Raw genomic sequence first — 114,224 nt, 5'->3', positions numbered from 1 at the left:
CGGATCGCGGCGAGGGCGACGAGGCGGTAGAGCGAGCCGCTGTCCAGGTAGTGCCAGCCCAGCGCGGCCGCCACCCGCTCCGCCACCGTGCCCTTGCCCGAGGCGGAGGGGCCGTCGATCGCCACCACCGGCACCGGCCGCGCGACCCCGGCATAGGCCGCGAAATAGTCCGGGAAAGTCTTGTTGACGCACTTCGGGTCGTTGATGCGCACGCGGCAGCCGCCGAGGCTGACCAGCGAGAAGCACATCGCCATGCGATGGTCGTCGTAGGTGTCGATCGCTGCGGGCACGAGCCGCGCCGGCGGCGACACGCGCAGATGATCCGGCCCCTCCTCCACCCCGGCGCCGACCTTGCGCAGCTCGGTCGCCATCGCCGCGATGCGGTCGGTCTCCTTCACCCGCCAACTGGCGATGTTGCGCAGCGTGCATGGACCGTCGGCGAAGAGCGCCGCCACCGCCAGCGTCATCGCCGCGTCCGGGATGTGGTTGAGGTCGAGGTCGAAGGCGCGCAGGCGGCCGTCCGCCGGGGCGGCCGCCTCGATCCAGTTGTCGCCCATCGCGATGCGCGCGCCGAGCTGCTGCAGCGCCTCGGCGAAGCGCACGTCGCCCTGGATGCTGTCGCGGCCGACGCCCTCGACGCGCACCGGCCCGCCGCCGATCGCGCCGGCGGCGAGGAAATACGACGCCGACGACGCGTCGCCCTCGACATACACCGTGCCCGGGCTGCGGTAGCGCACGCCGCCTGGCACGACGAAGCGCGCCCAGCCCTCGCGCTCCACGGCGACGCCGAAGCGGGCCATCAGTTCCAGCGTGATCGCGATGTAGGGCTTGGAGATCAGTTCGCCGACCACCTCCACCGTCGTCTCCACGCCGGTGAGCGGCAGCGCCATCAGCAGCGCGGTGAGGAACTGGCTCGACACGTCGCCGCGCACGCTGACGACGCCGCCCGCGCGGATCGTCGCCGGCTTCAGGCGCAGCGGCGGGAATCCCTCGTTGGCGGTGCAGGTGATGTCGGCGCCGAGCTGGCGCAGCGCCTCCACCAGATCGCCGATCGGCCGTTCGTGCATGCGCGGCACGCCGGACAGCGTGTATTCCCCGCCCGACAGCGCGAGCGCGGCGGTGAGCGGCCGGAACGCGGTGCCGGCATTGCCGAGGAAGAGTTCGGCCGACTTCACCGGGAACGGGCCGCCGGCACCGACGACGCGGTAGCTCCCGCCCTCGCCTTCGCGCCGCCAACTCACGCCGAGCGCCGTCAGCGCATCGAGCATGCGGTCCACATCGTCGGACGACAGCAGGTCGCGGATGTCGGTTTCGCCCTCGGCCAGCGCGGCCAGCAGCAGCACGCGGTTCGAGATGCTCTTGGAACCGGGCAGGCGGACGGTGCCCGCGGCGCCCAGCATCGGCGGCAGATCGAGAAATTCCATCATCACCTCGGAAAATAGGGAGCGGCGGCGGACACCCGCGCTCCGGTCATTCGGCCGTCTGGATCGGCAGGCCCGCGGCCCAGGCGTTGCGTGCCCGCCGGGCGTTGTCGAACACCGCCTCCAGGCCCGCGCCGTCGCCGGCGGCGAGCAGTGCCCGCAACTGGGCGAGTTCGGCGACGTACTGGTCGAGTTCGGCGAGCAGCGCCCCGGCGTTGGCCAGACAGATGTCGCGCCACATCTCCGGATGGCTGCCGGCGATGCGGGTGAAGTCGCGAAAACCCCCGGCGGCGTGCGAGAACAGCAGTTCGGCGTTCGGCCGCCGCGCCAGGTCATCCACCAGCCCGAAAGCGAGCAGGTGCGGCAGATGGCTGACGGCGGCGAAAACGCGGTCGTGCTCCTGCGGCGACGTGGCGCTGACCGCCGCGCCGCAGGCGATCCACGCCGCCCGCACCTTGTCCACCGCCTGGGGCGCGTTCTCCGGCAGCGGCGTCAGCACGACGCGGCGCTTGTCGTAGAGCCCGGCGAAGGCTGCCTCCACCCCGCTCTTCTCCGCGCCGGCGATGGGATGCGCCGGCACCACCCAGGGCAGTTGCGCGTCCAGGTTCCGGTAGATCGCATCGACCACGTCGCGCTTGGTGCTGCCCGCATCGGTGACGACGGTGCCGGACCGCAGGTGCGGCGCCATGGCCGCCATGATGGCGTCCATCTGGCCGACCGGCGCGGCGAGCAGCACCAGGTCGGCGCCGTCGAGCGCATCCGCCCAGCCGGCGGCGATCTCGTCGATCACGCCGAGCGCCAGCGCGCGCTCCAGCGGCGCCCGGCTGCGGCCGATGCCGGCCACCCGGCCGACCGCGCCCGCGCGCCTGAGCGCAAGCGCGAACGAACCTCCGATGAGGCCGACACCGCACACCACCAGCTTGCCGATCAGGGGCATGACCGCCGGCCTCCGTGGATCAGGCGAGCGCCTGCTGCAACGCCTCGATGAAGCGCGCGTTCTCTTCCGGCAGGCCGATCGACACCCGCAGCCAATGCGGCATGCCGTAGCCGCCGATCGGACGCACGATGACACCCTGGCGCAGCAGCGCCTGGTTCACCGCCGCCGCGTCGCCCACCTTGACGGTGACGAAGTTGCCGGCCGAGGGTATCCATTCCAGCCCCATCGCGGCGAAGGCCGCGGTGACCTGCGCCATGCCGCGGCGGTTGATGTCGGCGCTGCGGGCGAGGTATTCGTCGTCCGCCAGCGCCGCCTCGGCAGCGGCCAGCGCGATGTTCGACACGTTGAAGGGCTGGCGCACGCGGTTCATCAGGTCGGCGACGTCCGGGTGCGCGATCGCATAGCCGACGCGCAGGCCCGCCAGGCCGTAGGCTTTCGACAGGGTGCGCGACACCAGCAGGTTGGGGAAGCGGTCGAGCCAGGCGATGGCGTCGTAGCGCTGGTCCTCGGCCAGGTATTCGGTGTATGCCTCGTCCAGCACCACCAGAACGTCCCGCGGCACCTTCTGCAGGAAGGCTTCGAGCTGCGTGCCGGGCACGAAGGTGCCGGTCGGATTGTTGGGATTGGCGATGAACACGATGCGGGTGTCGGCGGCGATCGCCGCCGCCATCGCGTCGAGATCGTGGCCGAAGTTCTTCGCCGGCACCTCGATGCCGCGCGCGCCCCTGGCATTGGTCGCCAGCGGATATACCGCGAACGCATGCTGGGCGTACACCGCGGACAGCCCCGGCGCGAGGAAAGCCTGCGCGGCGATCTCGAGCACGTCGTTCGAGCCGTTGCCGACCACCAGTTGCTCCTGGCGCACGCCGAACTTGCGGCACAGCGCGGCCTTGAAGGCGAATGCGCTGCCGTCCGGGTAGCGCGCGCCCTCGGCCAGCGCGCGGCCCGCCGCCTCGCGCGCCGCCGCGCTCATGCCGAGCGGATTCTCGTTGGAGGCGAGCTTGACGATGCTCGCCTCGGGCATGCCCATTTCGCGTGCCAGCTCGGAAATCGGCTTGCCCGGCTGGTAGGGCATGATGGAACGGATGTAGGACGGGGCCTGATCGGCGACGCTCATGAGCTTCTCCCAGGAATCGATTCAGATCGCGGCGACCGGGTAGGACCCGAGCACCTTCAGGAACGCGGCACGCTCGCCGAGTTCCGCGAGCGCCGCCGCCACCGGCGCGTCCCGCTGGTGCCCCCTGATGTCGGCGTAGAAGACGTATTCCCACAGGCCGGACTGCGCCGGACGCGACTGCAGCTTGGTCATGTCGACGCCGTGGCGGGCGAGCGGTTCGAGCAGCGCATGCACCGCGCCGGGGCGGTTCAGCGCGGAGAACACCAGCGAGGTCCGGTCCAGCCCCGACGGGCCGGCGTCGTGGTCGGCAATGACGAGGAAGCGGGTGGTGTTGTTCGGGTCGTCCTCGATGTTGGTGGCGAGGATGTTGAGCCCGTAAAGTTCGGCCGCAGCCTCGCCGGCGATCGCGCAGGATTCGGGGTCCTCGGCGGCCATGCGCGCCGCCTCTGCGTTGCTGGCGACCGGCACGCGCGGCAGGTGCGGCAGGTTGCGGTTGAGCCATTCGTGGCACTGCGCGAGCGACTGGGCATGCGAATACAGGCGCCTGGCGGCGCCGATGCCCTCGGCGCGCGACATCAGTTGCTGGTGGATGCGCAGGTTGATCTCGCCGCACACCTTCACCGGACTGGCGAGCAGCAGGTCGAGGGTGACGCTGACCGCGCCCTCGGTCGAGTTCTCCACCGGCACCACGCCGTAGTTCACGTTGCCCGCTTCCACCGCGCGGAACACGTCCTCGATGGTCGTCATCGCGACGAAGGTCGGCGCCGAGCCGAACTGCTTGCGGCTGGCGCTCTCCGAGAAGGTGCCGGCCGGACCGAGGTAGGCCACTTTCTGCGGATGCTCGAGGCCCAGGCAGGCCGACATGATCTCGCGGAAGATCTTCTTCACCGAATCGGCGGGCAGCGGGCCCGGGTTGAGGTCGGCGAGCCGGCGCAGCACCTGCGCCTCGCGCTCGGGCCGGTAGTAGGCGTTGCCCTGCTTGATCTCGCCCACCCGTTGCGCGCAGCGGGCGCGCTCGGACAGGCGGGCGAGGATTTCCTCGTCGAGGTGGTCGATCCGGTTTCTCAGCTTCAGCAGTTCGTCGCTCATGCCCTGCCCTTCCATGTTCGGCCGTCGCCGGCGCTCAGCCCTTTCGCGCCGCGAAGTCGCGCAGGAAATCCACCAGCGCCTGCACGCCTTCGATCGGCATCGCGTTGTAGATCGACGCGCGCATGCCGCCGACCGACTTGTGCCCTTTCAACTGCAGCAGCCCCGCCGCCTTCGCCTCGGCCAGGAAGGTGTCGTTCAGCGCCTCGTCGCCGAGGAAGAAGGGCACGTTCATGCGCGAGCGGCACGCCGGGTCGACGCGATTCTCGTAGAAGCCGCTGCCGTCGAGGAAGTCGTAGAGCAGCTTCGCCTTGGCGACGTTGCGCGCCTCGATCGCGGCGACGCCGCCCTGGCGCTTGAGCCACCGGAACACGAGGCCCGCGACGTAGATCGCGTAGGTGGGCGGCGTGTTGTACATGGAGTGGTTGTCCGCCACGATCCTGAAGTCGAAGGCGGTCGGGCAGTGCGGCATCGCATGGCCGATCAGGTCGTCGCGCACGACGACCAGCGTGACGCCGGCCGGGCCGATGTTCTTCTGCGCGCCGCCGAAGATCAGGCCGTACCTCGATACGTCGATGACGCGCGACAGGATGTTCGAGGACATGTCGGCCACCACCGGCACGTCGCCGCGGCCGATCTGCGCCAGGTCCGGCTCGAACGGGTACTCGACGCCGCCTATGGTCTCGTTGGTGCAGGTGAAGACGTAGGCCGGGTCGGGTGAAAGCTTCCAGCCGGCCATCGCCGGCACGGTGGTGCAGCCGCCCGCCTGCGAACTGGCGGCGATGTTGACCTCGCCGTACTTGCGCGCTTCCTTCTCCGACTTCGCCGACCACGAGCCGGTCACGACGTAGTCGGCCGCGCGCCGGGTGCCGAGCAGGTTCATCGGGATGATCGCGTTCTCGGCGATCGCCCCGCCCTGCATGAACAGCACGCGGTAGCCGGACGGGATGGCGAGCAGTTCGCGCAGGTCGGCCTCGGCCTCTTCGATGATGGAGATGAATTCCTTGCCGCGATGGCTCATCTCCATCACGCTCATGCCCGAACCGTGCCAGTCGAGCATCTCGTCGGCGGCCTGGCGCAGCACCTCCTCGGGCAGCACCGCCGGACCGGCGCTGAAGTTCCACACGCGGCTCATCATTCGTCCTCCTGGCCGGGCGCGGCCGGCGCATCGCCACCGCCCTGCTGCGCGTCCCCGTCCCTGTCCCCTTCCTCATCCGCCCCGCCGCCGGATTCGGCCGCATCGGCGGAGACGTCGAGCATCGTTTCGTCCGATTCGGACTCGGCCACCTTCTCGATGCTCGCGAGGAAGGTCCCCTCGTCGAGGTTGATCAGCGTCACGCCCTGGGTTGAGCGCCCCATCTCGCGGATGCTCTCGACCTTGGTGCGGATCAGCACGCCGCCGGTGGAGATCAGCATCACCTCGTCGGTCGGTTCGACCAGCACCGCGCCCACCAGCCTGCCGTTGCGGTCCGAGGTCTGGATGGCGATCATGCCCTTGGTGCCGCGGCCGTGGCGGGTGTATTCGGCCACCGGCGTGCGCTTGCCGTAGCCGTTCTCGGTGGCGGTGAGCACGGACTGCGTCTCGTCCTCGGCGACCAGCATCGCGATCACCGCCTGGCCGTCCTCCAGCGTCATGCCGCGCACGCCGCGCGCGTCGCGGCCCATCGGCCGCACGTCGGTCTCGGCGAAGCGCACCGCCTTGCCCGCGTCGGAGAACAGCATCACGTCGCATGCGCCGTCGGTGATGGCGACGCCGATCAGGTGGTCGCCGTCGTCGAGGTTCACCGCGATGATGCCGGCCTTGCGCGGGTTGGAGAACGCCGACAGCGCGGTCTTCTTGACCGTGCCTTCGGAGGTCGCCATGAACACGAAGTGTTCCTCGTCGAACTCCTTGATCGGCAGCACCGCGGTGATCTTCTCGCCCTCGACGAGCGGGAAGAGATTGACGATCGGCTTGCCGCGCGAATTGCGCGTCCCCTCGGGCACCTCGTATACCTTCAGCCAGTAGCAGCGGCCGCGGCTGGAGAAGCACAGCACGGTGTCGTGGGTGTTGGCGACGAACAGGTGGTCGATGAAATCCTCGTCCTTCATCGAGGTCGCCTGCTTGCCGCGCCCGCCGCGCCGCTGCGCACGGTAGTCGGCCAGCGGCTGGCGCTTGAAGTAGCCGGTGTGCGACAGCGTCACCACCATGTCTTCAGGCGTGATCAGATCCTCGATGTTGATCTCGGCGGTGTTCATGACCAGTTCGGAGCGGCGCGGGTCGCCGAACTGGTTGCGGATCGCGGTCAGTTCCTCGACGATGATCGCGGTGATGCGCTCGGGCCGCGCCAGGATGTCGAGCAGGTCGGTGATGACGTCCATCACCTCGCGGTATTCGCCGACGATCTTGTCCTGCTCCAGCCCGGTGAGGCGCTGCAGGCGCAGTTCCAGGATCGCCTGGGCCTGCGCGTCGGACAGGCGGTAGCCCTGGGCGGACAGGCCGAATTCGGGCGGCAGCCCTTCCGGCCGGTAGCTGTCGGCCGTCGCGCGCGCCAGCATTTCCTCGACCAGCGCCGAGCGCCAGGTGCGCGCCATCAGCTCGCGCTTGGCGTCGGCCGGCGTGGGCGCGGCCTTGATCAGCGCGATGATCTCGTCGACGTTGGACAGCGCCACCGCCAGACCTTCCAGGACGTGGCCGCGGTCGCGCGCCTTCCTCAGTTCGAAGATCGTGCGGCGGGTGACGACCTCGCGCCGGTGGGCGAGGAAGCACTCCAGCATCTGCCTGAGGTTCAGCAGGCGCGGCTTGCCGTCGACCAGCGCCACCATGTTCATGCCGAAGCTGTCCTGCAACTGGGTGTGCTTGAACAGCTTGTTCAGCACCACCTCCGCCATCTCGCCGCGCTTCAGCTCGATGACCAGGCGCATGCCGGACTTGTCGGACTCGTCGCGGATCTCGCTGATGCCCTCGATCTTCTTCTCGTTGACCAGCTCGGCCATGCGCTCCTGCAGGGTGCGCTTGTTCACCTGGTAGGGCAGTTCGTCGACGACGATGGCCTGGCGGTCGGTCTTGCCGATCGGCTCGAAATGGGTGCGGGCGCGCATGATCACGCGGCCGCGGCCGGTGCGGTAGCCCTCGTGCACGCCGGCCAGGCCGTAGATCAGGCCGGCGGTGGGGAAATCCGGCGCCTTGACGATGTCGATCAGCGCATCGATCGGAGTGTCCGGGTCTTCCAGCATCACCAGGCAAGCCTGCACGATCTCGCCCAGGTTGTGCGGCGGGATGTTGGTCGCCATGCCGACCGCGATGCCCGACGAGCCGTTGATCAGCAGGTTGGGGATCTTCGCCGGCAGGACCAGCGGCTCCTTCTCGGAACCGTCGTAGTTGGGGCCGAAGTCGACCGTTTCCTTGTCGATGTCGGCCAGCAGCTCATGGCCGATGCGCGCCATGCGGATCTCGGTGTAGCGCATCGCCGCGGCATTGTCGCCGTCGACCGAACCGAAGTTGCCCTGGCCGTCGACCAGCATGTAGCGCAGCGAGAAATTCTGCGCCATGCGGACGATGGTGTCATAGACCGCGGTATCGCCGTGCGGATGGTACTTGCCGATGACGTCGCCGACGATGCGCGCCGACTTCTTGTAGGGCCGGTTCCAGTCGTTGGACAGTTCGTGCATCGCGTACAGCACACGGCGATGCACCGGCTTGAGGCCGTCGCGCGCATCGGGCAGCGCGCGTCCCACGATCACGCTCATCGCGTAATCGAGGTAGGAATGGCGCATCTCCTCCTCGAGACTGATCGGCAGGGTCTCTTTCGCGAACGGGGTCATGCTCGAAGGCGGAAAATCCGCGTGAATCAAAAACGTGCAATGTTACCACGCGACGCCCCTTCCCCGCCTCACTTCGGCCCGCGAGACGCCGGGGCCGGGACGGCGGATGCGATTCCGACGCGCGTCCGGCATGTGCATGGCGCGCGCGCCGGGGGCATGATATGCGCGTCGACGCGCCTGCACGGCGGACGACCGGCCCGCCGGGCCGCGCACGAATGCCCCACCCACCGCCGCCTCGCCGGACAGAAGCCATGCCGCCGACCGACAAGCACACATCCCAGGGATCGAGCAGCCTCCTCGGCCGCGAAGGATTCGCGTGGTTGACGCTGGGCCTGTCCACGCTGCTCACGCTCATCCTGTGGCAGTACTCCGAGCACCATCTGCTGCAGCGCGCGCGGGACCGCTTCGACTACCGCGCCGACAAGGAGCGCAGCATGCTGATCAGCCGCCTGCAGGCTTACGAGCAGGTGCTGCGCGGCGGCGCGGCGCTGTTCGCCGCCAGCGACAGCGTGACCCGCACGGAATGGCGCGCCTACATCGACCAGTTGCAACTGGACACCTCGCTGCCGGGCATACTCGGAACCGGCTTCGCGCTGGTGGTGCCGCGCGACACGCTGGCCGAGCACGAACGCGCGATACGCGCGGCCGGCTTCGCGGACTACACGGTGCAGCCCGCCGGCGAGCGCGACGCCTACACCAGCATCATCTACCTGGAGCCGTTTTCCGGCCGCAACCTGCGCGCCTTCGGCTACGACATGTATTCCGAGCCGATCCGCCGCGAGGCCATGGAGCGCGCGCGCGACACCGGCCGGCTGGCGCTGTCGGGCAAGGTCACGCTGGTGCAGGAGACCGACACCGACGTGCAGCCCGGCTTCCTGATGTACATGCCGGTGTATCGCGCGGACACGGGGCATGGCAACGCGAAAGCACGCCGCGCGGCGCTGGCCGGCTACGTCTATAGCCCGTTCCGCGCCCACGACCTGATGCGCTCCCTCTTCGACAGCAGCAACGAGGACATCGAGATCGAACTCTTCGACCTCGCCCCGGCGCCGGACAACCTGCTCTACGCCTCGCCCGGCGCCGGGCGCGCGGCGCTGCACGGCCGCGACCTGGAACTCGTCTTCGGCGGCCGGCCGTGGATCGCGCGCTTCAAGAGCAGCAGCATGTTCGAGGACAGCACCTCGAGCAACGAGCCCCTGCTGATCCTGCTCGGCGGCTCCGCGTTCAGCCTGCTGCTGTTCGCGGTGATGCTCAAGGGCGCACGGCACCGGCGCAGGATGCAGGCGGCGGCTGTCGAGCTGGCGCAGAGCCGCGATCGCTTCCAGACGCTGGTGGAAAACGTGCCCGGCACCGTGTTCCGCACCGAGGCCGCGCCGCCGTGGCGCGCACTGCACGTCAGCCGCGACATCGAAGGGCTGACCGGCGAGCCGCCCGAGAGCTTCCTGTCCGGCAGCGTCGCCTACCGCACGTTCATCCACCCGGACGACACCCCGGCGGTGCGCGACGCGATCGCCCGCGCGGTGGCCGAACGCGGCACCTACAACCTCGAATACCGCATCCGTGCCCGCGACGGCCAGATCCGCTGGGCCAGCGAGCGCGGCCGCGCCACCTGCGACGGCGACGGCCGCGTACTGTGGATCGACGGCGTGATACTCGACGTCACCGACCGCAAGATCGCCGAACTGGCGATCCGCGACCTCGCCTTCTACGACCCGCTGACCGGCCTGCCGAACCGCCGCCTGCTGCTCGACCGCCTGCGCCACCAGCTTGCCGCCAGCAGCCGCTCCGGCCTGCACGGCGCGCTGCTGTTCGTCGATCTGGACAAGTTCAAGGCGATCAACGACACGCTGGGCCACCACGCGGGCGACCTGCTGCTGAGCGAGGTGGCGCACCGCCTGCGCGCCGGCGTGCGCGAAGGCGACACGGTGGCGCGGCTGGGCGGGGACGAGTTCGTGGTGATGCTGGAAGACCTCGCCGGCACGCCCGCCGAGGCCGAACACAAGGCCGCGGCCATCGCCGCCAAGCTCCTCTCCAGCCTCAACCAGCCGTACCTGCTCGACATGCACACGCTGCAATGCACCCCCAGCATCGGCCTGACGACCTACTGCGGCCATCAGGCGACGGTGGATGAACTGCTGCGCCGCGCCGACCGCGCGATGTACGAGGCCAAGGCCGCGGGCAGCAACCAGGTCCAGGTCTTCCACGGCGCCGACGAGGGAACGCCGATGCCCGGCGGCGGCAGTCCGGAGGACGAAGCGGAGCGCCCGCCGCTGCACGGCAGCCCCGCCTCCGGAACTCCATCCGCGCGGCAGCGCTCTACGCGCTGAATTCCCGCCGCGCCATCCGGCCCGGCCGTCCGGAGAAAGGCAGTTCTCCCATGCGGAGGGTGGAACAGGGTTTTCGCGGAGCGCCGCTTCGCACCTGCGGAACGGGCCGGCCATGCGAGGCCGGCCCTTCGTCGCGCAGCGACAGGAGAGTATCCGAGTGAACATCGAATCTTCCCCCGCCGGGCTGCTTGCCGCCCTGGCCGCGACCCTGGCCCTGCACGCGGCGCAGCCCGCCATCGCCGCCGACGACCCCGCGCCTGCCGCGTCCTCCTGCCTGAAGGCCGGCGCCTGGACGCGGCTGGGCGGCGAGGCGCCGCGCATCGCCACCGCGCAGGACGTGCTGCCCGCACTGGCGGACAGGGACGTGATCCTGCTGGGGGAACAGCACGACAAGGCGGACGACCACCGCTGGCAGTTGCAGACGGTGGCGGCGCTGAACGCCATGCGGCCGGGCATGGTGATCGGCTTCGAGGCTTTCCCGCGCCGCGTGCAGCCGGTGCTGGACCGCTGGGTCGCCGGCGATCTGGGCACCGCGGAATTCCTCGACCGGGTCGAATGGAACAAGGTCTGGGGCATGCCGGCCGAGCTTTACCTGCCGCTGTTCGAGTTCGCGCGCCTGAACCGCATCCCGATGGTGGCCCTCAACGTCGAACGCAAGCTGATCCGCACGATCGCCAGCAAGGGCGGCGATGCCGTCGCGGACGCCGAGCGCGAGGGCGTCTCCCGGCCCGCCACTCCGCTGCCGTCGTACGTCGACCAGTTGCTGCAGTCGCATCGCGAGCACGCCCGCATGCGCGGCACGGACGACGCGCGGGCCGCCGCGGCCGACCCCGCCTTCCGCAATTTCGTCGATGCCCAGACGACCTGGGACCGCGCAATGGCCGAGGCGCTGGCGCGCCGCCTCGCCGCCGGCGGCGGATCGCGTCCGCTCGTCGTCGGCATCATCGGCAGCGGCCATCTGCACCACGGACTCGGTGTCGCACACCAGTTGCGCGACCTCGGCGTGACGCGCATCGCGACCCTGCTGCCGGTGGCCGTCGAGACGCCCTGCGACGACATCCGCCCCGGCCTCGCCGACGCGGTGTTCGCCGTTCCGCCCCAGGCCGTGGTGCCCTCCGCGCCGCCGCGCCTGGGCGTCAGCCTCGGCGAAGGCGAAGGCGGCGTGCATGTGGCGGAAGTGTCCCCGGGCAGCCTGGCCGAACGGAGCGGATTTCGCGCCGGCGATCTCATCGTCGAGCTTGCGGGTTCGCCGGTGAGCCAGGTCGCGTCCGTCGTCGCGGCGATCCGGAACCAGCCGGCCGGCACCTGGCTGCCGCTGCGGATCAGGCGGAACGGCGAATCCCTGGAACTCGTCGTGCGCTTTCCGGCCCGCGGCTGATGCGCACGCCGCCATGCCGGGCCGCCCGCCGCGCCGCCTGGGCCGCGGGCATCTGCCTGTCCCTGCTCGCGGCCGGCCCGCCGGCGCACGCGCAGGCCGCGGAACCGCCGCTGCAACTCGACGTGGAACTCGACCCGCAGACGCGCAGGCTGGACGTCGTCGCCGAAGTCCGGCCGCACGCGGTGGCGGCCCCGGGCAGGCCCGGTACCGGCGCCGCCGGCGGCTTCGAGTTCCTGCTGCATCCCTCGCTCGCCATCTCGTCGGCGTCCGCGGCGGGCCGGCCCGTCCGCTTCGCGGCAGCCGGCCACAGCGGCGGCCTGCAGCGCTGGCGCATCTCCCACGCGGGCGGCGCAACGCTGCGCCTCGCCTATGGAGGCACGCTGCCGCCGCTCGCGGCCGGCTCCGACCACCGCGACGTGCTGCAGGCGCTGCCGCCGATGAGCGCCCCGGCCGGCAGCTTCCTGCCCGCGGGCAGCGGCTGGTATCCCCGGCCCGCCGGGCGCTTCGCCTACCGCGTGCGGGTGTCGGTCCCCGCCGGACAGCGTGCGGTGGTGCCCGGACACCTCGAGAGCGAGACGCAGCCCGGCGACGAGAGCGGACGCTATCGCGCGAGCTTCGGGTTTCCCCATCCGGCCGACCGCATCGACCTGATGGCCGGCCCGTGGCGGGTACGGGAACACATGATGCCGCGCGCCGGCGGCGAGCCGATCCGGCTGCGCACCTACTTCCCGGCCGATCTCGACGCCACCGCCGGTCTGGCCGAAGGCTATCTCGCCGACAGCGCGCGCTACATCGAGCGCTACTCGCGGCTGATCGGCCCGTATCCCTATTCCGGCTTCTCGGTCGTCGCCAGCCCGCTGCCCACCGGCTTCGGCATGCCCACCCTGACCTACCTCGGCGCCGACGTGCTCAGGCTGCCCTTCATCCGCGCCACCTCGCTCGGCCACGAGGTGCTGCACAACTGGTGGGGCAACGGCGTGTTCGTGGACTACGCGCGCGGCAACTGGTCCGAGGGGCTCACCACCTTCATGGCCGACTACGCCTACAAGGAAGACGAGTCCCCGGCCGCCGCGCGCGAAATGCGCCTGGGCTGGCTGCGCGACTTCGCCGCGCTGCCGGCGGACGGGCAGCCGACGCTGGAGGACTTCCGCTCGCGCACCCACGGCGCCGGGGCGGCGATCGGCTACGGCAAGGCCGCGATGCTGTTCGTGATGCTGCGCGACGCCATCGGCCCGGCCGCCTTCGACCGCGGCATCGCCGGGTTCTGGCAGGCGCAGCGCTTTCGCACCGCCGACTGGCATGCCTTGCAGGAAGCCTTCGAGCAGGCTGCGGGGCGCTCGCTGCAGGCTTTCTTCGCGCAATGGCTGCAACGGCCGGGCGGGCCGCAGGTGCGCATCGCCCGTGCCGCCATCGACTCCCATGAGCCGGCGCGCCTGACGCTGGACATCGAACAGGCGATGCCGGCCTATGCCCTGCGCCTGCCGGTGGAGATCGTCCATGCCGACCGCAGCGAGATGCGCTGGGTGGACGCCGCCGGCGCCCGTACCCGCATCGTGCTGGACGCCGCCGCGCGCCCGTCGGGAGTGCGCCTGGACCCCGAACTGCGCGTGTGGCGCATGCTCGACGGGACGCAACTGCCGCCCATCCTGCGGCAGTGGATCGTCGCCCCGGCGCCGCGGCTCCTGCTGCTGTCGGACGCGCCCGACCTGCGCGCCGCCGGCACCGAGCTGGCGCAGCGCCTGCATGAAAACGCCGCCTTGCCCATCGCCATCGACGACGCCGGCAAGGACGGCGGGCCCGTGCTCGTCGTCGGCCGCCCGGCCGAGGTGGATGCCGCCCTCGCCCGCCTCGGCGCCCCGCCGCGCCCCGCCGAGGTCGCCGGCCGCGGCAGCGCCCAGGTGTGGACGGAGGCCGGCGGCGCCGGCCCGCCGCTCGCGGTGGTCTCCGCAGACGGCGCCGACGCCCTGCGCGCGCTGGCCCGCCCGCTGCCCCATTACGGCGCGCAGAGCTGGCTGGTGTTCGACGGCCGCCGCGCGATCGCGCGGGGCGTCTGGCCGGCGCCGGGGCCGCTGGTCCGGGTAGAGGCGGGCGCCACGCCGACGCGCTAACATAGCGCCCGCGCCGGCATCGGCGCCCAACCGCAACAAGGAATTCCGCATGGCCGGAGCCAGCCTGCTCGCCCTCGTCGACGACATCGCCAGCATCCTCGACGACGTCGCCACCCTCACCAAGGTCGCCACCAAGAAGACAGCCGGCGTGCTCGGCGACGATCTCGCGCTGAACGCCCAGCAGGTCACCGGCGTGAGGGCGGAGCGCGAACTGCCGGTGGTGTGGGCCGTCGCCAAGGGCTCGCTGCGCAACAAGGCCATCCTGGTGCCGGCCGCGCTGCTGATCAGCGCCTTCGCCCCCTGGGCGGTGGTCCCGCTGCTGATGCTGGGCGGCGCCTTCCTGTGCTACGAGGGCTTCGAGAAGCTCGCGCACCGCTTCCTGCACGGCAAGGCCGAGGACGACGCACGGCACGCCCGCCTCGTCGAGGCGGTGGCCGACCCGGCCGTCGACCTGGTGGCGGCGGAAAAGGACAAGATCGACGGCGCGGTGCGCACCGACTTCATCCTGTCGGCGGAGATCATCGCCATCACGCTCGGCACCGTCGCGGCCAGCCCCTTCCCGACCCAGGTCGCGGTGCTGACCGGCATCGCGATCGTCATGACCGCCGGCGTGTATGGCCTGGTCGCCGGCATCGTCAAGCTCGACGACGCCGGCCTGCACCTGAGCCGCGCCCGGGGCGGCGCCTGGGCGGCCTTCCAGCGCGGGCTCGGCCGCGGCATCCTGGCCGCGGCGCCATGGCTGATGAAGGCGCTGTCGGTGGCCGGCACGGCGGCGATGTTCCTCGTCGGCGGCGGCATCCTGACCCACGGCGTGGGCGTGGTCCACCACTGGATCGAGGGCGTGGCCCACGATGCCGGCGCGCTGCCCGCCGTGGGCGCGGTCGCCGAGGCGCTCACCCCCGCCCTGCTCAACGGCGGCATCGGCATCGCCGCCGGCGCGGTGATCCTCGCCGCGGTGAGCCTCGTCCGCCGCCTGCTGCCTGCCGGGACCGCCACGCACTGAGCACGTCCCGAGCCCGACCGCCATGCCCATCACCCCGGCACGCCTCTCCTACGCCCCCGACGGCACGCCCTACTCCAGCACCTTCGACGACGTCTATCACTCCAGCGACGGCGGACTCGGCCAGGCCCGCCACGTCTTCCTGCGCGGCAACGGCCTGCCCCTGCGCTGGGCCGGACGCAGGCGCTTCGTGGTGCTGGAGACCGGCTTCGGCCTCGGGCTGAACTTTCTCGCCACCTGGGACGCCTGGCGCCGCGATCCCCGGCGCTGCGACAGGCTGCACTTCGTATCCTTCGAACTGCATCCCCTCACCGTCGACGACCTCGCCCGGCTGCACGCGCGCTGGCCGGAATTCACGGCGCCGGCCGCGGAGCTGCGCGCGGCCTGGCCGGTGCCGGTGCCGGGCATGCATCGCCTGCACCTGGACGACGGGCGGGTGACGCTCACGCTGTACTTCGGCGATGCGCGCGACGGCCTCGCCCAGCTCGACGCGAAAGCCGATGCGCTCTATCTCGACGGCTTTTCGCCGGCGAAGAATCCGGACCTGTGGTCGGCGCGCGTGTTCCATCTGCTGGCCCGCCGCAGTGCCCCGGGCGCGACGCTGGCCACCTGGTCGGTGGCGGGCGAGGTGCGCGAGGGACTGCGCCGCGCCGGCTTCGCGGTGCGCAAGACCCCCGGATTCGGCGGCAAGCGCGAGATGCTGCAGGGCTCACGCGAGGACGCCGCCGGCGAGCCGGCCGCGCCGGCGGAGCAGCCGCGGCATGCGCTCGTGCTCGGCGCCGGCATCGCCGGCAGTTCGGTGGCCGAGCGGCTGGCGGCACGCGGCTGGACGGTGGATGTCGTCGATGCCGCCGACGCACCCGGCCAGGGCGCGTCCGGCAACCACGCCGGCGTGCTGCGCCCGCTGCCCAGCCTGGACGACAACCGCATGGGCCGCCTGACGCGCGCCGGCACGCTGTACGGCTGGCGGCACATCGCCCGGCTCGCGCGCCTCGGCCTGCCGGTGCGCGCCGAAGCCTGCGGCGTGCTGCACCTGGCGCGCGACGAAGTCCAGCAGGCCAAGATGCAGGCGGTGGCCGAACGGCTGGCGCAACCGCCTTCGCACCTGCGCTTCGTCGATGCGGCCGCGGCCTCGGCCCTTGCCGGCTGGCCGCTGCCGCTGGGCGGCTGGTGGTTCGGCGATAGCGGCTGGGTGCAACCGCCCAGCCTGTGCGCGGCCAACGTGGCGGCGCACCCCGGGCGCATCCGCAGCCTTTTCGGCCACCGCGTCGCCCGCCTGCGCCACACCGGCGGCGAGTGGCAGGCCATCGGCGACGATGGCGCGGCGATCGCCGCCGCGCCGGTGGCCATCCTCGCCGCCGGCAGCGCGATCCGCGGCTTCGCCGAGGCCGCCGCCCTGCCGGTGGCGAGCGCGCGCGGCCAGGTCTCGCTGCTGCCGGCCGCGGGCGGCAGCGCGCCGAAGGTGGTGGTGTGCCGCGGCGGCTACGTCAGCCCGGAAGTGGATGGGATGCGCTGCGCCGGCGCGAGTTTCGACGTGGACGACGACGAGCCCGCGCTGCGCGAAGCCGACCATGCCGGCAACCTCGCAAAGCTGGAAGCCATGCTGCCCGGCTATGTCGCCACCCTGCCCGCGTTCGGGATGCACGGGCGCGTCGGCTTCCGTCCAGCCTCGCCCGACCGCCTGCCGATGGTCGGCGGCGTGCCGCTGCCGGCCCGGCCGGCCCACGGCACGCCGCTCGACGCCGTCGCGCGCCACCCGGGGCTGTACGCGGTATCCGGCTACGGCGCGCGCGGCCTGGTGTGGGCGGCGTTGATGGCGGAACTGCTCGCCTCGCATCTCGAGGGCGAGCCCCTGCCGCTGGAGCGGGATCTCGTCGATGCGGTCGATCCCGCGCGCTATCTGCTGCGTCCGGCTGCCGCGGTGCGTGGTGAGGACTGACGCGACGTGCGGGCGTCGCGCGGTGCCGGACCGGATTCAGGGCACTTGTGCGATCGCCCTGCCGCACCGCCTCGCCCGGCCGGGAAACCTCCGCATCTGGTCTAGAATGAAGTGAGCATGGCGTCCGCCGCGCGGGGAAGGATGGACATGCGGCAAGCAGACGGGCGGAAACGTCCCGACCGGGCGGCGGTTGCGGATCACCGCCAGCGCGAGAGTGCGAGCAACGAGACTGACATGAACAACGATGACCCGTCCGCGCAACAGCCCGCCGGCACGGCCGACATGGTCAAGCTGGATGGCTGGAAATTCCTCCATCTGTCCAACATCTGCGACCCCGCCGATCTGGCGACGCTGGACGTCTCCGAATGCATCCGGCTGAAGGAAAAGCTGTGGCTGAAGGCGCGCCTGCTGAGCAAGGCGCACCGGCTGGCGCGCCTGGGCCACTGGGAATACGTGGTCGACGAAGGCTGCATGCTGTGGTCGCAGGAGATCGTCGATATCCTCGGCTTCCCGCCCGGCAAGAACATGCCGTCGCCATTCGAGCGCGCCACCCTCCACACCGAGGACAGTTGGGCAAGGCTCGATGCGGCGATCGAACGCTCCATCACCACCGGCGAGGCATTCCAGGTGGATGCCGAGATGATCCAGCCCAACGGCGAGCGCCGCTGGCTCACGGTGCACGGCGAGGCCGAGCGCGACGAGGACGGCCGCATCGTCAAGATCATCGGCATCGCGCAGGACGTCACCGAATACAAGAGTGCCGAGGCGGCATTGCGCGCCAGCGAGCGGCGGCTGGAGGAAGCGCAGGCGCTTTGCGGCGTCGGCAACTGGGAACTCGACCGCGACACCGCGTGCATGACCTGGTCGCGCGAGGTCTTCCGCCTGTTCGACCGGCCCGAATCGCTGGGCGTGCCCGACCTCAACGAGGCCATGTGCTACTACGCGCCCCACTCGCTCGAACTCACCCGCGACACCTTCTGGCACGCGATCGACACCGGCGAACGATGCACGCTCGAACAGGAAGTGCACCTGCCTTCCGGCGAGGTCCGCCACCATGTGAGCGTGATCGTGCCGATTCCCGATACCTCGGGGCGCATCTGCAAGCTGTTCGGCACCGTGCAGGACATCACCGAACGCAAGCAGCTCGAACTGGAGCGCACCAAGCAGCTCGGCCACGTCGCCGAACTGTCGCGGCGGCTGGTGATGGTGCAGGAGCGCGAACGGCGCGGGCTCGCGAGCGAACTGCACGAGCGCGCGAGCCCCAATCTGGCTGCGCTGCAGCTCACCTTCTCCAACCTCGCCAGCGCATTGCCGCCGGCAGTGCTCGCCGAGGTCGAACCGCTGCTCGACGACATCCGGGGCCTGCTGGCCGACACCACTACCGGCATCCGCGAGATCTCGACCGAGATGCGCCCGGCGACGCTGGACCACGCCGGCCTGCTGCCGGCCCTGCACGACTACGCCGACCTGTTCGGCCAGCGCAGCGGCATCGGGGTGGTGCTCGACATCGACGACTTCGTCGCACCGCTGTCGCCCGACCTGCAGTCGGTGCTGTTCCGCATCGTGCAGGAGGCGCTGACGAACTGCGCCAAGCATGCCTCGGCCGGTTCCATCCGCATCAGCCTCACCCATGACGGCAGCGAACTGAACCTGCTGATCGCCGACGACGGCGTCGGCTTCGAACCGGCGATGCTGACCGAGCCGGGCTCCTCCGCCGGCCTCGGCCTGATCACGATGAGGGAGCGCGCCGAATTCGTCGGCGGACGCTTCTCGCTTTCGTCGCGGCCGGGCCAGGGCACCGAGATCCGCGTTTCCTTCGACCTGCACCAGGACTCGCCGTGACCGCGCTGGTTCGCATCATCCTCGCCGACGACCACCAGATGTTCCGCCACGCCCTGCGCGCGCTGCTGGAAAAGGAAGCCTGCATGTCGGTGGTGGCCGAGGCCAGCAGCGGCGACGAACTGCTCGACATCGCGCGCCGCACGCCGGCCGACGTGGTGTGCATCGACATCGCCATGCCCGGCATGAACGGCATCGAGGCCACGCGCCGGCTGCTGGCGATCCAGCCCGCCGCCAAGGTGATCGGCCTGTCCGCCTTCTCGGACCGCCAGTTCGTGATGGACATGCTCAACGCCGGCGCCACCGGCTACGTGACCAAGGCCGAAGCGGGCGACGAACTGATCCGCGCCATCCAGGCGGTGCGCATGGGACGCAGCTACCTGTGCCCGGACGTGGCGGCGACGGTGACGAGCGCCTTGATGGAAAACATGCAGATGGCGCCGGCCGCGCCGCGCATCTCGGCGCGCGAACGCCAGGTGCTGCAGCTCATCGCCGAAGGCCATACCTCGGCACGCATCGCCGACCGGCTGCACGTGGCCCCCTCGACGGTCGAGGTGCACCGCCGCAACATCATGCGCAAGCTCGACCTGCACAGCGTCGCCGATCTCACCCGCTACGCCATCCGCAACGGCATCACCTCGGTTTCGAGCTGACCCATCCAGCGGCGCCCGCCGGCGGCGCGGAACGCCTGGCACCCCGTCCCGCGCGCGCGGGGCGGACATACCGGGAAACCGGTATGCACAACACACCTTAGGCGGTATATGCGCGTGAACCATAGTTCCTTAGCATTGCGCCAATTCACGGAATCTATGTTTTCCACCTGCACCAAGAGGCAACACCATGACTTCCATGCCCTCCGTCCAGCAAATCGCCGACACCGCCAACACCAGCATCCAGCATTTCGTCGCGCTCGCGGACATCGTGCTGAATGCCTCGGAGCAACTGGTCGGCCTGAACATCGACGCCGCCCGCAGCGCCTGCGAGTTCGCATCCAGCAACGCCGTCCCGCTGACCGCCGAAGACATCAAGGAGCAGATCTCCAGCCGCGTCGCCGCCAGCGGCCAGGGCTTCGAGAAGGCTGCCAACTACCTGCGCAGCGTGAACGAGATCTGCGCCAAGACGCACGCGGACGTCGTCGAACTCAACGCCAGACACGCCGGCGAATATGCCCAGTCGGTGCAGTCGCTGTTCGACAGCGTCGCCAAGCTCGCGCCGGCGGGCACGTTCGACTTCTCGGCCCCGGCCCAGCCCGCCAAGACGACGACGCGCAAGTCCGCCTGAGCCTTTCCGCCCCGGATTCGGAACGGAGGAGACGGCGAGCGGAGATCCCGCGCGATCCACCGCCGCCACTACAACAAGAACAGACAAGGCCCCGCGAGGGGCTTTGTCTTTTTCAGGCCGCAGAAGCTTGCCCGGCAGGAAAGAAACAGGCCCGCTGGCCCGAACTCCTCGAACCCCTGCCTTGCAACACCGCTACCGCGACATCGTAGAAAACCTCCACTCATCGGCATGACCGATATTTGCAATTTATCGCCTATATCGATATATTGACTTTATCGCCATCATCGATACCGCAGCCATGCATCGTCTTTCCACGGCCCAGCAGGCCGGCAAGATACTGGCGGACCGGCGCAAGTCGCTCGGTCTATCCCAGGCGACAGCCGCAGCGGGGCTGGGTATCAGCCAGAATCGGCTCTCGGAACTCGAGGCCGGCCCGGAGCGCCTGACGCTCGACCGGCTCATCTCCCTGGCGAGCCTGCTCGGATTCGACGTGGTCCTGCAGGAGAAGGCCCCATCCGCCGACGCCGGGGAGTGGTAGCCATGGGACGCCGCTCGCACACCCGGGCGCTCAATGCCTGGATCAACGGCAGGCTGGCGGGCCAATGGCGTCTGCCGGCCCGGGGCGCTGCCGAGTTCCAGTACGACGCTGTGTGGACGACTGCACCCGAGGGACGCCCGCTGTCCCTGTCGCTGCCGATGACACCCGACAACCTGCCCCTGCGCGGCGAGGCCGTCCTCAACTACTTCGACAACCTGCTGCCGGACAGCGACCGCATCCGTGCCCGCCTGCAATCGCGCTTTCGCACCCGCAGCCGGGACGCTTTCGACCTGCTCGCAGCGATCGGCCGCGACTGCGTGGGCGCAGTGCAACTGCTGCCCGAAGACACCCCGCCGGACAACGTGTTCCGCATCGAGGTCGAACCCCTCGACGAGGCCGGCGTCGAGCGGATGCTGACCGCGGCGGTCGCGCCTCACGGCACATTCGGGGACGGGGACGATGGCGGCGACTTCCGCATCTCCATCGCCGGCGCCCAGGAAAAGACGGCGCTCACCTGGCATGAAGGGCGCTGGTGCCGTCCGCTCGGCGCCACACCCACCACCCATATCTTCAAACTGCCGCTCGGCCTCGTCGGCAACCGGCAGGCCGACATGCGCACCTCGGTCGAGAACGAATGGCTGTGCGCGCGTCTCCTCGCCGCGTTCGACGTACCGGTGGCCCCCTGCCAAATCCAGCGCTTCGGCGAACAGAAGGTGCTGGTCGTCGAGCGCTTCGACCGCCGGCTGGCGAGTTCGAACGATTACTGGCTACGCCTGCCCCAGGAGGATTTCTGCCAGGCCACCGGCACTCCGCCCCATCTCAAGTACGAGGCCGACGGCGGCCCCGGCCTCCTCGACATCGCCCGTATCCTGCACGGTTCCGAGTCCCGCGAGGCAGACCTCGCCACGCTGCTGAAGGCGCAACTCCTCTTCTGGATGCTCGCGGCCACCGATGGCCACGCAAAGAACTTCTCCATCTTCCTGCTCGCCGGCGGACGCTATCGCCTCACGCCGCTCTACGACGTGCTTTCGGCGTGGCCCGTGGCCGGCAGCGGACCCAACCACCTCGACTATCACAAGCTGGCTCTGCGAGGAAAGAACGCCCACTACCGCCTGCGCGACATCCAGCGCCGCCATTTCAACGAAGCCGCACGCAGATGCGGCCTCGGGCTGAACATGGATGGGCTCGTCGACGAGGTCATCGCCCGCGTGCCGGCCGTCGCCGAGCAGGTCGGCGCGGCACTGCCCGACGACTTTCCCGAGGACGTGTTCCGTGCCGTCGTCGAGGGATTGCGGATATCGGCCGATCGACTCTGACGGCATTGCCCGACGGCTCGTCCGAGCCCGCCGCAGGCATCAATCCCGCGCTACCCGCCGGGATCGGGTCGATGAAGGCCGAGCAGCCGATGCGCCGGCCGTGGTTCAGCCCCGAAGCAGCCTCGGTCGGGCGCCGGTTGCCGACGTACGGCGGACGATCGACTCGGCGGAGAGGTCGCGCCGTCCCGGGCCATGGGGACGGCGGATGGGCTCAGAGATGGCGCGCCAGTCTCGCCAGCACGCGCTCGCGCCCGAGCACCTCGAGCACGGCGTCGATGGCGGGCGTCTGCGGTACGCCGAGCACCGCCACCCGCAGCGGAATCGCGACCTGCGGCATCTTCAGGCCATGCTCGGCCATCGTGTCCTTGATCGCCTGCGTCAGCGCCGCCTTGTCCCAGGCCGCCTGTTCGAATCGCGTGCGCAGGCTGGCCAGTGCGGCCTTGGCGGCATCCGTCAGATGCTGGGCGATCACTTCCGGCGCCGGATGCACGTCGGCACAGAACAGCTCGGCGGCATCGGCCAGTTCGTTGAGGCTGGCCGCCCGGTCCTTGTAGAGGGCGGCCACCGCTTCCAGCTCGGGGCCGGTTTCCGGATTCACGCCGCGATGCGCCAGCCGGTTGGCCATTTCGGCGGCCAGGTAGGCGTCGTCGGCCTTCTTGATGTACTGGGCGTTGAGCCAGTTCAGCTTTTCGGTGTTGAACTGCGCGGCCGACGGCGTGATGTGGTCGAGGTCGAACCACTCGACGAACTGCTCGCGGCTGAAGATCTCGTCGTCGCCGTGGCTCCAGCCCAGGCGCGCGAGGTAGTTGACCACCGCCTCGGGCAGGTAGCCGTCTTCGTGGTACTGCATGACGCTGACCGCGCCGTGGCGCTTCGACAGCTTGGTGCCGTCGTCGCCGAGGATCATCGACAGGTGGGCATACAGCGGCACCTCGGCGCCCAGGGCGCGCAACACGTTGATCTGCCGCGGCGTGTTGTTCACATGGTCGTCGCCGCGGATGACGTGGCTGATGCGCATGTCCCAGTCGTCCACCACCACGCAGAAGTTGTAGGTGGGCGTACCGTCGGCGCGGGCGATGATGAAGTCGTCCAGTTCGGCGTTCGAGATCTCGATGCGGCCTTTCACCAGGTCGTCCCAGGCCACCGCGCCGTCGGGCGGGTTGCGGAAGCGCACCACCGGCTGCACGCCGGCGGGCGGCGCGGGCAGCGTCTTGCCGGACTCGGGGCGCCAGCGTCCGTCGTAGCGCGGCTTCTCGCCGCGGGCGCGCTGCTCCTCGCGGAGGCGGTCGAGTTCCTCGGGCGAGGTGTAGCAGTGATAGGCGGTGCCGGCCGCGAGCATCTGCCGGATCACTTCCTTGTAGCGGTCCATGCGCCGCATCTGGTAGTACGGCCCCTCGTCCTCCTCGAGGCCGAGCCAGTTCATGCCGTCGATGATCGCCTGCACCGCCTCGGGCGTGGAGCGGGCAACGTCGGTGTCTTCGATGCGCAGGATGAAGGTGCCGCCGTGGCGACGGGCGAAGGCCCAGGAAAACAGCGCCGTGCGCGCGCCGCCGATGTGCAGGTAGCCGGTGGGGCTGGGCGCGAAGCGGGTGCGGACGGGGCGGGAGGCGGGGCTGGCGGACATGGGGCTTGTGCGTGTTTCTCGGGAAAGGCGCGATTCTAAGCGATCGGCCGTTCCGAAGCTAAGCGCGGCCGTGCCGGGCCGCCCGCCGCATCCCGGTGGCGCCCGGCCGCTGAGCGCCCCTCGGGGGCAGCGAACGAAGCGAGCGCGGGGGCTGTTTCACCTAGAACTTGTAGCCCAGCTTCCGGTACAGCGTGTTGCGGCTGATGCCCAGTTGCCGCGCCGCGGCCGAGACATTGCCGCCGGCTTCTTCCAGCGCGCGCTGGATCACGTCGGCCTGCACTTCCTTCAGCCGGCGGCCGCGGCGCGGCGGCGGTGCCGCCTCTGCCGAAGCCGGCGGCGCCGGCGCCGGCGCGTGCCGCTTGTCATGCACCGGCGCGTCGCCGCTGAAGATCTCCTCGGGCAGGTGGTTCGGGCGGATCTCGTCCTCGTCGTCGTCGAGCAGGGCCAGCGCCACGCGCAGCACGTTCTGCAACTGGCGGATGTTGCCCGGCCAGGGATAGCCCTCGATGAAGCGCATCACGTCCCCGCCCACGCGGACGCTGCCCGGCGGACGGTCGGTCGCTTCCTCGTCGATCAGCTTTTCGACGATGCGGCGGATGTCGGAACGTTCGCGCAGCGGCGGCAGATGCACGGTGAGGCCGTTGACGCGGTAGTACAGGTCCTCGCGGAACTGGCCGGCCTTCACCGCTTCGCTCAGCACGCGGTGGGTGGCGCAGACCAGCGCGATGTCCACCGGCACCGCCTCGCTGGCGCCGATCGGCAGCACGCGGCGCTCCTGCAGTACGCGCAGCAGCCGCGCCTGCATCGCCAGCGGCATGTCGCCGATCTCGTCGAGGAACAGCGTGCCGCCGTGCGCCTGCTGGATGCGTCCGACCGCGCCCTCGCGCCGGGCGCCGGTGAAGGCGCCACCGGTATAGCCGAACAGTTCGGATTCGATCAGGTTCTCGGGTATCGCGGCGCAGTTGAGCGCCACGAACGGGCCGCTGGCGCGCGGGCCGCTGTTGTGGCAAGCCTGCGCCAGCAGTTCCTTGCCGACGCCGGACTCGCCCTGGATCAGCAGCGGGATGTTCTTGCCCACCACCTTGCCGGCGCGGTCGAGCGCGAACTGCAGCGTGGCATCGCCGGTGGCGAGGCTTTCGAGCGTGATGGCGCCGGGGCTGGACGGCCGGCGCGCGGCCTCGTCGCCGGCGCGGCGCGGTGCGCGCGCTGCGCCGCGCACCGGAGTGGCCGCATACCAGGCCAGGCTCGCCCGCGGCCGCGCGAACACCGTGCCGCCGGCGCGCAGTTCGAGCTCGAGCAGGCCCATCGGGTCGCGCGCGGCGCGGTCCATCGCGGCGCCGAAGGAAGTGCGGAACAGGTTGCCGAAGCCGCCGAAGCCGCTGCGGTGGGCGTCGGCGATGCCCAGCAGCGCACGCGCCTGGCGGTCGGCGCCGACGATCTCGCCGTCGGCCGACACCGCCAGCAGGCCCTCCTGCAGTCCGCCCACGCCCTCGGCGCGGGAATGGAAGGCGAACAGCATGTGGCGCGCGTGCTCGCTCTCGAACAGGCTGCGCTCCAGCAGCCGCACGCCGACCCGCGCCAGGCCCAGGGTGTGCGGCTGGTAGCTGCGATGGTCGCCCGAGATGTCGAGGACGCCGAGCATCTCGCCGCGCGCATCGAAGATGGGCGCGGCGCTGCAGGTCAGGATGCTGTTGCGTTCCATGTAGTGCTCGGCGCCGAAGATCTCGATCGGCCTGCGCTCGACCAGTGCCGAGCCCACCGCGTTGGTGCCGCGCTGGCGCTCGCTCCAGTCGGCGCCGGGCTGCAGCGCGACGCGGCCGGCGCGATCGACGAAGCCCGGGTCGCCCAGCGCATGCAGGATGAGGCCGTCCGCATCGGCGAGCACCACCATGCTGCCGGACGAACGGATCTGCTCGTAGAGGTGTTCCATCACGCCGCTGGCGTGGCTCAGCAGCAGGCCGCTGCGCTCGCGCGCGACGGAGAATTCGCAGCGGTTGACGTTGTCGATGCGGCTCGAAGCGCGCTCGTCCAGCCCGTCGCGGCGGCAGCGGCGCCAGGAACGGATCACCGGTTCGGGCAAGCCTCTTTCCGGTACATCGCCCATCTCGAAAAACTGCCGGCGCAGCGTGGCAAGCTCCGCCGCCTGCTCACTGCGTGCCAGGGTCTGGCCCATGTCTTCGTCTCCGTCTCCGGCGGGCATGCTCTTTTGTACTTCCGGCATGACCGCCATGCCCTCGGGGCATTCCTCGGGGCCGGATTGCTCCATGGGTGGAGCATCCGGCTTCTCGTCGGAATTAAAGCAAAACTCTTGCCATCCGGACAGCGGAAATCGCGCATCCATGGGCATCGGCAGATTCACATAGAAAGCGGCTATCGGCCCAGCGCCCGATCCTCCGCCTCGACCGCCGCCATCTCGTCATCGTCGAACAGCCTGGAACGGGTGTGGAAAGCCTTGCCGGTATTGCCCTCCAGCGAAAAGGTGCCGCCCTGGCCGTCGACGACGTCGATGATCAACTGCGTGTGCCTCCAGTACTCGTACTGGGATGCGCTGATGTAGAACGGCACGCCGCCGATGTCGCCGAGGCGCACGTCGTAGGCGCCGATCGTCAGGTCGGTGGGCAGATAGCAGTTGGCGGCGCTGTTGTCGCAGCAGCCGCCGGACTGGTGGAAGATCAGGTCCGGCCCGTATTGCGCCTTCAGCGAAGCGATCAGCTCCAGCGCGGCCGGCGTGGCGATGACGCGGTCGACCATGTTCCCCTCCGGAAAGGAAAAAACGGGGGCGGTTGCCCGCCCCCGGCGAATTGCCCGGGAACGGGCAAGGGGAGAGAAGACACGTCGCTCAGAAAAAGCCGAGCTTGTTCTCGGCGTAGCTCACGAGCAGGTTCTTGGTCTGCTGGTAGTGGTCCAGCATGACCTTGTGCGTTTCGCGGCCGATGCCGGATTCCTTGTAGCCGCCGAAGGCCGCATGCGCCGGATAGGCGTGGTAGCAGTTGGTCCATACGCGGCCGGCCTGGATGGCGCGGCCCATGCGGTAGGCGACGTTGCCGTTGCGGCTCCACACGCCCGCACCCAGGCCGTAGAGCGTGTCGTTGGCGATGGACAGCGCCTCGGCCTCGTCCTTGAAGGTGGTCACCGCCAGCACCGGCCCGAAGATTTCCTCCTGGAAGATGCGCATCTTGTTGTGGCCCTTGAACAGCGTCGGCTGGATGTAGTAGCCGTCGGCCAGTTCGCCGCCGAGCTGGGCACGGTCGCCGCCGATGAGGCACTGGGCGCCTTCCTGCCGGCCCAGGTCGAGGTAGGACTGGATCTTGCTCATCTGCTCGCGCGAAGCCTGCGCGCCCATCATCGTGCCGGTGTCGAGCGGGTGGCCCTGCTTGATGGCGGCGACGCGCTCGAGCACACGCTCGATGAAGCGGTCGTAGATCGATTCCTGGATCAGTGCGCGCGACGGGCAGGTGCATACCTCGCCCTGGTTGAAGGCGAACAGCACCAGGCCTTCGATGGCCTTGTCGAGGAAGGCGTCGTCCTTGTCCATCACGTCGGCGAAGAAGACGTTGGGCGACTTGCCGCCCAGTTCGAGCGTGGCCGGAATGAGGTTGTTGGCCGCGGCCTGGGCGATCACGCGGCCGGTCGAGGTCGAGCCGGTGAAGGCGATCTTGGCGATGCGCTTGCTGGTGGCGAGCGGCAGGCCGGCTTCGCGGCCGAAGCCGTTGACCACGTTCAGCACGCCCGGCGGCAGCAGGTCGGCGATCAGCTCGGCCAGGACGAGGATGGAGACCGGCGTCGATTCGGCCGGCTTCAGCACCACGCAGTTGCCGGCGCCGATGGCGGGCGCCAGCTTCCAGGCTGCCATCAGGATGGGGAAGTTCCACGGGATGATCTGGCCCACCACGCCGAGCGGCTCGTGGAAGTGGTAGGCGACGGTGTTCTCGTCGATCTCGGAAATGCTGCCTTCCTGCGCACGCAGGCAGCCGGCGAAGTAGCGGAAGTGATCGACCGCCAGCGGGATGTCGGCATTGAGCGTCTCGCGGATCGCCTTGCCGTTGTCCACCGTCTCGGCATAGGCGAGCAGTTCGAGGTTCTGCTCGATGCGGTCGGCGATCTTCAGCAGGAGGTTCGCGCGTTCGGCCGGCGAGGTCTTGCCCCAGGCGGGGAAGGCGGCATGGGCGGCATCGAGGGCGAGTTCGATGTCCTCGGCGGTCGAGCGTGCGACCCGGGTGTAGACCTGCCCGGAGATCGGGGTGACCACGTCGAAGTATTCCCCCTTGACCGGCGCCACCCATTTGCCGCCGATGAAGTTCTCGTAACGGTTCTTGTACTGGACCTTGGCTTCGGCCTGGCCGGGCATTGCGTAGAGCATGGTGTGTCTCCTGGTTTGATGGCGTTCGGGGCGTCCTGCCGCCGCACTCCTCTCGTCAGCAGAAGCCGTGCCAAAGAATAATTTATTCGTCCATTCAAATACTTGGAACGAAGGACGGTGCTCCAAAAATCCCTGTACCCGCGCTGGAGCACTCCACATTGCAACACATGCGGCGCATCGGGCGGAGCAACGGGCAGAACGCCGGCCGATCTGCTCCATGACTGCTCCTTTCGCTGCCCGAGCAGGTACTGCTCCACGAACATACGCCAATTTTGGAGCAGGCGCGATCGCCGCCGGGCAGCACCGCCGACCCTCCGCGATCGGGCGCGAAAGCGCCGCCCGCAGCGGGATTCGCCCACATCGCCGCCGTCGCCGCCGCACGAATGGCACACCGCTTGCACTCGGCCTGCGCACCGGCGCCGCCGCCTGCCCGAAGCATCCAGGCGCGCCGCCGCCCACATCACTCGACGGAAAAAGGTGGAAGACATGATGAACAAGGAGACTCTCGCCCACACCCTGCGCTCGGCCGCCCTCGCCGCGGCGCTGGGTGCAGCCGCCGGCCACGCGCAGGCCCATGGCGACGTCACGCCGCAGGCGGTCGACACCTCGGTGCTCAAGCCGGTCGGCGGCGGCTGGTTGGAAAAGAACCCCTACCGCAAGAACGAAGACGCGATCCGCATCGGCAGTTCGGCCTTCAACCAGAACTGCGCCCGCTGTCACGGCATCGGCGCCGTGTCCGGCGGCATCGCCCCCGACCTGCGCCTGCTGCCCACCGGCGACGACGGCGACGAATACTTCATCCAGCGCATCCGCAACGGCGTGACCCGCAACGGCGCGGTCTACATGCCGCCCTTCGAAGGCACGCTGACCCAGGAAGCGATGTGGGCCATCCGCGCCTGGCTGGAGACCGTCCATGTGGACTGAGCGCCGCCGCCTGCTGCTGGGCGCCGGCGCGCTGCTCGCCCAGGCCGCCCTGCCCGGCGCCGCCCGCGCCATCGCCGCCGGCGGCCCGCCCGAAACGCAGCAGCCCGGCGCGCTGCGCATCGCGGTGTATGCCGACTTCCCGCCCTACTCGTACAAGGGCAAGGGCGTCGACGTCGCGCTGGGCAAGGCGCTCGCCGACAAGCTCGGCCTGCGCGCCGAGTTCGTCGAGTTCCAGCCGGGCGAGGACATGAGCGACGACCTGCGCAACATGGTCTGGCGCGGCCACTACCTCGGCACCCGCCCCGCCGACGTGATGCTGCACGTGCCGGTCGACGCCCGCTTCGCCGCGCAGAACGACAAGGTGGCGATCTTCGGCCCCTATCACCTCGAGACCATGGCGGTGGCGCGCGACCCGGCGCGCCTGCCGCCGGTGGCCGGCTCGGCCGCGGCCGGGCTGGAAGTCTTCACCCGTGAGCTGATCGGCGCCGAAGTCGACAGCCATGCCAGCGACTTCCTGATGCAGGTGCTGAACGGCCGCCTGCGCGGCAACGTACGCCACTTCCGCACGCCCGCGCTCGCCGTCGAGGCCCTCGAGCGCGGCGAGATCGCCGCCGTGCTCGGCACGCATACCGAACTGCAGGCCGCCCTCGCCGGCTCCGGCCGCTACGCGCTGGACCGCCTCGCCCTGCCCGAACTGCGCGTCGCCCAGTGGCCGCTCGGCATGGCGGTGAAGGCAGAAGCCACGCCCCTGGCCGAAGCGCTCGGCCGTGCCCTGGGCGAGCTGCAGCGCTCCGGCGCCGTCGCCCGCCTGTTCGCCGAACAGGGCCTGAGCCTGACCGCGCCCTGAAGCGCGACCCGTTTCAACCGCAGCAGCCACACCCACCACCGCTCGAGGAGACAAAACGATGACAAGACAGATCCGCCATACCCACCTCGCCGCCGCCCTCGCCGCATTGTGCGCATCCGGCGCCGCCAGCGCGCTCGACGTGGACGCCGGCGACTACACCGCCCTGCCCGAGGGCACCAACCTCGCCCTGCTCTACTACCAGCACGCCGAGGTCGACCACCTGTATGCGGACGGGCGCAAGGGCGCCGGCAGCCTGCGCACCGACGCCGCGCTGCTGCGCTACGTGCATTTCACGAAGATCGGCGACTACATCATCGACCCGCAGATCATCGTGCCCTATGTCGACATCGACACCCGCGGCGCCCTGGCGGACGCCGGCGTCAACAGCCCCGGCGGCCTGGGCGACACTCTGCTCGGCGCCACCCTGTGGCTGAAGAACGATCCGCAGAAGGGGGAATACTTCGGCTTCACCTATTTCCTGTCGACGCCGACCGGCAACTACGACCGCGACCGCGCCCTCAACATCGGCGCCGACCGCTACAGCCACATCCTGCAGGCCGGCTACATCAACCGGCTGTCGGACAAATTCACCATCGACCTCGTCGCCGATGCCACGATCCACGGCGACAACAAGAAGGCGAACGCCGCCGGCGACACGCTCAAGCAGGCGGTGAGCTATCAGGCGCAGGCCTGGCTGCGCTACCACGTCACCGACGCGCTCGACCTGCGCGCCAGCCTGTCGCGCCACTGGGGCGGCGAGACCAAGCTCGGCGGCGTGCGGCAGGACGACGAGAGCAACCGCTCGAAATTCACCATCGGCGCGGCCTGGTTCGTCGAGCCCACCGTCCAGTTGATCGCCAACGTCGGCAAGGACATCTCGGTGGACAACGGTCCGAAGGAAGACAGCCGCGTGAATCTGCGCCTGCTCAAAGTGTTCTGAGGACTTCCCGGCGCAGGAACGCGAAAGGGGCTTCGGCCCCTTTCGCGCATTCCGCCCCGCTGCGGGCGCGCCCCGCCAGCCTGCGGGAAACGGCAGCCGGCCGGCAGCGCCCCGTGGGAATGGCGCCTTCCGCATTCTGCCCGGCCCGCAGCAACGAATGTCATGGAAGACGGAGAGGATGCGGCGGCCGGGCGGAGGCGCGGACCGCCCCCGTATCCGGCGCCGGCTTAGGCGTGTATCGTGGCGGGAGTCGCTCCCCGCCCACGACACATCGTCCTTCGCGGCGATCCTCAACACACAGTGACCCGAGGAGAAACACCATGACAGGGAAGTTGCTGACGCCTGACAGGCTGCCGACCGAAGCCGAACTGCTGGCCGCGCCGGAAGATGACTACATGTCGCCGCGGCAGCTCGCCTTTTTCCGGGCGCTCTTGCTGCGCGAGCGCGATGCGCTGCTGGACTCGGCGCACCGGACGACGCTGCATCTGCAGGAATTCGAATCCCCGGCCGACCCGGCGGACCGCGCCTCGCTGGAAGAAGACCACACCCTCGAACTGCGCGTGCGCGACCGCGAACGCAAGCTGCTGCACAAGATCGACGAAGCCATCACGCGCATCGACAACGGCAGCTACGGCTGGTGCGAGGAAAGCGGCGAGCCGATCGGCATCGCCCGCCTGCTGGCGCGGCCGACCGCCACCTACAGCATCGAGGCCCAGGAACTCCACGAGCGCCGCCGCCGCATGATGGGCGGCTGACGCCCGCCGACGCCCGCCCCGCATCGCCGCCGGGGCGCGCCCGCCCGGCTCAGCCGAGCCAGACCCGCGCGTTGCGGAACATGCGCAGCCAGGGCGAGGCATCCGGGCTCTCGTCGACCAGCCACTGCGGCGCCCACGACATCTGCAGGGTGCGGGCGGTGCGCTCCGGGTGCGGCATCATGATCGTGAAGCGGCCGTCGGCGGTGGTGAAGCCGGTGACGCCGTCCGGCGAGCCATTGGGGTTCTTCGGATACGCCTCGGTTGGCCTGCCGTAGTTGTCCACGTGGCGCAGCGCGAGCAGCGCGCCGGCGCGGTCGGCTTCCCGTGCGAACACCGCGCGGCCTTCGCCGTGGCTGACGACGATGGGCATGCGGCTGCCGGCCATGCCGCGGAACAGGATGGACGGGCTGTCGACCACCTCGACCATCGCGAAGCGCGCCTCGAACTGCTCGCTGCGGTTGCGGTGGAAGGTCGGCCATGCCTCGGCGCCGGGGATGATGGGGGCGAGGTGCGCCATCATCTGGCAGCCATTGCAGACACCCAGCGCGAACGTGTCGCCGCGGCGGAAGAATGCCTCGAATTCGGCACGCAGCCCGGGGTTGAACAGGATGGACTTCGCCCAGCCCTGCCCCGCGCCGAGCACGTCGCCGTAGGAAAAGCCGCCGCAGGCCGCCAGGCCGTGGAAACCGGCCAGGCCGATGCGCCCGGACTGCAGGTCGGACATATGGACGTCCACCGGGGCGAAGCCGGCGCGCTCGAAGGCGGCGGCCATCTCGACCTGCGAATTCACGCCCTGCTCGCGCAGCACCGCGACCTGCGGACGCGCACCGGTGGCGATGAAGGGCGCGGCGACGTCCTCGGTGGCGTCGAAGGACAGCGACACCGACAGGCCGGGGTCGGCCGCATCGGCCAGGCCATCGAATTCCTGCTGCACGCTGTCGGCGTCGTCGCGCAGGCGGGCGATGCGGTAGCCGGTTTCGGACCACGCCTGCAGCAGTTCGCTGCGGCCCGCGCCGAACACCAGCCTGGCGTTGCGGCGGAAGCGGATCTCGTCCTTGTCGTTGGGCTCGCCGATGAAGTGATAGGTCAGCTTCGCTTCGCGCAAGACCTCGGTGATCCGCGCGCGGTCGTCGCGGCGGATCTGGATCACCGCGCCCAGTTCCTCGGCGAAGAGGCCGGCGAAGAGCTTGTCGCCGAAGCGGCCTTTCAGCGTGTCGGGCCTCTTCTCCAGGCCGTCGACGTCGTTCATGTAGTGGTCGTAGCACACGGTATCGAGCACCAGCGACAGGCCGCACCTGGCCGCGAAGGCCATCTCGCACACGGTGGCGAAGAGCCCGCCGTCGCTGCGGTCGTGGTAGGCCAGCAGCAGGCCGTCGCCGCGCAGGCGCTGGATCGTGGCGAAGAAGGCGGCGAGCTGGGCCGGATCGACGTCGGGCGCATGTTCGCCCACCGTGCCGTAGGCCTGGGCCAGCACCGAGCCGCCGAGGCGGTTCCTGCCGTTGCCGAGGTCGATCAGCAGCAGGTCGGTGTCCACGCCTTCGGGGAGCTGCAATTGCGGGGTGAGCGTGCGGCGGCTGTCCTGCACCGGCGCGAAGGCGGTGGCGATCAGCGACAGCGGGGCGACCACCTGCTTGTCCTCGCCGTTCTCGCTCCACGCCGTGCGCATCGACAGCGAGTCCTTGCCGACCGGGATGGACAGGCCGGCGGCGATGCAGAATTCGGAGACGGCCTTCACCGTGTCGAACAGCCCGGCATCCTCGCCGCGATGGCCGGCGGCGGCCATCCAGTTCGCCGACAGCTTGACGTCGCCGATGCCGGCGATGTCGGCGGCGGCGATGTTGGTGATCGCCTCGCCGATCGCCATGCGCCCGGAGGCTGGCGCGTCGATGCAGGCCAGCGGGGTGCGCTCGCCCATCGCGAAGGCTTCGCCGCGGTAGCCGTGGAAGCTCATCGCGGTGACGGCGACGTCGGACACCGGAACCTGCCACGGGCCGACGAACTGGTCGCGCGCGGTCAGGCCGCCCACCGAGCGGTCGCCGATGGTGATGAGAAAACCCTTGCCCGCCACCGCCGGCATGCGCAGCACGCGCAAGCCGGCTTCCTTCAGGTCGATGTCGGTCACGTCGAACGGCGGCAGGAAGACGGCGCGGCGCGATACGTCGCGCGTCATCTTCGGCGGCTTGCCGAGCAGCACCTTCATGTCCATGTCGACCGGCTTGTTGCCGAAATGGCGGTCGGTGACGGTGAGGCGGCCGTCGGCGGAAGCCGTGCCCAGCACCGCGAAGGGGCAGCGCTCGCGCTCGCAGAAGGCGCGGAACCGTTCGAGGTCCTGCGGCGCGACGGCGATCACGTAGCGCTCCTGCGACTCGTTCGACCAGATCTCGCGCGGGCTCATGCCCGGCTCTTCGATGTGGACCTCGCGCAGTTCGAAATGCGCGCCGAGGCCGGCATGGTCGGCAAGCTCGGGCATCGCGTTCGACAGGCCGCCGGCGCCGACGTCGTGGATGGCGATGATCGGGTTGCGCTCGCCCATCTGCCAGCAGGCGTCGATCACTTCCTGGCAGCGGCGCTGGATCTCGGGGTTGCCGCGCTGCACCGAGGCGAAGTCGAGGTCGGCGGTATTGGTGCCGGTGGCCATCGACGACGCCGCGCCGCCGCCCAGGCCGATCAGCATGCCGGGGCCGCCGAGCTGGATCAGCAGCGTGCCGGGCGGGAAGACCGGCTTCTCCGACTGCTGCGCCTGGATGTTGCCGACGCCGCCGGCGATCATGATCGGCTTGTGGTAGCCGCGCACCTCGCCCTGCACTTCCTGCTCGAAGCTGCGGAAGTAGCCGGCGAGGTTCGGGCGGCCGAATTCGTTATTGAACGCGGCGGCGCCGATGGGGCCCTCGATCATGATGTCGAGCGCCGAGGCGATGCGCTCCGGCTTGCCGTAGGGCTTCTCCCAGGGCTGCTCGAAGCCGGGGATGTTCAGGTTGGACACCGAGAAGCCGGCCAGCCCCGCCTTCGGCCGCGAGCCGCGGCCGGTGGCGCCTTCGTCGCGGATCTCGCCGCCGGCGCCGGTCGCCGCGCCCGGAAAGGGCGAGATGGCCGTCGGATGGTTGTGCGTCTCGACCTTGGCGAGGATGTGGGTCTGCTCGGAGTGATAGCGCCAGACGCCGTCGGCGTCCGGGTACAGGCGCTCGATGGCGGCGCCCTCGATGACGGAGGCGTTGTCCGAATAGGCCACCACCGTGCCCTGCGGATGAGCCTTGTGCGTGTCCTTGATCATGCCGAACAGGGTCTTGTCCATCGGCCGCGCGTCGATGACCCAGTCGGCGTTGAAGATCTTGTGGCGGCAGTGCTCGGAGTTCGCCTGGGCGAACATCATCAGCTCGACGTCGGTCGGGTTGCGCCCCATGCGGACGAAGTTCTCGACCAGGTAGTCGATCTCGTCCTCCGACAGCGCCAGCCCCAGTTCGCCGTTGGCCGCCTCGAGCGCGGCGCGCCCGCCGCCGAGGATGTCGACCGAGGTCAGCGGCTGCGGCGCATAGTGGTGGAAGAGTTCGTCGGCCTTGTCCAGCGCCGGCAGCACCGATTCGGTCATGCGGTCGTGCAGCAGCGCGAGCAGGGCGGAGTTGCCGTCCGCATCCCTCGCATCGACCGTGTAGGCGGTGCCGCGCTCGATGCGCACGACCTTGTCGAAACCGCACTGGCGCGCGATGTCGGTCGCCTTCGACGACCACGGGGAGATCGTGCCCAGGCGCGGCACCACCAGCAGCAGGGTGCCGGCGGGAGCCTGCGCGGTTTCCGGGCGGGCGCCGAGCAGATCGACCAGGCGCTCCTGTTCGCCGGCCGCCAGCGGTGCCGACAATTCGACGAAGTACCAATGCTCGGCCGCGAGCCCCTTCAACCTGGCCAGGACCTCGCCCGCGGCGCGGGAAAGACGTTCCAGACGGGTACGGGACAGCGCCGCAGCGCCACGCAGTTTCAGGATCGGGGTCATGTCGGTCGAGGCGGGAATGAGAAGGCTTCCCAGGCTTTGCACGCCTGCGGAAGCCCGAAATTATACCCGACCCACCCGCCTTTCCCGCCGCGCGGCAGCGGCCCGGAGCGCCCCGGCCGCTGCCGCCTACTACTTCTGCTGCGGATTCAGCCAGCCGCGCATGAGCTTCGTCAGGCGCGGCATCACCACCCAGGTCATCGTCACCACGATCACCGCGGTGAACACCGCGGTACGCGGCAGGAAGGGCTGCTCGAAGAAGCCGGGCCACAGCGACACCAGCCACAGGTAGAAGGACACCACCGGGAAGATGCCCATCCAGGTCACGACCGCCATGCGAAAACGCGGCGGATGCATCGACGCGGGCACCACCACGCCGGCGAACCACGCCTCGAGCCCGCTCAGGCGGCGGTAGTCGGGCTCGTCCTCGGCCACCTCGCGTATGCGCTTGTGCATCTCGGTGCGCACGGCCGAGTCGTCCCATGCCTGCAGGTCCGCCTCGGAGGCGAAATTGACCACCACCTGGTAGCAGCCCCCCGGCTGCTCGGGCGGAATCAGGTCCGCGCCCATGAAGCCGTGAAAGGCGCGCAGCTTGACGAACATCTCGCGAATCCGGGCCTCGTATTCCGCTTCGTGGCCTTGCCGCGCGTGGCGCCGCGCAATGCGCGTCACCGGTGCCGGGCCCGCGGGTGCGGTGCCTGCAGCTTTCGTCGCTTCACTCATTCATTCACCTTCAACATCATGGCTCGCCGCGCGCGGCGCGGCATCTCGAATCCCGGAAAGCATTCGGCCGGTCGCAAGCGCTTCCGGCCGAATGAAATCGAGAGGTCATATCGCAGCCGATGCCGGACTGCGCATCGCATCGACGGTCCGCTCCCGTATCAGCGCCCCAGATCCTTCGCAGACACCCCGCCGATACCCCAGTTCGTCTTCGGAACCTCGCGGATGACGACGCGCACGGTCTGGATGGGAGCGCCCACCGCCTCCACCAGCGCCTGCGTGACCTTCTCGATCACCGCACGCTTCTGGTCTTCGGTACGCCCTTCGATCATCGTGATTTCGGCCAACGGCATAGCTACCCTCCCTGTTCAGCGCGGCTCGGCCCGCAGCGGGCAGTCACCGCATCCATCCAATCCGTCCGCCGCCGCGCGCACCGGACCCGGTACGCGCGGCGAGGGTGTTCAGGCCGCCTGCTGGCGCGCCTTCGCCATCGTGATCGCGGTGTCCTCGATCATGTCTTCCTGCCCGCCGACCATGCCGCGGCGGCCCAGCTCGACCAGCAGTTCGCGCGCCGGAATGCCGTACTTCTTCTCGGCGCGCTTGGCGAACAGCAGGAAGGAGCCGTACACGCCGGCATAGCCCAGCGTGAGCGCGTCGCGGTCGCAGCGGATCGGGAAGTCCATGATGGGCACCACGAGCTCTTCGGCCACGTCCTGGATCTTGAACACGTCCACGCCGGTCTCGATGCCCATGCGCGCGCACACCGCCACCAGCACCTCCATCGGGGTGTTGCCGGCGCCCGCACCCAGGCCCGCGGCAGCCGCATCGACGCGGTTGGCACCGACTTCGATCGCCGCGATCGAGTTGGCCACGCCCATGGCCAGGTTGTGATGGCCGTGGAAGCCCAGCTCGGTTTCCGGCTTGAGGGCCTCGCGCACCGCGCCCAGCTTGGTCCTCACTTCGTCGGGCAGCATGTAGCCGGCCGAGTCGGTGATGTAGATGCAGTTGGCGCCGTAGCCTTCCATCAGCCTGGCCTGGCCGATCAGCCCTTCCGTGCTGTTCATGTGGCTCATCATCAGGAAGCCGACGGTGTCCATGCCGAGCTTCCTGGCCATGCCGATGTGCTGCTCGGAGACGTCCGCCTCGGTGCAGTGGGTGGCCACTCGGATCGTCGACACGCCCAGATCGAACGCCATCTTGAGGTGATCGACCGTGCCGATGCCCGGCAGCAGCAGCGCCGACACCTTGGCGCGCTTCATCAGCGGGATCACGGTGCCGAGGTATTCCTCGTCGGTGTGCGCCGGAAAGCCGTAGTTGACCGAGCTGCCGCCCAGGCCGTCGCCGTGGGTGACCTCGATCAGCGGCACGCCCGCCTCGTCCAGGCCCACCGCGATGCTCTTCATCTGCTCGAGCGTCATCAGGTGGCGCTTCGGGTGCATCCCGTCGCGCAGGGTCATGTCGTGCAGGGTGATTTTCTTGCCGTGAAGATCCATGCTCATCTCCTTCAGGCTGCCATGACGGCACGGTTGGGTTCGAGGGTGAGACGGCCGGAGAGGATCTCTTCGGCGAACATCTCCGCAGTACGCGCCGCCGCCGCAGTCATGATGTCGAGGTTGCCGGCGTACTTGGGCAGGTAGTCGCCCAGCCCTTCCACCTCGAGGAAGACCGACACGCGGTTGCCGTCGAACACCGGGCCGTTGACCAGCTTGTAGCCGGGGACGTACTTCTGCACTTCGCGGATCATGGCGTGGATCGACTCGGTGATCTTCGCCTGGTCGGGCTCGTCCTCGGTCAGGCAGTGCACCGTGTCGCGCATGATGAGCGGCGGCTCGGCCGGGTTCAGGATGATGATCGCCTTGCCCTGCCTGGCGCCGCCCACGCGTTCGACCGCGCCCGCGGTGGTGCGGGTGAATTCGTCGATGTTCTTGCGCGTGCCCGGGCCGGCCGACTTGCTCGACACGGTGGCGATGATCTCGCCGTACTTCACCGGCTGCACGCGCGACACCGCGGCCACCATCGGGATCGTCGCCTGGCCGCCGCAGGTGACCATGTTCACGTTGATCTCGCCCTTGCCGACGTGCTCGATCAGATTGACCGGCGGCACGCAGTAGGGGCCGATCGCCGCCGGCGTGAGGTCGATCATCAGCACGCCCAGCTCGTTGAGCTTGCGGCTGTTCTCGGCATGCACGTAAGCCGAGGTCGCGTCGAAGGCGATCTGGATGCCGTCTTCGCGGACGTGCGGCAGCAGGCCATCGACGCCCTCGGCGGTGGTCTTCAGGCCCATTTCGCGCGCACGGGCAAGGCCCTCGGACGTGGCGTCGATGCCGACCATCCACACCGGCTCCAGCACCGGGCTGCGCTTCAGTTTGTAGAGCAGGTCGGTGCCGATGTTGCCCGGACCGATCAGCGCGCACTTGATTTTCTTGCTCATCGCCTTCGTTCTCTGTGAGATAGCTTGGTTGAATCAATCAGGCTGCGGATCCCGCGGCCTCCACGCGAGCCGCATCGCGGCCCCTCCTGCTCCCGCGCCCTCCCCGCCTGCCGTCGGGCAACGGCGGAGCCGGTTCCGCAGGCCGGGGCGGCCGCAGCCGCCCACCTGCCTGAGAGACGAACGTCCATCGAGGGTTCCATCGGGTCAGCCAACGACGTCCTTTGGAATGCAGGGCACGCGGCGGGGCATGGGAGAGGGAGAGAGGCTGCCCGCCGCGCACCTGCAATCAGTCGAGCGCCCTGGGCTCGTCCGCCTGCGCCTCGGCGAGGAAGTCGCCGACCAGACGGGCGAAGCGCGCCGAATGCTCGATCTGGGTCCAGTGCCCGCAGCGTCCGAAGACGTGCAGTTGCGAGCGCGAGATCCAGTTGGCCAACGTCAGCGAGGTCGACATCGGGATGACCTGGTCGTCGCGGCCGTGGATCACCAGCGTCTCGTGGGCGATCGCGCGGATGTCCGCCTCCTTGCTCGTCATCGCGTCGACCCAGCGCTGGCGCGGCGCGGGAAACATGGCCGAGAAGGATTCCTGGAAGCCCGGACGGATGCTGGCCTCGTAGCGCAGCTTCGCCAGTTCGTCGTTCACCAGCGAACGGTCCCAGGCGAAGTAGTCCATGATGCGGCGCATGCTCTCGAACGAGGGCTCGTAGCCCCACACCGCGTCCAGGCCCGGCGTGATCTCGAACGGCACGCCCACGCTGCCCATGAGCACGAGCCGGCGCACGCGCTGCGGATGGCGGATCGTCAGCGCGAGCGCCAGCGCACCGCCGAACGAGTTGCCGACGAGGTCCGCACGCTCGATGCCGAGCGCGTCGAGCAGGCCGACGGCCTGTTCGACCCACGCGTCCATGTCGTACTTCTGCCCTTCCGGACGATCGGTGAAGCCGAAGCCCACCATGTCGGGCGCGATCACGCGCGAGCGCCTGGCCAGTTCGGGCATCACCAGCCGCCAGTTCGCCCAGGCCGACACGCCCGGCCCCGAACCGTGGATCATCAGCAGCGGAAAACCTTCGCCAACGTCGTGGTAGTTCGTGCGAATGCCCGCAGCCACGATGCTGCGGCCGATCTCGGGGCTGGAATCGCTCATCCCGCTCGCTCCTGAATTCAAAGTTCCACCGCGTCTGCGCCGATGGCGATCAACGCCGCGCGCGCACACTCCGCATCCTGTTCTTCCGAGGCGCCCGACACGCCGATGCCGCCGATCAGTTCGCCATTCACCCGGATCGGCAGGCCGCCGCCGAAGACGACCAGCCGCGGACGCGCCGAGAAGCCGAACTTCATGCCCTCGTTGTCGCCGAAGACCGACATCCACTGCTTGGTCGGAAAGCCGAAGCCGCCCGCGGTATGGGCCTTGTCGATCGCGATGTCGATCGACTGCACGAACGCCCCGGGCATGCGCAAAAAGGAGATGAGATTACCGCCGACGTCGGTGACCGCGACATTGATGAGAACCCCAAGTGATCCGGCGTGGCGGACCGCGGCCTCCACCGCAGCATGGCCTGCTTCCCACGACACCGTGGACTGGGGCACCGCGACTTTCATATTCGTCTCCTCGTTGTGGAATTGGGCCGTAATGCCGCAAACCGATCGCGGCAAGATAGTACCCCCCAATCTCGAAGTCAATATTTAATCTCGAGATTATGGGAGGCCCTATATTTTTCACGCTCAGCTAAAATTCATACCACGACATTTTTCATCAATCGAGCACTCATGCGCGACAAGCATGTCTCCACGGTGAGCGACGGCGACATCGTCCCGGAGCCGAAGACCCTCGTCGAGGCCGCCTATCTCCGGTTGCGGCGCGACATCATCGAAGGCGTCTATGCGCCGGGAGAAAAGCTGCGCGTCGAACATCTCAAGGACCAGTACGAAGTCGGCGCCGGCACGCTGCGCGAAGCGCTGCTGCTGCTCGTCACCGACGCGCTGGTGGTGGCCCAGGGGCAGCGCGGCTTTCGCGTCGCACCGATCTCCATCGCCGACTGCGAGGACATCAGCCATACGCGCGTACTGCTCGAAACCGAAGCACTGCGCCAGTCCATCGCGCGCGGCAACGACGCCTGGGAGGCGACGCTGGTCGCCGCCTTCCACCGCCTCACCCGCGCCGAACAGAAGCTCAGCGACAACGACGAAGCGACGACGGAAGAATGGGAGCGCTGCAACCGCGCGTTCCACGAGGCGCTGATCGCCGCCAGCCCGTCGCGCTGGATACGGCACTTCCAGCAGATCCTCTACCAGCAGTCGGAACGCTATCGGCGCGTGAGCCTGTTCAAGCAGCCGATCACGCGCGACATCCACTCCGAACACCACGCCCTTTTCGACGCCACGCTGGCGCGCGACGGTGCGCGGGCGAGTTCCATCCTGTCCGAACACATCCTGCGCACCCTCGATGCGGTGAAACGCCTTCCGCTCGAGTTCTTCACCCGCGGGGGCAACAACAACCACGGGTGACACGGCACCATCCCGCAAGCGCAAAAAAAGCGGCCCGAGGGCCGCTTTTTCATTAAACCGGCAATCAATCAGGAGAATCGGTTGCTGGATGGACTCAAAGCCGCTTGATCTAGGACCTGGGCGGATGCGTGCGTTGGCTTGCGGCTTGCCTGATACGGGGAAGATTGACTTCAAGCCAATCCGCAAGCGCGGCGACATGCGCGGCCGCTTCCTCCCCCAGGGGGGTCAGGTCGTACTCGACGTGCGGCGGGACAACCGGATAGGAGGTCCGGCGGACCAATCCGTCCGCCTCCAGGCGCTGCAGCGTCTGCGCCAGCATTTTCTCGCTGACTCCGCCGGCCTTTCGACGCAACTCGCTGAAGCGCAAGGTGCCATCGCGCAATGCGATCAGGCACAGAACGCCCCACAGGCTGGTGATGTGGGAAAAGACTTCGCGCGATTCGCAATTTCCGGAGCCGATGAAGAGATCCCCGCGCCGGACGCGCGAGGTCAATGTCCCTTCATCCAAGGTTTGGGCAGAAGCCTCGGAAAGCGGGTTGGCGCCAGGGTGGCTTTTCATACTAACCCAAGGGTGCGTACTTACTGGATGGAATGAACGGGATTAAGGTGCAGCGCAAGTCACAAGTCAACTTTCCGGATCTTAGAAAGAGAGGTTCCCAGGCATGAAATCCATTCGTTTGCGCAGCCCCTTTGGCCTGGAGCATGTCGAGCAGGTCGAACTGGCCGATCCCGGCGTGCCCGGACCCGGCGAAATCCGCGTGCGCTTGCACGCCAGTTCGCTCAACGCCCATGACCTGGCGGTGGTGCTGGGGCAGCTTCCGGTCGTCGACGGCCGCATTCCGCTGGCAGACGGCGCCGGTGTGGTCGAGGCCATTGGTGCCGGAGTCAGCGAGTTCGCCGTGGGCGACCGGGTGGTTTCGACCTTCTTCCCGCCCTGGCTGGCCGGCGAACCACAATTTGCCGGGTTCGCGCACACGCCCGGTGACGGCATCGACGGCTATGCCAGCGAAGTGACCGTGCGCCCCGCTACCGCCTTCACGCATGCACCCAAGGGCTACAGCCACGTCGAGGCGGCCACGTTGACCACCGCCGGCCTGACCGCCTGGCGGGCGCTGGTGGTCGAAGGCGGCATCAAGCCCGGCGACACCGTGCTGCTGCTGGGCACCGGCGGTGTTTCCATATTCGCCCTGCAACTCGCCAAGGCGGCGGGCGCGACGGTGCTGCTGGCCTCGTCTTCGGACGAAAAACTCGAACGCGCCCGCCAACTGGGCGCAGACCACCTCATCAATTACCGCAAGCAGCCGGAATGGGCTGAACGGGTGCTGGAGATCACCGCCGGACGCGGTGTCGATCTGACCGTCGAGGTCGGTGGCCCCGGCACCCTGGCGCAGTCGATCAAGGCAACCCGCATCGGTGGTCGCATCGCGCTGATCGGCATGCTCACCGGCTTTGCCGGCGTGGTGCCCACCATCGAACTGATGGCGCGCCAGCAGCGCATTGCCGGCATCGGTGTAGGCAGTCGCCAGCACCAGATCGAACTGGTGCGCGCCCTCGACGCCACCGGTATCCGGCCGGTGATCGACCGCAGCTTCGCCCTGCGCGACATCGCCGATGCTTTCCGTCTGCAACAGGCGGGAGAGCACTTCGGCAAGATCGGACTGGACTACGCACTTTGACCTGCTTTTCAACGGTGGCCGCCTGATCCAGCGAGACGGCCCCTGCCTTCAACCAACAGAGGAAACATGATGTCCAACGCGCTCTACACCACCTCCGCGCTTTCCACCGGCGACGCCCGAAATGGCCATGTTCGCAGTGAAGACGGCTTGCTCGATCTCGATCTCGTTCATCCCAAGTCCCTGGGCGGCGCCGGCGACAAGACCAACCCGGAACAGCTTTTCGCTGCCGGCTACGCCGCCTGCTTCCACTCGGCGCTCAAGCACATTGCCCGAAGCCGCAAGATCACCCTGGCGCACTCGGAAGTAGAGAACCAGGTCAGCCTGCACCAGGCGGAAGACAAATCGTTCTTCCTGAGTGCCGCCCTGACAGTACGCCTGGGCGGCGTCGATCAGGCCACGGCCGAAGAACTGGCCCGACAGGCGCACCAGACCTGCCCCTATTCCAATGCGGTGCGCGGCAACATCGACGTGGCGCTGAACGTGACGGTGGAATGAGCCGGCAAACATCAGCAGCAATGACCCAAGGAGCAATGAACATGGCAAAGATCATCGTGATTGGCGGCAACGGCTATGCCGGCTCGCACATCGTGCGCGAGGCCGCTGCCCGCGGCCACGAGGTGGTGTCGCTGGGCCGTTCGCAGCCGGCCGAGCCGGTACCGGGCGTGCGCCACGAGACCGGCTCGGCGGCTGACCTGGAAACGCTCGAACGCGTCATCGCGGGCGCGGACGTGGTGGTGGGCGCGCTGTCGCCGTTCCAGCCCGGCCTAGCCGCGCAATTCATACCGATCTACCGCGCCGCGCTGGCACCGATCGCCCGGGCCGGGGCGCGCTTCGTCGTCATCGGCGGCTTCAGCGGGCTGCGTCCGGCCCCCGGTGCGCCGCGCTTCATCGACAGCGGCGACGTGCCGCCCGAGTTCCTCGACGGCGCGCGTGCGACCCATGATGCGTTCGATCTGCTGCAGGCCGAAGCGCCGCAGGCACTGGACTGGCTGTTCGTCAGCCCGGGCGCGCAGTTCGGCGCCTTCGCGCCGGGCGAGCGGCGCGGCATCTACCGCAAATCGGGCGATGTCGCGCTGTTCGACGCCGAAGGCAAGTCCGCGATCGGCGGGGCGGATTTCGCGCTGGCGGTCGTCGACGAGATCGAGTCGCCGACGCTGCGGCGCGGCCAGATCCATTTCGCCTACTAGCAAGCGCTGAATCGCTCGGCCTGGCCGCAGCGCTGGCGCGGCGGCGGAGCTGTCTACGGCACGGCTGTTCCCGCAGGAGCGCAAACGCCTGTGATCGGGCACTTCTCGATCGGCCACAGCGACCCGCCTGCACCCGATTTCGCCACCCGCACCACTGGCGTCGCGCTGCTGTGCACCGACGACGGCCAGGAATGGCGCGTGGCGATGAACAGCGTGCCGTATTTCGTTCCGCCGCTCAGGAAACCACGGTCAGGAAGCGCTCGTTGAGCTTGCGGTCGTGATAGAAGATGCCCGGGCCGACCTGGTCCCACGTCCACTTGATGGCCTTGTAGTCCGGGTAGCCGTCGTAGCCGCCGCAGAAGGTCTCGAAGCGGTTGCCGGACGGGTCGAACGCGTAGATCGTGGTGCCGCGGGTGATGCCGTGGCGGGTCGGGCCGATGTCGATCGAGATACGGTTCATCGACATGATGTCCGCCGCGCGCAGCACCTTCTCCCAACTGTCCAGCTTGAAGGAGATGTGGTGCAGCTTGCCCGGCTCCGGATGGCGCACGAAGGCGATGTCGTGGGCCTTGATCGAACACGACAGCCAGATGGCCAGGTCGGTCTTGCCGTCTTCCATGACGACGTGCTCGACCAGGTAGAACCCGAGCACCTTCTCGAAGATCTCCTGGACTTTCTCGATGTCCGGACCGTACAGCAGGCAGTGGTCCATGCGGGTCGGGGCGATGCCGCGCTCGGCATCGGCGATCCACGGGTCCGGGTTCACATAGGCTTGGCCGTTGCCGATGTCGGTCTTCTCGGCGTAAAGCTCGATGAAGTGGCCGGAGGGGAGCTTGAAGCGCACGCGCTCACCGGTCTCGAGCATCTCGCCGGCCGCAATGCGCTCGGTGGCCAAGCCGTAGGCCTGCAGGTCGGCATCGAGCTTTTCCAGCGTGGCCTTGTCGGCCACCTTGAAAGCGAAGAAGTCGATGCCCGCGTCCTCCGCCTCGCGGATCAGCACGCTGTTGTGGTCGCGCTCGTCCCACGCCTTGAAGTAGACGCGCCCCTGGCCGTCTCGCCCGGTCTCGACGAGACCCAGCGTGTTCTTGTAGAAATTGATGCCTTCCTCGAGATCCAGCACGCGCAGCGAGATGTGGCCGGGACGCAGTACGCCAGTCATTGCCATGGATTTCTCCTCCAGAAATTGACTCGTCCGGCCTTTGGCCAACCGGATCGAGCCGGGTTACAAGCGATCGAAAAACGCCCGAAAATCATAGCCACAGGTTCAAGCCGCGCGGAAAAAATCTCGATATTTCTTGATAAAACTCAAATGTTCCTGAAAAGCGGGCTGCGCACCTGCTGCACGTCCGCCGCCGAGAAGAACTTTTCCGTGTAGATGTCGCGCTCGAACAGGCGGCCCTGCATCAGCGTGGTGATGCAGGCATCGATCATCATCGGCGGGCCGCACAGGTAAGCCTTGTGGCCGCGGAAATCGTTGTCGAAGTGCGCCTTCGCCGCCTCATGCACGAAGCCGCGGAAACCGTTCCAGTCCGAATCGGCGGGCTCGTCCGACAGCGCGGGCACGTAGGTGAAATTCGGATGGCGCCCGGCCAGGGCCAGGAATTCGTCGTGGTAGTAGAGTTCCGTGCGGTTGCGCTGGCCGTACACCAGCGTCATCGGCCGCGTGTCGCCCGCCTCCAGCAGGTCGGCGATCATCGAGCGCGGGCTGGACAGCCCCGAGCCCCCCGCCATGAAGAGCAGCGATTCCGGCGCCGACTTGCGCACGAAGAAGCGGCCATAGGGGCCCGACAGCTTCACGCGGTCGCCGACCTGCAGCTTTTCGTGCACCCAGGTGGTGCCGCGGCCGCCTGGCACGATGCGGATGTTGAGTTCCACCGCACGGCCGGTCGAGGGCGGGTTCGCCAGCGAGAACGCGCGGCTGTATTCGCCGCCCTCGAGGAAGAAGTTGATGTACTGGCCGGCCTGGAAGTGCATCGGCTCGTCGGTCTCGATGAACACGCCCTTGATCGTGGGCGTGAGGCTCTCGATGCGGGTCACGGTGCCGGGGAAGTCGCGCACCGGGATGGATTCGGCATCCGGGTCTTCCTCGATCTCGGCCTCGATCGTGACGTCGCTCTGCAGGCGCGCACAGCAGGCCAGCGTCTTGCCTTCGTCGCGCTCGAAGTCCATCAGCGCAAAGCTGGACGCTTCGCCGTGGTCGACCTCGCCGTCGATCACGCTCACCTTGCAGGTGGCGCACAGGCCGTGGCAACAGGCGTGCGGCAGCCAGATGCCGGCACGCAGCGCGGCATCGAGAATGGTCTGGTCGTCCTCGACCTCGATGGTCTGGCCGATGGGTTCAATGGTCAGTTCGTAACTCATGGTTCTCTTCCGTTCTCTCTGTCGTCGGTCCGGCATGCGGCGGCGACCGGCTCGCGCGGGTCGCCGCCGCTGCGGTCGATCAGCTGCAGGAACCCTTGATGCCGGTGAGGCCCGGCGTCCGGAAGCGGATCGCGTCCTTGTGCTTGAGGCCGTTTTCGGCCAGCGACTTGTCGAAATCCGGCGAAAAGGGCTTGCCCGATTTCAGCCACTCGGTCTTCGCCCAGTCGATCTGCGAGAACTCGGGTGGTAGCCGAACGCACCCGGCAGCACGTTGGAGACGATGTCGCCGAAGCGCATCGTGGGCGGGAACGGGAACGCGAACGGCGCGCAGAACAGAAGGTGGTCTTCCCAGCCGATGTACATCAACTGGGCACCGTGGAACTTGTCCTGCGTGTCGGCAGGGGCGAACTCGTATTTCGAAACGGCAACAGCGGCCATGTCGTTGTCTCCTTGATCACTTGAAGGCCGCGGGCGCCGGTGCGCCCGCGGCGTGCGGCATCAGACGTTCTTGGTCGCCTGGCCGCGCCATTCGGCGAAGTTCTTCTTGTCCTCGGAAATGTCGAAGTCGAGGTTGTCGCGGCCGAACTCCAGGTTGTAGTACTTGAGCACCGCGGCCAGCGGGTCGAAGCCTTCCGCGGTCGGATCGGTGCCTTCGGGGAAGCAGTTGCCCTGGTAGATCTGGTGCACCGGCAGCCAAGACTGCACGTACTTCTCCGGCTCGTGCTCGAAGATCGCCTTGCAGTGGTCGGAGCAGAAGTGATACTTCTCGCCCTTGTAATCCACTTCGCGGTAGCAGATCTTGGTCGGGTCGCCCGGCTCGGTGAAGAGCATCGGGATCTGGCAGGTCTGGCACAGCATGGGCAGCGTCTTGTTGTAGAAGCGGTTGCCCTTGGCGGCCTGCTCGCGCCAGAACTCCATGCGCGGACGGTAGTACTTGTCGTAGCTTTCCGGGTACTTCGACGACAGCCAGTCCATCTCGTCGTCGTCCGGCATCCAGGTGTGGAAGTCGGCCGCGGCGGCGTAGTTGTAGAAGGTGCTCCATGCCTGGTGCGACAGGTGGTCCTTCTCAAGGGCGATCTGCTCCGCGCACTGCGGCATCTTGATGCCGTAGCGGGCCAGGTCCTTGAACAGCGCGCCGCCGTTCTCCTCGAAGTACACCTCCCAGGCTTCCTTCCAGCTCATCGTGCGCTTGGGCAGCATGTAGTCCATCATCATCGCCACCAGGGTCAGCACGCGATAGCCGCGCCAGGTCCACTTGTCGATCCAGCGCTGGACGATGGGCACGTTGTCCGGGTCCTGCTCCAGGATGAACTTGATCACTTCCAGGCCCAGCGTCATGTGGCGGGCCTCGTCGGACTGCGCCGAGAAACCGAAGGTCATCGTGCCCATGTCGCCGTTGTAGGCCGCGCCCGAGACGAAGGGCACGAACAGCAGGTTGGTCAGCACGTACTCGAACGAGAAGCCGATCGCCACCATGAACTCGAACGGGCCGGCGGTGACGGCATCGTCGAAGAAGGACTTCGGCACCGACAGGTACCACACGCGGTCGTGCATGTGATGGAAGTCGTGCAGGCCGTTGTAGTACTTGTTGTAGTTCGACACCGCGTGCACCTGGGTCTGCGCGTGACGCATCTCGTCCAGCGACTGCATCAGGCAGGCCACGCGCGGGCCGGGGCCGGGGAACTGGCGGCCGGCATGGGCAAAGCCGCGGTGCGCCATGTATTCCAGCGGGCTCACGCCGGTGAGGAAGAGCTTCACCGTGTTGATGTAGCGCGCGTCGGTGACGTTGAGGTGGCCGTTGTTCTGGTTGTAGGCGTCGATGACCGCGTACAGCTTGCGCTCCTTCTCGGCCTGGTACTTCCAGTAGGCATCCATCGTCAGGCGGAACGGGTCTTCCCACTTGTCCCAGTCGTGGATCTTGATGCCCTCGTAGGCGACGTAGGGATAGATGTCCTCCATCTTCTGGTACGACGGCGCCCAGTCCAGGCCGCGCGTCATGACCGCATAGCGTTCCTTCAGGCCGAGTTTCTTCTTGGCGACTTGCATGTCCATGTGTTGGGTCTCCTCTTGGGTCAAGCCTTCCAGAAAAGGCGGATTTCGTCGTCGGTCTGGTCCAGGTTGCCCGACATCGTGATCAGGTTCACCTGCAGCGACTGCAGGTCGTACTCGCTGCCGGTGATCTCCTCGATCGTCTCGCGGCGGACCACCAGTTCGCGTTCGGCGTTGATCTTCACCATGGCGGGCTGCTCATCCACCACCGCCGTCGGGTTGTCCTGCAGGATCGCCTCGATGATCGGGCGGGTTTCTTCGTTCGTTTGCAGCGCGATGAATACGGTCGACATCCGGATATCTCCTCAGAGGGCCACGCCGGCCTTGGTCATGCGGGCATTGAACTGCTGGACGACGTCGGCCATGACCTCGTCGGTGCGCTCGCCCAGGGCGATGCGCGCCACCGGCAGCAGGGCCGCGGCGGCACGGTCGCGCCACCCGGTGATCCACCTGGCCGCCAGTGCCTTGTTCTCGGCCGACTCCGCCGCCGCCGTCTTCACCGTGGCATCGACCCACTTCTTCGTCTCGGCGAACCAGTCGGTCATGAACTGGGTGAGCATCGCCACCGCCGTGCCGCCCTGCGACGAAAGCACGTCGTCGATGATGGTTTCATACACCAGCGGATACAGCAGGCCGTCGAGCACCACGTTCTGGACGAAATACAGCTCCATCGGATCCTTGATCACGAAGCTGTCCTCGACGTAGCGGCGCAGCCCCTGCCAGGCGTCGTCTTCCAGCCACGCCTTCTTGGCCTCGTCCAGCACGTCGATGTCGCCCAGCAGCAGGCCGACGCGGGTGATGTACTGCGCGATGCCGAGCTGGTCCATCGCCTGGTAGATGCAGGGCTGGGTGATGCCGGCGCCGTAGGCATAGGCACAGACGGCCGCGTTGTTCATGTTGGAACCCCAGGCCACGTGGCGCAGCGGCACCAGCAGCTTGAGCACGGTGTCGCGCACCGCTTCCGGCAGCGTCGCGGCCAGGCCACGGTTCTCGACGAAGTCGAAGTTGGCCTCGGCGGTGTCCTGCTGCTTGGCGCGCGCCATGGTGTAGGCGCCGTAGTAGAACTGGCGCGGGTCCTTGAACGCGTACCAGTCGGCCATCTTCAGCGCGGTGCGCGCCGGATCGAAGATCTCGTACTCCGGGTCCCAGGTCGGCCGGTAGTGGAAGTTGTCGGTCGCCTGCATGTCCAGCGTCCCTTCCTGGTAGCGGGACGCCGGCTTGTCGCCGCCGATGCGGCGGGCGATGTGGTCGAAGGTGTGCCGCAGGGGCTTGATGGACACCGTGCGCAAATCGATTTGCATGAATTCTCCTCCTGTTGATTGACCGGCGACTCAACGGAATCGCTGATGGGTTGCCTGATGCAGGTTCCAGTCCCACTCGGAACCCTCGGACTCGGCCGACGCCTCGCGCGGCCCGAGGTGAATCACCTCGTTGGCTTTGCAGAACGCTTCGTACGCCTCCTCGGGCAGCAGCATTTCCGCGTAAAGCTCGGGTTCGCCGATGGCGAACTCGAACTCGACGAACCCGTCGGCACGGCGCTCGATCAGGCGCACGTACTTCCGGGACAGGTCTACCGTGGGTTTGTCTTTCTCCATCTGCGGGCTCCGTCTGTTTTGGTGCAGTGGCGCTAGCCACGCAGACCTATGAATCAAGGTCCGTGCCAGATTTTTCAAGTTCTTGATTCAAATCAAAAACAGCGGCTCCAACGGGATTCGGTTGAAATTTCCATCTTTTCTTGAATGATCAAATGATCAAACCGGCCCCATCACTTGATCAAATGATCGAATCAATTTTTTGCATCGCAACAAAGCCGGCCTTTCACGCCCCTGGCCGGGCAGCAGACCGGACCGATTGGCCACGGAGCAAATTTCGAGATTAATATTCGCTGTCGAGAGATCTTCCGCGCCGGCACAGGACTTCCCCCACGCAGGGTCGCCCGGCCGCGTGTTATAAGAACCGGATGATCGGGAGGCCGGCCTGCGCCGTCCGGCGCAAGACAAGGCACGAAAAACCCGCGTTCGACGGGATGAGGAGGAGACAGGCTTGAGCAGCATCCGGTACCCGGAAGATTCCGATCTCAGGCGCTTGCTGCGCTTTTCCAGCGAAGACAGCCTGATCTGGCTGGGCGAGCACCGGATGGTGCTGCTGCATGCCGGCGCCCTGGCGGAACTGCGCAAGGAGCTGATCGAGTCGGTCGGCACCGAACAGGCCCGCCGCATCCTCACCCGCATGGGTTTCGCCTCCGGCATGCGCGACGCGGAACTGGCGCGCAAGGTGCGGGGTGCCGGCGACCTGGTCGACGCCTTCGTCGTCGGGCCGCAGTTGCACATGCTCGAAGGTTCGGTCCAGGTCGAGCCGGTGCGCCTGGAAGTGGACATCGACGGCAGGCAGTTCTACGGTGAATTCATCTGGCGCCATTCGTGGGAGGTCGAGGCGCACGTCCAGACCTTCGGCGAGGTGGACCATCCGGTCTGCTGGATGCAGATCGGCTACGCATCCGGCTACACCACGGCCTTCATGGGCAGCTTCATCCTCTTCAAGGAAGTCGAATGCGCCGCCACCGGCGCGGCGCACTGCCGCATCGTCGGCCGGCCGGTGGACGAATGGCCGGACGCCGATTCGCTGCGGACCTATTTCGAGGCCGACTCCATCGTCGGCCGCCTGCTCGAACTGCGCGAAGAAATGGAAGCGATGCGCCGCAGCATCGCCTGTCGCAACAAGGTCCCCAACCTCATCGGCAACTCGGCCACCTTCCTGCACGCCTACGACCTCGCCGTGAAGGCCGCACCCACCAGCGTCACCGTCCTGCTGCTGGGCGAGACCGGCGTGGGCAAGGAACGCTTCGCGCGCGCCCTGCACGACCTCAGCCCGCGCCACGACGGCCCCTTCGTCGCGGTGAACTGCGCCGCCCTGCCCGACGAACTGATCGAATCCGAACTCTTCGGCGTCGAGCGCGGCGCCTTCACCGGCGCCCACGCCTCCCGCGCCGGAAAGTTCGAGCGCGCCGACGGCGGCACCCTCTTCCTCGACGAACTCGGCGAACTCCCGCTGTCGGCGCAGGCCAAGCTGCTGCGGGTGCTGCAGGAAGGCGAGATCGAACGCCTCGGCGACGAGCGTTCGCGCAAGGTCAACGTCCGCCTCGTGGCGGCCACCAATGTGAACCTGCAGGAAGCGGTCGCCGACGGCCGTTTCCGCCGCGACCTGTTCTACCGGCTCAACGTCTACCCGATCACGATCCCGCCGCTGCGCGAGCGCATTGCCGACATCCCGCCGCTGGTGGATGCGATGGTCACCCGTTTCTGTACCCTGCACGACAAGCGCGTGGCCGGCATCACCGACAAGGCCATGCGCGCGCTCAAGGCACACGTATGGTCCGGCAACGTGCGGGAGCTGGAAAACGTGATCGAGCGCGGCGTCATCCTCGCGCCGCACAACGGCTGGATCGAAGCCGAGCACCTCTTCGTCGGCGCCATCCCGCGGGAAGACACCGCCCACTCGTCGGTGAGCAAGGAAGGGCGGCTCGAGAGCAGGCCCGCTCACGGCGCACCTGCCTCCCTCGACCTGCCGGACGCGGTGCTGGATTCGGGCATCGCCCTGGATGCGCTCGAATGCGAACTGCTGCACCGCGCGGTGGAACGCGCCAAGGGCAATCTCTCCGCTGCCGCCCGCCTGCTCGGCATCACCCGCCCGCAGTTGAACTACCGCCTGAAGAAGAACACCTGAGCCGGTTGCCGGTTCAGCGCGCCTTGCGCACCGCCACGGAGTAATCGCCCACGCCGCTCGCCCGGTTCCAGTGGCGCACCTGCACGAAGTACCCGCCTTCGACCAAGTCGGCGGCGATGCGCGCGTTCGCCGCAATGCCGGAATCGTCATCCTCGGCGACGAGCGCCGTCTGCGAATCGGGGCCGAACAGCTTCATATAGGCCACCCGCTCCCGAAGTGCCAGATCGCAAGCCGCATCACAACTGCATCACGTACTCCGGCCGGACCGGCAGCCCCAGGCGGCGAAGATCGCTCTCGAACTCCAGGTGGAAGATGATGTGCCTGTCCATCATCTTCGCCTCGCGGCACAGGCTTTCCAGGTTGGCCCGAAGGCTCTCGAGCCGCCAGCGCTGCGGGCGCGAGAAAAGCGCGCAAACGGCGTCGTTCCAGCGCCAGGCACGCGGAAACTCGTCATCGATGCCCTCCGGCTCGACCAGCCGCATACGGCTGAACGCCTCCGCCACGTCCCACTGGGACAAGTAGCGCAACAGCCGGGAAGCATCGCAGATGATCAGCGTGAAAGGGTAGCGCATGGCGCAAGACACGAAGCCCGCCGCGAAAACCCGGCCGCCCCGCTTCATGACAAACACGAGCGCAAGTGTGACAGAAAAATATCGTCGCCGAGACTGCGGGTGCCCCGATCCGGGCACGGCATGCCCGCCGCCTCGAATCCGCACTACCACGTCCTGCGGCATATCGGGCCGGCTCTTCCGGCATGTCCGCCGGCAGCATGGCGTGGGCTGCGACACTTCGCACGGACCGTGCCGGCCGTTGCCGCTACCCTGTTCGCCAAGCACGTCCTCCGCTCAGGACTTTCGCATCATGCCTCTCTGCATCGAGCCCTTCTTCGACCCTCCGTCGGCCACCTTCAGCTATGTCGTCTTCGAAGCCGACGGTACCGATTGCGCCATCATCGACTCGGTGCTCGGCTACGACCTGTCGTCGGGGCGCACGTCGACCGATGGGGCGGAACGCATCGTCGCCTTCGTCCAGGCGCATCGCCTGCGCGTGCAGTGGCTGCTCGAAACGCACGCGCACGCAGACCACCTGTCGGCGGCGGCCTACCTGCGCGAGCGGCTGGGCGGCAGGATGGGCGTCAGCGCCCGCATCGCCGAGGTGCAGGAGACCTTCCGGCACACCTTCAATCTCGAACCCGGCTTCCGCGCCGACGGTTCCCAGTTCGACCACCTCTTCGGCGACGGCGAGCATTTCCATATCGGCGCCGTTCCGGCCGTCGCCATGCAGGTGCCGGGCCACACGCCGGCCGACCTCGCCTACTGCGTCGGCGATGACGCGGTGTTCGTCGGCGACACGCTCTTCATGCCCGATGTCGGCACCGCCCGCTGCGACTTCCCCGGCGGCGACGCAGCCATCCTGTACCGCTCGATCCGGCGTCTGCTGTCGCTGCCGCCCGATACCCGCCTCTACGTGTGCCACGACTATCCGCCGGCCGGGCGCGGGCCGGATTGCGTATCCAGCATCGGCGCCCAGCGCGACGGCAACCTCCACGTCCGCGACGGCATCGGAGAAGCGGCCTTCATCGCCATGCGCCGGGCGCGCGACGCCACGCTGGACCTGCCCCGGCTGATCGTGCCCGCCATCCAGGTGAACATCCGCGCCGGCGCCCTGCCCCCGGCCGAGGACAACGGCGTGCGCTATCTGAAGGTGCCGATCGACGTCTTCTGACCGGGGCGTCCCGGCATCCGGGCGTTCCCCGCCCCGGAGCGCACCTCGCCACCGGCGCGCGGCTGCCCGCGCCCGCCGATCGCCCGCGCCTGGCCGAAACTTCGCGCGGAGCACTTGAAATCGGCGCCGGCACCCCCAGATAGGCGGGCGTCGAACGGATCAACAGGGAGCGAACACCCATGCAGGACCCGAGCCAGAACCCCAACCCGATGCCGGAACTCGAACAGCAGCCCGCCGCTGCCGAGGCGCCCGCCGCCGCGACCGACGCCACCCCCGGCACCGCCCCGGACGTCATGCCCAGCCTGGAAGACGCCCTGCGCCTGGCCGAGCTGAAGGCCGCCGAACACCACGACGCCTGGCTGCGCGCCAAGGCCGACACCGAGAACGTCCGCCGCCGCGCCCAGGAGGACATCGCCAAGGCATCGAAATTCGCCGCCGAGAAATTCGCCACCGCGATGCTGCCGGTGAAGGACAGCCTGGAGGCGGCCCTGTCGGTGGAGAACCAGACGGTGGAAAAGCTGCGCGAGGGCGTCGAACTGACCCTCAAGCAACTGGTGGCCGCGTTCGAGAGCGCGAAGGTGGCCGAGGAAAATCCGCTGGGGCAGAAGTTCGACCCGAACAGGCATCAGGCCATCAGCGCGGTCGAGTCCGACGCCGAGCCCAATTCGGTCGTCAACGTGCTGCAGAAGGGCTATCTGCTCAACGAGCGCGTGATCCGTCCCGCGCTGGTGATGGTGGCGAAGGCGAAAGCCGCCTCCCCGCAGCAGTAAGCCCGCGCAGGCCCGGTTTTTTGCGGCGCATCGCTTGAAAGCCGGCCCCGTCCCCCCATATTGAAACCAGACCGGGCGGCCGCGCCGCCCCGCCAGCGAATCCAAACAATCAAAGGATCACACATGGGCAAGATCATCGGCATCGACCTCGGTACCACCAATAGCTGCGTTTCCGTGATGGAAGGCGGCAAGCCCAAGGTCATCGAGAACTCCGAAGGCGCGCGCACCACGCCGTCCGTCGTCGCCTACACCGACGAGGGCGAGATCCTGTGCGGCGCACCGGCCAAGCGCCAGGCCGTCACCAACGCGAAGAACACGCTGTTCGCGATCAAGCGCCTGATCGGCCGCCGCTTCGAAGAGAAGGAAGTGCAGAAGGACATCGACCTGATGCCCTTCACGATCGCCAAGGCCGACAACGGCGACGCCTGGGTGGAAGTGCGCGGCAAGAAGATCGCGCCGCCGCAGGTTTCCGCCGAAGTGCTGCGCAAGATGAAGAAGACCGCGGAAGACTACCTCGGCGAGGAAGTCACCGAAGCCGTCATCACCGTGCCGGCCTACTTCAACGACAGCCAGCGCCAGGCCACCAAGGACGCCGGCCGCATCGCCGGCCTGGAAGTCAAGCGCATCATCAACGAACCGACCGCGGCCGCGCTCGCCTTCGGCATGGACAAGAAGCCGGGCGACTCCAAGATCGCGGTGTATGACCTCGGCGGCGGCACCTTCGACATCTCGATCATCGAGATCGCCGACCTCGACGGCGAGCACCAGTTCGAGGTGCTGGCCACCAACGGCGACACCTTTCTCGGCGGCGAGGACTTCGACCAGCGCCTGATCGACTACATCGTCACCGAGTTCAAGAAGGAACAGGGCGTCGACCTGAAGAACGACGTGCTCGCGCTGCAGCGCCTGAAGGAAGCGGCCGAGAAGGCGAAGATCGAGCTGTCGTCCAGCCAGCAGACCGAGGTCAACCTGCCCTACATCACCGCCGACGCCACCGGGCCGAAGCACCTGGCGATCAAGATCACCCGCGCCAAGTTCGAATCGCTGGTGGAAGACCTGGTCGAGCGCTCCATCGAGCCCTGCCGCGTCGCGCTCAAGGACGCCGGCGTGAAGGTCTCCGACATCGACGACGTGATCCTGGTCGGCGGCCAGACGCGCATGCCGATGGTGCAGGAACGCGTGAAGGCGTTCTTCGGCAAGGAGCCGCGCAAGGACGTGAACCCGGACGAGGCCGTGGCCGTGGGCGCCTCCATCCAGGGCGGCGTGCTGCAGGGCGAAGTCAAGGACGTGCTGCTGCTCGACGTCACCCCGCTGAGCCTGGGCATCGAGACCCTGGGCGGCGTGATGACCAAGCTGATCCAGAAGAACACCACGATCCCGACCAAGGCCAGCCAGGTGTTCTCGACCGCCGACGACAACCAGTCCGCGGTGACGATCCACGTGCTGCAGGGCGAGCGCGAGATGGCCGGCGGCAACAAGAGCCTGGGCCAGTTCAACCTGTCGGACATCCCGCCGGCGCCGCGCGGCATGCCGCAGATCGAGGTCACTTTCGACATCGACGCCAACGGCATCCTGCACGTGTCGGCCAAGGACAAGGCCACCGGCAAGGAGAACAAGATCAAGATCCAGGCCAACTCCGGCCTGTCGGACACCGAGATCGAGCGCATGGTGCAGGACGCCGCCGCGCACGCCGAGGAAGACAAGAAGGCGCACGAGCTCGTGGATGCCCGCAACCAGTGCGATGCGCTGGTGCATTCGACGAAGAAGGCGCTGGGCGAATACGGCGACAAGCTGTCGGCCGACGAGAAGTCCGGAATCGAAGCCGCGATCAAGGAAGCCGAGGAGGCGATCAAGGGCTCCGACAAGGATGCAATGGAGGCCAAGAGCCAGGCGCTGGCGATGGCCGCGCAGAAGCTGGGCGAGCACATGTATGCCCAGGCGCAGGCCGAGGCGGGCACCCAGGCGGGTGCCGGTGCCCAGTCGTCGGGCGGCAAGGCCGACGATGCCGACGTGGTGGATGCCGAATTCACCGAAGTGAAGGACAAGAAGTAATCGCCCCCCCGGCGAATCCTTCGCGGCCGAGCCCCGCCGGAGCCCTGCTCCGGCGCCGGCTCGGCCTTTGCATGACCTGAGCCTGAGCGAAGCACCATGTCCAAACGGGATTACTACGACGTCCTCGGCGTCAACCGCGATGCCGGCGACGACGAGATCAAGAAGGCCTACCGCAAGCTGGCCATGAAGTACCATCCGGACCGCAATCCGGACAACAAGGATGCCGAGGAGAAGTTCAAGGAGGCCAAGGAAGCCTACGAGATGCTCTCCGACCCGCAGAAGAAGGCCGCCTACGACCGCTACGGCCACGCCGGCGTCGATCCGTCCATGGGTGCCGGCGCCGGCGCGCAGGGCTTCGAGGGCGGCTTCGCGGATGCCTTCGGCGACATCTTCGGCGACCTTTTCGGCGGCGGCCGCGGCGGCCGCTCCAACGTCTATCGCGGCGCGGACCTGCGCTACAACCTCGAGATCACGCTGGAGGAAGCCGCGCGCGGCGCCGAGAAGACGATCCGCATCCCCACCGTCGAGGAATGCGGCACCTGCCACGGCAGCGGCGCCAAGCCCGGCACCCAGCCCAAGACCTGCCCCACCTGCAACGGCCACGGCCAGGTGCGCGTGCAGCAGGGCTTCTTCTCGATCCAGCAGACCTGCCCGAAGTGCCACGGCACCGGCCGCATCATCCCCGACCCCTGCCGCGACTGCGGCGGCGCCGGCAGGGTGAAGAAGCAGAAGACGCTGGAGGTGAAGATCCCCGCGGGCATCGACGAAGGCATGCGCCTGCGCCACGGCGGCCACGGCGAACCCGGCGTCAACGGCGGCCCGCCGGGCGATCTCTACGTCGAGATCCACATCCGCAAGCATGCGGTGTTCGAGCGCGACCACGACGACCTGCACTGCGAGATGCCGATCAGCTTCACCACCGCCGCGCTGGGCGGCGAGATCGAGATCCCCACACTCGAAGGCATGGCGCGCCTGAAGATCCCGGCGGAGACGCAGAGCGGCAAGGTCTTCCGCCTGCGCGGCAAGGGCATCAAGAACGTGCGCAGCCACGCCCCGGGCGACCTGATGTGCCACGTGGTGGTGGAAACGCCGGTCAGCCTCACCGAGCGGCAGCGGGAACTGCTGCGCGAGTTCGAGGAAATCTCCAGCGGCAACGCCGACCGCCACAATCCGAAGGCGAAGTCCTGGATGGACAAGGTGAAGGATTTCTTCGGCACCTGAGCCCGCAAGGACTCCCGGACCCGGCAAGACGGCGAGGCCCGCCACCACAAGGATGGCGGGCCTCGCCGTTCATGCTTGCCGCCGGCGCGGCGCCGTGTCAGGCGCGCCGCCAGGTCGTGCCGCCCGGCCCGTCCTCGAGGATGATGCCGGCCGCGGTGAGTTCGGTGCGGATACGGTCGGCCTCGGCGTAGTTCCTGGCCTTCTTCGCCGCGGCGCGGGCGGCGATCTGCGCCTCGATCGCGTCGACGTCGAGCCCGCCCGCGTCCGGCGTACCTGCCTGCAGGAAGACCTGCGGCTCGCGCCCCAGCAGGCCGAGCACGCCGCCGAGCGCCTTCAGTTGCGCAGCCAGCGCCGGCGAAGCGCTGCGGTTGACCTCGTTGGCGAGTTCGAACAGCGCCGCGACCGCCTCGGCGGTATTGAAGTCGTCGTCCATCGCCGCGCGGAAGCGCCGGGCGTGGGCCTCGTTCCAGTCGACCGCCGCCCCGCCCTCCGCCGGAACGTTCTTGAGCGCGGTGTAGAGCCGGGTCAGCGCGTTGCGCGCATCTTCCAGGTGGGCGTCGGAGTAGTTCAGCGCGCTGCGGTAGTGGGCGCGCAGGATGAAGAAGCGCACCACTTCCGGATCGTACTTCTGCAGCACCTCGCGGATGGTGAAGAAGTTGCCGAGCGACTTCGACATCTTCTCGTCGTCGACCCGCACGAAGCCGTTGTGCATCCAGTAATTGACGAAGGTGCGGCCGTGCGCGCCCTCGGACTGCGCGATCTCGTTCTCGTGGTGCGGGAACTGCAGGTCCATGCCGCCGCCGTGGATGTCGAAATGCTCGCCCAGCAGTTCGGAACTCATCGCCGAGCATTCGATGTGCCAGCCGGGACGGCCCTCGCCCCACGGCGAGGCCCACTTCACCTCGCCCGGCTCCTCGACCTTGGCATGCTTCCACAGCACGAAATCCAGCGGATCGTTCTTGTCGGCCGCGACATCGACGCGCTCGCCGGCGCGCAGTTCGTCCAGGGACTTGCCCGACAGCCTGCCGTAGCCCTCGAACTTGCGCACCGCGTAGCACACGTCGCGGCTGGCGGCGACGTAGGCCAGACCCTTCTGCTCCAGGCGCGAGATCAGGCTCTGCATCTGGGCGACGTAGTCGGTGGCGCGCGGTTCGAAGTCGGGCCGCAGCACGCCGAGCGCGTCGGCATCCTCGTGCATGGCGGCGATGAAGCGGCCGGTCAGGGCGTGGATCGATTCGCCGTTCTCCTGCGCGCGGCGGATGATCTTGTCGTCGATGTCGGTGATGTTGCGCACGTAGGTGACGTCGAACCCGCTCGCCCGCAGCCAGCGCGCGACCATGTCGAACACCACCATCACCCGCGCATGGCCGAGGTGGCAGTAGTCGTACACCGTCATGCCGCACACGTACATGCGCACCTTGCCCGGCTCGATGGGACGGAATTCTTCCTTGCTGCGCGAGAGCGTGTTGTAGATCGTCAGCATGTCGATTGGTGAAAGCAACAAAACGGTCGCCGCCCGGCCCCGCAGCGGGAAAGGGATCGCACCGGCCCGGGCGCCGTACTGCGGATGGAGGCTCCACCGGACCGGGCGCCGCAACGGCCTGTGGCGACCGGCGGAAGGATGCGGGTAGAATCCGGGGCTGTCCCGGCCCGCCGGCCAGTGGACGAAAAATCGGGCCGAAGTATAGCACAGGGGCCCGGAACGCCCCGCCCACGCCAGCTTCCGGCCATCTCGGAGACCGCATGAAGAAACAACTCCTCGCCTTCGCCGCACTCGCCTCGGCCGCCCTGTCGGCACTCGCGGCCAACCCCATGGTCGAACTGCGCACCAGCCGGGGCGACGTCGTCGTCGAACTGTTTGCCGACAAGGCGCCGAAGTCCGCCGAAAACTTCGTCCGCTACGTGAAGGACGGACACTACGACGGCACCGTCTTCCACCGCGTGATCGACGGCTTCATGGTCCAGGGCGGCGGCTTCGACGCCTCCATGAACGAGAAGCCGACCCGCGCACCGATCGAGAACGAAGCGAAGAACGGGCTGAAGAACGAGCCCGGCACGCTGGCGATGGCCCGCACGCGGGACCCGCATTCGGCCACCGCCCAGTTCTTCATCAACCTCGTGCCCAACGCCTTCCTCGACTACCCGTCGCGCGACGGCTGGGGCTATGCGGTCTTCGGCAAGGTGGTGAAGGGCATGGACGTGGTGGAGAAGATTGGCAAGGTGCCGGTGACGAACGCGGGCATGCACCAGAACGTCCCGGTTGAACCGGTCGTCATCCAGTCCGCCAGGGTGCTCGAGGGCAAGTGAGCACGCCCTCGCACATCGAACATCGATAATCGACAGACCAACAGGAGTCCAGCCATGGCAGTCAGACTGCACACCAATCACGGCGTCATCACGCTCGAACTCGATGCCGACAAGGCGCCCGCCACCGTCGAGAACTTCCTCGGCTACGTGGAATCGGGCCACTACGACAACACCGTCTTCCACCGCGTGATCGACGGCTTCATGATCCAGGGCGGCGGCTTCGAGCCCGGCATGAAGCAGAAGCCGACCGGCGAGCAGATCAAGAACGAGGCCGACAACGGCCTGAAGAACGACCGCGGCACCATCGCCATGGCCCGCACCCAGGCGCCGCACTCGGCCACCGCACAGTTCTTCATCAACATCGCCGACAACGACTTCCTGAACTTCCGCGCGCCCGACCTGCAGGGCTGGGGCTACTGTGTGTTCGGCCGCGTCACCGAAGGCATGGACGTGGTCGACAGCATCCGCAAGGTCAAGACCGGTTCGAGCGGCTTCCACCAGGACGTGCCGAAGGAAGACGTGGTCATCCAGCGCGCCGAGATCGTCTGACCCCGTGCCCGGCCTCGAAGACGCAAGCGGCGGCGCGGCCGCCGGCCCCGTGCCGGACGCCGTGGCCGCGGCGCTGCCGGCGTTTTTCGTCTCGGACCTGCACCTGAGCGACGAACGGCCCGACACCGTCGATGCCTTCCTGGGCTTCCTCGATGGTCCGGCGCGGGATGCCGCCAGCCTGTTCATCCTCGGCGACCTGTTCGAATACTGGGCCGGCGACGACGATCTCGATGCGCCCTTCAACCGGCACATCGGCGCCGCCCTGCGCGCGGTGGCCGACCACGGCGTGCAACTGTTCTTCATGACCGGCAACCGCGACCTGCTGGCGGGAGAAGGCTTCGCCCGCGCCACCGGCGCCCGGCTGCTGGAAGACCCTTCTCTGGTCGCCTTCGGCAGCGGTGGTGCGCCCGTGCTGCTGAGCCACGGCGACGCGCTGTGTACCGACGACGTCGCGTACCAGGCCTACCGCCACCAGGTCCGGGACCCTGCGTGGCAGCGCGGCTTCCTGTCCCAGCCGCTGGCCGCGCGCAAGGCTTTCATCGAGGGGCTGCGCCAGAAGAGCGAGATGGCCAAGCGCGAAAAGGCGCTCGACATCATGGACGTCAATGCCGACGCGGTGGCCGCGCTGCTGCGCGCCAGCGGCTATCCGATGCTGATCCACGGCCATACCCATCGCCCCGCCCGCCACGAACATCTCGTCGATGGCCGGACCTGCGTGCGCTGGGTGCTCGCGGACTGGCACGGCGCCGCAAGCTGGCTGCGCGTCGACGGCAACGGCGTGACGGCGCACGGCGCCACCACGCGCTGAACATCCCCCCGGGGCTTGCCCGAGCCGGTCCGAGGCTTGGAGCTACAAGGCGGCCCGGCATCCGCCTGTTGCACCTGGCCCCGACGATGCGCGGAGCCGTCGCCGCCTTCTCGCGGCCGGCGGCTCCGCTTCCGCCCGCCTTCCTGCCGCCCCTGCCGCACGAGACGCTGTGATCGGACGCCGCACTGGCCTATACCGATAGAAGTCCAGGGCGTCGCCGCCCCGCGGCGGCCTTCGCCCGGCCCCGGGCCACTCCGGCCCGGGGCGTTCCCGACAGGAGCCCGCAGATGGCCGCAGACAGCGATCCAAGGCAAGCACCCGGGCGCACTTCATCGGACGGCGGCGACGGCACGGTGCTGCTCGTCGCCACCCGCAAGGGCGCCTGGATCTATCACGGAAATCCGGCGAGATCGGCCTGGCAGGCCGACGGTCCGCATTTCCTCGGCCACATCATCAATCACGTCGTCCTCGACCCCCGCGACGGGCGCACCCTGCTCGCCGCGGCGAGGACCGGCCACCTCGGCCCGACGATCTTCCGCTCCACCGACTTCGGTACGAACTGGCAGGAAGCCAGCCGTCCGCCGGCCTTCGCCAAGGCGCCGCCGGACGGGCCCGGCCGCGCGGTCGATCACACCTTCTGGCTCACGCCCTGCCACGGCAACGAACCGGGCGCCTGATATGCCGGAACCGCCGCAGGGCCTGTTCCGCTCGGAAGACGGCGGCGACACCTGGGCGCCCTTCTCCATCATCAACGACGACCCCGATTTCCGCACCTGGATGGGCACCGCGCAGGACGGCACCCCCGACGGCCCCAAACTGCACTCGATCATCGTCGATCCGCGCGACCCTGCGCATCTGTACTTCGGCATGTCGGGCGGCGAACTGTGGACGAGCGGCGACGAAGGAGAATCGTGGTCCTGCATCGCCCGCCACCTGCCCGAGATCTACGCGGTCGAAGCCTGTTGCCCGGCATCCGCGCCATGAAGGTGTTGATTCCCGGTCCGCTGAGAAGCTACACGCAGGAACGCGAGGTCGAGGCCGGCGGCGCCACGCTGGCTGCCCTGCTGGATGATCTCGAGCGCCAGTTTTCCGGCATCCGGTTCAGGATGGTCGACGAGCAGGAACGTCTGCGGCCGCACGTGCGGTTCTTCGTCAATGGCCGGCAGGTGTTCGACCTGCAGACTGCGCTGCGGCCGGGCGACGAACTGTCCATCGTGCAGGCGCTGAGCGGCGGCTGAGCCGGGCCGCATCGGCACCGGCGCTGCGCCCGCGGCGTCAGCCGCGCAGGCCGCGTGCCAGGTCCGCCTTCAGGTCCGCTACCGACTCGAGGCCGACCGCCACCCGCAGCAGCCCCTCGCTTATCCCCGCGGCGGTGCGCGCCTCGGGCGTGATGCGCCCGTGGGTAGTGGTGGCCGGATGGGTGATGGTGGTCTTCGTGTCGCCGAGGTTGGCGGTGATCGAGATCACCCGGGTGGCATCCACCACCCGCCACGCCGCCTCGCGGCCGCCCTCGACCTCGAAGCTGACGATCGCCCCGCCCGATTTCTGCTGGCGCATCGCCAGTTCATGCTGGGGATGCGAAGGCAGGCCCGGGTAATACACGCGCGACACGCCGGGCTGCCGCTCGAGCCAGCGCGCCAGTTCCAGCGCATTGGCGGACTGGGCCTCCATGCGCAGGCGCAGCGTCTCCAGCCCCTTCAGGATGACCCAGGCATTGAACGGCGACAGCGTCGGACCGGCGGTGCGCAGGAACTTCAGCACTTCGTCGGTGACCGCCTTGCGCCCCGCGACCGCGCCGCCGAGAACGCGCCCCTGGCCATCGAGGTACTTGGTGGCCGAATGCACGACGACGTCGGCGCCCAGTTCCAGCGGCCGCTGCAGCGCGGGCGTGCAGAAGCAGTTGTCCACCGCCAGGATGGCGCCCGCCTCATGGGCGACCGCCGCCACGCCGGCGATGTCCACGATCTCGGTGAGCGGATTGGACGGCGTTTCGATGAAGAACAGGCGGGTGCGCGGCCGCAGCGCGTCGCGATAGGCGCCGAGGTCCGTCGCCCGCACGAAGCTGGTCTCGATGCCGAACTTGCTCAGGATGTTGCCGAACAGTTGCTGCGTGGCGCCGAACAGGCCGTCGGAAGCCACGACGTGGTCTCCCGACTGCAGCAGCGCCATCGCCAGCGACAGGATGGCCGACATGCCCGAAGCGGTGGCGATGCAGGCTTCGGCGCCTTCCAGCGCGGCGAGCCGGGTCTGCATCGCGCTGACGGTCGGGTTGGTGAAGCGCGCGTAGACGTTGCCTTCTTCTTCGCCCGAGAAGCGCGCCGCGGCCTTCGCCGCGTTCTCGAAGACGAAGCTCGAAGTCAGGTACAGGGCTTCGCTGTGCTCGTTGAACTGGCTGCGTTCGATCCCGGCGCGGATGGCCAGGGTATCGGGGTCAAATTGCTCGTTCATGCTGGGTTGGAGTTCTCGTGCCGCCGGATCAAAGTTCGCTGCTGGAGGCCAGGTTGAGATCGAGCTGGCCGTCGTCGGCGTCGTCGCTGCTCTCGCTGGCGGCCGGCTTCACTTCGCCGCGCTGGTTCTCGACGCCGTCGAGGTACTCGGCGGTGATGTCGCCGGTGATGTAGCTGCCGTCGAAACAGGAGGTCTCGAAGAAACTGATCGCCGGGTTGACTGCGCGGACCGCCGCCTTCAGGTCATCGAGGTCCTGGTAGATCAGGCCGTCGGCACCGATGGCGGCGCAGATCTCGGCCTCGTTGCGGTCGGACGCGATCAGCTCCGAGCGCGTCGGCATGTCGATGCCGTAGACGTTGGCATGGCGGACGGGCGGCGCCGCCGAGGCGAGGTAGACCTTGGCGGCGCCCGCCTCGCGCGCCATCGTCACGATTTCCTTGCTGGTCGTGCCGCGCACGATGGAGTCGTCCACCAGCAGCACGCGCTTGCCGCGGAACTCCTGCGGGATGGTGTTCAGCTTCTGGCGCACGGACTTACGCCGCGTCGCCTGCCCCGGCATGATGAAGGTGCGGCCGATGTAGCGGTTCTTCACGAAGCCCTCGCGGTACGGCAGACCGAGCCTGTGCGCCAGCTCCATCGCCGCGGGCCGGCTGGAGTCCGGGATCGGGATCACGACGTCGATGTCCAGGTGTGGCTGGGTACGCCTGACCTTCTCGGCGAGGAATTCGCCCATCTTCACCCGCGACTCGTACACCGACACGCCGTCGATGATGGAGTCCGGCCGCGCCAGATAGACGAATTCGAACATGCACGGCGCTTCCACCGTCCTGGCGGCGCACTGGCGGCTGTGGAAGTTGCCGCTGGTGTCGATCAGCACGGCTTCGCCCGGCGCGACGTCGCGCAGCAGCTTGAACCCCAGCACGTCGACCGCCACCGATTCGGAGGCGACCAGCCACTCCGGGCCGGCCGCGGCGTCGTTGCGGCCGATCACCAGCGGGCGGATGCCATAGGGGTCGCGGAAGGCGAGCAGGCCGTAGCCGGCGATCATGACCACCACCGCGTAGGCGCCGCGGCAACGCCGATGCACGCCGGCCACGGCGCGGAACACCGCCTCCTCGTCGAGCTTGAGGCCGTTGCACGAGGCTTGCAGTTCATGCGCCAGCACGTTGAGCAGCACTTCCGAATCGGAATTGGTGTTGATGTGGCGCAGGTCGGACAGGAACATCTCGCGCATCAGCGCACTGGCGTTCGTCAGATTGCCGTTGTGCGCGAGCAGCAGGCCGAAGGGCGAATTCACGTAGAAGGGCTGCGCCTCGGCCGCGTTGTAGGCGGAGCCGGCCGTCGGATAGCGCACATGGGCGATGCCCCAGTTGCCGGCCAGGTTGCGCATGTTGCGCGTGCGGAACACATCCCGCACCAGGCCGGAACCCTTGTGCATGTGAAAGCGCCCGCCCTCTGCCGTCGTGATGCCCGCGGCATCCTGCCCGCGATGCTGCAGGACCTGCAGCCCGTCATACAGCAGTTGATTGACCGGAGAGGTGGCAACGACCCCGAGAATTCCGCACATGAAAACCTGCCTATCTGAAACGAATTTTGTCGGCCACCACTTGCGGCAGCCAGGGTTTGGCGGCGATCACCGCCGTTTCCATCGGCGGCGAGAACATCGCCTGCGTCCACCACGCCTGGCTCGACAGGCCCGCAAGCCCGCCGATCAGCACCGCGACGAAGGCCACGGCGAGACCGCGGAGAATGCCGAACAGGGCCCCGAAGAAGCGGTCCGAAGCGCCAAGCCCCGCGGCCCGCAACAACTGGCGCAGCAGGTAGCGCAGCAGCGCGGCGACCAGCAGCACGCAGACGACGATCAGGGCGACGCCGGCCACCTGGCGCCAGACGGGTTCGGCAATCAGGCCGCTGAAAAGTTCGGCGGCGCTCTCGTTGTAACGCCACGCCGCCACCAGCGCAAGCACCCAGGCGAGCAGCGCCATGATCTCGCCGACGATGCCCCGCCACAGCCCCACCGCCGCGGAAACCGCCAGCACGCCCAGAAAAATGTAGTCGAATGCCGTCATCGCCCGGCTCAGCGCGGAACCGGCGCGGCGGGATATCCCAGCGCCTTGAGCCGGGCCGCCACCTTGTCGGCCGCCTCGCGGCCATCCAGCGGGCCCACGCGCACCCTCGTCACGCTGCCGGCCTTCTCGGTGTAGGCGGCGAGGCCCTGCCGCTTGAGGTCGGCCGAGATCCGGGCGGCCTTTGCGGCATCGCCGAAGGCGCCGACCTGGACCACGTAGGATTCGCCGCGCGGCGCGGGCTCCTGGCCGCTGAGCGCCGCCCGCGCCCGTGCGGCCTCCGCGGCAGCGGCGGCCGAAAGCGCCGCCGGCGCAGCGGGCCTGGGCTCGGGTTTCGCCTCCGCCTTCGGTTCGGGTTTCTGCCCCGGTTTCGGCTCGGCGCGCACCTCCGCCCGCGGGGGTACGGCCGGCGCCACGGCCGCCTTCGCCGGAGGTTCGGTGTCGGGCGTAGCGCCCGATGCGGGCTGCTCTTCCGGCGGCGGAGCCAGCGCACCGTCGGCAGATGCGCGCTCCGCGCCGCCGATCGGGCGCGACAGGGCACTGTCGGCATCGCGGTCCGGGATGGACACCTGGATGTCCTGGCTCGCCGGTCGCGGCTCCTGATCCATCATCATCGGCAGCACGATGGCGGCCAGCAAGGCCAGCGCGGCCGCCCCGACCAGGCGCCGGCGTGCCCGTTTCTTGATATCTAGATTGTCTGCGTCGCTCACCGGAAGACTCTGTCAGTTCCGTCTGGCCCGAATCGCCGCAAGCGCGTCGGCCACGGTCAGGAAGGAGCCGAAAGCGATGATTCTATCACCCTCGGTCGCGCGCTCCCGCGCTGCCGCAAACGCCTCGGCCGCGGCCCCGAAGCAGCGGATGCCGGCAGCGACGCCGGCGGCACGCAGCCTCGCCGCCAGCTCGTCGGCCTTGAGTCCGCGTGGCCCGGGGAGATCGATGAGCAGCCAGTGGTCCACCCGCTCCCGCATCAACGCGACGACGCCTTCCACGTCCTTGTCGCGCAGCATGCCGAACACCGCGTAGGTTTCAGGGTAGAAGCCCATGCTGCCGAGGTTCTCGGCCAGCACGCCCGCCGCCTGGGGGTTGTGCGCCACGTCGAGCACCACCGCCGGCCGGCCGGGAAGTACCTGGAAGCGCCCGGGAACCTCGACGAGCATCAGGCCCTGGCGGATCGCCTGCATCGCGACCGGCACGCGGTCGCGCAGCGAATCGAGCGCGGTGATCGCGGCCGCGGCGTTCAACAGTTGGTTGGTGCCGCGCAGGGACGGATAGGCCAGGCCGGCGCGCTTGACCAGCGCCCCGCGCGCGGGCGGTTCTCCGTAGCGCCAGTAGCCCCACTGCTGGCGGTCGCCGCCGAAGCCGAAATCGCGCCCGCTGATCCACAACTGCGCCCCGATCGCCTCGGCATGCGCCGTCAGCGACGCAGGCGGCTGCGGATCGCCGCACACCGCGGGCCGCCCCGCGCGGAAGATGCCGGCCTTCTCGTAGCCGATCGCCTCGCGCGTGTCGCCGAGGTAGTCCATGTGGTCCATCGCCACGCCGGTGACGATCGCACAGTCGGCATCGAAGACATTGACCGCATCGAGCCGCCCGCCGAGGCCGACTTCGAGGATGATCACATCCGGCGCCACGTGCTGGAAGATCGACCATGCGGCCAGGGTGCCGTGCTCGAAATAGGTCAGCGGCGTCTCGCCGCGCACCGCCTCCACCGCGGCGAAGGCCGCGAGCAGTTGCTCGTCGCCGGCTTCCTTGCCATCGATGCGCACGCGCTCGTTGTAGCGCAGCAGGTGCGGCGAGGTGTAGCAGCCGACGCGGTAGCCCGCCGCCAGCAGGATGGACTCGAGCATGGCACAGGTCGAACCCTTGCCGTTGGTGCCGCCGACGGTGATGATCACCGATGCCGGGTCTGGCCCGAGGGCCGATCTGACCGTCCGGACGCGCTCCAGCCCCAGCCGGATGGTTTGCGAATGCCGCCCCTCCAGCAGGGCGAGCCATTGGTCCAGCGTTTGCGGCAACGACATCTGGCGCATCGCCCTCGCGCTTCAGGATGCAACCGGCGGCTGCCGGGTCAGGAGGGCCAGCAGTTGCGCGAGTTGCTCACGCATCCGGCGGCGGTCCACGATCATGTCGATCGCCCCCTTCTCGAGCAGGAACTCGGAGCGCTGGAAGCCTTCCGGCAGCTTCTCGCGCACGGTCTGCTCGATGACGCGCGGTCCGGCGAAGCCGATCAGCGCACCCGGTTCGGCGATCACCACGTCGCCCATGAAGGCGAAGCTCGCCGACACGCCGCCCATGGTGGGATCGGTCAGCACCGTCACGAAGGGCAGCCTGCGTTCGGCCAACTGGGTGATGGCCGCGGTGGTCTTGGCCATCTGCATCAGCGAGAACAGGCCCTCCTGCATGCGCGCGCCGCCCGACGCGGTGACGCAGATGAACGGAACGCGCTGTTCGAGCGCGGCGCGCACGCCGCGGACGAAGCGCTCGCCGACCACCGAGCCCATGGAGCCGCCGAGGAAGTCGAACTCGAAGCATGCGATCACGACCGGCACCGTCATGATGGCGCCCTGCATGACGACCATCGCATCCGCTTCGCCGGTGTCCGACACCGCGGCCGACAGGCGCTCGGGGTACTTGCGCGAATCCTTGAACTTCAGCGGATCGACCGGCATCACTTCCGAGCCGATCTCGAAGCGTCCTTCGGCGTCGAGCAGCAGATCCAGCCGCTGGCGCGCCCGCAGGCGCTGGTGATGGCCGCACTTCGGGCAGACGTTGAGATTGCTCTCGAGGTCGGAACGATAGAGCACCGCCTCGCACGCGGGACACTTGCTCCACAGCCCTTCAGGGATGGACTTGTTGCGGCCCGTCGATTCGCTGCGCTTGATCTTGGGCGGCAGCAGTTTCTGCAGCCAGCTCATTGCTTCGCTCCCGCGGTGGCTGCGAGGCCGTCGAGCGCCTCGCGAATCCCGCGCATGAAGGCGGTGACGTTCGCCGCCACCGCCTCGCGCGGGCTGCGTTCGATTTCCTCGATGATGCGGCTGCCGATCACGACCGCATCCGCGACCGCGCCGATGCGCCGCGCGCTCTCCGCGTCGCGGATGCCGAAGCCCACCCCCACCGGCATGCCGACGGCCGCACGGATCGCCGGGATGCGGCTGGCGACCTCGTCGAAGTCGAGCTTGCCGCTGCCGGTCACGCCCTTCAGCGAGACGTAGTAGATGTAGCCGCTGCCGGCACGCGCGACGTCGGCGAAACGCTGTTCGGTCGAGGTCGGCGCCAGCAGGAAGATCGGATCGAGGCCCGCCGCCTTGGCGGCGGCCGCGAATCCGGCGCACTCCTCTGGCGGATAGTCGACGACGAGCACGCCGTCCACGCCGGCCGCCTTCGCGTCGGCCACGAAGCGCTCGACGCCCATCGCCTCGATCGGGTTCGCGTAGCCCATCAGCACCACCGGCGTGTCGGCGTCCCCGGCGCGGAACGCGCGCACGATGTCGAACACCTTGCGCAGGCTCATGCCCTGCGCCAGCGCCCGCTCGGAGGCACGCTGTATGGTCGGCCCGTCGGCCATCGGATCGGAGAACGGCACGCCGAGTTCGATGATGTCGGCACCGCCGGCCACCAGCGCGCGCATCAGCGGCACGGTGAGCGCCGGCGCGGGGTCTCCGGCCGTGATGAAGGGAATCAGGGCCTTGCGGCCCGCGCCCTGCAGGCGCAGGAATGTGGATTGGATTTTCGACATGTCGGAGTCAGAACGGGCCGCTTCGCGGCCCGGGAGAATGATCAGAACTGGATGCCGGAGCGCTCGGCGACGGTATGCATGTCCTTGTCGCCGCGGCCGGACAGATTCACCAGCAGGATGCGATCCCTCGGCAGGCTGGGCGCGAGCTTGGCCGCATACGCGAGCGCGTGCGAGGACTCCAGCGCCGGGATGATGCCTTCGAGCCGGCACAGATCGTGGAAGGACTGCAACGCCTCGGCATCGGTCACCGCGGCGTATTCGGCGCGCTGCGTATCCTTCAGCCACGCGTGCTCGGGCCCGACGCCGGGGTAGTCGAGACCGGCCGAGATCGAGTGCGTCTCGATGATCTGGCCGTCCTCGTCCTGCATCAGATAGGTGCGGTTGCCGTGCAGCACGCCGGCCTTGGCGTTTGCCGTCAGCGGCGCCGCATGCCGTCCGGTGTCCAGGCCCTCGCCCGCCGCCTCCACGCCGACGAGCCGGACGCCCGGCACGCCGATGTAGGGATGGAAGATGCCGATCGCGTTGGAGCCGCCGCCGACGCAGGCGATCACGTAGTCCGGCTGGCGCCCGGCGAGTTCGGGCATCTGCACCAGGCATTCCTTGCCGATCACGGTCTGGAAGTCGCGCACCATCATCGGGTAGGGATGCGGCCCGGCGACAGTACCGATGATGTAGAAGGTGTCGGCGATGTTGGTGACCCAGTCGCGCATCGCCTCGTTGAGCGCGTCCTTGAGCGTCTTCGAGCCCGATTCGACCGGCACCACGGTGGCGCCGAGCAGCTTCATGCGATAGACGTTCGCCGCCTGGCGCTTGACGTCCTCCGAGCCCATGTACACGACGCACTGCATGCCGTAGCGCGCCGCCACCGTCGCGGTGGCCACGCCGTGCTGCCCGGCGCCGGTCTCCGCGATCACGCGCGGCTTGCCCATGCGGCGCGCCACCAGCGCCTGGCCGATGCAGTTGTTCACCTTGTGCGCGCCGGTGTGGTTCAGGTCTTCGCGCTTGAGGTAGATCTGCGCGCCGCCGAGCTTGTCCGACAGGCGCCTGGCGTGGTAGATCGGGCTCGGCCGGCCGACGTAGTGCTTCAGTTCGTATTCGAACTCGGCCATGAAGGACGGGTCCTTCCGGCAGGCATCGTAGGCTTCGCGCAGTTCGACGAGAGCCGGGATCAGCGTTTCGGCAACGAAGATGCCGCCATACGGCCCGAAATGGCCGCTGGCGTCAGGAAGCTGATAAGGCGTGTCGGCCATCTGCATGTCTAACTCCGGCTATGAACGCAGCGATCTTTCCTGCGTCCTTGATTCCCTTCGCACGCTCCACCCCGCTGGACACGTCCACCGCCCACGGGCGGACACGACGGACCGCCTCGTCGACGTTGTCGGGATCGAGGCCGCCGGACAGGATCAGCGGACGCCCGAGGCCCGCGGGAATCAGCGACCAGTCGAAGATCCGTCCGCCGCCGCCGTAGCCATCGACGAACGCATCGACGAGAATGCCCCGTGCGCCGGGGTGCAAAGCAACGAATTCTAACAGATCGACCCCCGGCCGCATCCTCGCCGCCTTGATCCACGGCCGCCCGTGCCGCGCACAGTCGGCATCGGATTCGTCGCCGTGGAACTGCAGCAGTTGCAGCGGCACACGCGACAGGGCTTCGGACACGAACTCCGGCGCCGGATTCACGAACAGGCCGACCGCGGTCACGAAAGGCGGCAACAGTGCGGCGAGTTCGGCCGCACGCTCGAAATTCACTGCGCGCGGACTGGGCGGGTAGAACACGAAACCGATCGCATCGGCGCCATGGTCGACGGCCGCGCGCACATCCTCGGCCCGCGTGAGGCCGCAAATCTTGATTCGCGTTCGGGACATTCAGATCAGGGGTAGCTGGGGCACCGCGATGATACGCCCATCATCCGGCAGGGACCATCGCGGGGGGTAGCTCACGCCGCACAGGTAAAGGCCGTCCGGCGCGAAGGTCGGCGCCGCGAGGCTGCGGTCCCGCGCCGCGAGCACCTCGGCCAGCCAGTCCGGCGGGTACCTGCCCTTGCCGACGTACACCAGCGCGCCGACGAGGTTGCGGATCATGTGGTGCAGAAAACCGTCGGCACGGAAATCGAAGACGAAGCAGGCGCCTTCGCGGCGCACCGTCGCCTCGTGCATGTGGCGGATCGGGCTGCGCGCCTGGCAGCCTGCCGCGCGAAAGGTGGTGAAGTCGTGCGATCCGGCCAGATGGGCCACCGCCGCCGCCATCGCGCGCGCGTCCAGCGGCAGGTGGAACCACCCTACCCGCCCGGCCAGCAGCGCAGGGCGGGTGGGCGCATTCACCAGCACGTAGCGGTAGCGCCGTTCGTAGGCGAGGAAGCGGGCGTGGAAGTCCTCGTCCACCGCGACCGCCCAGCGCACGACCACGGCGCGCGGCAGATGCGCATTGACGCCGCGCACCCAGGCCGACATCGGGCGCACGGCCGCGGTGTCGAAATGCGCCACCTGGGCCGTCGCATGGACCCCGGTGTCGGTACGCCCCGCGCAATGCAGGCGCACCGGCTCTCCGCCGATCTTCGCCAGTGCGGCCTCGAGGACGTCCTGGACCGTGCGTCCGTGTGGCTGGCTCTGCCATCCCTCGAAAGCATCGCCGGCGTATTCCACGCCAAGGGCGATCCGCCTCACCCGAGCTTCCACCACAACAGCCCGCCCGCCACGAACACGCCGAGCACCAGTTCGCGAACGCCGACCGGCTCCACCGTGAGGCGTACCCTCTCGCTCCCCGCCACGCGGCCTTCACCCATCAACCATGCGCGCCAGTCGCCCGCTCCATCGACGGTCGAGGATTCGACGTAGCGCAGCACGAGCAGCAGGCGCAGCGCGATGCGCTCCACCGGCAAACCGATCCACGCCAGCGGGCGGCAGAGCGCGTGCAGGCCGCCGACCAGCCGATCCACCGGGAGGCGCTCCAGCAGCACCGCCACGCTGCCGACGACGGCGGCGAGATGCGCGAGATGCCGGCCGGCCAGCGCCAGTCCCTCACGGGTGGGGCTCGCATGCGGCCAGTCGGCGAAGATCGCCTCTCCCGGCGTGAACCACGCGAAAAGCACGAAGATGGCGAGCAGCAGGAAGCGCGTGCGGCGCAACAGGCGCACCAGGCGCCCTCCTGCCGCCATCCCGGCAATGGCCAGACAGGCCACGGCAAGCCCGATCAGGACGCCCGTCGGCATGAACTGCACGAGCGCGACGCCGATCAGCCACAGCAGCAAAAGAAAACCGGAATGCATCGATCAGGAACGAAAGGCCGCTGCCAGCATCTCGCTGCGCAGCGGCCCCGCGGCCTGGCTCATCCGAGCCGGTCCATCATCTCGCGCGCGCTGGCCTGCTGCCGGGTACCGCCCTCGCGCAGCACTTCTTCCAGCAGTTCGAGGGCACCTTCCTTGTCGCCCATTTCCTCGTAGGCACGGGCCAGTTCCAGCTTGGTCTCGATTTCCTCGAAATTCTCGGGGAGCGGCGCATCGGCCGCCGCCGCCGGCTGCGGCGATTGCGCCCCGGCCGGGGTTTCCGCCGGGAGGCCGTCCGCTTCGCCGAAGCTGTTCAGATCGAGGTCGATGGAGGTGAGATCCAGGCTCGGCGCGGGTGCGGATTCGGCACCCTGGGCCTGCGGCTCGATGTCGAAGTCGAAATCGAGCAGGCTGGCATCGAAGCTCGTCTTTTCCAGATCCGTCTCGGGCAGGTCCTCGCCGGAGGCCGCGGCATCGGGATGCGGCGGCCGGTCCGCCGGCGGCACGACCGAACCGATGCCGGACATGTCGGGAAGCTCGAAATCGAGATCGAGCGCGGTGGCATCGGGGTCGAAGGCCGGCGGCTCCGGGGAGATCACCGTCGCCTTGAGGTCCGGTGCGGCATCGATGCGGTTCGGTGTCTCGGCGGCCGACTCGAAATCCATGCCGAGGGCGGTCGTCTCCGGCTCGAACGCCGCCGGCGGGGCATCCAGCATCGTCGCGTCGAGATCGGGTGCGGCATCCTCGGCCGGCTCGAGCTGGAAATCGGACAGCTCGAAATCGAACGCGCTGGCCGTTACCGCATCGCCCTGGACGTCCGGCAGCGCTCCGGCCTCTTTCGCAGCCTGGGCGTCTGCCGCCGGCACGGCCGGGGCATCCACGTTGTCGAGATCGAAGGTCAGGCTCTGGTCGCCGGGCCCGGTCGCATCCGCGTTGTCCGCCTCGCCGGCGACGGCCTGTTCCGCCACGGCCTGTACCGCGGCGGTGTCGGGCTCGCCGAGGCCGAGGTCGAAATCGATGACGTCCAGTTCCGGCACCTCGATGGCGCTCGCCGTGAAGTCCGGGACGGGCGCCTCAGCGCCTTCGGCCCTGTCCGCCTCATCCTTGGCGAACCGGCCCAGGTCGCCCGGCAACGTCCAGGTCTCCTTGAGCTGCGACTGGCTCGGCTCGATCGGCAGCGAGGTGGTGAAGTCCAGCGCCGACAGGCTTTCGACCGCCGCAGCCTCCACCGCCGCCTCGGCCTCGGAAGCAGCCACGGACGGCCCGGTTTCCGGTTTCCTGGCGATTTCCGGCGCGCCGGCAGGGTTCCCGGCATCGGCCCGGGTGGCCACGACGGCTGCGGCCGCGGCCAGCCCGGCGGCTGCCAGGGACGGTTCGGTCGCCGGCGCGGCGAGCCCTTCGGTGCGTGCCGCGCCCTGGATGCCATAGAGCGGATTGTCCGGGTCCAGCTTGCGGCCCATCACGGCAGCGCGCTCCCAGTCCGCACCGCGGCCGCCGGTACGGGCATACAGCTCGGTGGCCACCATCTCGAACTGCTTCACGTTCTTGCGCTGCGCATAGATCTCGAGCAGTTTCAGATGGATGGCCGCACGATCGGGGTCGGCCTTCATGGCGTCCTGCAGGATCTCTTCGGCCTGGGCATCCCGACCATACGCCATGTACACGTCGGCCTCGGCCACGGGATCGACGCCTTCGTCGGTGTCGATCGCCGACAGGCCGGACTGGCTGAAATCGGTCATCAGCACGCTGTTGCCGGTATCGACGCTCTGGCCTCCGGTCTCGCCGAACACCGCTCCCTGCTCCGGCAGTTGCGTCGTGCCGGCCGTTTCGGTTTCGGCGGTCCCGGCGGCATTGCGATCCCTGCGCTGACGCAGCTTGAGCCCCGCCAGGGCGAGCAGCAAAGCCGCCACGCCGCCGCCTGCGGCCAGCGTCGATGAATCCTGGAGCAGCGACTCGATGAAGCCGGGCTCTTCCGGCGGCGGAGGCGCGGCCTGCGCCTTCTTCGGCGCGGGCTTGGGCGTCGGAGCGGCCTGGGGCGCCGGGGCAGGCTGGGGTGCGGGGATCGGCTCGGGCTTCACTTCCGGCGGCACGTCCGCCTTGGCGATCTCGCTCGACGCCGCCGGCACGCCGACAGTCCCGGCCGGTACCGGAGACCCGGCGGCGGGCGCCGGCGGCGTGGCGGGCGCAGCCGGCGCCGCAGCGGCTTCCGGACGGGTGCCACCCGCCTGCTGCTGCGCCTGGGCGAGCGAGGCGCTGCGCAGCTCGAGCAGCTTCTGCAGGTCGCGTATGCTCGTCTCGAGCTGGGCGAGCCGCTCATTCGCATCCTTCAGCGCCTTCTCACGGGTGGCGAGTTCTTCTTCCAGCACCTGCAGGCGGGCATTCGTGTCGCCCCCCGCCGGACTTTCCGAGCGCGAGACGCGCACCTTGTCCTTCGGCTCGTCGGCCGGACGGGCCTCTTCCACCCTGGGCACGATGCGCCCGCCGCTGGCCTGCTCGGCCGCAGCCTCGGACGCTTCCGACGGTGCGCCGACGGCGCCGGCCAGCCGCCGGCGATAGGCGTCGAAGTCGGTCGCCTGGGCGAGGATCTCGCGCCGCGCCTCGGCGGGATCGACCGCCTGCACGCGCTCCGCGGAAGGCACGGACAGGACCGCCCCCGCCTTCAGACGATTGATGTTGGCACCCTCGAACGCTCCGGGATTCGCGCGGAACAGCGCGATCAGCATCTGGTCGAGATTCGCACCGGCCGGCGCGGTGCTGCCGGCGATGCCGCGCAGGGTGTCGCCGCGCTTCACGGTATATCGTTCGGGCGCGGGCGCGCTCGCCGGCGCACGCTCGATCTCCCGGGCAACGGGAGGTGGCGGGGGCGCCATCCTGGGTGCAGGCTGAACGGGAGCGGGAGCGGCCTCGACCCGGGCAGCCGCGGGTTTGGGCGCGGCGACATCCACCGGATCGAGCAGGAAGGTGTATCCGCGCGCCAGTTGGCCCGATGCCCAGTTGAGTTCCACGAGGAGCTCGACGAAGGGATCGTTGATCGGTTTCGCGCTGGAGAGCCGGATCACCGGCCTGCCGCTGCGCGTGTCGAGGCTGACGCGGATGCTTGCGGCAGCCGCCGAGTACGGCAGGTTCGCCGCCTTGAAGGCATCCGGCGACGCGATGTGCGCCACGAGCGACTGCAGCTCCTGCGGTGTGGCGCTGACGGCGATCTCCGCCCTGAGCGGTTGTCCGAGGCCGCTGAAAACGTTGATCTGCCCCAGGCCGGCCGCGTGGCAGCCGATCGGGAACGAGGCGATCGCCAACGCGATCAGCGAAGCCCTGCGCGACGTCTTCATGAGTTTCTTCAACCTGCGTTTCTCCCCAAGCCGTATCCCCAGGATGCCTGCCAACGCAATGTGGCTGGCAATCTAGCATCCCGTCCTTGCTTCACGCAGTAATCATCCTGCCTGCTACGCCTTACGCCGTGACGAAATGCCGGATCCCGGCCACGGCGACCGCCGGGACGCTGCCCGGCGGGTGTTGCACGTTCAGCGCTCGAGCAGGATGCGCAGCATGCGGCGCAGCGGTTCGGCCGCACCCCACAGCAACTGGTCGCCCACCGTGAAGGCACCGAGGTAATCGTCGCCCATCGCCAGCTTGTGCAGGCGTCCGACGGGCACCGCCAGGGTGCCGGTCACGGCCGTCGGCGTCAGTTCGCGCTCGGTGATCTCGCGCTCGTTGGGCACCACCTTCACCCACGGGTTGGCACCGGCGATGATGTCGGCCAGTTCGTCGAGCGGCGCATCCTTCTTCAGCTTGATCGTCAGCGCCTGGGAGTGGCAGCGCATCGCGCCGATGCGCACGCACAGGCCGTCGATCGGGATCGAGCCGGCGCTGCGGAAAGGCGCGTTGCCGAGGATCTTGTTGCACTCGGCGCCGCCCTTCCACTCCTCCTTGCTCTGGCCGTCCTCGACCGGCACGTCGATCCACGGGATCAGGCTGCCGGCCAGCGGCGTATTGCGGAAATGCTTGGTCGGGAAGGCGTCGGAGCGGATCGTCTCGGCGACCTTGCGGTCGATCTCGAGGATGGCGGACGCCGGGTCCGCCAGCAGATCCTTCACCGATTCGTGGATGGCGCCCATCTGCGAGATCAGTTCGCGCATGTTCTGCGCACCGGCGCCCGACGCCGCCTGGTACGTCATGGCCGAGATCCACTCGACGAGGCCATGCCTGAACAGGCCGCCCAGGCCCATCAGCATCAGCGACACCGTGCAGTTGCCGCCGATCCAGTCGCGGCCGCCCCTGGCCAGCGCGGCGTCGATGACGTTGCGGTTGACCGGATCGAGGACGATCACCGCGTTGTCTTCCATGCGCAGCGCGCTGGCGGCATCGATCCAGTGGCCCTTCCAGCCCGCCGCGCGCAGCTTCGGATACACCGCCTTGGTGTAGTCGCCGCCCTGGCAGGTGATGACGATGTCGCATGCCTTGAGCGCGTCGATGTTCGTCGCGTCCTGCAGCGGTTCGGCCGCCTCCTTGCCGCCGAACGCCGGCGCCTTGCCGCCGGCGTTCGAAGTCGAGAAATACACCGGTTCGATGTAGGCGAAGTCGCCCTCTTCCACCATGCGCTGCATCAGCACGGAACCGACCATTCCGCGCCAGCCGACCAGACCGACTCGATTCATCACTTTACTTCTCCAGTTCAAGCTTCAGTTCTTCGCGATTACAGCACGGCCAGCACCGCGTCGCCCATTTCCTTCGTGCCCACGCGGCGCGTGCCCGGCTCGTAGATGTCGCCGGTGCGATAACCCTGCGCGAGCACCTTCTTCACCGCGTTCTCGATGCGCTGCGCCGATGCCTCGTCGTCGAACGAGTAGCGCATCATCATCGCCGCCGACAGCATCGTCGCCAGCGGGTTGGCCACGTTACGGCCGGCGATGTCCGGCGCCGAACCGTGCGAGGGCTCGTACATGCCCTTGTTGTCGGCGTTGAGCGACGCCGACGGTAGCATGCCGATCGAGCCCGTCAGCATCGATGCCTCGTCGGACAGGATGTCGCCGAACATGTTGCCGGTCACCATCACGTCGAACTGCTTGGGGTTTCGCACCAGTTGCATGGCCGCGTTGTCGACCAGCATGTGGGTAAGCTCGACCTCCGGGTAATCCTTTTTCGTTTCTTCGGCAATGTCGCGCCAAAGTTGAGTGGTTTCGAGCACGTTCATCTTGTCGACGGAGCACAGCCTGCGGCCGCGCTTCATCGCCGCCTCGAAGGCCACGCGCAGGATGCGGCGAATCTCGTACTCGGCGTAGATCATCGTGTTCCAGCCCACGCGCTGGTTCTCGCCGTCGACCTCGCGCGTCTCGATGCCGCGCGGCTGGCCGAAGTAGATGTCGCCGGTGAGTTCCCGCACGATCAGGATGTCGAGCCCGGAAACCACCTCCGGCTTCAGCGTGGAGGCGTTGGCCAGCTCGGGGTAGAGGATGGCCGGGCGCAGGTTGGCGAAGAGCCCGAGTTCCTTGCGGATGCCGAGCAGGCCGCGCTCGGGGCGCTGGTCGCGGGGATAGGTGTCCCACTTCGGGCCGCCGACCGCACCCAGCAGGATGGCGTCCGCCTCGCGCGCGAGCTTCAGCGTCGCCTCCGGCAGCGGCGTACCCGCCGCATCGACGGCGCAGCCGCCGACCAGGCCCTCTTCCATCTCGAACTTCAGGTCGAGCGCCTGCAGCACGCGCACGGCCTGCGCCATGATTTCCGGCCCGATGCCGTCACCCGGCAACACACAGATCTTCATCGAATCGATTCTCCAGACAAACCCGGCGCCTGCGCGTCAGGCGAAGTAATAGGGATGCTCGGCACGCCGCCGCGCCTCGAAGGCGCGGATCTCGTCGGCATGGCGCAGCGTGAGGCCGATGTCGTCCCAGCCGTTGAGCAGGCATTCCCTGCGGAAGGGATCGACGTCGAAGGCGATGGCCCTGCCGTCCGGGCGCGTGATCGTCTGCGCCGCGAGGTCCACCTTCAGGCGGTAGCCCTCGGTCGCCGCGCACTGGCGGAACAGTTCGTCCACCTCGCCGGCGGCGAGCTTGATCGGCAGCAGGCCGTTCTTGAAGCTGTTGTTGTAGAAGATGTCGGCGAAGCCCGGCCCGATCAGCACGCGAAAGCCGTAGTCTTCCAGCGCCCACGGCGCATGCTCGCGCGAGCTGCCGCAGCCGAAGTTGTCGCGCGTCAGCAGGATCTGCGCGCCCTGGTAGCGCGGCTGGTTCAGCACGAAGTCCGGGTTCAGCGGACGCCTGCTGTTGTCCTGGCCCGGCTGGCCGACGTCGAGGTAGCGCCATTCGTCGAAAGCGTTGGGGCCGAAGCCGCTGCGCTTGATCGACTTCAGGAACTGCTTGGGGATGATGGCGTCGGTGTCGACGTTGGCGCGGTCGAGCGGCGCCACCAGTCCATCGAGAACGGTAAAGGGCTTCATTATTTCGCTGTCCTCTGGATGATCTCGCCACCGCGTTCGATGTCCTGCCCGATGCCGCGCACCGTGTTGCAGGCGGCGACGCTCGCGCCCAGGCAGAGCATGGCGAGAAGGATTGCCAGTTGTCTCATGATCCGTCCTGTCTCCGCGCGGCCTCAGGCCAGCGTACGCACGTCGACGAAGTGGCCGGTCACCGCAGCGGCGGCGGCCATCGCCGGGCTCACCAGGTGGGTGCGTCCGCCCGCGCCCTGGCGCCCCTCGAAATTGCGGTTCGAGGTCGATGCGCAGCGCTCGCCCGGCTCCAGGCGGTCGGCGTTCATCGCCAGGCACATCGAACAGCCCGGTTCGCGCCATTCGAAGCCCGCCTCGATGAACACTTCGTGCAGCCCTTCGGCCTCGGCCTGGCGCTTGACCAGGCCGGAACCCGGCACCACCAGCACGCGGCGCACGTTCGCCGCCTTGGTGCGCCCCCTGGCGATCGCGGCCGCTTCGCGCAGATCCTCGATGCGGGAGTTGGTGCAGGAACCGATGAAGACCTGGTCGACCCCGATCTCGGTCAGCGGCGTGTTGGCTTCGAGGCCCATGTACCGCAGCGCCCGTTCCATGCCTTCGCGCCTGACCGGATCGGCTTCGCACGCCGGGTCGGGCACGCGGTCGTTGATCGTCACCACCATCTCGGGCGACGTGCCCCAGGTGACCTGCGGCTGGATCGCGGCGGCATCGAGCTCGACCACCTCGTCGAACTGCGCGCCGTCGTCGCTCTTGAGCGTGCGCCAGTAGGCGGCCGCCTTGTCCCACAGTTCGCCCTTGGGCGCGAACGGCTTGTCCTGCAGGTAGGCGATGGTCGTGTCGTCGACGCCGACCATGCCGGCACGCGCGCCGGCCTCGATCGCCATGTTGCAGATCGTCATGCGGCCTTCCATCGACAGCGCGCGGATCGCGCTGCCGCCGAACTCCACCGCATAGCCGGTGCCGCCCGCGGTACCGATCCTGCCGATGATGGCGAGCACGACGTCCTTGGCGGTGACGCCGCGGCCCAGTTGCCCGTCGACCTTGATCAGCATGGTCTTCGACTTCTTCTGCAGCAGGCATTGCGTGGCCATCACGTGTTCGACCTCGGACGTGCCGATGCCGTGCGCCAGACAGCCGAAGGCGCCGTGCGTCGAGGTGTGCGAGTCGCCGCAGACGACGGTCATGCCCGGCAGCGTGGCGCCGTTTTCCGGGCCGATGACGTGGACGATGCCCTGCCGCTCGTCCTTGAACGGGAAGTAGGCGAGCGAACCCACCTCGCGGATGTTGGCGTCCAGCGTCTCGACCTGCTGCCGCGACACCGGGTCCTGGATGCCCTGATCCCAGTGGTCGGTCGGCGTGTTGTGGTCGGCCGTCGCCACGATGGACGACACGCGCCACGGCTTGCGCCCGGCGAGCTTGAGACCTTCGAATGCCTGCGGACTGGTGACTTCATGCACCAGATGGCGGTCGATGTAGATCAGCGCCGTGCCGTCGGCCTCCTGGTGGACGACGTGGCTCGACCAGAGCTTTTCGTACAGCGTTTGGGCTTCCATCCAATAAGATCCAAGGAAAGAAAAGGTTACGATTATTTCACAAAGCCCGCGGGGCTGAACAGCAGGGCGCCGGCGGCCTTGGCCGCGCGTCCGGGCTCAGCGGCGGGCGCGTTCGTAGAGCGGCATCACGCGCGCCGAGTACTCCGTCAGCTCGCGCTGGCGGGTGGCATGCGAGGGGTGGGTGGACAGCCACTGCGGCGGCCCGCCGTTGGAGGCGCTGGCCATCTTGTTCCACAACGTCACCGCGGCCCGTGGGTCGTATCCGGCACGGGCCGCGAGTTCGACGCCCATGCGATCGGCCTCGATCTCGTACTCGCGCGAATTCGGCAGCTCGAAGGTGACCTTGGCCACCGTGTTCATCAGGTCCTGGCCGGCAGAACCCACGCCGAGCAGCGCCCCGGCGACCGACACGCCCAGGCCGGTGACCATGGACTTCGACACCTTCTCGCGCGCATGTTCGCGCAGCGCATGGGCGATCTCGTGCCCCATCACCGCGGCGATCTCGTCGTCGCTCAGCTTCAGCCGGTCGATGAGGCCGGTGTAGATGGCCATCTTGCCTCCCGCCATGCACCAGGCGTTGAGTTCATCCGAACTGAAGACGTTGACTTCCCACTGCCAGCGCATCGCGTCCTGGCGGAAGGCGCCCGCCTGCGCGGTGAGCCTCGACACGATGGTGCGCACCCGCTGCAACTGTGCCGGATCGCGATTGAGCGCGTTCTTGCTGCGGGCCTCGGCCAGCATCTGCTGGTATTGCTGGCGCGACGCCTGCTCCACCTCCTGGGCGGAGACCATCATCATCTGCGTCCGATCGACGCCTACCGTGCCGCCTGCCGTGGTCTGGACCGTCTGGCAGGCGACGGCGACGGTCGCCGCCAGCGCGGCGGGGAGCAGATTGCGTAGCAGGGGATTCGTCATGCCGGCCTCCTCCGTCAGTTCTCGTCGTGCATTGTCGCCGCCGGCCAGCCGCGCGCAAGCCACACCAGGCCGGCCAGCGCAAAACCGGCCCCCAGCGTATAGGTCCAGGCGGAACCGGCGACGTCCCAGGTGTAGCCGCTGACCAGACCTCCCAGCATGCCGCCCGCGCCGAACGACAGGCTGCCGTAGAGCGCCTGCCCATGCGCTTGGAGGGGCCCCGGAAACCATTGGTTCACCATGGCGATCGCCGCCGCATGGTAGGCGCCGAAGGTTACGCCGTGCAGCAGTTGCGCAAGGACCAGCAGCGCCACGCTTTCGACTCCCCAGCCGATCAGCAGGAAGCGGACCGCCGCGGCGGCGAAGGTGAACAGCAGGATGCCGCGCAGGGACCACCGCCGGGTGAGGCGCGGCATGAGCATGAAGGCGGCGATCTCGGCCAGCACGCCCAGCGTCCACATCCAGCCGACGAGCCCCTTGCTGTAGCCGTGTCCCACCAGGTAGATGGAATAGAACACGTACAGCGCGCCATGGGCCGCCGCCATCAGGAAGCAGGCGCCCAGCAGGGCCCTGACCTCGCGCCGGGCCAGCGTGGCGCGCAGGCCGACCTGCCCGCGATGGCCCCGGGCGCCCGTGGCCTCCGGCACCATCGCCGCGCAGCCCAGGATGCCCGCCAGCACCCCGGCGAGTACCCACAGCAGCATGGCGACGGGAAGCCGGTCGAGCGCATGGCCGAGGACGAGCACCGCCAGCACGAAGCCCACCGAACCCCACACCCGGATGTCGCCGTAGCGGTGGGCCTGGGTGCCGAGGTGGGCGAAGGTCACGCTTTCCATCAGCGGCAGCGCCGCGCTCCAGAAGAACGACATCAGCGCCATCGCCGCGAACAGCCCGGCGAACGAATCGGTGGCGAAGAACAGCGAGAACCCCGCCAGGCTCAGCAGCGCCGAGGCGCGCACGATGGGCAGGCGCATGCCCAGGCGCTCCGCCAGCCAGCCCCACAGGGCCGGCGCCAGGACCCGCATGACCTGCATCAGCGACATCAGGATCGCGATGTCGGCCGCCGACAGGCTGAGCGATTCCAGGTAAAGCGCGAAATAGGGCGAAAAGGCGCCGACGAAGGCGAAGTACGCGAAGTAGTAGGCCGAAAGGCGCCAATAGGGAAGCATCGCGGGACACTCAGCGCCGGACGCCGTGCGGCCGGCGCGCCCCACCCGGCGGATGGAGGCCGCCGCGGCCGGGGATGGCCGCGCACCGCGACGCCACCGGCAAGGCGGACTCAGCGGATGCGCGGCGACGGCACGCTCTGCCGTCCCTGTGGCGCCAGTCCGGCGATGCGGGGCGTGGTCGTGGCGACGTCGCCGCACTGCGCGCGGTGGCGCAGCGCGTGGTCGATCAGCACCAGCGCCAGCATCGCCTCGGCGATGGGCGTGGCGCGGATGCCGACGCACGGGTCGTGGCGGCCGTGGGTATTCACGATCACCGGACTGCCCTGCTTGTCGATCGAACGCCGGTCCAGGCGGATGCTGGAGGTGGGCTTGATCGCCATGCTCACCAGGATGTCCTGCCCGGTCGAAATGCCGCCGAGCACGCCGCCGGCGTTGTTCGACAGGAAGCCCTCCGGCGTCATCTCGTCGCCATGTTCGGTACCGCGCTGCATGATCGACGCGAAGCCGGCGCCGATTTCCACGCCTTTCACCGCATTGATGCCCATCATCGCGTGGGCGATGTCGGCATCGAGGCGGTCGTAGACCGGCTCGCCCCAGCCGACCGGAACGCCGCTGGCGACGACGTTGATCCGCGCACCGATCGAATCCCCCGACTTGCGCAGCTCGTCCATGTAGCTTTCGAGTTCGGACACGATGGACGCATCGGGCGCGAAGAATGGGTTGTCGCCGACCTCGTCCCAGGACACGAAAGGGATCTCGATCGGCCCGAGTTGCGCCATGTAGCCGCGGATCACCACGCCATGGCGCTGCAGCAGCCACTTGCGCGCGATCGCGCCGGCCGCCACGCGCACCGCGGTTTCGCGCGCCGACGAGCGGCCGCCGCCGCGAAAGTCGCGCACGCCATATTTCTGCCAGTACGGGTAGTCGGCATGCCCCGGGCGGAAGGTCTCGGCGATGTTGCCGTAGTCGCGCGAGCGCTGGTCCTGGTTGCGGATCAAAAGCGCGATCGGCGTGCCCGTGGTCACGCCCTCGAACACGCCCGACAGGATCTCGACCTCGTCCGGTTCGCGGCGCTGCGTGACGTGGCGCGAGGTGCCGGGCTTGCGGCGGTCGAGTTCGGCCTGGATCTCTTCCACGGCGATCGGCAGCCCCGGCGGGCAGCCGTCGATCACGCAGCCGATGGCCGGGCCGTGCGATTCGCCGAAGGATGAGACGGAAAAGAGCGTGCCGAAGGAATTGCCCGACATGAGAGTGAGGGTCCGATCAGAAAATGAAGCGCGCAGACGCAAAAAAAGGCGGTGCCGAGTTTAGCACACGCCTTTTTGCGCCCTGCCGGCACCCGCCACGGGTGCCGTGCCACCGGGATTTCAGTGGAAGAAGTTCTCCAGACGCTCGAACACCTCGTGCTCCGCGCCGTGGTGCCGGACGGCAAGCACGTCCTCCAGCTTCTCGAGCTGGCGCACCATCTGGTCGAGCCGCTGGTCCTCGTAGACCAGCAGCCAGATGCGGCTGCGGCGCGTGTCGCTCATCGGCATGCAGAGGATGCCTTCGACGTTGAACGCACGGCGTGCGAAAAGATTGCAGATGTGGCTCATCACGCCCGGGTGGTTGTTCACCTCGAGCTCCAGCACAATCTTGGCGAAGCCGGCTTGCGGCAGCGGGTCGGCAACCTGCTCGATCATCATCAGCCTCCGATCATCTCGGTGTTGGCCGCACCGGGCGGCACCATGGGGTAGACAAACTGTTCGCGGTCGATCGACGCGTGGATCAGGCAGGGGCCCGGTTCGGCAAGCACCTGGGCGAGCGTCGCGCGCGGATTCTCGGCATCGTCGAGATTGAGCGCGGGGATGCCGAAGCCTTCCGCGATCTTCACGAAATCGGGCGCGCCGCGGTACTTGGACGCGAACACCCGCTTGCCGTAGAAGAGGTTCTGCTGCTGGTACACCAGGCCGAGCGAATTGTTGTTCATCAGCACGATCTTGACGTTCAGCCCTTCCTCGGCCAGCGTCGCCAGTTCCTGGATGTTCATCTTGAAGCTGCCGTCGCCGGAGAAGCACACCACCGTGCGCTCGGGTTCGGCCAGCGCGGCACCGATCGCCGCCGGCATGCCGAAGCCCATGGTGCCGAGGCCGCCGGAGGTCAGCCACTGGCGCGGGCGGCGGAAGGGATAAGCCTGGGCGACCCACATCTGGTGCTGGCCGACGTCGGTGGTGATGATCGCGCTGTCGTCGAGCGCGGCCGCCACCGCATGGACCAGGCCGTAGTGGGTGCGGGGATCGTCGGCGCCGGGCAACTGCATCGGAAAGCGCAGCTTCAGGCTTTCGACGTGCGACAGCCAGCGCTTGCGCAGCGTGACCTTCACCCGCGGCAGCAGGGCCTCGAGCGCGACGGTCACGTCGGCATGCAGGCCGACGTGCGCATTCCTGATCTTGTCCAGCTCGGAACGGTCGATGTCGATATGCACGATCTTCGCGTTCGGGCAGAACGAAGCGGCACGGCCGATCGCACGATCGTCGAAGCGGGCGCCGACGCACACCAGCAGATCGGCCTCCTCGAGCACGAAGTTGGTGTAGCGCGCACCGTGCATGCCGAGCATGCCGATCGACAGCGGATGGTCCATCGGCATGGCGCCGAGCCCCATCAGCGTCATGGTGGTCGGCATGCTGGCCTGCTCGGCCAGCGTCACGGCGAGCGCGGACGCGCCGGAATGCACCACCCCGCCGCCGAGATAGAGCACCGGGCGCTCGGCCTCGTTGATCAGGCGCGCCGCCGTCTCGAGCGCCTCCATGTCGAGTCCGGGCGCCGCGTCGGGCACCGCCGGCGCGGGAAAGCCGTCGAACTCGACGACCTGGTTCTGCACGTCCTTGGGCACGTCGACCAGCACCGGCCCGGGCCTGCCGGACATCGCGATGCGAAAGGCATCCGGAATCACCTCCAGCAGCTCGCGCGCCGAGCGCACCAGGAAGTTGTGCTTGGTGATCGGCACCGTGATGCCGTAGATGTCGACCTCCTGGAAGGCATCTGTGCCGATCATCGACTGCGGCACCTGGCCGGTGATGGCCACCAGCGGAATGGAGTCGAGACAGGCATCGGCGATCGCGGTGACCAGGTTGGTCGCCCCCGGCCCGCTCGAGGCGAAGCACACCTCGGGACGACCGGACACCCGCGCCATCCCCTGGGCCATGAAGCCTGCGCCCTGTTCGTGCCGCGCCAGCACGTGGTGGATCTCGTCCGTCTGCGACAGTGCGTCGTAGAGCGGGAGGATGGCACCGCCCGGAATGCCGCAGATGGTGCGCACACCCTGCCGCTCAAGAAGGCGCACGATCAGTTCCGCGCCGGTCATTTTCATCATGTGCTTCTCCTAGGATTGCTTCGCGACGACATCACCGGCGGCCCGAAAAAACAAAAACCCCCGCCGGCTGCGTGCGCCGACGGGGGTGTTGAATTCTGTTTTCCGACCCTGATCCGTTACGACGCGCGCCTGCCTACGCCTACTACTACGCGTACGGCTACAGCGACGAGGATTGCGGAAAAGCGGGTCATTTGCGTTCAGGCGGTATAGCGGTCGGAATGAAAACACGAAAAACAGGCAATGACAAGCACTCTGTTACAACTCGCCCTGCCGCGCGTCAACCGCCCGGGTCGCGCAAGGCGCGGCGCAGTATCTTGCCCACATTGGTCTTCGGCAGTTCGCTGCGGAACTCCACCCGGTGCGGCACCTTGTATGCGGTGAGGTTTTCGCGGCAATGGGCGATGATCTGCTGTTCGGTCAGCGCAGGGTCCTTGCGCACGATGAACACCTTCACCGCCTCGCCGCTGCGCTCGTCGGGCACGCCGACCGCCGCCACCTCAAGCACGCCCGGATGGCTCGCGACCACGTCCTCGACCTCGTTGGGATACACGTTGAAGCCCGACACCAGGATCATGTCCTTCTTGCGGTCCACGATGCGGATGAAGCCCTGATCGTCCATCACCGCGATGTCGCCGGTGCGCAGGAAACCGTCCGGGGTGAACGCGCGCGCGGTGTCCTCCGGGCGGTTCCAGTAGCCGCCGGTGACCTGCGGGCCCTTCACGCACAGTTCGCCGCGGGCTCCGATCGGCTGCTCCACGTCGTCGTCGTCCCGGATGCTGACCTCGGTGGAGGGCACCGGCAGGCCGATGGAGTGGTTGAACCCGGGCAGATCCAGCGGATTGATCGTCACCGCCGGCGAGGTCTCGGTGAGGCCGTACGCCTCGACGAGCAACCTGCCGGTGACACGCTGCCATTTCTCCGCCACCGCCTGCTGCACGGCCATGCCTCCGCCCAGCGAGATCTTCAGCGCGGAAAAGTCCAGCCGCGCGAAATCCGGGTTGTTCAGGAGCGCGTTGAACAGCGTGTTGACCCCGGTGATCGCGGTGAAGCGGTAGCGGCCGAGTTCCTTCACGAAAGCCGGAATGTCCCTGGGGTTGGTGATGAGGACGTTGGTGGCGCCGAGCTTGAAGAAGGTCAGGCAGTTCGCTGTCAGGGAGAAGATGTGATAGAGCGGCAGCGCGGTGATGATGATTTCCTCGCCATCGCGCACGTGCGGCGCGATCCACGCGTGAGCCTGCTGCAGATTGGCGATGATGTTGCCGTGGGTGAGCACCGCGCCCTTGGCCACCCCGGTGGTACCGCCGGTGTATTGCAGGAAGGCGATGTCGCCCGGCCCCACCTCGACCGGCGCCAGTTCGTGGGCCGCCCCCCGCGCCAGCGCGTCCGAGAAGCGGATCGCGCCGTCCAGTTGCCAGGGCGGAACGAGCTTCTTCACATGGCGGACGACGAAATTCACGATCGTCCGCTTGGGAAGATCCAGCATCTCTCCCAGGCTGGTCACGACGAGGTGCCGCAGCGCCAGGCTCCGGCCGACCTGCTGCAGGGTGTGGGCGAAGTTCTCGAGGATGACGATCGCCTCGGCCCCCGCATCGGCAAGCTGATGCTCCAGCTCGCGCGCGGTATAGAGCGGATTGACGTTGACGACGGTATAGCCGGCGCGCAGCGCACCGAAGAGGGCGATCGGATACTGCAGCAGATTGGGCATCATCAGCGCGACGCGGCTGCCCCGGGGCAGCTCCAGTTCCTGCTGCAGGAACGCGGCAAACTGACTCGACCGCTGCTCCAGCTCGGCATAGGTGATCGCCTTGCCCATGCAGACGTACGCAGGACGCGCCGCAAACCGCCGCACGCCTTCGTCGAAGAGTTCCCCGATGGACCGATAGGCGCCGGCATCGATCTCCGCAGGGACGCCGTGGGGATAGTTCCTGAGCCAGATCTTCTCCACCTTGCCTCCTCCCCTGGAAAATCCCTTCGCCCCGTCCGCAGGCATCCCGGCGGCGGCGCAGGGCAATCAGGATGGCTTCCACCCGGCGTCGCGGGCGGGCGCCGGTTCGAAAGCGGGCATCCGAACCGCGACGCCCGGGGAATGCGTCAGCCTTCGCCTTCCTCGGCGGGCCAGTTGCGGATGTAGTTCTTCAGCATGCGGTTCTCGAAGCTCTGTTCTTCCAGGACGGCCTTGGCGACGTCGTGGAAGCTCACCACGCCCAGCAGCGTTCCGCCATCCATCACCGGCAGGTAGCGTTGATGGTGTTCCACCATCAGGCGGCGCAGTTCGTCCATCTCCATGTTGGGCGATGCCGACAGCGGGTCGTGGAGCATGGCCTGCTCGACGCTGACCGACTCCCAGGACGCGGCTGCCTGCTGGACGGCCTTGAGGACCTCGCGGAAAGTCAGCAGCCCGACCATCTGTCCGCGCGAGAAAACGACGAGCGACCCGACATCCTGCTCGTTCATGATGGCGATGGCTTCCACGACGCTCTTGTTCGGCGCGATCGTGTAGAGCACCTTGCCCTTGATCGCGAGGATCTCGCTCACCAGCATTTTCTTCTCCCTGACGTTCTGTCGAATGGTCGGCTGTCACACGGTTGCACCATATTAGTGCAATGCCGCGAGTGCACCTAGCTCACGGCCCCGCCCCGATCAGCGCTTCAGCTCACCGAACTTGCCGCGCACCTTGGCCCATTCCTCGGCGTCCGGCAGCGGGTCCTTGCGCTCGACGATGGGCTTCCACTGCTTGGCCAGTTCGGCATTGAGCGCGGTAAAGTGCTCCTGACCGGCCGGCACGTCGTCCTCGGCGAAAATCGCCTCGACCGGGCATTCGGCAACGCACAGCGTACAGTCGATGCACTCGTCGGGATCGATCACCAGGAAATTCGGCCCTTCGCGGAAGCAGTCCACCGGGCAGACGTCGACGCAGTCGGTGTATTTGCAGCGAATGCAGGATTCGGTCACAACGTATGTCATTGCCGGTTCTCTCCTTGAATGCCCCGGACGCGGACGACTTCGCCCGGCCGGGCGATCGTATATTAGTCCAGCGTTTTGCGTTTCCGCCACGTGACGCATGCGGCAGGCCCGCGAAACGGGACATCTTCTTGACGGCGAGCGCTCGTTCGCATAAGTTGTTGAAAAAAATTTTCCGGGGGCGCTCCCACGCCCCCTGGTCTCCGGGTCAGCTTCGGCCCACCTCCCATCCAGATCCCATCCTTACGCCCCTGTTGCGAGGAACCATGAGCGAGCATATTCATTATGTGACCGACGGCAACTTCGACGCCGAAGTGCTGCAGTCCGACACCCCGGTGCTGGTCGACTACTGGGCCGAATGGTGCGGCCCGTGCAAGATGATCGCCCCGATTCTCGACGATGTTGCCAAGGATTACGCCGGCAAGCTGAAGGTCGCCAAGCTCAACATCGACGAAAACCAGGAAACCCCCGCCAAGTACGGCATCCGTGGCATCCCCACGCTGATGCTGTTCAAGGGTGGCAACGTCGAGGCGACCAAAGTCGGCGCCCTTTCCAAATCTCAACTGACCGCCTTCATTGACAGCAACATCTAAGCCGGACGCTCCGGCCCGTTCTCGCGGTCCTTCGCGCGCCCGTCGCCGCGGGCCCCGCAACCGCGACGGTAATTCCCCCCAGAACTCCGCTCCCGACAACGACCTGCTCGATTTCGACGGGTCGCTCGAGGAGGGATCGTCCATGTCCTCCGAAAGCTCGATTCCCGCGCTGCATCTGTCGGAACTGAAGGCGCTCCACGTCAGCGAACTGCTCGACATGGCGGTGGCGGCAGACATCGAAGGCGCGAACCGCCTGCGCAAGCAGGAACTGGTGTTCGCGCTGCTGAAGAACCGGGCACGAAAGGGCGAGCCGATCTGCGGCGATGGCGCGCTTGAAGTGCTGCCCGACGGCTTCGGCTTCCTGCGCTCGCCCGATACTTCGTATCTCGCCGGGACGGACGACATCTACGTGTCGCCGTCGCAGATACGTCGCTTCAACCTGCGCACGGGCGACACGATCGAGGGCGAGATCCGCACGCCGAAGGACGGCGAGCGCTACTTCGCGCTGGTGAAGCTCGACAAGATCAACGGCCGGCCTCCCGAGGAGTGCAAGCGCAAGATCCTGTTCGAGAACCTCACGCCGCTGCATCCGCAGGAATGCCTCAGGCTCGAGCAGGAAACCCGCGGCGAGGAGAACATCACCAGCCGGGTGATCGACATGATCGCGCCGATCGGCAAGGGCCAGCGCGGCCTGCTGGTCGCACCGCCCAAGAGCGGCAAGACGGTCATGCTGCAGCACATCGCGCATTCGATCACCGCCAACCACCCCGACGTGGCGCTCATCGTGCTGCTGATCGACGAGCGTCCCGAGGAAGTGACCGAGATGCAGCGCTCGGTGAAGGGCGAAGTCGTCGCCTCCACCTTCGACGAGCCGGCATCGCGCCACGTGCAGGTCGCCGAGATGGTGATCGAGAAGGCCAAGCGCCTCACCGAGCACAAGCGCGACGTCGTCATCCTGCTGGACTCGCTGACGCGCCTGGCACGGGCCTACAACACCGTCGTGCCGGCCTCCGGCAAGGTGCTAACGGGCGGCGTCGACGCCAACGCGCTGCAAAAGCCCAAGCGCTTCTTCGGCGCGGCGCGCAACATCGAGGAAGGCGGGTCGCTCACCATCATCGCCACCGCGCTGATCGATACCGGCAGCCGCATGGACGACGTGATCTACGAGGAATTCAAGGGCACCGGCAACATGGAGCTGCACCTCGACCGGCGCATGGCGGAAAAGCGCGTGTATCCGGCGATCAACGTCAACCGTTCCGGCACGCGGCGGGAAGAACTCCTGCTCAAGCCCGACGTGCTGCAGAAGGTCTGGATCCTGCGCAAGCTGCTGTACGGCATGGACGACATCGACGCGATGGAATTCCTGCTCGACAAGATCAAGGCCACCAAGAGCAACGCCGAGTTCTTCGACGCGATGCGCTCCGGACGCTGAACCGGCCAGCCGGCAAGAAAAAAGCCACCGCGAGGTGGCTTTTTTTCATTCCGCCGGCGCCGTGCGGCGCCCGGCGCTCACTTCGTATAGGTGTAGAAGCCCTTGCCCGTCTTGCGGCCGAGATAGCCGGCTTCGACCATTTCCACCAGCAGCGGGGCGGGACGGTACTTCGGGTCCTTGGTGCCCTCGTACAGCACCTGCATCACCGCCAGTTCCACGTCGAGGCCGATCAGGTCGCACAGCGCCAGCGGTCCGATGGGGTGGTTGCAGCCCAGCTTCATGGCTTCGTCGATCTGGTCGGCCGTCGCCAGCCCCTCGGCGAAGGTGAAGATCGCCTCGTTGATCATCGGGCACAGCATGCGGTTGACGACGAAGCCCGGGCTGTTCTTGACCTTCACCGGCGTCTTGCCGATCGCCTTGGCGAGGTCTTCGACCGCGCTGAAGGTGCCCGCCGACGTCTGCAGGCCGCAGATGATCTCGACCAGGGCCATGATCGGCACCGGGTTGAAGAAGTGCATGCCGATGACCTGCTCGGGGCGCTTCGTGCCCGCGGCCAGCAGGGTGATGGAGATCGACGAAGTGTTGCTGGCGATGATCGCATCCGGGCCGAGGATCGCGTCCAGGTCGGCGAACACCTTCAGCTTGAGATCGACGTTCTCGCTGGCGGCCTCGATCACCAGGTCGCAGGCGGCGAGGTCCTGCAGCGTCGTGGTGGTCGTGATCCGGGCCAGCGTCGTGGCCTTGTCGGCCTCGGTGATCTTCTCGCGCTTGATCAGGCGGTCCATGCTGCCGGCGATGGTCGCCATGCCGCGCTCCACCTGGGCTGCGGCGATGTCCATCATGACGACATCGAGACCCGCGACCGCGCACGCCTGGGTGATGCCGCTGCCCATCGTGCCTGCCCCTACGACTCCGACCTTCCTGATTTCCATCGTCTGTCACCTATCGATGCGTTGTACGGCCTGGCGGCGGGCGGCGCCATCGATGCACGACGTGCCCATGCCGGGAAAGTGGACAGGACTCTAGCGGATAGCCGGGCGGCTCGCCACCGTCGGGGCGACGTACCCGGCCACTGCCGGAAGCGGCCGCATTGCCGGCCTATCCCGCCCGGGCGTATAGTTCGGCCAGCATCGATCGGGAGCCCCGCCGCACGTCCGTGCCCGGGGTGAAACGGGAAGTCCGGTGACGCAGGCGTTCCAGACGCCCGCCATCCCGGCGCAGCCCCCGCTGCTGTAAGCCCGACGGCGCCGTCAATGAGACCACTGGGAATGCTCCCCGGGAAGGCGACGGCGACCGGACGACGGCGAGCCAGAAGACCGACCCGTTCGACTACACAGGTGAGCGCCCCGGGGTGTGGGCTGGTTGCCGACTGGTCCTGCGGGTACCTCACCCAGCCTCGATTCAGCCGCAACGCAGACTGTGCGCCGCAACGGGCGCACGCCAGCAGCAATCCCCGCACCGTGGCGCCGGCATACCCATCGAGGAGCCCGCGGCATGGACGAGGACAAGAAGCTGAGCCACAACGCACGCATGCAGCGCAAGAAGGAAGTCGTGGATGCGGCCATCGAACGTGCCCGCGAAGAGCGGGGCATCGTCATCCTCATCACCGGCAACGGCAAGGGCAAGACCACCTCGGCCTTCGGCACCCTGTACCGCGCGCTCGGCCACGGCCGGCGGGCCGGCGTGGTGCAGTTCATCAAGGGCACGCAGGCCACCGGCGAGGTCACCTTTCTGCAGCAGAGCTCCGCCGCTGCCGCGGTGCAATACCACGCCATGGCCACCGGCTTCACCTGGAACACCCAGGACTGGGACGCCGACAAGCGCGCCGCCGACGAGGCGTGGGCGCAGGCCGCGCGCCTGCTGCGCGACCCCGCGGTCGACCTGGTGCTGCTCGACGAACTCACCTACATGCTCAAGTACCGCTACCTCGACACCGCCGCGGTGGTGGAGGCGATCCGCAGCCGCCCGCCGATGCAGACGGTGATCGTCACCGGCCGCGCGGCGAAGCCCGAGCTGGTGGAACTCGCCGACACCGTGAGCGAGATCGCCGACTGCAAGCACGCCTTCAAGGCCGGTGTGAAGGCACAGCCCGGCATCGACTTCTGATGCGCCGCCGGTTCGCCATGCTCCCGCTCGCGGCATCCCTGCTCGCCGCCGCATCGCTCCCGGCGGACGCCGCCGCCCCGCTGCCACGGGTGATGTCGACCAACCTGTGCGCCGACGTGCTGCTGCTCTCGCTCGCCGATCCGGCGCAGATCGTGTCGGTGTCGGCGAAAAGCCAGGACCCGGCGCGTTCGTCGCTCGCCGCCCGCGCGGCGCGCTTTGCCTCCAATACCGGCAGCGCGGAGGAAGTCATCGCCGCGCGGCCGGACATCGTGCTCGCCTCGCGGCGCTGGCAGGCGCACCACCAGGCGGCGCTGTTCGGGCGCCACGGCATCGAGATCGTCACCGTGCCCTTTCCCGACGACTGGACGGGCATCTTCGACAGCACGCGCAGGATCGGCGCCCGGATCGGCCGCGCCGAGGCCGCCGCGGCGCTGGTCGCCGAAGTCCAGGCCCGCCTTGCCGTGCTGCGGCGCGACACGCCGGCTGCGCAAGCCCTCTACCTGCGCCCGAACGGCGGCACCGCCGGCGCCGGGACGCATGTGAACGCCGTGCTCCAGGCCGCCGGCCTGCGCAACCACGCCGCCGAGACCGGCCGCAGCGGCTGGGGCCGCGCCTCGCTCGAGGACGTGGTGGCGGCCCCGCCCGAACTCATCGTCACCAGCCACATGGTGCACGACACCACCTATGCCCGCGCCGGCTTCAGCCGCCATCCGCAGATGCGCGCCATCGCCGCCTCGCGTCCGCTGCTGTCGCTGAGCCACAACGACTGGGGCTGCAGCAACTGGCAGCTCGTGGAGGCGGCCGAAGAACTCGCCGCCGGCCTGCGCCGCCTGCCGCCACCGGAGACGCGGCGATGAGCGCCGCTGCACGGCCGCCCGAAGCAGGGCTCGTTCCTCACGGCCAGCCTGCCCGGGCAGCGCGAAGCATTGCGTCGCGCAGCGACAGGAGCTTGGTCCGGTGAGACACCTTACGCTCAACGCCCTGCTGCCCGCCGCGCTGACGCTGCTCGCGCTGGTCTCGCTCGCGATCGGCCCGGTGCCGCTCGGCCTCGCCGACGTCGCCGGCGCGCTGCTGCCCGCCGGCGATGCGGCCACCAGCGAACTGCTGCAGCGCCGGCACACCATCGTCACCGATATCCGCCTGCCGCGCGTGCTGCTCGCCATCCTCGTCGGCGCCTCGCTGGGCATGGCCGGGGCCGCGCTGCAGGGCCTGCTGCGCAATCCGCTGGCCGAGCCCGGCCTGCTCGGCGTGAGCGCGAGCGCCAGCCTGGGCGCGGTGCTGTGCCTGTATTTCGGCCTCGCCGCGGTCAGCCTGTGGCTGCTGCCGGTGGCCGCCATGGGCTGCGCGGCGCTCGCCACGCTGGTGCTCTACCTCGTCGCCCGCCGCGGCGCCGGCAACCTCACGCTGATCCTCGCCGGCATCGCCCTGTCGTCGCTCGCCGCCGCGCTCACCTCGCTCGCGATCAACCTCGCGCCCACGCCCACCGACGTGCAGGACATCGTGCTGTGGCTGCTGGGCTCGCTGGCCGACCGCAGCTTCGACGACATCCGCCTGTGCCTGCCCTTCGTGCTCGCCGGCCTGGCGCTGCTGCTGTCCTGCGGGCGCCAGCTCGACGCCCTCACGCTGGGCGAGGACGAGGCCGCGAGCCTGGGGGTGAATCTTCCCCGGCTGCGCGCCCGCGTGGTGCTCGGCACGGCGCTGTGCGTGGGCGCCAGCGTCGCGGTGACCGGCGCGATCGGCTTCGTCGGCCTGGTCGTGCCGCACATGCTGCGCCGCGCGGTCGACTATCACCCGTCGCGCCTGCTGGTGGCCAGCGCCTTCGGCGGCGCGCTGCTGCTGCTCGGCGCAGACGTGGTGCTGCGCCTGGTCAGCGGCAGTCACGAGCTGATGCTGGGCGTGGTCACCGCGCTGATCGGCGCGCCCTTCTTCCTTGCGCTGGTACTGCGCGAACGGCTGGGGAGTGCCGCATGACCCTGCTCGACGCCGTCTCGCTCACGGTGCGCCGCGGCGGCGCGGTGCTGGTCGCCGACGTTTCGGTCCGCGTCGCCCGCGGCGAGCTTTTCTGCCTCATCGGCCCGAATGGCGCGGGCAAGAGCAGCCTGCTGCGCGCGATCGCCCAGCTCGCGCCGCACGAAGGCCGCACGCTGCTCGACGGCGTCGCCCTCGACGCGCTGCCGCCCGCCGTGCGCGCCACGCGCCTGGCCTACCTCGCCCAGGGCGACAACGCCGCCTGGCCGCTCACCGTGCGCGACTTCGTCGCCCTCGGCCGCCTGCCGCACGGCCGCAAGGACGCCGCGAACCGCGCGGCCGTCGATGCCGCTCTCGCCCACATGCATCTCGATGCGCTCGCCAGCCGCCGGCTCGACCAGCTCTCCGGCGGCGAGCGTGCGCGGGCGCGGCTCGCCCGCGCGCTCGCGGTGGAAGCGCCGCTGCTGCTCGCCGACGAACCCGTCGCCGCGCTCGATCCCTACCACCAGTTGAGCGTCATGGAACTGCTGCGCCGCCAGTGCGCGCTCGGCCGCAGCATCGTCGTGGTGCTGCACGACCTCACTCTCGCCAGCCGCTTCTGCGACCGCGTGCTGCTGATGCACCGGGGCCGCGCGGTGGCCTGCGGAACACCGCGCAGCGTGCTCACCCCGGCCAACCTGCAGCGCGTCTACCGGGTACAGGCGATGCACGGCGAGCACGAGGCCGAGACCTACGTCGTGCCCTGGCGCTGCCGCCCCGAGCCGGCCCTGCAGGCGGAGACGTCCTGATGCATGCCACCCTCACCCTGTGTTCCACCTGCGGCTACGACCCGGCGGCCCCCGAGGCCGAGCGCCCCGGCGAACGCTTCGCCCGGCGCATCGAGGCGCGCATCGCCGAGCGCGGCGCCCCCGCACTGCGCCTGGAACGCACCGCCTGCCTGATGGCCTGCAAGCGCCACTGCACCGCGGCCCTGCGCGCACCCGGCAAGTACGCCTACGTGCTGGGCGATTTCGCCGCCGACGATGACGCCGCCGACGCGCTGCTCGACTACGTCGCCCGCTACCAGGCTTCGGACACCGGCGTGGTGCCGTACAAGCAGTGGCCCGAAGGCGTCAGGGGCCATTTCATCGCGCGCCTGCCGCCACCGGGCGGCAGCCTGTAACCGACCACCCGGAGAACCCCATGTCCCCCCGTCCGAAGATCCCCGCCACCATCGTCACCGGCTTTCTCGGCAGCGGCAAGACCACGCTGCTGCGCCACATCCTCGCCAACGCGCAGGGCCGGCGCATCGCGGTGATCGTCAATGAATTCGGCGAACTCGGCATCGACGGCGAGATCCTGCGCGGCTGCGGCATCGGCTGCGAGGAAGACGGCCGCGAGAAGGCCGGCGAGCTGTACGAACTCGCCAACGGCTGCCTGTGCTGCACCGTGCAGGAGGCGTTCTACCCGGTGATGCGCGAACTCATCGCCCGCCGCGACGAACTCGACCACATCCTCATCGAAACCTCCGGGCTCGCCTTGCCCAAGCCGCTGGTGCAAGCCTTCAACTGGCCGGAGATCAAGACCGCCTGCACGGTGGATGCGGTGATCACCGTGGTCGACGTGCCCGCCGCCGCATCCGGCCAGTTCGCCGCCGATCCGCGCGCGGTGGACGCCCAGCGCCGCGCCGATCCCAACCTGGACCACGAATCGCCGCTGCACGAACTGTTCGAGGACCAGCTCCTGGCCGCCGACCTCGTCGTGCTGTCCAAGACCGACCTGGCCGACGCAAGCGCGCGTGCCGCGGTCGAGGCCCTGGTGCGCGAGGAACTGCCGCCCGAGGTGAAGGTGGTGGCGAGCGACAACGGCCGTGTCGACCTGGACCTGATCCTCGGCCTCGAAGCCGCGTCGGAAGACGGCATCCACCTGCGCGCCAGCCACCACGACCACGAAGAGGGCGAAGAGCACGATCACGACCACGACGCCTTCCATTCGGTGGTGGTGAATCTGCCGGCGGTGGACCGCGAGCGCCTGCTCGACATCCTGCACGGGCTCGTCCAGGCCCACGCCATCTACCGCATCAAGGGCTTCGTCGCCGTCGCCGGCAAGCCGATGCGCCTGGTGGTGCATGGCGTCGGCCGCCGCTTCGACAGCTACTTCGACCGCCGCTGGCATGCCCACGAGACGCCCCGCACCCATCTCGTGCTGATCGGCGAGGATCTCGACGCCGCAGCGCTCACCAGCGCGCTGCAAGGCGCCGCCCTGGCCGGGGCGGCGGCCTGATGCACCTGCTCGCCGCCCAGCCGGGCGGATTCGTCGAGGACGATTCGGTCGTCACCCGCATCGCGCAGGAGCCGGCCGACATCGTCATCCTCAGCGCCGCGGACACCACGCTGGCGCTGCTCGCGGCCGCCTGCCCCGACGCGGCGGACTACCCCTCGGTACGGCTGGCGAACCTGCTGCACCTGCGCCAGCCGGCCTCGGTGGACCTCTACGTCGACGACGTGCTGCAACACGCCCGCGTGGTCATCATCGACCACCTCGGCGGCGAGAGCTACTGGCCCTACGGCACCGAGCGCGTGGGCGAGGTCTGCCGCGCGCGCGGCATCGCGCTGGCGATGTTCTCCGGCGACACCGGCGAAGACCTCAACCTGCTCATGAAGGGCACGGTGGAGATCGAACTCGCGCGCGCGCTGTGGCGCTACCTGCGCGAGGGCGGGCCGGCGAACGCGCGCAACTTCTACCGCTTTCTCGGCGCGCACTTCTTCGGCCTGCCCGGCGAACCCGAACCGCCGCGCCCGCTGCCCGGCGTGGCGGTGTTCCACCCGCGCCACGATCTGGGCACCGTGGCTGCCTGGCGCGCGGACTGGCTGGCGGACGCCCCCTGCGTGCTGCTGCTCTTCTACCGCGCCCACCTGCAGGCCGGCAACACGGCGGTCTTCGCCCACCTGTGCGACGTGCTGCTGGCCAAGGGTATGAACCCCCTGCCGCTCGCGCTCACCTCGCTGAAGGACACGCTGTGCGTGGACACCGTGCGCAGCCTCGCCGCCGCGCACGACGCCGCGCTCATCCTCAACACCACCGCCTTCTCGCAATCGGCGCTCGACGAGCCCGGCGACCACGCCCTCGCGGGCGACATCCCCGTGCTGCAGCTCGTGCTCTCCGGCGGCAACGAGGCGGCGTGGCGTGCCGACGCCCACGGCCTCGCGCCGCGCGACATCGCCATGCACATCGCGCTGCCCGAGGTGGACGGCCGCATCATCACCCGCGCGGTGAGCTTCAAGGGCCTCGACCACCACTGCGAGCGCACCCAGAGCGACGTCGTGCAGTACCGCCCCGAGCCCGGCCGCATGGCGTTCGTCGCCGAACTCGCGCGGCGCTGGTGCCGGCTGCGGGCGCTGCCCGAGGCGGACAAGCGCCTCGCGCTGATCCTCGCCAACTACCCCACGCGCGAAGGCCGGCTCGGCAACGGCGTGGGGCTGGACACCCCGGCCTCGGTGATCGCGATCCTCGAACGCCTGCGCGCCGAAGGCTACGCCGTCGCCGACATCCCCGCGCACGGCGACGCGCTGATGGAACGGCTCAAGGAAGGCATCACCAACGATCCCGGGCACTGGGCGCTGCGCCCCGCGCGCCAGAGCCTGGCGCTGGCCGACTACCTCGCCTTCTTCGCACGCCTGCCGGCGGCCAGCCGCGAGGCCATCGTCGCGCGCTGGGGCGAGCCGCACGCCGACCCGATGCTGCGCCAGGGCCGCTTCATGCTCGCCGGCCTGCGCTGCGGCCAGATCTTCGTCGGCATCCAGCCCGCGCGCGGCTACCAGCTCGACCCGCTGGCGAGCTACCACGACCCCGACCTCGTGCCGCCGCACCACTACCTCGCCTTCTACTGCTGGCTGCGCGAGGCGTGGCGCTGCGACGCCATCGTGCATGTCGGCAAGCACGGCAACCTCGAATGGCTGCCGGGCAAGAGCGTGGCGCTGTCCGGGGAATGCTGGCCGGACCTCGCGTTCGGCCCCATGCCCCATCTCTACCCCTTCATCGTCAACGACCCCGGCGAAGGCACGCAGGCCAAGCGCCGCGCCCAGGCGGTGATCGTGGACCACCTGATGCCGCCGCTGACGCGCGCCGAAAGCTACGGCCCCACGCGCGATCTCGAACGCCAGGTGGACGAGTACTACGAAGCGCTGATGCTGGACGGGAACCGCGCCGGACTGCTGCGGCGGCAGATCCTCGACCACATCCTGCGCCACGACCTGCACCGCGACCTCGGCCTCGCGCCGCCCGCCACCGCCGAAGAAGAGCAACTGCTGCTGAACCGCACCGACGCCTACCTGTGCGAACTCAAGGAAGCGCAGATCCGCGACGGCCTGCACGTCTTCGGCACCTCGCCCGCGGGGCGCCTGCGCCGCGACACCCTGCTCGCGCTCGCCCGGCACCCGGTGGGCGACGGCCGCGGCCCCAGCCAGGGCCTGACCCGCGCACTGGCCGCCGACCTCGCCCTGGGCGCGGACTTCGACCCGCTCGATGCCGACTGGAGCCAGCCCTGGCAGGGACCGCGCCCGGCAGTGCTCGCGGCCGTCGACCCGAGCCCCTGGCGCAACGCCGGCGACACCCGCGAACGCCTCGAACTCCTCGCGCTCGACGTGCTGGAAGCCGGATTGCCGGCAGCCGGCATCCGCTGGGAACACACCCGCGCGGTGCTGGAACGCATCGACGGCGAACTGCGCCCGCGGCTGGACGCCTGCGGCGAACAGGAACTGCACCAGCTCATGCGCGGACTCGCCGGGCGCTTCGTGCCGCCCGGCCCGAGCGGCGCGCCGTCCCGCGGCCGCCCCGACGTGCTGCCCACCGGACGCAATTTCTACTCGGTCGACACCCGCGCCGTGCCCACGCGGACGAGCTGGACACTGGGCCAGCGCTCGGCCGCGCGCATGGTCGAGCGCTACGTCCAGGAGCACGGCGACTACCCGCGCGCCATCGGCCTGTCGGTGTGGGGCACCGCCACCATGCGCACCGGCGGCGACGACATCGCCCAGGCGTTCGCGCTGATCGGCGTGCGCCCCAAGTGGTCGGACGGCAGCCACCGCGTGGCGGACTTCGAGATCCTGCCGATGTCGCTGTCCGACCGCCCGCGCATCGACGTGACGCTGCGCGTATCCGGCTTTTTCCGCGACGCCTTCGCCAACGTCATCCGCCTGTTCGACGCCGCGGTGCAGGCGGTCGCCGGGCTGGACGAGCCCGAGGACGTCAACCCGATCCGCGCCCGCATCCTGCGCGAGACCGCCGCCCTGCGGGCCGAAGGCATGGCGGACGCCGACGCCCGCCGCCATGCCGGCCACCGCGTGTTCGGCGCCAGGCCGGGTGCCTACGGCGCCGGCCTGCAGGGCCTCATCGACGGCCGCCACTGGGACGGCGACGCCGACCTCGCCCGCGCCTACCTGGAATGGGGCGGCCACGCCTACGGCCGCGACGACTACGGCAGCGAGGCGCGGACCACCTTCGCACGCCGGCTGGCGGGCATCGAACTGGTGATGCACAACCAGGACAACCGCGAGCACGACCTGCTCGACTCCGACGACTACTACCAGTTCCAGGGCGGCATGGCCGCGGCGGTGCGCCACTTCGGCGGCACCCGGCCGGCGATGTACTTCGGCGACCACAGCAACCCCGGCTCACCCGCGATCCGCTCGCTGGAAGAGGAAATCAGCCGCGTGGTGCGCAGCCGCGCGACCAATCCGAAATGGATCGCCGGCGTGAAGCGCCACGGCTACAAGGGCGCCTTCGAGATGGCGGCCACCGTGGACTACCTCTTCGCCTTCGACGCCACCGCCCGCGTGGTGCGCGACGACCAGTACGCCCGCGTGGCCGACGCCTACCTGGAAGACCCCGACACCCGCGATTTCCTCCAGCGCCACAACCCCGACGCGCTGGGCGAGATCTGCGAACGCCTGCTCGAAGCCATGGACCGCGGCCTGTGGCAGCAGCCCGGCGACTACCGCGAACGCATCGAGCAGCACCTGCTCGCCGCCGAGCGGCATCTGGAAGAACGATGAACGACAGCCCGCACGAAGCCGCATTCCCGCCGGCCTTCCCCTTCACCGCGCTGCACGGCCAGCCGCTGCTGCAGACCGCGCTGCTCATCGCCACCGTCGATCCGCTGATCGGCGGCGTGCTCGTCGAAGGCCCCCGCGGCACCGCGAAATCCACCGCGGCGCGCGCGCTCGCGGCCCTGCTGCCGGGCGGGCGCTTCGTAAACCTGCCGCTGTCCGCCAGCGAGGAACGGCTCGTCGGCTCGCTCGACCTCGAAGCCGCGCTGCAGGACGGCCAGGTGCGCTTCCACCCCGGCCTGCTCGCCCGCGCGCACGAGGGCGTGCTCTACGTGGACGAGGTCAACCTGCTCGCGGACGGCCTGGTCGACCTGCTGCTCGACGTCTGCGCGAGCGGCGTGAACCGCATCGAGCGCGACGGCATCAGCCACGCCCATCCGGCGCGCATCACCCTGGTCGGCACCATGAACGCGGAAGAAGGCGAACTGCGGCCGCAACTGCTGGACCGCTTCGGCCTCTTCGTGCGCCTGGGAGACACCCTGCCTCCCGCCGGGCGCGAAGCCATCGTGCGTGCGCGGCTGGCCTTCGACGCCGATCCGGCCGCCTTCGCCGCGCGCCTCGAGCCCGCGCAGCGCGCGCTCGCCGCACGCATCGCCGCCGCGCGCACCACCCTGCCCGCCGTGGATTTCGACGACGCCAGCCACCAGCGGGTCGCGGCGCTGTGCCATGCCGCCGCGGTCGAGGGCGTGCGCGCCGACCTCGTCATGCTGCGCGCCGCCCGCGCCCACGCGGCGCTCGACGGCCGCACCCGCATCGAGGATGGAGACATCGATGCGGTGGCCGAACTCGTGCTCGCCCACCGGCGGAAGACGGACGAGCCCCCGCACGACACCCCGCAGGCGCAACCACAACCGCGGTCCGACGCCGCGCCGCCGCCGGCGGACGACGCCGAGTGGGGCGCACTGCCGCCGCAGGCCGTACCCATCCAGGCCGTCAAGAACGTGAGGCCGCTGCATGCAAAAAAGTACTGACGCGTCCGGCGGCGCCCGGCCGGGGCGCCGCCGGACGCGTCGGCAATCCCTCCCGCAAAGGCCGGCCGGCCCGCCTGCCGGGCCTGCGCATCGACTGGCCACGCACGCTTGCCGCCAAGGGCACGGCGCGGCTCGGCCGCGGCCATCTGCGCCACCGTCCGCCGCCGGCCGGCAGCGCCACCCTGCACTGCCTGCTGCTCGACTGCTCCGCCTCCATGCTGCGCGGCCGGCGCCTGGCACTCGCCAAGGGCCTGCTGCTGGCGTGGACCTCGCGCATCTACCGGCGCCGCGAAGCGCTCGCGGTGATCGGCTTTGCGGGCAGTACCGCGCACGTACTGCAGCCGCCGCGCAAGGCGGTGGCCTTCAACGAAGGCTGGATCGCCGCCATCGCCGGCGGCGGCGGAACGCCGGCGGCCTCGGCGGTGGCCCTGGCCGACCGGCTGCTGGCGCAGCACAGGCGCCGCACGCCGGGCGGGCGCATCGCGCTGTGGCTGCTGTCGGACGCGCGCTTCGCCGAACTGCCGCCGCGTCCGCTGCATGCCGACCACTGCACGGTGATCGATTTCGACGACGGCCCCGCCGCCCTCGGCCGCGCGCGGCGTCTCGCGCACGCATGGGATGCGGACTGCGTGTCCGCCCGCAGCCTGGCCGCGGCGGGCGGCCGGTGACGCAAACCCCTTGAACCTCTTCAACCGCAGCGTTTCACCACAGGAGAAAGCACCATGCACATCGAACCCGGAATCGTCGAAGGAGCCAAGCTCCTGCTGAGCTACGGCACCGCCGCCGCCGCCCTGGGCTACACCGCGAAGCTCGCCTTCGGCACCATCAGGCGCGACGGCGCCGCATCCCTCGCCCTGCGCGCGGCGATCGCCACTGTCCTGGTGTTCAGCTTCTTCGAAGTCCTGCCCCACCACCCGGTGGGCGTCTCCGAAGTGCACCTGATCCTCGGCTCCACCCTGCTGCTGCTCTTCGGCGCCGCGCCGGCCGCCATCGGGCTGGCCGCCGGCCTGCTCACCCAGGGCCTCTTCTTCGCGCCCTTCGACCTGCCCCAGTACGGCATCAACGTCACCACCCTGCTGGTGCCGCTCTTCGCCACCGCCGCGCTCGCCCGCCGCATCATCCCGGCCGACACCGCCTACGTGGACATCCGCTACGCCCAGGCTCTCAAGCTTTCCGTCGCGTACCAGGGAGGCATCGTCGCGTGGGTCGCCTTCTGGGCCTTCTACGGCCAGGGCATGGGCGCCGAAAACCTGCAGAACGTCGCCAGCTTCGGCGCGGCCTACATGAGCGTCGTGATCCTCGAACCCCTCGTCGACCTCGCCGTCCTCGCCGCCGCGAAGACCCTGCACCGGCTGAAGGGCAGCATCGCGATCGAGAAGCGGCTGTACGAGCCCGCGGCCTGATCCGCCGCACGAACCGCCCCGGCAGTGGCTGCCGGGGCGGATGCAGGAAGCGTTGCCGCAGATCAGTCCAGCTTTCTGACCTTGACCTTCCTGACGACGCCCTGCGCGTCGAACTGGACGATCATCTCGCGGTCGGTATGGACCATCTGCATTGCATCGGTGACGTCGCCGACGATGGGGATGAAACTGACCAGCAGGGGCACGTCCAGCACGTCGCTGAATATCCACACCTGGCTCCCGTCGTCATCGACGAAGCGCTCGCTGGCCTCCCCGATCAGGCGGCCGACGTCGTCCCGGGTGGTCACGCCGACGACGATCGAACGCGAGGGGTCGTCCATCACGGCACGGGACGCGCTCGTGCTGGCGCAGCCCGACATTCCGGACCCCAGCATCAGGGCCAGCATCGCGGCGGCGGCGCGGCGGCGCGCGCCGGAAAGTTCAAGGCGCATGGTTCGGGCGGCTCCTCTGCAGATCGGCGGCCAGCCCCTTGACGGCGGCCAGTACCTCTTCCGGGCTGTCCTTCTGGATGTAGTGCCCCGAATCCCACACGGTCTGCAAGCGAGGCACGCCGAGCAGGCGCAGCCAGTCGCGGCGCAGCGAATTGATCATCTCCTGGTACGCGCCCTGCTCCTCGGAACGGAATCGCCCGCTCACCAGCAGGCGGGTCGGCAGGCCGAGCGGCTTGGCGAGGTCGAGACGGTCCAGGCACGCGGCCTGGGCATCGAACTCGGCCCGGTCGGTGCTGCTGAATGCCGCGAATCTCAGCACCTTGATGAGATCCGCGCTGCGGGGACTGGATTTCTGCATCGTCTCCCAGTGGCGCGGATGGGTCGGGTCCAGCAGGACGAGCCCGGCCACGTCGTCCGGATAGAGCTTGGCATAGACGTACTGGTACAGGCCTCCCAGCGAATGGCCGACCAGGATGTAGGGTGGCTGGACCCCCGCCTGCCGGAGCAGCGCCCGCTGCTCTGCCGCGATGGTGCAGGGGTCGCGCGCTGCCTTGGTCGCCGGATTGTCTCCGCGGCCGGGCCGGTCGATGGCGATGACCATGTTTTCGCGGGCCAGGCCGGGCATCAGCTTGTCCCAACTGCTTCTGTCGTCCTGGAGGCCGGCCTGGAGGACGATCGCCGGCGTGCGGGAGGAACCCGCGCGGACGTAGGCCGCCGTCTCCTTCTGGCCGGCGATCGCCCGGCCGCTGCCTCCGCCGCCGGAGCCCGGCACCGCGGCGCACCCCGCCAGCGCGGCCATTGTCGTTGCGACGAGCAGTCTGGCAAGTGGGGAACCGCGCGTTATCGATACCATGGTTCAGTCCTGTGTGAAGGAATCGGATGACGGACGCGGGCCGCCCGCAGCGGCGGGTGCAAGGGTGCGGCCCGGCGGGCTGGGATGCTTTGCGAACCAGCCCCGGATGCGTGCCTGCAGGCCGTCCACGAGTTCGTAGACGACGGGGACCACCAGCAGGCTCAGGAAGGTCGAGGACAGCAGGCCGCCAATGACGACCACCGCCATCGGCGCACGGAAACTGGGATCGCCCTGCAGGCCGACCGCCATCGGCAGCATCCCCGCGACCATCGCGACGGTGGTCATGACGATCGGGCGCGCCCGCTTGCGGCAGGCGTCGAGGATCGCCTCGACCCGCGGCATGCCGTGATCGCGCTGCGCCATGATGGAGTAGTCCACGAGCAGGATCGAGTTCTTCGTCACCACGCCCATCAGCATGATGATGCCGATCATGGAGGGCATCGAGAACCCGAAATCCAGCATCCACAATGCCGCGAACGCGCCCCCGACGGACAATGGAAGCGCCGACAGGATGGTGCCGGGCTGCATGAAGTCGTTGAACAGCAGTACGAGCACGATGTACACGCTCAGGATGCCGGCGAGGATGGCGAGCGCGAAGTGCGACATCAGCTCCTGCTGCGCCTCGAGGTCGCCGATGGCGATGTGGGTCACGCCGCCCGGCAGCTTCTGCATGGCGGGCAGCGCGTCCACGAGCTTTGCCGCGTCGCTGAGCGGCCGGCCGTTCAGCTCGACGTCGACGGTGACGTAGCGGGAACGATCCAGCCGGTCGATGCGCGAGGGGCCGCTTTCGATGCCGAGCGTCGCGACGCTGGAGAGGGGGACGGTGCCCGTCTTGGCCGGGACGCGGAGCTGCGACAGGGTGTCGAGATCGTGGCGCGACCTGTCGTCGAGCTGGACGCGGATCGGCACCTGCCGGGACGGCAGGTTGAGCTTGGACAGGTTGGTGTCGATGTCCCCCCCGGTCGCCACGCGCAGGACATGGCTGATGGCGAGCGTCGAGACCCCGAGGTCCGACGCGCGCACCGGATCGCGGCGAATCACGATCTCCGGCCGCAGCAGGCTGGCCGAGGTGTTCACGTTGCCGAAGCCCGACAAGGTGCGCATCTCGCGCGCAAGCTCGAATGCCGTCTTCTGCAGCAGATCGGCATCGTCGCCGGCCAGCACCACCGCGTATCTCTCGCCGGCATCGCCGGAACCGATCGAGAAGCGCGCGCCGTGGACGCCGGCCAGACGCTTGCGCAGCGCATCCTCCACCTGCTGGCGCGTCCGGTCGCGCTTCTCGTGCAGCGACAGCAGCATGACGCCGGTATCCACGTCGCCGATGCCGCCGTTGCTGTCGCCGCCGAGCTGGGCACCCATCCCGATCGACGCAAACACGCTCTTCACCTCGGGCTCCTGCATCGACGCGACGCGCGCCGCCTCGACCACGGACGCCGTGTGGGCGAGATCCTCGCCCGGCGGCACGGTGACGTTGATCGTGATCTCGTGCGAATCGTCGGCCGGGATGAAATCCACCGGCAGCGAAGACGAAAGCACCAGCGAAACGAAGAAGAACGCTCCCGCGGCGAGGCAGGTCTTCAGCGGATGGGCGAGACACCAGGCGGCGGTCGCGAGGTAGCCGCGCATCAGGCGGCCCGGCTCGTCCGCTTCGTCGTGCGCCTGCTCGGGCAGCGCTTTCGGGGCCCGGAGCAGGTAGGCGCACATCATGGGCGTGAGCAGGCGCGCCACCACCAGCGAGCCGATCACGGCCACCGACGTGGTCCATCCGAACTGCTGGAATATGCGCCCGGAGACGCCGCCGATGAAGGCCGTCGGCAGGAACACCGCGACCAGCGCGAACGACGTGGCGATGACCGCCATGCCGATCTCGTCGGCCGCCTCGAGCGCCGCCTGGAAGGGCGTCTTCCCCATCCTGACGTGGCGAACGATGTTCTCGACCTCCACGATCGCATCGTCTACCAGCACCCCGACGACGAGCGTCAGCGCCAGCAGCGTCACCGTGTTCAGCGTGTAGTCGAGCAGATACATCACGAGGAACGTCGGGATGATGGAAAGCGGCAGCGCGATCGCCGAGATCATGGTCGCGCGGCGGTCGCGCAGGAACAGCCACACCACCACCACCGTCAGCAGCGCGCCCTCGTAGAGCGCGCGCATGGAGGTCTCGTACTGCTCGGAAGTGAACGCGACGGTGTCGCCGACCTCCGTGATCGTGACCGCCGGATACTTGTCCCGCAGCGCCTGAACGGCGGCGCGGATGTCGTTCGCCACCGTGACTTCGCTCGTGCCCTGCGCCTTGATCACCTGGAAGCTGACGATCCCGCGGCCGTCCAGCAAGGCCATGTTGCGCCGTTCCGAGACGCCGTCGCGCACGCTCGCCAGATCGCCGAGGCGCACGCTGTGCAGGCCGGCGCCCAGCGGGATCGGCAGCGCCGCGAGGTCGGCGACCGACCCCACGAGCCCCACCGAACGCAGCGACTGCTCGCCTCCGCCCACCTTGCCGTACCCTCCGGCAGCATCCTGCTGGACCAGCAGGATCTGCTGCGCCACGTCGGCCACCGTCACGTTCATCGACTGCAGCCGGGTCGGGTCCAGTTCCACGAGGATCTCGCGCCGGACGCCGCCATGGCGCATGACCGAGCCGATGCCGGAAACCGTCATGAGCGCCTTGCCGACGGTATCGTCGACGAACCACGACAGATCGACTTCGTCCATCGTCCCGGATTCCACCGCGAAGGTGAGGATCGGCGAACCGGAGGTCTTCACCCGCGCGATGAACGGGTCGCGCACGTCGGCGGGCAGGCTCCCGCGCACGGACGAGACCGCGTTGCGCACCTCCTCCATCGCATCGCGCATGTCCTTGTCGATGCGGAACGTGATCGTCGTCTCGGAGGCCCCTTCGATGACCGTCGTCGAGATGTGCTCGACCATGCCCAGGTTCGCGAGCGAGGACTCGATCTTGCGCGTGACCTCGGTCTCCATCTGCGTCGGCGTCGCGCCGGGAAACACGATGCCGACGGTGATCGCCGGCAGTTCGATGTCCGGCAGATCCTGGATCTGCATGCGGTTGAAGCCGAACAGGCCGCCGATCGTCAGGACGGCGAAGAGAAGCAGGGCCGGGATCGGCCGGCGGATGGACCACGCCGAGAAGTTCATGGCCGATCCGTCGCCGCGAGAGGTTGATCCGCGCCGGGCTGCTGCACCACCCGCACCTTGTCGCCCTCGTCGAGGAATGCGCCCCCGCTGGCGACGATCCTGTCGTCCGGCCCCAGCCCGCCGAGCAGTTCCACGTCGTTGCCGCGCCGGCCGCCCACGGTCACCTTGGTCGGCTTGACGATGTCGCTGCCGTCCACTTTCATCACGTAGTTGAAGCCGTCGCGCATCACCAGCGCAGCCCGGGGAATGGTCGTCGCGGAACGCCGATCGACGAGGAAGTCCCCGGTCACCAGCACGCCCGGCTTGATGACCGTGCTCGGCTCGACGTCGACATAGACCAGCGAGATGCGCGACTCCAGGTCGGCCGTCGGCGCGATCTGGCGCACGCTCCCGTGCACGACGTTGCCCAGCGGATCGCGCAGTTCGACCCCCTGTCCCGGCTGGAGCTTCGCCTGCTGTTCCGGCCGGAGTTCCGCCCGCCACTCCACGCGCCCCTTGCGGATGAGCTTGAAGAGGTCACCCTCGGCCTCGCTGAGGGCGCCGACCCTGGCGCTGCTGATGGCGATGACGCCGTCGTCCGGCGCGACGATGCGGGTGTAGCGCTTGCGCAGTTCGAGCGCCTTCACCTGCGCCTGGGCGATGGCCACCTTGGCCGCGCCGGTCTTGGCCGCGGTCTCGTACTGCAGAAGATCCTGCAGGCTGATCGCCCGCGAGACATCCAGCTTGCGCGCCCGCTCCAGCGACAGTTGCGCCTGCGCGAGATTGGCCTCGGCCTCGGCGAGGACCGCGCGCTGAAGATTCAGCTCGACGGTGACGCTGGCGTCGTCCAGGCGCGCCAGCAACTGCCCCTTGCGTACGGAGTCCCCTTCCTTGACGGGTACCTCGACGACGCGGACGCCGCTGATCTCGGCGCCGATGCTCACCAGTTGCCAAGGCTGGATGTTTCCGCTGGCATGGAGGCGCTCGGTCCATTCCTGCTGCTGCGGCGTGATCAGCGAAACGGTCAGCGCCGGCTTCGGCGCCGCCTCGGATGGCACCGAAGAAACCGCCTCGTCGCATGCGCTCAGGACCACCGCCGCCAGCATCGGCAAGGCGGCGAGCAACAATGAACGGAAAGGTGCCGCCCGGGTATGCGGGCGGTGGGCTGCTAGGTCAGTCGTGGTGATCATGGCGGTGCTCATTCCATTGCCGACGTGGCCAGAGGGATAGGGTTGAATGTTTCCGGTTCGGCCGGCGGTTCGGCGCTTTGCCAACCGCCGCCGACGGCCTTGAACAGCGTTATCCATGCCTGCAACTGCGCGAGCCGCTCGCCGAGCTGCGCCTGGCGGCTCGCGAGCAGGACGCGGCGGGCGTCCTCGAGGGCGAGCAGGCTCGCCGCGCCCTCCCGGTACTGCGCTTCGGTCGCCTCGAAAAAGCGCGTATAGCCGTCGTGCGCGCGCCCGATGTCGCTCAGCCGGCTGCTCGCGGAGTCGACGCGCACCAGGGCGTTCTCCACCTCCATCACGGCGTTGCGGACGCTGCTCTGGTACGCCGCGGAGGCTTCCTCGAACGCGGCCTTGGCGAACGCGATGTCGGCCGCCGCCTTGCCGCCGTCGAACAGCGGCAGCGAGATCGAGGGACCGAACGACCAGGAGCGGGTCGTCACCCGGTAGCTGCCGCTGTTCGACTGCGCCTCGATGCCGTTGTACCCGGTCGTGTCGCGCTTGCCGCCGCGGCCCACGTTCACGCCGATGGAGCCGATGAGCGTGATCGACGGCAGTGCCGCGGCCTTCGCCACGCCGATGTCGGCGCTGGCCGCGGCCAGCACGCGTTCGCTGACGGCGACGTCCGGCCGCTGCGAAATCGCTTCCGCCGGCACGACCGGGAGGGCTCCGTCCGGCGGCGTGGGCAGGCTCGCGCGGTCGGCCGCCAGCCGCGACCCGATCTCGCCGTAGGGAAGCCCCGTCAGCGCGACCAACTGGTTCTGGTACTGCGTGCATTCGGCTTCCAGGCCGGACCGGACGCTGCGCGCCTCCGCCACCGACGCTTCCGTCCGGTCGGCATCGGCCGGGATCACGAATCCCGCGTCCCGCTTCTGCAAGGTCAGGAGATGCGTTTCCGTGCGCGACACCAGGTCTGCGTCGGCCACCGCCAGCAACCCTTCGCAATGGCGCCGCAGCACGTAGACGTTCGCGACCTCGGCCGCCAGCGTGACGCGGGCGCCGCGCCATTCGGCGCGACGAGCCTCGAACGTCGCCCGCGACCCTTCCAGGCTGCGCCGGCGTCCGCCGAAGAGGTCGATCTCCCAGCTCATGTCGGTCGACAGGCTGCGCGTCGTCAGCAGCGAACCTTCGAACGTTCCCACTTGACCATGCAGCACGTCCCTGGCACCGGTATCGGTGTCGGTGTCGACGCGGGCGCCGCGCAGCGAGGTCTTTTCGTTCGAACGCCCGCGCCCGATGCCCCCCGTGACGCCGATCTTCGGCAACAGCGCCGCCATCCCCATGCCCACGCCGGCACGGGCCTGCGCGACGCGCGCCAGTGCCGCATCCATGGAGGGGCTCGTCTCGAGCGCCTCGTCGATGAGGCCGGCCATGGTGGGAGAGCCGAACTGGCTCCACCAGTTCCTCAGTTCGAGCAGCCGTTCCCCCTCGGGCAGGCTGGCGGACCATTGCTCCGGCACGCCCGCCGCGCCGGGATCGGGCGTCCGGTAGTCCGGCCCGACCGTGGCGCAGCCCCCCGCCAGCGCCAGGGCGCAAAGCGCGAACAGGCCCGTTCCCCGCCGATACGTGCGGTTCATGCGGGTTCGCCGGCCGTCAAGGCAGGCTCCGTCTCGCCATGGCGCTGCAGGGCAAGCGACAGCGCGGCTCCCAGCTCCGCGATGCGAGGCTCCTGCAATATCGACTGGTGATCGCCCTTGATCGATACCACCCGCAGGCGCTCTCCCACGAGCGGCCGCCAGCCGAGGGAGGCATCCTTGCGCTGCGACTTGCTCGCCGCGAACAGGACCACCGGCACCGTCGCGGCAGGCGGGTCATAGTCATCGATTGCTTCGACAAAGGCACATTGCATCGCGTTGTGTCGCTCGTACGTCTCGATTTCGAAAAGGTCGTCGTCGCCCCCGCCGACCATCGCGGCAAGGATCTCGGGCACGCTTCCCAACTGGGCCAACTCCTTGACGCGCTTGGGCGGAACGTTGAGCACGTGCTGCAGATTCACCAGCAGCATCGCGCGTTCGCGCTCTTCCCGCGGCGCCTGACCGGCGCGCTCGCGCCCATGCCACTTGCGCATCTCGTCCGACAGCGCGGTCACCCTGAACATCGTGTCGATCAGGCCGACGAAACCCACGGTCTCGCCGCGGGCGGCAAGCTGATGCGCGATTTCGTACGCCACCTGCCCGCCCGCCGACCAGCTCGCGATCCGGTACGGCCCCTGCGGCTGCACGCGAAGCATCTCGTCGATGTACCGCGCGGCCATCGCCTCGACGCTCCGCAATGGTTCCTCGCCCTTGTTCAACCCGCTGGCGACGAGCCCGAACACCGGCACATCCGGGTTTACCCAGCGTGCGAGATCGGCAGCGTACCCAACGTTTCCTTCAAGCGCGTGAATGAAGAACAACGGTATCGCGCTGCCGCCGGTGCGCAGCGGAATCAGGAGGCTGGCACCGAGCGCGGCCATCCTGCCGGCCTCGATGCTGGCGGCCAGTTCGGTCAGCGTGGGCCGCAGGAACAGCTCCGACAGCGGCAGCTCGATCTCGAAGCGCTTGCGCACGTGGGCGATGAGCTGCACCGCGAGCAGCGAATGGCCGCCGATCTGGAAGAAGTTGTCGTGCCGCCCCACCTGCTCCACGCCCAGCACGGCCGTCCAGATGGCGGCCAGCTCCACTTCCACTTCTCCCTGCGGCGCCTCGTAGGCGCGGCGGCCGAAGGCTTCGCCTTCCGGTACCGGCAGGGCCTTGCGATCCAGCTTGCCGTTCGGCGTCAGGGGCAGGCGCTCCATGCACACATACGCCGCGGGCAGCATGTGGCGCGGCAGGCTGGCGGTGGCGAGCGCACGAACCTCCTCGACGCTCGCCGTCCCGACGTAGTACGCCACGAGGCGCTTGTCGGTGGCGTCGCCGCTGGCCGATTCGCGCACCACGACGCGAACCTCCCGCACCGCCGGATGCGCAGCCAGGCGCGCCTCGATCTCGCCGGGTTCGATGCGGAAACCGCGGATCTTGACCTGGAAGTCGCTGCGGCCGAGATACTCGATCGTGCCGTCCCCGCGCCAGCGTCCAAGGTCGCCCGTGCGGTACATCCGGTCGCCGCCGCTGCCGTCCCGCTGCGCCGCGAACGGATCGGGAAGGAAGCACTCGGACGTGAGCGCAGGCTTGTTCAGGTAACCGCGCGCCACGCCGACACCGCCGATGCAGATCTCGCCCACCGCCCCGGCGGGGACCGGCTGCTGGTCCGCGTCGAGCAGATACACGCGCATGTTCGCGATCGGCCTGCCGATCGGCACGATCGTGGCCCCGGGGTCCGGAGCGCACACGTGCGTCGTGGCGCAGACGGTCGTCTCCGTCGGCCCGTAGGCATTGATGAGCCGCAGGGCGCCGGACCACGCGTTCGCGTCCTTCGGCGACACCGCCTCGCCGGCCACGATCAGCGTGGACGGCGCGAAGGGCATGCGTTCGGCGGCGAGCAGCGGCAGGGCCGAGGGCGGCAGGGTGACGTGCGTGACGTCCAGATGGCGCAGGATCTGCAGCAGCGTCCGGCCCGGCATCAGATCGTCGCTCGACGCAAGGCACAGGCTGGCGCCGGAGCCCAGGGCGGTGCCGATCTCCGACACGCTGGCGTCGAAGCTGGGCGAGGCGAACTGCAGTACCCGACTGGTGGAGTCGATGCCGAACGCCGACATCTGCGCCGCCACCAGGTTGCTCAGGCCGCGATGCTCGTTCATCACGCCCTTCGGCTGCCCGGTCGACCCCGAGGTGTAGATCACGTAGGCCAGGTGGCGCGGAGTCAGGCCCACGACCCGGCGCGGCAGGTTGTCCGTCGAGGCGGGCGCCCAGCGCCACGCGTCGGCATCGAGATCGAAGAGGCGTTCCGCGGAAACGCCGGCCCTGGCCAGCGCCTCCCGCGCCGGACCGCCGCAGGTGAGGATCGCATGCGGCTCGCAGTCCTCGATCATGTAGGCCAGACGTTCGGGCGGATAGGCCGGATCGAGTGGCACGTAGGCGCCGCCGGCCTTGAGCACCGCCAGCAGGGCGCCGACCAGCGCCGGTCCGCGCTCGGCGCAGATCGCCACGCGGCTCTCCGGCTCCACCCCGTTGTTGCGCAGGTAGTGGGCAAGGCGATTGGCCCGTTCGTTCAACTGGCCATAGCTCATCCGCCCGTCGCGCCACGCGAGCGCGATGCGTTCCGGATCGCGCGCCACCTGCGCCTCGAACAGCTCATGCAGGAAGTGCTGCTCCGGCTCGGGCTGCGCGGTTCCGTCCCACCCGGACAGTCCCTGCTCCCGCTCCTGCGCCGGCAGCACGTCGAGGCCGGCGAGCGGCGCCAGGGGGGCTTCCTGCAGGGCATGGGCAAGCTCTCGCAGCGCCGTTTCCAGGAGGGCGCAGATGCGTTGCGGGGCAATGGAACCCCTGACCTGGGCGGTGAGCACGATGGCCAGGCCCAGATCGTCGACGCATATCCCGAACGGATAGTTGCTGCGCTCCGACGCGCCGAGTTCCTCCACGTCG

General features: G+C 68.8%; 100 protein-coding genes, 1 pseudogene and 1 riboswitch (2 of these 102 cut by a window edge). Of the genes and pseudogenes, 41 read left to right on the top strand and 60 right to left on the bottom strand.

Features of this window, described 5'->3' with window-relative positions; translation table 11 throughout:
* The 6 genes in view from CCZ27_RS04740 to gyrA are tightly spaced (at most 46 nt apart) and all read right to left on the bottom strand, a layout consistent with a single transcriptional unit that may run on beyond the window.
* Positions 1-1,424, bottom strand: the 5' portion of a protein-coding gene (locus CCZ27_RS04740; RefSeq protein WP_096452181.1) for a bifunctional 3-phosphoshikimate 1-carboxyvinyltransferase/cytidylate kinase. 529 nt of this gene lie to the left of the window's left edge; only the first 1,424 of its 1,953 coding nucleotides appear in the window; it begins with the start codon at positions 1,422-1,424; the stop codon falls past the left edge of the window.
* Between the two features lie 46 nt (positions 1,425-1,470).
* A complete protein-coding gene (locus tag CCZ27_RS04735) occupies positions 1,471-2,358 on the bottom strand; it encodes a prephenate dehydrogenase (protein ID WP_096446032.1) in 888 nt (295 codons plus the stop codon).
* A gap of 19 nt (positions 2,359-2,377) precedes the next feature.
* Positions 2,378-3,475 carry a histidinol-phosphate transaminase gene (gene hisC / locus CCZ27_RS04730; RefSeq protein ID WP_096446030.1) on the bottom strand — a complete coding sequence of 366 codons (1,098 nt, stop codon included), beginning with the start codon at positions 3,473-3,475 and terminating at the stop codon, positions 2,378-2,380.
* A gap of 21 nt (positions 3,476-3,496) precedes the next feature.
* On the bottom strand, positions 3,497-4,564 hold the full coding sequence (gene pheA / locus CCZ27_RS04725) for a prephenate dehydratase (protein WP_096452179.1): 1,068 nt from the start codon (positions 4,562-4,564) through the stop codon (positions 3,497-3,499).
* A 34-nt stretch (positions 4,565-4,598) separates the two neighbouring features.
* On the bottom strand, positions 4,599-5,696 hold the full coding sequence (gene serC / locus CCZ27_RS04720) for a 3-phosphoserine/phosphohydroxythreonine transaminase (protein WP_096446028.1): 1,098 nt from the start codon (positions 5,694-5,696) through the stop codon (positions 4,599-4,601).
* Positions 5,696-8,365 carry a DNA gyrase subunit A gene (gene gyrA, locus CCZ27_RS04715; protein WP_096446026.1) on the bottom strand — a complete coding sequence of 890 codons (2,670 nt, stop codon included), beginning with the start codon at positions 8,363-8,365 and terminating at the stop codon, positions 5,696-5,698. The genes serC and gyrA overlap by 1 nt, the downstream gene beginning before the upstream one ends.
* 251 nt (positions 8,366-8,616) lie before the next feature.
* On the opposite strand from gyrA, the gene CCZ27_RS04710 reads away from it, so the two are divergent.
* The 10 genes from CCZ27_RS04710 (at position 8,617) to CCZ27_RS04665 (ending at position 22,091) form a co-directional block, all read left to right on the top strand.
* Complete coding sequence (locus CCZ27_RS04710) at positions 8,617-10,692, top strand: CHASE domain-containing protein (RefSeq protein ID WP_096446024.1); 2,076 nt, start codon at positions 8,617-8,619, stop codon at positions 10,690-10,692.
* Between the two features lie 157 nt (positions 10,693-10,849).
* Entirely contained in the window at positions 10,850-12,070 is a 1,221-nt protein-coding gene (locus CCZ27_RS04705; RefSeq protein WP_232516563.1) for a ChaN family lipoprotein, read from the top strand.
* Positions 12,070-14,178 carry a M1 family metallopeptidase gene (locus CCZ27_RS04700; RefSeq protein WP_198363263.1) on the top strand — a complete coding sequence of 703 codons (2,109 nt, stop codon included), beginning with the start codon at positions 12,070-12,072 and terminating at the stop codon, positions 14,176-14,178. Before CCZ27_RS04705 ends, CCZ27_RS04700 begins: the two co-directional genes overlap by 1 nt.
* 49 nt (positions 14,179-14,227) lie before the next feature.
* Positions 14,228-15,181, top strand: coding sequence for a DUF808 domain-containing protein (locus CCZ27_RS04695; RefSeq protein ID WP_096446021.1), 954 nt, complete (start codon positions 14,228-14,230; stop codon positions 15,179-15,181).
* A gap of 22 nt (positions 15,182-15,203) precedes the next feature.
* The gene (mnmC, locus tag CCZ27_RS04690) at positions 15,204-17,117 is read left to right on the top strand and encodes a bifunctional tRNA (5-methylaminomethyl-2-thiouridine)(34)-methyltransferase MnmC2/FAD-dependent 5-carboxymethylaminomethyl-2-thiouridine(34) oxidoreductase MnmC1 (RefSeq protein WP_096446019.1); all 1,914 of its coding nucleotides are present in this window, start codon (positions 15,204-15,206) and stop codon (positions 17,115-17,117) included.
* A 234-nt stretch (positions 17,118-17,351) separates the two neighbouring features.
* Positions 17,352-18,959 carry a PAS domain-containing sensor histidine kinase gene (locus CCZ27_RS04685; RefSeq protein WP_198363262.1) on the top strand — a complete coding sequence of 536 codons (1,608 nt, stop codon included), beginning with the start codon at positions 17,352-17,354 and terminating at the stop codon, positions 18,957-18,959.
* Positions 18,956-19,609, top strand: a complete 654-nt coding sequence (locus CCZ27_RS04680) for a response regulator (protein WP_096446017.1) — start codon at positions 18,956-18,958, stop codon at positions 19,607-19,609. Before CCZ27_RS04685 ends, CCZ27_RS04680 begins: the two co-directional genes overlap by 4 nt.
* A gap of 187 nt (positions 19,610-19,796) precedes the next feature.
* Positions 19,797-20,237 (top strand): phasin family protein, encoded by a 441-nt coding sequence (locus CCZ27_RS04675; RefSeq protein ID WP_096446015.1) that lies wholly within the window; start codon positions 19,797-19,799, stop codon positions 20,235-20,237.
* Positions 20,238-20,535: 298 nt separating this feature from the next.
* Positions 20,536-20,775 carry a helix-turn-helix domain-containing protein gene (locus tag CCZ27_RS04670; RefSeq protein WP_096446013.1) on the top strand — a complete coding sequence of 80 codons (240 nt, stop codon included), beginning with the start codon at positions 20,536-20,538 and terminating at the stop codon, positions 20,773-20,775.
* A 2-nt stretch (positions 20,776-20,777) separates the two neighbouring features.
* Positions 20,778-22,091, top strand: a complete 1,314-nt coding sequence (locus CCZ27_RS04665) for a type II toxin-antitoxin system HipA family toxin (RefSeq protein WP_096446011.1) — start codon at positions 20,778-20,780, stop codon at positions 22,089-22,091.
* A 211-nt stretch (positions 22,092-22,302) separates the two neighbouring features.
* Here CCZ27_RS04665 and gltX read toward each other — a convergent pair whose 3' ends face one another.
* The 4 genes from gltX to adh all read right to left on the bottom strand — a co-directional run bounded on the left by gltX (position 22,303) and on the right by adh (position 28,075).
* Complete coding sequence (gene gltX / locus CCZ27_RS04660) at positions 22,303-23,715, bottom strand: glutamate--tRNA ligase (protein ID WP_096446009.1); 1,413 nt, start codon at positions 23,713-23,715, stop codon at positions 22,303-22,305.
* A 160-nt stretch (positions 23,716-23,875) separates the two neighbouring features.
* Entirely contained in the window at positions 23,876-25,888 is a 2,013-nt protein-coding gene (locus tag CCZ27_RS04655; RefSeq protein ID WP_096452173.1) for a sigma-54-dependent Fis family transcriptional regulator, read from the bottom strand.
* Between the two features lie 197 nt (positions 25,889-26,085).
* Entirely contained in the window at positions 26,086-26,466 is a 381-nt protein-coding gene (locus tag CCZ27_RS04650) for a DUF779 domain-containing protein (RefSeq protein WP_096446007.1), read from the bottom strand.
* A gap of 88 nt (positions 26,467-26,554) precedes the next feature.
* Positions 26,555-28,075 (bottom strand): aldehyde dehydrogenase, encoded by a 1,521-nt coding sequence (adh, locus tag CCZ27_RS04645; RefSeq protein WP_096446005.1) that lies wholly within the window; start codon positions 28,073-28,075, stop codon positions 26,555-26,557.
* Between the two features lie 486 nt (positions 28,076-28,561).
* Between adh and pedF the strand changes: the two genes are divergently transcribed.
* From pedF to dksA, 4 genes are all read left to right on the top strand, one after another.
* Positions 28,562-28,999 carry a cytochrome c-550 PedF gene (gene pedF / locus CCZ27_RS04640; RefSeq protein ID WP_385961508.1) on the top strand — a complete coding sequence of 146 codons (438 nt, stop codon included), beginning with the start codon at positions 28,562-28,564 and terminating at the stop codon, positions 28,997-28,999.
* The gene (locus tag CCZ27_RS04635; protein WP_096446003.1) at positions 28,989-29,846 is read left to right on the top strand and encodes a substrate-binding periplasmic protein; all 858 of its coding nucleotides are present in this window, start codon (positions 28,989-28,991) and stop codon (positions 29,844-29,846) included. Before pedF ends, CCZ27_RS04635 begins: the two co-directional genes overlap by 11 nt.
* 58 nt (positions 29,847-29,904) lie before the next feature.
* Complete coding sequence (locus CCZ27_RS04630) at positions 29,905-30,786, top strand: transporter (protein WP_096446001.1); 882 nt, start codon at positions 29,905-29,907, stop codon at positions 30,784-30,786.
* Between the two features lie 320 nt (positions 30,787-31,106).
* Positions 31,107-31,541, top strand: a complete 435-nt coding sequence (gene dksA, locus CCZ27_RS04625; protein WP_096445999.1) for an RNA polymerase-binding protein DksA — start codon at positions 31,107-31,109, stop codon at positions 31,539-31,541.
* Positions 31,542-31,590: 49 nt separating this feature from the next.
* Here dksA and purL read toward each other — a convergent pair whose 3' ends face one another.
* The 7 genes from purL to CCZ27_RS04590 all read right to left on the bottom strand — a co-directional run bounded on the left by purL (position 31,591) and on the right by CCZ27_RS04590 (position 40,270).
* The gene (purL, locus tag CCZ27_RS04620; protein WP_096445997.1) at positions 31,591-35,526 is read right to left on the bottom strand and encodes a phosphoribosylformylglycinamidine synthase; all 3,936 of its coding nucleotides are present in this window, start codon (positions 35,524-35,526) and stop codon (positions 31,591-31,593) included.
* 129 nt (positions 35,527-35,655) lie between these two features.
* The gene (locus CCZ27_RS04615) at positions 35,656-36,246 is read right to left on the bottom strand and encodes an antibiotic biosynthesis monooxygenase (RefSeq protein WP_096445995.1); all 591 of its coding nucleotides are present in this window, start codon (positions 36,244-36,246) and stop codon (positions 35,656-35,658) included.
* A 158-nt stretch (positions 36,247-36,404) separates the two neighbouring features.
* Positions 36,405-36,596, bottom strand: a complete 192-nt coding sequence (gene thmT / locus CCZ27_RS04610; protein ID WP_004357990.1) for a 2-hydroxymuconate tautomerase — start codon at positions 36,594-36,596, stop codon at positions 36,405-36,407.
* A 108-nt stretch (positions 36,597-36,704) separates the two neighbouring features.
* The gene (gene dmpG / locus CCZ27_RS04605) at positions 36,705-37,736 is read right to left on the bottom strand and encodes a 4-hydroxy-2-oxovalerate aldolase (protein WP_096452169.1); all 1,032 of its coding nucleotides are present in this window, start codon (positions 37,734-37,736) and stop codon (positions 36,705-36,707) included.
* 11 nt (positions 37,737-37,747) lie between these two features.
* Positions 37,748-38,674: an acetaldehyde dehydrogenase (acetylating) gene (locus tag CCZ27_RS04600; RefSeq protein WP_096445993.1), complete on the bottom strand. Its 927-nt coding sequence runs from the start codon at positions 38,672-38,674 to the stop codon at positions 37,748-37,750.
* A 286-nt stretch (positions 38,675-38,960) separates the two neighbouring features.
* The gene (locus CCZ27_RS04595; RefSeq protein ID WP_096445991.1) at positions 38,961-39,815 is read right to left on the bottom strand and encodes an alpha/beta fold hydrolase; all 855 of its coding nucleotides are present in this window, start codon (positions 39,813-39,815) and stop codon (positions 38,961-38,963) included.
* A 17-nt stretch (positions 39,816-39,832) separates the two neighbouring features.
* Positions 39,833-40,270, bottom strand: coding sequence for a GlcG/HbpS family heme-binding protein (locus CCZ27_RS04590; protein WP_096445989.1), 438 nt, complete (start codon positions 40,268-40,270; stop codon positions 39,833-39,835).
* Positions 40,271-40,438: 168 nt separating this feature from the next.
* On the opposite strand from CCZ27_RS04590, the gene CCZ27_RS04585 reads away from it, so the two are divergent.
* Positions 40,439-41,176: an FCD domain-containing protein gene (locus CCZ27_RS04585; RefSeq protein WP_096445987.1), complete on the top strand. Its 738-nt coding sequence runs from the start codon at positions 40,439-40,441 to the stop codon at positions 41,174-41,176.
* A gap of 109 nt (positions 41,177-41,285) precedes the next feature.
* Here CCZ27_RS04585 and CCZ27_RS04580 read toward each other — a convergent pair whose 3' ends face one another.
* Complete coding sequence (locus CCZ27_RS04580; protein WP_269769093.1) at positions 41,286-41,669, bottom strand: winged helix-turn-helix transcriptional regulator; 384 nt, start codon at positions 41,667-41,669, stop codon at positions 41,286-41,288.
* 169 nt (positions 41,670-41,838) lie between these two features.
* Between CCZ27_RS04580 and CCZ27_RS04575 the strand changes: the two genes are divergently transcribed.
* The 3 genes from CCZ27_RS04575 to CCZ27_RS04565 all read left to right on the top strand — a co-directional run bounded on the left by CCZ27_RS04575 (position 41,839) and on the right by CCZ27_RS04565 (position 44,039).
* A complete protein-coding gene (locus CCZ27_RS04575; RefSeq protein ID WP_096445983.1) occupies positions 41,839-42,852 on the top strand; it encodes a zinc-dependent alcohol dehydrogenase family protein in 1,014 nt (337 codons plus the stop codon).
* Between the two features lie 69 nt (positions 42,853-42,921).
* Positions 42,922-43,347, top strand: a complete 426-nt coding sequence (locus tag CCZ27_RS04570) for an organic hydroperoxide resistance protein (protein WP_096452167.1) — start codon at positions 42,922-42,924, stop codon at positions 43,345-43,347.
* A 41-nt stretch (positions 43,348-43,388) separates the two neighbouring features.
* Positions 43,389-44,039, top strand: a complete 651-nt coding sequence (locus tag CCZ27_RS04565; RefSeq protein WP_096452165.1) for an NAD(P)-dependent oxidoreductase — start codon at positions 43,389-43,391, stop codon at positions 44,037-44,039.
* Between the two features lie 235 nt (positions 44,040-44,274).
* On the opposite strand, the gene CCZ27_RS04560 is transcribed toward CCZ27_RS04565, so the two are convergent.
* From CCZ27_RS04560 to CCZ27_RS04530, 7 genes and pseudogenes are all read right to left on the bottom strand, one after another.
* Positions 44,275-45,204 carry a catechol 2,3-dioxygenase gene (locus CCZ27_RS04560; RefSeq protein WP_096445981.1) on the bottom strand — a complete coding sequence of 310 codons (930 nt, stop codon included), beginning with the start codon at positions 45,202-45,204 and terminating at the stop codon, positions 44,275-44,277.
* A gap of 140 nt (positions 45,205-45,344) precedes the next feature.
* On the bottom strand, positions 45,345-46,400 hold the full coding sequence (locus CCZ27_RS04555; RefSeq protein ID WP_096445979.1) for an NADH:ubiquinone reductase (Na(+)-transporting) subunit F: 1,056 nt from the start codon (positions 46,398-46,400) through the stop codon (positions 45,345-45,347).
* A gap of 79 nt (positions 46,401-46,479) precedes the next feature.
* A pseudogene (locus tag CCZ27_RS04550) lies at positions 46,480-46,763 on the bottom strand (phenol hydroxylase subunit P4).
* 135 nt (positions 46,764-46,898) lie between these two features.
* Complete coding sequence (locus CCZ27_RS04545; protein ID WP_096445977.1) at positions 46,899-48,452, bottom strand: aromatic/alkene/methane monooxygenase hydroxylase/oxygenase subunit alpha; 1,554 nt, start codon at positions 48,450-48,452, stop codon at positions 46,899-46,901.
* Positions 48,453-48,472: 20 nt separating this feature from the next.
* Complete coding sequence (locus CCZ27_RS04540) at positions 48,473-48,742, bottom strand: MmoB/DmpM family protein (protein ID WP_096445975.1); 270 nt, start codon at positions 48,740-48,742, stop codon at positions 48,473-48,475.
* A gap of 12 nt (positions 48,743-48,754) precedes the next feature.
* Positions 48,755-49,750, bottom strand: coding sequence for an aromatic/alkene monooxygenase hydroxylase subunit beta (locus tag CCZ27_RS04535; RefSeq protein ID WP_096445973.1), 996 nt, complete (start codon positions 49,748-49,750; stop codon positions 48,755-48,757).
* Between the two features lie 30 nt (positions 49,751-49,780).
* On the bottom strand, positions 49,781-50,044 hold the full coding sequence (locus CCZ27_RS04530; RefSeq protein WP_096445971.1) for a phenol hydroxylase subunit: 264 nt from the start codon (positions 50,042-50,044) through the stop codon (positions 49,781-49,783).
* Between the two features lie 448 nt (positions 50,045-50,492).
* Here CCZ27_RS04530 and CCZ27_RS04525 point away from each other — a divergent pair, with 448 nt between their 5' ends.
* Positions 50,493-52,172, top strand: a complete 1,680-nt coding sequence (locus CCZ27_RS04525) for a sigma-54-dependent Fis family transcriptional regulator (protein WP_096445969.1) — start codon at positions 50,493-50,495, stop codon at positions 52,170-52,172.
* A gap of 13 nt (positions 52,173-52,185) precedes the next feature.
* On the opposite strand, the gene CCZ27_RS04520 is transcribed toward CCZ27_RS04525, so the two are convergent.
* Positions 52,186-52,368: a hypothetical protein gene (locus CCZ27_RS04520; RefSeq protein WP_232516561.1), complete on the bottom strand. Its 183-nt coding sequence runs from the start codon at positions 52,366-52,368 to the stop codon at positions 52,186-52,188.
* Positions 52,369-52,408: 40 nt separating this feature from the next.
* On the bottom strand, positions 52,409-52,906 hold the full coding sequence (locus CCZ27_RS04515; protein ID WP_157748441.1) for a hypothetical protein: 498 nt from the start codon (positions 52,904-52,906) through the stop codon (positions 52,409-52,411).
* A 127-nt stretch (positions 52,907-53,033) separates the two neighbouring features.
* Here CCZ27_RS04515 and CCZ27_RS04510 point away from each other — a divergent pair, with 127 nt between their 5' ends.
* From CCZ27_RS04510 to dnaJ, 4 genes are all read left to right on the top strand, one after another.
* Complete coding sequence (locus CCZ27_RS04510) at positions 53,034-53,897, top strand: MBL fold metallo-hydrolase (protein ID WP_096445965.1); 864 nt, start codon at positions 53,034-53,036, stop codon at positions 53,895-53,897.
* Positions 53,898-54,076: 179 nt separating this feature from the next.
* Positions 54,077-54,667 (top strand): nucleotide exchange factor GrpE, encoded by a 591-nt coding sequence (gene grpE / locus CCZ27_RS04505; protein WP_096445963.1) that lies wholly within the window; start codon positions 54,077-54,079, stop codon positions 54,665-54,667.
* A gap of 123 nt (positions 54,668-54,790) precedes the next feature.
* Positions 54,791-56,719 (top strand): molecular chaperone DnaK, encoded by a 1,929-nt coding sequence (gene dnaK, locus CCZ27_RS04500; protein WP_096445961.1) that lies wholly within the window; start codon positions 54,791-54,793, stop codon positions 56,717-56,719.
* 96 nt (positions 56,720-56,815) lie between these two features.
* Positions 56,816-57,940: a molecular chaperone DnaJ gene (dnaJ, locus tag CCZ27_RS04495; RefSeq protein ID WP_096445959.1), complete on the top strand. Its 1,125-nt coding sequence runs from the start codon at positions 56,816-56,818 to the stop codon at positions 57,938-57,940.
* Positions 57,941-58,037: 97 nt separating this feature from the next.
* On the opposite strand, the gene cysS is transcribed toward dnaJ, so the two are convergent.
* On the bottom strand, positions 58,038-59,423 hold the full coding sequence (gene cysS, locus CCZ27_RS04490) for a cysteine--tRNA ligase (protein ID WP_096445957.1): 1,386 nt from the start codon (positions 59,421-59,423) through the stop codon (positions 58,038-58,040).
* A 260-nt stretch (positions 59,424-59,683) separates the two neighbouring features.
* Here cysS and CCZ27_RS04485 point away from each other — a divergent pair, with 260 nt between their 5' ends.
* The 6 genes from CCZ27_RS04485 to CCZ27_RS04465 all read left to right on the top strand — a co-directional run bounded on the left by CCZ27_RS04485 (position 59,684) and on the right by CCZ27_RS04465 (position 62,842).
* Positions 59,684-60,247, top strand: coding sequence for a peptidylprolyl isomerase (locus tag CCZ27_RS04485; RefSeq protein ID WP_096445955.1), 564 nt, complete (start codon positions 59,684-59,686; stop codon positions 60,245-60,247).
* Positions 60,248-60,301: 54 nt separating this feature from the next.
* Positions 60,302-60,796, top strand: a complete 495-nt coding sequence (locus tag CCZ27_RS04480; protein ID WP_096445953.1) for a peptidylprolyl isomerase — start codon at positions 60,302-60,304, stop codon at positions 60,794-60,796.
* A 49-nt stretch (positions 60,797-60,845) separates the two neighbouring features.
* On the top strand, positions 60,846-61,604 hold the full coding sequence (locus tag CCZ27_RS04475) for a UDP-2,3-diacylglucosamine diphosphatase (protein WP_096452163.1): 759 nt from the start codon (positions 60,846-60,848) through the stop codon (positions 61,602-61,604).
* Between the two features lie 287 nt (positions 61,605-61,891).
* Entirely contained in the window at positions 61,892-62,281 is a 390-nt protein-coding gene (locus CCZ27_RS23925; protein ID WP_198363260.1) for a hypothetical protein, read from the top strand.
* Between the two features lies 1 nt (position 62,282).
* Positions 62,283-62,588: a WD40/YVTN/BNR-like repeat-containing protein gene (locus CCZ27_RS23920; protein ID WP_198363259.1), complete on the top strand. Its 306-nt coding sequence runs from the start codon at positions 62,283-62,285 to the stop codon at positions 62,586-62,588.
* Positions 62,585-62,842 carry a MoaD/ThiS family protein gene (locus tag CCZ27_RS04465; protein ID WP_096445951.1) on the top strand — a complete coding sequence of 86 codons (258 nt, stop codon included), beginning with the start codon at positions 62,585-62,587 and terminating at the stop codon, positions 62,840-62,842. Before CCZ27_RS23920 ends, CCZ27_RS04465 begins: the two co-directional genes overlap by 4 nt.
* Positions 62,843-62,879: 37 nt before the next feature.
* Here the strand turns inward: CCZ27_RS04465 and CCZ27_RS04460 are convergent, their stop codons facing one another.
* The 25 genes from CCZ27_RS04460 to fdxA form a co-directional block, all read right to left on the bottom strand.
* Positions 62,880-64,052, bottom strand: a complete 1,173-nt coding sequence (locus CCZ27_RS04460) for an O-succinylhomoserine sulfhydrylase (RefSeq protein WP_096445949.1) — start codon at positions 64,050-64,052, stop codon at positions 62,880-62,882.
* 28 nt (positions 64,053-64,080) lie between these two features.
* Positions 64,081-65,619, bottom strand: coding sequence for an amidophosphoribosyltransferase (gene purF / locus CCZ27_RS04455; protein ID WP_096445947.1), 1,539 nt, complete (start codon positions 65,617-65,619; stop codon positions 64,081-64,083).
* Positions 65,620-65,629: 10 nt separating this feature from the next.
* On the bottom strand, positions 65,630-66,121 hold the full coding sequence (locus tag CCZ27_RS04450; RefSeq protein WP_096445945.1) for a CvpA family protein: 492 nt from the start codon (positions 66,119-66,121) through the stop codon (positions 65,630-65,632).
* An 8-nt stretch (positions 66,122-66,129) separates the two neighbouring features.
* Positions 66,130-66,828: an SPOR domain-containing protein gene (locus CCZ27_RS04445; RefSeq protein ID WP_096445943.1), complete on the bottom strand. Its 699-nt coding sequence runs from the start codon at positions 66,826-66,828 to the stop codon at positions 66,130-66,132.
* Between the two features lie 12 nt (positions 66,829-66,840).
* A complete protein-coding gene (gene folC, locus CCZ27_RS04440) occupies positions 66,841-68,139 on the bottom strand; it encodes a bifunctional tetrahydrofolate synthase/dihydrofolate synthase (RefSeq protein WP_198363258.1) in 1,299 nt (432 codons plus the stop codon).
* A gap of 21 nt (positions 68,140-68,160) precedes the next feature.
* Complete coding sequence (gene accD, locus CCZ27_RS04435; protein ID WP_096445939.1) at positions 68,161-69,033, bottom strand: acetyl-CoA carboxylase, carboxyltransferase subunit beta; 873 nt, start codon at positions 69,031-69,033, stop codon at positions 68,161-68,163.
* Positions 69,030-69,854 carry a tryptophan synthase subunit alpha gene (gene trpA, locus CCZ27_RS04430; RefSeq protein WP_096445937.1) on the bottom strand — a complete coding sequence of 275 codons (825 nt, stop codon included), beginning with the start codon at positions 69,852-69,854 and terminating at the stop codon, positions 69,030-69,032. The genes accD and trpA overlap by 4 nt, the downstream gene beginning before the upstream one ends.
* 41 nt (positions 69,855-69,895) lie before the next feature.
* Positions 69,896-71,110, bottom strand: a complete 1,215-nt coding sequence (gene trpB / locus CCZ27_RS04425; protein WP_096445935.1) for a tryptophan synthase subunit beta — start codon at positions 71,108-71,110, stop codon at positions 69,896-69,898.
* A complete protein-coding gene (locus tag CCZ27_RS04420; protein WP_096445933.1) occupies positions 71,076-71,720 on the bottom strand; it encodes a phosphoribosylanthranilate isomerase in 645 nt (214 codons plus the stop codon). The genes trpB and CCZ27_RS04420 overlap by 35 nt, the downstream gene beginning before the upstream one ends.
* Positions 71,721-72,518 carry a tRNA pseudouridine(38-40) synthase TruA gene (truA, locus tag CCZ27_RS04415; RefSeq protein ID WP_096445931.1) on the bottom strand — a complete coding sequence of 266 codons (798 nt, stop codon included), beginning with the start codon at positions 72,516-72,518 and terminating at the stop codon, positions 71,721-71,723.
* Positions 72,515-73,120: a CbiQ family ECF transporter T component gene (locus CCZ27_RS04410; RefSeq protein WP_096445929.1), complete on the bottom strand. Its 606-nt coding sequence runs from the start codon at positions 73,118-73,120 to the stop codon at positions 72,515-72,517. Before CCZ27_RS04410 ends, truA begins: the two co-directional genes overlap by 4 nt.
* 59 nt (positions 73,121-73,179) lie before the next feature.
* Positions 73,180-76,446 carry a FimV/HubP family polar landmark protein gene (locus CCZ27_RS04405; RefSeq protein WP_096452161.1) on the bottom strand — a complete coding sequence of 1,089 codons (3,267 nt, stop codon included), beginning with the start codon at positions 76,444-76,446 and terminating at the stop codon, positions 73,180-73,182.
* 192 nt (positions 76,447-76,638) lie between these two features.
* Positions 76,639-77,772, bottom strand: coding sequence for an aspartate-semialdehyde dehydrogenase (asd, locus tag CCZ27_RS04400; protein ID WP_096445927.1), 1,134 nt, complete (start codon positions 77,770-77,772; stop codon positions 76,639-76,641).
* A gap of 38 nt (positions 77,773-77,810) precedes the next feature.
* Positions 77,811-78,875, bottom strand: coding sequence for a 3-isopropylmalate dehydrogenase (leuB, locus tag CCZ27_RS04395; RefSeq protein ID WP_096445925.1), 1,065 nt, complete (start codon positions 78,873-78,875; stop codon positions 77,811-77,813).
* Positions 78,876-78,911: 36 nt separating this feature from the next.
* The gene (gene leuD, locus CCZ27_RS04390; protein WP_096445923.1) at positions 78,912-79,550 is read right to left on the bottom strand and encodes a 3-isopropylmalate dehydratase small subunit; all 639 of its coding nucleotides are present in this window, start codon (positions 79,548-79,550) and stop codon (positions 78,912-78,914) included.
* Positions 79,550-79,678, bottom strand: a complete 129-nt coding sequence (locus CCZ27_RS04385) for an entericidin A/B family lipoprotein (protein ID WP_096445921.1) — start codon at positions 79,676-79,678, stop codon at positions 79,550-79,552. Before CCZ27_RS04385 ends, leuD begins: the two co-directional genes overlap by 1 nt.
* Positions 79,679-79,702: 24 nt before the next feature.
* Positions 79,703-81,112 (bottom strand): 3-isopropylmalate dehydratase large subunit, encoded by a 1,410-nt coding sequence (leuC, locus tag CCZ27_RS04380; RefSeq protein WP_096445919.1) that lies wholly within the window; start codon positions 81,110-81,112, stop codon positions 79,703-79,705.
* A gap of 96 nt (positions 81,113-81,208) precedes the next feature.
* Complete coding sequence (locus CCZ27_RS04375; protein ID WP_096452159.1) at positions 81,209-82,027, bottom strand: M48 family metallopeptidase; 819 nt, start codon at positions 82,025-82,027, stop codon at positions 81,209-81,211.
* Positions 82,028-82,041: 14 nt separating this feature from the next.
* The gene (locus CCZ27_RS04370; protein WP_096452157.1) at positions 82,042-83,193 is read right to left on the bottom strand and encodes an MFS transporter; all 1,152 of its coding nucleotides are present in this window, start codon (positions 83,191-83,193) and stop codon (positions 82,042-82,044) included.
* 110 nt (positions 83,194-83,303) lie between these two features.
* Positions 83,304-84,440: a chorismate synthase gene (gene aroC, locus CCZ27_RS04365; protein ID WP_096445917.1), complete on the bottom strand. Its 1,137-nt coding sequence runs from the start codon at positions 84,438-84,440 to the stop codon at positions 83,304-83,306.
* 120 nt (positions 84,441-84,560) lie between these two features.
* Complete coding sequence (gene ilvN, locus CCZ27_RS04360; RefSeq protein ID WP_096445915.1) at positions 84,561-84,878, bottom strand: acetolactate synthase small subunit; 318 nt, start codon at positions 84,876-84,878, stop codon at positions 84,561-84,563.
* Entirely contained in the window at positions 84,878-86,545 is a 1,668-nt protein-coding gene (ilvB, locus tag CCZ27_RS04355; RefSeq protein ID WP_096445913.1) for an acetolactate synthase large subunit, read from the bottom strand. Before ilvB ends, ilvN begins: the two co-directional genes overlap by 1 nt.
* A 277-nt stretch (positions 86,546-86,822) precedes the next feature.
* A complete protein-coding gene (locus CCZ27_RS04350) occupies positions 86,823-88,490 on the bottom strand; it encodes a long-chain-fatty-acid--CoA ligase (protein ID WP_096445911.1) in 1,668 nt (555 codons plus the stop codon).
* Between the two features lie 146 nt (positions 88,491-88,636).
* Entirely contained in the window at positions 88,637-89,086 is a 450-nt protein-coding gene (locus CCZ27_RS04345) for a CBS domain-containing protein (RefSeq protein WP_096445909.1), read from the bottom strand.
* 99 nt (positions 89,087-89,185) lie between these two features.
* Positions 89,186-89,509, bottom strand: coding sequence for a ferredoxin FdxA (gene fdxA, locus CCZ27_RS04340; protein ID WP_096445907.1), 324 nt, complete (start codon positions 89,507-89,509; stop codon positions 89,186-89,188).
* A 263-nt stretch (positions 89,510-89,772) separates the two neighbouring features.
* Here fdxA and trxA point away from each other — a divergent pair, with 263 nt between their 5' ends.
* Positions 89,773-90,099, top strand: coding sequence for a thioredoxin TrxA (gene trxA, locus CCZ27_RS04335; RefSeq protein WP_096445905.1), 327 nt, complete (start codon positions 89,773-89,775; stop codon positions 90,097-90,099).
* The gene (rho, locus tag CCZ27_RS04330) at positions 90,083-91,531 is read left to right on the top strand and encodes a transcription termination factor Rho (RefSeq protein WP_385961488.1); all 1,449 of its coding nucleotides are present in this window, start codon (positions 90,083-90,085) and stop codon (positions 91,529-91,531) included. Before trxA ends, rho begins: the two co-directional genes overlap by 17 nt.
* A 77-nt stretch (positions 91,532-91,608) precedes the next feature.
* On the opposite strand, the gene CCZ27_RS04325 is transcribed toward rho, so the two are convergent.
* Positions 91,609-92,463, bottom strand: a complete 855-nt coding sequence (locus tag CCZ27_RS04325; RefSeq protein ID WP_096445903.1) for a 3-hydroxybutyryl-CoA dehydrogenase — start codon at positions 92,461-92,463, stop codon at positions 91,609-91,611.
* A 187-nt stretch (positions 92,464-92,650) separates the two neighbouring features.
* Positions 92,651-92,870, top strand: a riboswitch (cobalamin riboswitch).
* Between the two features lie 155 nt (positions 92,871-93,025).
* Between CCZ27_RS04325 and cobO the strand changes: the two genes are divergently transcribed.
* The 10 genes from cobO (at position 93,026) to CCZ27_RS04275 (ending at position 104,065) form a co-directional block, all read left to right on the top strand.
* On the top strand, positions 93,026-93,637 hold the full coding sequence (gene cobO, locus CCZ27_RS04320; RefSeq protein WP_096445901.1) for a cob(I)yrinic acid a,c-diamide adenosyltransferase: 612 nt from the start codon (positions 93,026-93,028) through the stop codon (positions 93,635-93,637).
* Positions 93,638-93,654: 17 nt separating this feature from the next.
* On the top strand, positions 93,655-94,494 hold the full coding sequence (locus tag CCZ27_RS04315) for an ABC transporter substrate-binding protein (protein ID WP_157748440.1): 840 nt from the start codon (positions 93,655-93,657) through the stop codon (positions 94,492-94,494).
* 100 nt (positions 94,495-94,594) lie between these two features.
* Positions 94,595-95,608, top strand: coding sequence for a FecCD family ABC transporter permease (locus tag CCZ27_RS04310; RefSeq protein WP_096445897.1), 1,014 nt, complete (start codon positions 94,595-94,597; stop codon positions 95,606-95,608).
* Positions 95,605-96,393, top strand: coding sequence for an ABC transporter ATP-binding protein (locus CCZ27_RS04305; protein ID WP_096445895.1), 789 nt, complete (start codon positions 95,605-95,607; stop codon positions 96,391-96,393). The genes CCZ27_RS04310 and CCZ27_RS04305 overlap by 4 nt, the downstream gene beginning before the upstream one ends.
* Positions 96,393-96,767: a DUF1636 family protein gene (locus CCZ27_RS04300; RefSeq protein ID WP_096445893.1), complete on the top strand. Its 375-nt coding sequence runs from the start codon at positions 96,393-96,395 to the stop codon at positions 96,765-96,767. The genes CCZ27_RS04305 and CCZ27_RS04300 overlap by 1 nt, the downstream gene beginning before the upstream one ends.
* A gap of 20 nt (positions 96,768-96,787) precedes the next feature.
* A complete protein-coding gene (cobW, locus tag CCZ27_RS04295; protein ID WP_096445890.1) occupies positions 96,788-97,867 on the top strand; it encodes a cobalamin biosynthesis protein CobW in 1,080 nt (359 codons plus the stop codon).
* Positions 97,867-101,637 (top strand): cobaltochelatase subunit CobN, encoded by a 3,771-nt coding sequence (gene cobN / locus CCZ27_RS04290; RefSeq protein ID WP_096445888.1) that lies wholly within the window; start codon positions 97,867-97,869, stop codon positions 101,635-101,637. Before cobW ends, cobN begins: the two co-directional genes overlap by 1 nt.
* Complete coding sequence (locus tag CCZ27_RS04285; protein ID WP_096445886.1) at positions 101,634-102,662, top strand: magnesium chelatase ATPase subunit I; 1,029 nt, start codon at positions 101,634-101,636, stop codon at positions 102,660-102,662. Before cobN ends, CCZ27_RS04285 begins: the two co-directional genes overlap by 4 nt.
* Positions 102,584-103,330, top strand: coding sequence for a vWA domain-containing protein (locus CCZ27_RS04280; RefSeq protein WP_232516560.1), 747 nt, complete (start codon positions 102,584-102,586; stop codon positions 103,328-103,330). Before CCZ27_RS04285 ends, CCZ27_RS04280 begins: the two co-directional genes overlap by 79 nt.
* Positions 103,331-103,384: 54 nt before the next feature.
* Positions 103,385-104,065 (top strand): energy-coupling factor ABC transporter permease, encoded by a 681-nt coding sequence (locus CCZ27_RS04275; protein WP_096445884.1) that lies wholly within the window; start codon positions 103,385-103,387, stop codon positions 104,063-104,065.
* A gap of 62 nt (positions 104,066-104,127) precedes the next feature.
* Here CCZ27_RS04275 and CCZ27_RS04270 read toward each other — a convergent pair whose 3' ends face one another.
* The 6 genes in view from CCZ27_RS04270 to CCZ27_RS04245 are tightly spaced (at most 8 nt apart) and all read right to left on the bottom strand, a layout consistent with a single transcriptional unit that may run on beyond the window.
* The gene (locus tag CCZ27_RS04270; RefSeq protein WP_096445882.1) at positions 104,128-104,514 is read right to left on the bottom strand and encodes a hypothetical protein; all 387 of its coding nucleotides are present in this window, start codon (positions 104,512-104,514) and stop codon (positions 104,128-104,130) included.
* Positions 104,504-105,367 carry an alpha/beta fold hydrolase gene (locus tag CCZ27_RS04265; RefSeq protein ID WP_096445880.1) on the bottom strand — a complete coding sequence of 288 codons (864 nt, stop codon included), beginning with the start codon at positions 105,365-105,367 and terminating at the stop codon, positions 104,504-104,506. The genes CCZ27_RS04270 and CCZ27_RS04265 overlap by 11 nt, the downstream gene beginning before the upstream one ends.
* 3 nt (positions 105,368-105,370) lie before the next feature.
* The gene (locus CCZ27_RS04260) at positions 105,371-108,520 is read right to left on the bottom strand and encodes an efflux RND transporter permease subunit (protein WP_096445878.1); all 3,150 of its coding nucleotides are present in this window, start codon (positions 108,518-108,520) and stop codon (positions 105,371-105,373) included.
* Positions 108,517-109,689, bottom strand: a complete 1,173-nt coding sequence (locus CCZ27_RS04255) for an efflux RND transporter periplasmic adaptor subunit (RefSeq protein WP_157748439.1) — start codon at positions 109,687-109,689, stop codon at positions 108,517-108,519. Before CCZ27_RS04255 ends, CCZ27_RS04260 begins: the two co-directional genes overlap by 4 nt.
* An 8-nt stretch (positions 109,690-109,697) precedes the next feature.
* Positions 109,698-111,299, bottom strand: a complete 1,602-nt coding sequence (locus tag CCZ27_RS04250) for a TolC family protein (RefSeq protein WP_096445874.1) — start codon at positions 111,297-111,299, stop codon at positions 109,698-109,700.
* Positions 111,296-114,224, bottom strand: partial view of a non-ribosomal peptide synthetase gene (locus tag CCZ27_RS04245; RefSeq protein ID WP_096445872.1) — the final stretch only. Its footprint extends 11,198 nt past the window's final position; 2,929 of the gene's 14,127 nt are visible here — the last part of the coding sequence; its start codon lies beyond the right edge, outside the window; the stop codon is at positions 111,296-111,298. The genes CCZ27_RS04250 and CCZ27_RS04245 overlap by 4 nt, the downstream gene beginning before the upstream one ends.

The organism is Thauera sp. K11 (genome assembly GCF_002354895.1).
Taxonomy (GTDB): Bacteria; Pseudomonadota; Gammaproteobacteria; order Burkholderiales; family Rhodocyclaceae; genus Thauera; species Thauera sinica.
The sequence above is the reverse complement of the archived record's forward strand: the minus strand, read 5'-3'. Positions and strand labels throughout refer to the sequence as shown.

Excerpts from the sequence above, each read along its gene's own strand:
- CCZ27_RS04485 (WP_096445955.1), top strand. The coding sequence starts at position 59,684 with ATGAAGAAACAACTCCTCGCCTTCGCCGCACTCGCCTCGGCCGCCCTG.
- trpA (WP_096445937.1), bottom strand. The coding sequence starts at position 69,854 with ATGTCGAAAATCCAATCCACATTCCTGCGCCTGCAGGGCGCGGGCCGC.
- CCZ27_RS04375 (WP_096452159.1), bottom strand. The coding sequence starts at position 82,027 with ATGACGAATCCCCTGCTACGCAATCTGCTCCCCGCCGCGCTGGCGGCG.
- CCZ27_RS04460 (WP_096445949.1), bottom strand. The coding sequence starts at position 64,052 with ATGAACGAGCAATTTGACCCCGATACCCTGGCCATCCGCGCCGGGATC.
- cobN (WP_096445888.1), top strand. The coding sequence starts at position 97,867 with ATGCACCTGCTCGCCGCCCAGCCGGGCGGATTCGTCGAGGACGATTCG.
- CCZ27_RS23925 (WP_198363260.1), top strand. The coding sequence starts at position 61,892 with ATGGCCGCAGACAGCGATCCAAGGCAAGCACCCGGGCGCACTTCATCG.
- CCZ27_RS04635 (WP_096446003.1), top strand. The coding sequence starts at position 28,989 with ATGTGGACTGAGCGCCGCCGCCTGCTGCTGGGCGCCGGCGCGCTGCTC.
- CCZ27_RS04520 (WP_232516561.1), bottom strand. The coding sequence starts at position 52,368 with ATGAAGCTGTTCGGCCCCGATTCGCAGACGGCGCTCGTCGCCGAGGAT.
- CCZ27_RS04420 (WP_096445933.1), bottom strand. The coding sequence starts at position 71,720 with ATGTCCCGAACGCGAATCAAGATTTGCGGCCTCACGCGGGCCGAGGAT.
- CCZ27_RS04575 (WP_096445983.1), top strand. The coding sequence starts at position 41,839 with ATGAAATCCATTCGTTTGCGCAGCCCCTTTGGCCTGGAGCATGTCGAG.
- CCZ27_RS04305 (WP_096445895.1), top strand. The coding sequence starts at position 95,605 with ATGACCCTGCTCGACGCCGTCTCGCTCACGGTGCGCCGCGGCGGCGCG.
- CCZ27_RS04515 (WP_157748441.1), bottom strand. The coding sequence starts at position 52,906 with ATGCCGCAGGACGTGGTAGTGCGGATTCGAGGCGGCGGGCATGCCGTG.
- trpB (WP_096445935.1), bottom strand. The coding sequence starts at position 71,110 with ATGCAGATGGCCGACACGCCTTATCAGCTTCCTGACGCCAGCGGCCAT.
- leuC (WP_096445919.1), bottom strand. The coding sequence starts at position 81,112 with ATGGAAGCCCAAACGCTGTACGAAAAGCTCTGGTCGAGCCACGTCGTC.
- CCZ27_RS04300 (WP_096445893.1), top strand. The coding sequence starts at position 96,393 with ATGCATGCCACCCTCACCCTGTGTTCCACCTGCGGCTACGACCCGGCG.
- CCZ27_RS04700 (WP_198363263.1), top strand. The coding sequence starts at position 12,070 with ATGCGCACGCCGCCATGCCGGGCCGCCCGCCGCGCCGCCTGGGCCGCG.
- purF (WP_096445947.1), bottom strand. The coding sequence starts at position 65,619 with ATGTGCGGAATTCTCGGGGTCGTTGCCACCTCTCCGGTCAATCAACTG.
- CCZ27_RS04595 (WP_096445991.1), bottom strand. The coding sequence starts at position 39,815 with ATGAGCGATTCCAGCCCCGAGATCGGCCGCAGCATCGTGGCTGCGGGC.
- aroC (WP_096445917.1), bottom strand. The coding sequence starts at position 84,440 with ATGTCGGGCAATTCCTTCGGCACGCTCTTTTCCGTCTCATCCTTCGGC.
- CCZ27_RS04570 (WP_096452167.1), top strand. The coding sequence starts at position 42,922 with ATGTCCAACGCGCTCTACACCACCTCCGCGCTTTCCACCGGCGACGCC.
- CCZ27_RS23920 (WP_198363259.1), top strand. The coding sequence starts at position 62,283 with ATGCCGGAACCGCCGCAGGGCCTGTTCCGCTCGGAAGACGGCGGCGAC.
- CCZ27_RS04345 (WP_096445909.1), bottom strand. The coding sequence starts at position 89,086 with ATGCTGGTGAGCGAGATCCTCGCGATCAAGGGCAAGGTGCTCTACACG.
- CCZ27_RS04560 (WP_096445981.1), bottom strand. The coding sequence starts at position 45,204 with ATGGCAATGACTGGCGTACTGCGTCCCGGCCACATCTCGCTGCGCGTG.
- leuD (WP_096445923.1), bottom strand. The coding sequence starts at position 79,550 with ATGAAGCCCTTTACCGTTCTCGATGGACTGGTGGCGCCGCTCGACCGC.
- CCZ27_RS04405 (WP_096452161.1), bottom strand. The coding sequence starts at position 76,446 with ATGAAGACGTCGCGCAGGGCTTCGCTGATCGCGTTGGCGATCGCCTCG.
- CCZ27_RS04590 (WP_096445989.1), bottom strand. The coding sequence starts at position 40,270 with ATGAAAGTCGCGGTGCCCCAGTCCACGGTGTCGTGGGAAGCAGGCCAT.
- CCZ27_RS04615 (WP_096445995.1), bottom strand. The coding sequence starts at position 36,246 with ATGAGTGAAGCGACGAAAGCTGCAGGCACCGCACCCGCGGGCCCGGCA.
- CCZ27_RS04555 (WP_096445979.1), bottom strand. The coding sequence starts at position 46,400 with ATGAGTTACGAACTGACCATTGAACCCATCGGCCAGACCATCGAGGTC.
- asd (WP_096445927.1), bottom strand. The coding sequence starts at position 77,772 with ATGAATCGAGTCGGTCTGGTCGGCTGGCGCGGAATGGTCGGTTCCGTG.
- serC (WP_096446028.1), bottom strand. The coding sequence starts at position 5,696 with ATGAGCCGCGTGTGGAACTTCAGCGCCGGTCCGGCGGTGCTGCCCGAG.
- CCZ27_RS04630 (WP_096446001.1), top strand. The coding sequence starts at position 29,905 with ATGACAAGACAGATCCGCCATACCCACCTCGCCGCCGCCCTCGCCGCA.
- CCZ27_RS04410 (WP_096445929.1), bottom strand. The coding sequence starts at position 73,120 with ATGCATTCCGGTTTTCTTTTGCTGCTGTGGCTGATCGGCGTCGCGCTC.
- CCZ27_RS04650 (WP_096446007.1), bottom strand. The coding sequence starts at position 26,466 with ATGGTCGACCGCGTCATCGCCACGCCGGCCGCGCTGGAGCTGATCGCT.
- dmpG (WP_096452169.1), bottom strand. The coding sequence starts at position 37,736 with ATGGATCTTCACGGCAAGAAAATCACCCTGCACGACATGACCCTGCGC.
- trxA (WP_096445905.1), top strand. The coding sequence starts at position 89,773 with ATGAGCGAGCATATTCATTATGTGACCGACGGCAACTTCGACGCCGAA.
- CCZ27_RS04325 (WP_096445903.1), bottom strand. The coding sequence starts at position 92,463 with ATGGAAATCAGGAAGGTCGGAGTCGTAGGGGCAGGCACGATGGGCAGC.
- CCZ27_RS04695 (WP_096446021.1), top strand. The coding sequence starts at position 14,228 with ATGGCCGGAGCCAGCCTGCTCGCCCTCGTCGACGACATCGCCAGCATC.
- leuB (WP_096445925.1), bottom strand. The coding sequence starts at position 78,875 with ATGAAGATCTGTGTGTTGCCGGGTGACGGCATCGGGCCGGAAATCATG.
- CCZ27_RS04370 (WP_096452157.1), bottom strand. The coding sequence starts at position 83,193 with ATGCTTCCCTATTGGCGCCTTTCGGCCTACTACTTCGCGTACTTCGCC.
- CCZ27_RS04545 (WP_096445977.1), bottom strand. The coding sequence starts at position 48,452 with ATGGACATGCAAGTCGCCAAGAAGAAACTCGGCCTGAAGGAACGCTAT.
- CCZ27_RS04285 (WP_096445886.1), top strand. The coding sequence starts at position 101,634 with ATGAACGACAGCCCGCACGAAGCCGCATTCCCGCCGGCCTTCCCCTTC.
- CCZ27_RS04665 (WP_096446011.1), top strand. The coding sequence starts at position 20,778 with ATGGGACGCCGCTCGCACACCCGGGCGCTCAATGCCTGGATCAACGGC.
- CCZ27_RS04685 (WP_198363262.1), top strand. The coding sequence starts at position 17,352 with ATGAACAACGATGACCCGTCCGCGCAACAGCCCGCCGGCACGGCCGAC.
- CCZ27_RS04260 (WP_096445878.1), bottom strand. The coding sequence starts at position 108,520 with ATGAACTTCTCGGCGTGGTCCATCCGCCGGCCGATCCCGGCCCTGCTT.
- CCZ27_RS04600 (WP_096445993.1), bottom strand. The coding sequence starts at position 38,674 with ATGAGCAAGAAAATCAAGTGCGCGCTGATCGGTCCGGGCAACATCGGC.
- CCZ27_RS04510 (WP_096445965.1), top strand. The coding sequence starts at position 53,034 with ATGCCTCTCTGCATCGAGCCCTTCTTCGACCCTCCGTCGGCCACCTTC.
- CCZ27_RS04265 (WP_096445880.1), bottom strand. The coding sequence starts at position 105,367 with ATGGTATCGATAACGCGCGGTTCCCCACTTGCCAGACTGCTCGTCGCA.
- CCZ27_RS04710 (WP_096446024.1), top strand. The coding sequence starts at position 8,617 with ATGCCGCCGACCGACAAGCACACATCCCAGGGATCGAGCAGCCTCCTC.
- CCZ27_RS04275 (WP_096445884.1), top strand. The coding sequence starts at position 103,385 with ATGCACATCGAACCCGGAATCGTCGAAGGAGCCAAGCTCCTGCTGAGC.
- dnaK (WP_096445961.1), top strand. The coding sequence starts at position 54,791 with ATGGGCAAGATCATCGGCATCGACCTCGGTACCACCAATAGCTGCGTT.
- CCZ27_RS04535 (WP_096445973.1), bottom strand. The coding sequence starts at position 49,750 with ATGCAAATCGATTTGCGCACGGTGTCCATCAAGCCCCTGCGGCACACC.
- gyrA (WP_096446026.1), bottom strand. The coding sequence starts at position 8,365 with ATGACCCCGTTCGCGAAAGAGACCCTGCCGATCAGTCTCGAGGAGGAG.
- CCZ27_RS04670 (WP_096446013.1), top strand. The coding sequence starts at position 20,536 with ATGCATCGTCTTTCCACGGCCCAGCAGGCCGGCAAGATACTGGCGGAC.
- CCZ27_RS04530 (WP_096445971.1), bottom strand. The coding sequence starts at position 50,044 with ATGGAGAAAGACAAACCCACGGTAGACCTGTCCCGGAAGTACGTGCGC.
- CCZ27_RS04480 (WP_096445953.1), top strand. The coding sequence starts at position 60,302 with ATGGCAGTCAGACTGCACACCAATCACGGCGTCATCACGCTCGAACTC.
- dnaJ (WP_096445959.1), top strand. The coding sequence starts at position 56,816 with ATGTCCAAACGGGATTACTACGACGTCCTCGGCGTCAACCGCGATGCC.
- ilvB (WP_096445913.1), bottom strand. The coding sequence starts at position 86,545 with ATGATGAAAATGACCGGCGCGGAACTGATCGTGCGCCTTCTTGAGCGG.
- CCZ27_RS04585 (WP_096445987.1), top strand. The coding sequence starts at position 40,439 with ATGCGCGACAAGCATGTCTCCACGGTGAGCGACGGCGACATCGTCCCG.
- CCZ27_RS04315 (WP_157748440.1), top strand. The coding sequence starts at position 93,655 with ATGCTCCCGCTCGCGGCATCCCTGCTCGCCGCCGCATCGCTCCCGGCG.
- CCZ27_RS04385 (WP_096445921.1), bottom strand. The coding sequence starts at position 79,678 with ATGAGACAACTGGCAATCCTTCTCGCCATGCTCTGCCTGGGCGCGAGC.
- CCZ27_RS04565 (WP_096452165.1), top strand. The coding sequence starts at position 43,389 with ATGGCAAAGATCATCGTGATTGGCGGCAACGGCTATGCCGGCTCGCAC.
- gltX (WP_096446009.1), bottom strand. The coding sequence starts at position 23,715 with ATGTCCGCCAGCCCCGCCTCCCGCCCCGTCCGCACCCGCTTCGCGCCC.
- CCZ27_RS04735 (WP_096446032.1), bottom strand. The coding sequence starts at position 2,358 with ATGCCCCTGATCGGCAAGCTGGTGGTGTGCGGTGTCGGCCTCATCGGA.
- ilvN (WP_096445915.1), bottom strand. The coding sequence starts at position 84,878 with ATGATGATCGAGCAGGTTGCCGACCCGCTGCCGCAAGCCGGCTTCGCC.
- CCZ27_RS04655 (WP_096452173.1), bottom strand. The coding sequence starts at position 25,888 with ATGGGCCAGACCCTGGCACGCAGTGAGCAGGCGGCGGAGCTTGCCACG.
- CCZ27_RS04270 (WP_096445882.1), bottom strand. The coding sequence starts at position 104,514 with ATGCGCCTTGAACTTTCCGGCGCGCGCCGCCGCGCCGCCGCCGCGATG.
- cysS (WP_096445957.1), bottom strand. The coding sequence starts at position 59,423 with ATGCTGACGATCTACAACACGCTCTCGCGCAGCAAGGAAGAATTCCGT.
- accD (WP_096445939.1), bottom strand. The coding sequence starts at position 69,033 with ATGAGCTGGCTGCAGAAACTGCTGCCGCCCAAGATCAAGCGCAGCGAA.
- folC (WP_198363258.1), bottom strand. The coding sequence starts at position 68,139 with ATGTCGTTGCCGCAAACGCTGGACCAATGGCTCGCCCTGCTGGAGGGG.
- cobW (WP_096445890.1), top strand. The coding sequence starts at position 96,788 with ATGTCCCCCCGTCCGAAGATCCCCGCCACCATCGTCACCGGCTTTCTC.
- thmT (WP_004357990.1), bottom strand. The coding sequence starts at position 36,596 with ATGCCGTTGGCCGAAATCACGATGATCGAAGGGCGTACCGAAGACCAG.
- mnmC (WP_096446019.1), top strand. The coding sequence starts at position 15,204 with ATGCCCATCACCCCGGCACGCCTCTCCTACGCCCCCGACGGCACGCCC.
- hisC (WP_096446030.1), bottom strand. The coding sequence starts at position 3,475 with ATGAGCGTCGCCGATCAGGCCCCGTCCTACATCCGTTCCATCATGCCC.
- pheA (WP_096452179.1), bottom strand. The coding sequence starts at position 4,564 with ATGAGCGACGAACTGCTGAAGCTGAGAAACCGGATCGACCACCTCGAC.
- CCZ27_RS04250 (WP_096445874.1), bottom strand. The coding sequence starts at position 111,299 with ATGAACCGCACGTATCGGCGGGGAACGGGCCTGTTCGCGCTTTGCGCC.
- CCZ27_RS04540 (WP_096445975.1), bottom strand. The coding sequence starts at position 48,742 with ATGTCGACCGTATTCATCGCGCTGCAAACGAACGAAGAAACCCGCCCG.
- pedF (WP_385961508.1), top strand. The coding sequence starts at position 28,562 with ATGATGAACAAGGAGACTCTCGCCCACACCCTGCGCTCGGCCGCCCTC.
- CCZ27_RS04255 (WP_157748439.1), bottom strand. The coding sequence starts at position 109,689 with ATGATCACCACGACTGACCTAGCAGCCCACCGCCCGCATACCCGGGCG.
- CCZ27_RS04450 (WP_096445945.1), bottom strand. The coding sequence starts at position 66,121 with ATGACGGCATTCGACTACATTTTTCTGGGCGTGCTGGCGGTTTCCGCG.
- purL (WP_096445997.1), bottom strand. The coding sequence starts at position 35,526 with ATGACCCCGATCCTGAAACTGCGTGGCGCTGCGGCGCTGTCCCGTACC.
- adh (WP_096446005.1), bottom strand. The coding sequence starts at position 28,075 with ATGCTCTACGCAATGCCCGGCCAGGCCGAAGCCAAGGTCCAGTACAAG.
- cobO (WP_096445901.1), top strand. The coding sequence starts at position 93,026 with ATGGACGAGGACAAGAAGCTGAGCCACAACGCACGCATGCAGCGCAAG.
- fdxA (WP_096445907.1), bottom strand. The coding sequence starts at position 89,509 with ATGACATACGTTGTGACCGAATCCTGCATTCGCTGCAAATACACCGAC.
- CCZ27_RS04675 (WP_096446015.1), top strand. The coding sequence starts at position 19,797 with ATGACTTCCATGCCCTCCGTCCAGCAAATCGCCGACACCGCCAACACC.
- grpE (WP_096445963.1), top strand. The coding sequence starts at position 54,077 with ATGCAGGACCCGAGCCAGAACCCCAACCCGATGCCGGAACTCGAACAG.
- CCZ27_RS04465 (WP_096445951.1), top strand. The coding sequence starts at position 62,585 with ATGAAGGTGTTGATTCCCGGTCCGCTGAGAAGCTACACGCAGGAACGC.
- dksA (WP_096445999.1), top strand. The coding sequence starts at position 31,107 with ATGACAGGGAAGTTGCTGACGCCTGACAGGCTGCCGACCGAAGCCGAA.